The following is an 87,333-nucleotide window of genomic DNA, read 5'->3' as shown; positions in this document are numbered from 1 at the left end:
GAGTCAACCAAGAACTCGTCTCCGGGGAGATCACGGCATAAGCCGTAAAGCCGTTGCGCAGGGAAGGCCGGGTGTTCACCGCTGCCCTGTATGCTCGTGTGCAGCCTACTTAGTGCAAACCGCACACGGGACCGCGGGTGCAGCGCGCACCCGGTCTTCCCTGCGCCCTCTCTTTGGAGGGCAAGGAGTTTTGGCAGAGCTCGGGCGTAATGCGCCGCGAGAACGCGAAACTGCGTTTTTGATGATGGTCGCACAACAAACACCGCCGTCGTCCCGGCCTTGAGCCGGGACCCATAACCACAGGAAGAAGTTTTGCGAACGGTCTCTGCTTCTGAGACTTCATCGAGAGATCACGCGGTATGGGTCCCCCGATGCGCAATTGCGCATCTGAGCTCAAGGCCGGGACGACGATGCGATACCCGCAGTGCGGGTGAACTCCGTAAAATCCACGTGGCGCTACGTCGTTTCCCTGTCGCATCGCGCTGCTATCCGCTTTGCAGGGGCGCGTCATCGATTCGCGTGGGGCTATCAGTCGCGTCGGTTGTCATCGCTCCGTCACAGGAACCTGTTAGGTGCACGGCATGGGTAGTGACTCCTCGAGTGAAGAGAGCCCGGAGCGGCGCTTTCGCACTTTGTTTATCTCCGACGTCCATCTCGGAGCCCGCGGCTCGCAAGCCGACCGGTTGCTGGACTTCCTCAAAAGCCACGACGCCGACACCATTTATCTCGTCGGCGATATCGTTGACGGCTGGGCGCTGAAGTCCAACTGGTACTGGCCGCAATCGCATAACGACTTCGTGCAGAAAATGCTGCGCAAGGCGCGCAAGGGCGCCAAGGTCGTTTACGTGCCGGGCAATCACGACGAGTTCCTGCGCAACTATTACGGCACCCATTTCGGCGGCATCGACGTGGTGGAAAACACCATTCATGAGGGCGCCGACGGCAAGCGCTATCTCGTCATCCACGGCGACATCTTCGATCTCGTGGTGCAGAACGCGCGCTGGCTCGCCCATCTCGGCGACAAGGCCTATGATTTCGCCATTCAGATGAATCGCCTGGTCAACTTCTTCCGGCGCATGTTCGGCGTTCCCTATTGGTCGCTGTCGCAATGGGCGAAGCTGAAGGTCAAGAACGCGGTGAATTATATCGGCGCGTTCGAAAAGACCCTGGCCGGCGAAGCGCGGCGTCACGGCGCCGATGGTGTGATCTGCGGCCATATCCACTACGCCACGATCCGCGACGAGCACGGTATCCGCTATATGAACTGCGGCGACTGGGTCGAAAGCTGCACCGCGCTGGTCGAGCACGAGGACGGCCGGTTCGAAATCATCACCTGGGCCGATCCGCAGCGCCGGCTGGCGCCGGTTCCCCGCGTCGCGGCGCGCGCGGCATGACGCATATCCTGGTCGCGACCGATGCGTGGCATCCCCAGGTCAACGGGGTGGTGCGGACGCTGACCATGATGGCGGAAGCCGCCGAGGGCTTCGGCGTCGATGTCAGCTTCCTGACGCCACAATCGTTTCGCACCTTTGCGATGCCGAGCTATCCGGATTTGCAGCTCGCGCTGCCTTACCCGGCGAAGATCGCGGCGCTGATCGAAGCGGCCAGGCCCGACAGCATTCACATCGCGACCGAAGGCCCGATCGGGTTATTGGTTCGTCGTTATTGCCGCAAGCACGGGCTGCCGTTCACCACGAGCTTCCACACGCGCTTTCCGGAATACGTCTCGGCGCGCTCGCCGATCCCGGAAAGTTGGGTCTGGCGCGCGCTGCGCTGGTTTCACTGGCCGAGCCAGGCGGTGATGGCGGCAACGCCGGCGCTTGCAGCTGAATTGCGCCAGCGCGGATTTCGCAATGTGGTGCTGTGGTCGCGTGGCGTCGACACCTCGCTGTTTCATCCGCGCACCGCAGACCTCTGTCTGCCGCAGCCGGTGTTCCTCAGTGTCGGCCGCGTCGCGGTCGAAAAGAATCTCGAGGCGTTCCTCGACCTCGATCTGCCCGGCACCAAGCTTGTTGTCGGCGATGGGCCGGCCCGCGTGGCGCTGGAGCGGAAATATCCGGACGCGGTGTTCCTGGGCGCCCGGCACGGCGAGGAACTGGCGGAGATTTACGCGGCCGCCGACATCTTCGTGTTCCCCAGCAAGACCGACACCTTTGGCCTGGTGCTGCTGGAAGCGCTCGCCAGCGGCGTGCCGGTTGCCGCTTTTCCGGTCACCGGTCCCCGCGATGTGATCGGTGCGGCGCCGGTCGGCGTGCTGAGCGACGATTTGCGCGCCGCCTGCCTCGATGCGCTGCAGATATCGCCGCAGGCCTGTGTGGAGTTTGCCGCCGCCCACACCTGGCAGGCCTCGGCGCGGGTTTTTGTCGACCACGCCCTCAATGTCCGGGCCCCGGGCTCCGAAGGCGAGGTGGTCGAGTTTGTGGAAGACCCGCATTTCGCCGCCTGACTTCACCGGATTGCGTCTTGCCGGCCTGTCCACGGACGCGATACAAAGCGGTCATGACGGATCAGGCCTCGATGGCACCGATTGGAGCCGCAGATATCGATGCGGCGGCGCGGGTGGTTGCGCCCTTTGCGGTGCGAACGCCGCTGCTGTCGTTCCCGGTTCTCAACGAACGCGTCGGAACCAAGGTCTTTCTCAAGCCGGAAATGCTGCAGCGGACCGGTTCTTTCAAGTTCCGCGGCGCCTTCAACAAGCTCGCCTCGATCCCGCAGGCCGAACGCGGCGGCGGTGTGGTCGCGTTCTCGTCCGGCAACCACGCCCAGGGCGTGGCGGCGGCGGCGCAGATACTCAACATGCAGGCGACCATCGTGATGCCCAAGGACTCGCCGCTGACCAAGCGCGAGCGCACCAAGGGCTATGGCGCCGAGGTCGTGCTCTATGACCGCGACAAGGAAGATCGCGAGGCGATCTCCAAGGAGATCGCGAGCAAGCGCGGTGCAACCCTGGTGCGTCCCTATGACGATCCCTTCGTGATCGCGGGGCAGGGCACCGCGGGCCGCGAGATCGCGGAGGATATGACTGCGCTTGGCCTGACGCCCGACATCGTGGTGGCGCCGGCTTCCGGCGGCGGGCTGATCGCGGGCGTTGCCACCGCCATCAAGTCGCGCTTCCCGTCAGCCACCCTGATCGTGGCTGAACCCGATGGCTACGACGATCATGGCCTCTCGCTGCGCGCCGGGCACCGCGAAGCCCATCACGCCCACGGCCGTACGATTTGCGATGCACTGATGGCCGCGATTCCCGGCGAGATGACGTTCTCGATCAACAGCAAGCTGCTGGCGCAAGGCGTCACGGCGACCGATGCGGAAGTCGGTGCGGCCGTCGCCTATGCCTACCGGGAACTGAAGCTGGTGGTCGAACCCGGCGGCGCCGTCGGCCTCGCCGCGTTGCTGGCCGGCCGGATCGATGTGCGCGGCAAGAACGTCGTCATCGTTCTCTCCGGCGGCAATGTCGACGCCGACCTGTTCGCCAAGCTGGTCGCCTGATTGGGTGCGACCGGACGCCGCAGGTCACGCGGCTCAGCGCCTGAACCCTCCGCCGCCAAACGAACGGCCACCGCCAAACGAACCGCCGCCGCCGAATGAGCGGCCACCACCAAACGAATGCCGCGAGTGAGCAAACGAGCTTCGCGAATGGTTCGCGGCGAAGCGGTGGCTGGAATGGCTGTGCATGCCGCCGCCCATCCTGCGCGGTCCGCGGTCGTGGAATCGGCTCTTGCCATGCATGTGATTGGCATGGGCGTGGGCGTTCATCCTGGACGAGGTGTGGGTGAACCTGCCCGGCCTGTGGCCGTTCATCGAGGCGGACGCATTCATTCCCTTTGCCGATGAGGCCAGCGATGGGGCCCGATGGCTGTGCGAAAAGCCGTGTCCATGATGGCCCGAATGCTTCGACAGGCGGTTGAAGTGCATCAGCGGAACGTGTCTCGGCTGTGCTTGCAGCCTCAATGCGGTGCGCGCATACGGACTATCGGGGAAGCGGTCGCGGAACGACCTGTAGCCGCCAGATGTGTTCGTGAGCACGGCCCTGTGCCATGCATATGACTGCCGGTAGTTGCCCAGCAGCACGCGGACGCGATCGGACAGCGGGTCGGACGGATACAGCTGAATGAATTCCTCATAATGTTCGGGCGAACCTTCCGACAGGACGTAATCATAGGCCTGACGCACCGAACGCGAAGGCAGGTTCGACGCCATCTGGACCACCGGGCCGCGATCGGGGGAGCGGGTTGCCGCGACAGCCGTATCGCCGAAGAAATAGAAGTCGTTGGTCAGCGACGAGCTTTCCCACGGCGTCTGCCGGCCGCCGGTGGCGTTGTTCACTTCGAGACGAACGCGCTTGAATAATTGCTCGATCGGCAGATTGGGCTGCCGCGCGATGTTCAGGAATGCCGACGTATAGGGGCTGTGATTGCCATCGCCATCATGGGCGACCATGCCCGGCGCCGTCGAATACCCGACGATCGAGCCGGCCGGCGCATCGACCATCGCAAGGCCGCGCCCGGAATCGTCGACGTCGGGAAAGGGATTGTTGCGGCAGGCGTCGAGCACGACGATCCGCATCCGGCTCGTGATGGTTTCCAGCGTCCCCATCAGGTCGACCAGACGCAGCGAATTGCTGTCGAGATCCGACAGCTTGGAAATTCTCGCGTCGATCGGCAGCAGGTAATTCTCGCCCTCGAGCTGCACGCCGTGCCCGGCATAGTAAATCATGGCGACGGCATTGGGTCCGCGATCGGCAACCCGGTCAATGAAACCTTCCACCGCCTTGATCATGTCGCTGCGCGTCAGATCGGTCGCCGTGATGACTTCAAAGCCCGCCGTGTTGAGGAGCTGCGCCACCGATCGCGCATCGTTGCTCGGATTGGCGAGCCGCGGCGCGACCTGGTAGTTCGCGTTGCCGATCACGAGCGCGACCCGCTGCTCGGCCGGCAGCGATCGAACGCCGTCGCTGATGGCAGCGTTCACCGCCTCTGCAGAAGCGGTGCTGGTGTGCGCCAAGCTCAGCAGGCTGCCCAACAGACCGGCGCAAAGCGCCAATGATTTGAACCCTGGCATGGGTGTCCTCCATCCAATCTCAAGGCGAGATGTCCGGCGGACAGGCTAGTTTGGGGTGTGGGTGCTGTACGTGACCTCGGTCACTGTTCGATTTCGGGAGCCGGGGAGGTCGGCTTCACGAGAAGAACGCGATCTTCTCGGCCTGGCTCATGCGCCGGATCGGGGCCAGCGGATCATTGGCCGCAACAGGTCTGCGCACGATGCCGCTGGCGATGATCGACGAGCCGAGCGAGACTTCCAGCGCCGGTTCCGGCATGGCTTGGGCAACCGGCTGAGGCGGTGGTTGAACCGGCGGCGCGACCGGTGCGGACATCATTGGCTCGGGCAATGCAGCGACGATCTCGGGCGGGGTCGGAAGCGGCTCGACAATCTGAGCCTCCTCAACAACCGGCTCCGCAAACCGGGTTTCCTCAACCATCGGCATTGCGATGTGGGCTTGCTCGATCTCCGGTTCGGCGAACTCATCGTCGTCGATGGGATCGGGCGCGCCCATCTCCATCGCGATCATGTCGAGGACTGCCTCGTCGTGGGCGTCGGCAGCCTCGGCGGTGAGTTCAATTCCGGCCGTCTCGGCGGTTTCCGCTTCCTCCAGCGCAGCGTCGGCCTGGGAGACCACAGCTTCGGCGATCACAACTTCAGCGGCGACGGCTTCGGCGGCCGGAGCTACGGCGTCGGTCGAAAAGGCACTGGTTGCAGCCTGAGTTTGCGAGGCGGGCGATTCCTCGATCATCTCGGCGACCGCCGGGGACTCATCCTGCGCCACGGGGGCGGGCGTCTCTTCATCACTGAATTCTGCGATCCGTCCGGCAAGCGAGGCGAACGCGGCCTCCAGCGCCGCTTTGGCCTCGTCGGAGGAGATTTGCTCGGCGCCCTTCTCGATGACCTGAACCTGCGAATCGATCAGGTCGCAGATTCGGCTGTCATTGCCGATTTCCCGCAACCGCCAGGCAATCTCGCGAATCACCCGCGCGCCTTTGCGCACCGGCGCCAGCTTCTCGTTCAGCGCCAGTCCGTCGATCGCCCCCATCGCCGAGGTCTGCGCCGCCTCCAGCGCCCCGCGAATCGCAATCAAGGCCTCAACTAACTTGGCCTCGGCGAGGCTATTGTCCGCGACGGCGTCCGCCGCCGCTCGCTGTGCGTTGGCAGCTTCGCGCTGTGCGTTCGCAGCCTCCCGCTGGATGGCAAGGCTCTCTTCCTTCTGCGCGGCCAGGCTTTGCTCGATCCGCGCCACCGCGTCGAGCACCATGCTGGTGTCGGCGTTGCGGTTGCGCTTAGCATATTCGCCGAGAAACCAGCGGCCGCGCGAAGTCTCCATGAAGGCTTCGCTGATCGCAGCATAGTCTTCCTCACCCGGCAGCGCGGCGCGTGCTGAGATCGGCGAAAGGGCGAATGCTTCGTCGGCCATGCTAAACTCTTCGCGCAAATCACCGCGCGTTGCGATAACGAAACAACACGATATCGGGCGAATCGCAATTGAATTGATGCCAAGCGAATCACAAATCCCCATCGCATCTCAAGGCGCATCGAAGCGATTCGCGGCGCGGCTGGCGCTGTTCTACGGCGCGACGTTCGGGACGATGGGCACCCATCTGCCGTTTTTCACGCTGTGGCTGAAGTCGGTCGGCATCGACGCCTTCTGGATCGGAATCATTTCCGCGGTTCCTGCGGTGACGCGATTTACCGTGCTGCCGTTCGTGACCGGCGCCGCGGGGCGGCGCTATTCGCTGCGCGCGGTCCTGATCGTCACCGCGACCGCCACCGCGCTCGGCTTTGCGGTGATCGGCACGCAATATCTGCCGCTCGCGGTGCTGCTCGCTTATGCCGTGACCTGCTGCCTGTGGACCCCGATGGTGCCGCTGACGGACGCCTATGCGCTCGGCGGGGTGGCGCGCTATGGCCTGAATTACGGACCGCTGAGGCTGTGGGGTTCTGCAGCCTTCGTGGTGGGCGCATTGATCTGCGGCCTGCTGGTCGATTTCATTGCAGCTAGCCAGCTGATCTGGGTCATTGCGGCGGTAGCGGCGCTCGGCGCCGTCGCGAGCCTCGGGCTGCAGCCGCTGGACCGGCCAAAACCGCAGGCGACCGCGGTGCTTGGCGCGAGCGCCTTGCTGCGCGATCCCGGTTTCCTCGCCATCATCGTCGCGGCCGCGCTGATCCAGGGCAGTCACGCCGCCTACTACGCCTTTGCTTCCATCACCTGGCAGGCGTCCGGCCTGGACGGTCTGACCATCGCCGGCCTGTGGGTGTTGGGTGTGCTCGCCGAGATCGTGGTGTTCGCGCTCTCGCCGCGTTTCACGCTGGCCCCGGCGCTGCTGGTGGTGATCGGCGCGCTCAGCGCGGTGGCGCGCTGGCTAATCACCGCGCAGGAGCCGTCAGTCGTGGTGTTGTCCCTGGTGCAGCTCGCGCATGGCCTGACCTATGGATTGACGCAGGTCGGCGTCATGGGACTGCTGGTGCGTCACGTGCCCGGCCATGTGATGGCGCGGGGGCAGGGCTATCTTGCGGCCTGCGGCGGCATCGTCAGCGGCACGGCGTCGGTGGTGTCGGGACTGGTCTATGCGGGCTATGGGCAGCGGGTCTATTACGTGATGGCGGCGATGGCACTGCTGGCCGCGATCGTGATGTGGCTGGCGCGGCACCGGCTGACAGCGTTTTCAAGCGAAGTGGGCACCGGTTCGCGCTAGAAAACGCGTCAAAAATAGAATCTACCGCATCAGCCCCAGAGCGCGGCTTCCGGCGGATAAACCAGACTGCCTTCGTAGCGCAGCCCGTCGTCGCGGTCGTGCGCCAGCAACAACGGGCCGTCGAGATCGACGAAGCGGGCGTGTTGCGCCAGCAGCATTGCAGGGGCCATCGCGAGCGAGGTGGCAACCATGCAGCCGATCATGATTTCGAAGCCGAGTGCGTGCGCGGCATCCGCCATATCAAGCGCTTCTGTCAGTCCGCCTGTTTTGTCGAGCTTGATGTTGACGGCGTCATAGCGTTCGCGAAGACCCCTGAGCGAGGCGCGGTCGTGCACGCTTTCGTCGGCGCAGACCGCGACCGGCCGCCTGATGCGCGCCAGCGCACCATCATTGGCGGCGGCAAGCGGTTGCTCGACCAGCGTCACGCCGAGTTCGGCGCAGGCATTGAGGTTCCGTTCGAGATTGTCCGAGGTCCAGGCCTCGTTGGCGTCCACGATCAACTCGGATTCGGGGGCGGCCTTGCGGACGGCAGCGATCCGCCGCTCGTCGCCGTCGCCGCCGAGCTTGATCTTGAGCAGCGGGCGGCGCGCCGCCTTTGCGGTCGCTGCCGCCATCGCCTGCGGCGTTCCGAGCGAAATCGTGTAGGCGGTGGTGCAGGCTCGCGGCGCCGGCCGGCCGAGCAGGGTCCAGACGCGCTGGCCCCTGCTTTTGGCCTCGAGGTCCAACAGCGCGCAATCCAGCGCGTTCCGGGCGGCGCCTGCTGGCATCGCGGCCTGCAGGGCCGTTCGGTCCAATCCCTTGGACAGCGGTTCCTGCATCGCCTGAAGGGCAGCCAGGGTCGCTTCCACCGTTTCGCCATAGCGGGGATAGGGAACGCACTCGCCGCGCCCGGTATGGCCGCCATGGCTGACTTCGGCGACGACGGTAACCGCTTCCGTCTTGGCCCCCCGGCTGATGGTGAAGGCGCCGGCGATCGGCCAGCGCTCGATACGGGCAACAAGCTGTCGGGCAAATTCCTGGGATCGGCCGGAAGTCATTTTAAAATCTGGCAATTTCTGAACCGTGAGCTTGCCCCCCGCTACCAACTATGGCTGGTTAGGGACAGATTCTACAAGGCAGTGCGGCGTGCCGGACCATACCTATTGCATGACTAGCGAGCCAACCGGGGGGAGGGCATCGTGAGCGGCGATCCGACACTGGAGCGGATAGCCCAAGGCAACGGGCTTGCGCTGTGCGCTGCCGGTTCGTGGACGGCCCGCTTTGCCCCGGTGCTCGAGAAAATGGTGGCCGACGCCGAGAAGCTTCGCGGCAGCCGCGCGAACATCTTCATCGACGTCTCACAGGTGTCGAAACTCGATACGTTCGGCGCCTGGCTGATCGAACGGCTGCGCCGCAGCCTGACCGATGGCGGCATCGAGGCCAAGATCGCCGGCCTGTCGGCGAATTATTCCAGCCTCGTCGACGAGGTGCGCCGGGTCAAAGCCGAGCCTGTCGTCCAGGCCCGTTCGGTGACGATCACGGGCATGCTGGAGCAGATCGGCCGCAGCGTCGCCGGCGTCGGCGGCACCCTGGTCGGGTTGATCGAGATGCTCGGCGCGGTGCTGGCGGCGGCCGGCCATGTCCTGATTCGTCCCCGCGGTTTCCGCCTGACCTCCACCGTGCATCATCTGGAACAGGTGTGCTGGCGCGCGGTGCCGATCGTGGTGCTGATCACGTTCTTGATCGGCTGCATCATCGCGCAGCAGGGCATTTTCCATTTCCGTCAGTTCGGTGCCGATATTTTCGTGGTCGACATGCTCGGCGTGCTGGTGCTGCGCGAGATCGGCGTGCTGCTGGTGGCGATCATGGTGGCGGGGCGTTCGGGCTCGGCCTACACCGCCGAACTCGGCTCGATGAAAATGCGCGAGGAGATCGACGCGCTGCGCACCATGGGTTTCGATCCGATCGAGGTCCTGATCCTGCCGCGCATGCTGGCGCTGGTCATGGCGTTGCCGATTTTGGCTTTCCTCGGCGCGATGGCAGCACTCTATGGCGGCGGTCTCGTGGCGTATCTCTATGGCGGCGTCGAACCGGAAGCCTTCCTGCTGCGGCTGCGCGACGCCATCTCGATCAATCATTTCATCGTCGGGCTCATCAAGGCGCCGGTCATGGCCGCGGTGATCGGCATCGTGGCCTGTGTCGAGGGGCTTGCGGTGCAGGGCAGCGCCGAATCGCTCGGACAACACACCACGTCGTCGGTGGTGAAGGGAATTTTCCTGGTCATCGTCATGGATGGCGTGTTCGCCATCTTCTTCGCATCGATCGGAATGTGACCATGGTGGGCGAGATTTCCGACGCCATCATCCGGGTCCGCGACATCACGGTGCAGTTCGGCAAGACGCGGATTCTCGACGGGCTCAATCTCGACGTGAAGCGCGGCGAGATCCTGGGCTTTGTCGGCCCGTCGGGCGCGGGCAAATCCGTGCTGACGCGCACCATCATCGGCCTCGTTCCCAAGGTCGCCGGCCGCATCGAAGTGTTCGGCGTCGATCTCGACAAGGCCTCTACGACCGAGCGGCGCGGGGTCGAACGGCGCTGGGGCGTGCTGTTCCAGCAAGGCGCGCTGTTCTCCTCGCTTACCGTGCGGCAGAACATCCAGTTCCCGGTGCGCGAATATCTCAACCTCTCGCAGCGCCTGCTCGATGAGGTCATGGTGGCCAAGCTCGGCATGGTGGGCCTGAAGCCCGAAGTCGCCGACAGGTTTCCGTCCGAGCTTTCCGGCGGCATGATCAAGCGCGTGGCGCTGGCGCGCGCGCTCGCGCTCGATCCGGAACTGGTGTTCCTGGACGAGCCGACCTCGGGCCTCGACCCGATCGGCGCCGGCGATTTCGACGAACTGGTCCGCACCCTGCAGCGTACTTTGGGGCTGACCGTTTTCATGGTAACCCACGACCTCGACAGCCTTTACACGGCTTGCGACCGTATCGCCGTTTTAGGGAACGGTAAGATCATTGCAGCAGGATCAATTGCCGACATGCAGGCCTCGCAGCATCCATGGCTGCAGCAATATTTTCACGGCAAACGCGCCCGCGCTGTGATGGGCTAGAGCGTTTTCGAGCGAAGCGGGTACCGGTTCGCGTGAAGAAAACGCGTCAAAAGGATAAAGTCGGGCGCCTGGTTCTGATCAGAACCGAGCCCCAGTACCGGAGTAGTTTGAGTTATGGAAACGCGGGCGAACTACGTCCTGATCGGAGCCTTCACCCTGGCGGTGATCGCGGCGGCGTTCGGATTCGTACTCTGGTTCCAGAGTCTGCACACCACCAAGGCGCGCAGTCCGCTGCGGGTGATTTTCGAAGGCCCGGCGACCGGCTTGCGCAATGGCGGCAGCGTCAATTTTAACGGTATCCGGGTAGGCGAAGTTGTCCGCGTGAAGCTGGACAACCCGCGTCGCGTCGTCGCATTGGCGATGGTCGAGAACAACGCCCCGATCCGCAAGGACACCCTGGTCGGCCTCGAATTCCAGGGACTGACCGGCGTGGCTGCGATCTCGCTCAAGGGCGGCGAGGAGGGTGCGCCACCCGTGCCGCTGGACGAGGACGGCGTTCCGGTTTTGACCGCCGATCCGGCCGCGCTGCAGGACGTCACGGAGTCGATCCGCGCCACCTTGCAAAACGTCAACCGGATCGTCGCCGACAACCAGGAGTCAGTGAAGAACTCGCTGCGGAACCTCGAGACCTTTACGGGAGCGCTCGCGCGCAACTCCGAGAAGATCGACAACGTCATGCTCAAGGTCGACGGCGTCATGCTCAAGGCCGACAATCTCATGCTCGGCCTCAACACCATCGCGGGCGGTGCCAACGGCGGCGAGTTGAACCTGATGGTGAAGTCGATCCGCGAACTGGCTGACGATCTCGACAAGCGCACGGGCGCGCTGATTTCCGATGGCCGCCGTACGCTCGCCGACATCAGCCGCGCGGTGAACAATTTCGACCGCAATCCGAGCCGGGTGATTTTCGGCGGCAGCAACAACGCCGCGCCGGCGCCGGAAGCCGCGCCGCCACCAGCCAGGCCGGCCGCGCCCAGACCGCCCGCTGCGGCTGCAGCGCCGAGCGGGCAGAAGCGGCAGTAATTGTAGATCGCTATTCGCTGTGAACTCCGTCACTGCGAGCGAAGCGAAGCAATCAGTCGCGAGTTGATGATCATTGGAATTCAACCTGGATGATCTAAATTAATCAGCATGGCTAGGAACCTGAATCAGCCGCCTCGAAGCCAGCGACGCCTCGCCGCTGCAAGCGCCGTCAAGGGCAACTTGACCGGTGAAGCCCTGATCGCGGCGCTGCAGGCGTCGCCGCTTCGCGAGATCGATATCGAGCCAATGCGGACGCCGATGCCGGTGCGCCGCCCGGATCGGCCCTTGCCCGCCGCCGCGCCGAGCAGACAGAAGCGGCAATAGGTATCGGCAAATAGGGAATGTTGAGTAGCAGCGAGAAATCGCCGCGAGAGCCGTCATTGCGAGCGAAGCGAAGCAATCCATCTTGCGCGTCGGAAGAATGGATTGCGTCGTCGCTGCGCTCCTCGCAAGACGCAAAACAAAACGGAGGCCGTGAGGCCTCCGTTTTTATTTCGTAAGCTTCAACCCGAACCTTATCCCAGCCGTCCCGCCGCATGTGCGAGCAGGGTGTAGACGAGGCCGGTCTCCGAGGTCAGGTGGCCGCGCAGCGCCTGCGGACCGCGATCCTCCCGGGCAACTTCGTCGAGCAAGCGTTCGAACTCGGCGATGTAGCGGTCGACCGTCTGCTTGAAGGTACGGTCGGCGCGGTATTTGCGGGCGACCTCATCGAAAGCCTTCTGGCCGGCGGGCGTGTAGAGCCGTTTGGTGAAAGCCTTGCTCTCGCCGCGCTGATAGCGATCCCACATCTCGGCCGCGAGATTGCGATCCATCAGCCGGCCGATGTCGAGCGACAGCGATTCCAGCGGATTGGCCGGGCTTTGCTGCGCGCGCGGGCGGGGAGCCTCGCGACCGCTCGGACCACCGGCGTCGGTACGGCTGAGCAGGTCCGACAGCCAGCCGTCGCGACCGCCATCCTGGTTGCTCGCCGGGCTGACCGGCGGCGCTTCGGTGCGGCGCGTCGCCGGCATGCCGAGATCCGGCGGCGGCAGGTTCGACGCGCTGCCGGTGTCGCGCATGCGCACGTCATTGCGGGCGCCGCCAGCGGCTGCTGCCATCACGGGTTCTTCCTGGCGTTGCACGCTGGCGCGGCTCGTCGTCATGACGTCAAGGCCGCGGCCGTGATGGGCGACGATCCGGTTGAGTTCGGCCAGCGCCTCGATCTGGTCGACGATCACCTTGCGCATCTGCGCGGTGTTGTCGGCGGCCTCCTGCGGCATTTCGAGCACGCCGCGGCGCAGTTCGTTGCGGGTCGCCTCGAGCTCGTGATGCATCTCGGAGGCCATCTGCTTCATGGCCACCACCATGGCGCCGAACTTCTCGGTCGACTGCTTGAACATCGCGTCCGTTTCGGCGTTGCTCTGCTGGTACAGTTCGTTCATGGCGTCGATGGTCTGGTGCCGCTCGTTTTCGGCTGCGACACGGACCGCTTCGAACTGACGGCTGATCGCGGCAGAACCGGCGCCGGCGGTTTCCGCCACCACGCGGGCGATGTCGCGGGCACGTTCCTCGGCGGCGGCAAGCGATTCATCCAGTAAGCCGGTGAAGCGCGACAGCCGCTGATCGAGGTCGGTGGTGCGCAGATCGATGGTGGTCACCAGCGATTCAAGTTGCGATTTGCGTTCGGCGACAGACGTCGTGGTGGTGCGGTTGGCGTGTTCGACCGCCGTGGCGGCATCGACCAGCGCCTTGCCATGGATTTCGAACTCGCTCGACAGCGAGCCGAGATCCTCCAATGCCTTCGAGGTCTTGGTGTTGAAGGTGGTGAGCTGGTCTTCCAGCGTCTGGGTCGCAACGCCGTTGCGCGAGGTGACGTCGTTCATGGCGGACACGAAGTCGGCCACGCGGGTCACCAAGGCGCGCTCCAGCGAGTTGAGGTTGTCATGAGCGCCGGTCAGCACTTCCTGCAGCAGGATGTTGCCTTCACGCAGCCGCTCGAACAGCGCGACGGTGTCGGTGCGCAGGATCTTGCTGGTCTCCTGCATTTCGGTGACGGCCGCGATCGAAACCTGACGCGACTGGTCGATGGCCGAACGCGACGACTGCTCGAGATCCTTCAGCGACTTGGCCACCGCGCCGGTTGCCATATCGCCCGCGGAGGTGATCGTGCGGGCGACTTCCGAGCCATGGGTCGCCATCGATTGCGAGAACGCCTGGCCCCTTGTCTCGATCGACTTCAGCGAGTCGGCGGTGACGCGGTCGAGCTCGGTCGTGAGCTGGGTGGTCTTGGCGCTGAGCGCCTCGACCAGCGAACCACGGCGGCTGTCCACGATCTGCGCCAGACGATCGGTCTGCTGCTGAACGTAGGTCACGATTTCGTCGGTCTTGCCGGTCATCGTCGAGCCGAAATTGCTGCTGGCCGACAGCACCGAGCGTTCGATGTCGGCCGAGGTCGTCTTGACCTTGGAGCTGACTTCGTTCGACGCGGCGACGAGTGCACTCTGTGCATTCTGCGCGCTGGCCTGGATCGCGTTCTGCGCGGTCTGCGCCGTGGTCTGGATGTTGTCGGTGGTGGCGGCGGTGACCGCTGCGAGCGAACGCTCGATGTCGCTGGCGATTGCCTTGATCTGGCTTGCGGCGTCGGCCGAGGTCGCGGCGAACGAGCTCTGCGCTTCGCGCGCGGTGCCGAGGATCGCGGCGGCGGTGCCGGCGCCGACCGCGCTCAGCGTGCGTTCGACATCGATGGCCAGCGACTTGACGTGGTCGGCGGCTTCCGTCGACGCGGTAGTGAGCGCGTTCTGCGCTTCACGGGCGCCCGATGTGATCGACTCGGCGGTGGCATTGCCTGCCATCGAGAGCGAACGTTGCATGTCGGCTGCCAGCGACGCGACCTTGGTCGCGACATCCGTTGATGCGGTGAGGAGGGCGTTCTGGGCTTCGCGTGCACCCGATGTGATGGCCTCGGCAGTGGCGGTGCCGGCCGCAGACAGCGAACGCTCGACGTCGGCCGTGAGCGACTTGACCTGGCTGGTTGCATCCGTGGAAACGGTGACGAGGGTGTTCTGGGCTTCGCGTGCTCCTGATGTGATGGCCTCGGCGGTGGCGGTACCGGCGGCCGAGAGCGAGCGTTCGACGTCGGCAGCGAGCGACTTGACGTGGTTGGCCGCATCCGCGGACGCGTTAATGAGGGTGTTCTGGGCGTCGCGGGCACCGGCGGTAATCGATTCCGCGGTGGCGGTGCCGGCGATCGACAGCGAGCGCTGCACGTCGGCGGCGAGCGACTTGACCTGGTTCGCCGCATCCGTGGACGCGTTGACCAGCGTGCTCTGCGCCTCGCGGGCGCCGGCGGTAATCGATTCGGCGGTGGCGGTGCCGGCGATCGACAGCGAGCGCTGCACATCGGCGGCCAGCGACTTGACCTGGTTGGTGGCCTCCGTGGAGGCCGCGATCAAGGTGTTCTGGGCTTCGCGGGCGCCGGTCGTGACGGCTTCGGCAGTGGCGGATCCGGCGGCCGACAGGGCACGTTCGACGTCGGCTGCGAGCGACTTGACCTGGCTTGCCGCGTCCGCGGACGCCGTAACCAGCGTGGTCTGGGCCTCGCGGGCGCCGGAGAGTACCGACGCAGCGGTGGCGTTGCCGGCGGCCGAGAGCGTGCGCTCGACGTCGTCGGCCAGCAATTTGATCTGGGACGCCGCTTCGCTGGAAGCCGAGACCAGCGAGGTCTGGGCCTCGCGGGCGCTGGTGAGGATCGAGTTCGCGGCACCGGTGCCGACGGCGGTGAGGGAGCTTTCGACCTCGGCCGATGTCAGCCTCAGCTGGGCGCCGACATCGGACGAAACCGTGAGCAGCGCCTGCTGCGCGGTGCGCGCGCCGGTCTGGATGGTTTCAGAGGTGTTGACCACGAGGTTGGTGAGCGAGCGCTCGGCGTCCTCGACGTGCGACCTGATGCCCGAGGACAACAGCTCGGCGCGCGCCATGAGGTCGTCGCTGGCCTGACGGCCGCTGCTCTCGATACGGCCGGCCACAGCTTCGACGCGCGAGCCGAGCAGATCCTCGAACTGGGCGACGCGCATGTCGATGTCGGTGGCGACGGCGCCGACCCGGGTTTCGATACCCTGGTGGATATCCTGGAACCGCGCCGCGATGGTGTCGATCAGGTAGGCGCTGCGGCCGTCGATGGTCTGGGTCACGCTGGTGATGCGCTGGTCCACGGCTTCGACTGCCTGTGCGGTGCCAACCGTCAGCGACGTGGTGACGTTGGTGAGGCGCTGGTCGATGGCTTCGACGGCCTGCGCGGTGCCTGTTGTCAGCGACGTGGTGACGTTGCCGAGGCGCAGGTCGATGGCTTCGACCGCTTGCGCGGTGCCAACGGTCAGCGACGTGGTGACGTTGCCGAGGCGCTGGTCGATGGCTTCGACCGCTTGCGCAGCGCCGACGGTCAGCGACGTGGTGACGTTGGTGAGGCGCTGGTCGATAGCTTCGACGGCTTGCGCGGCGCCAACCGTCAGCGACGTCGTCAGGTTGGTGAGGCGGGAGTCGATCGACTGGATGGCCTGCGTGGTGCCTCCGGTCAGCGACGAGGTGAGTTCGGTGAGACGCGAGTCGATCGAGTGGATTGCCTGCGCGGCACCATCGGTCAACGAGCTCGCCAGCGAGCCCAGGCGATCATCGATCGTCTCGGTGACGGACCTGGCGCGGGTGTCGAAGGTCTGCTCCAGCGCTTTCAGGCGGCCGTCGACGGTCTCGTCGAACGACCGGATCTTGGTGTCGAGCGAGTTGTCGAGGTGGTTGACGCGCGTGCTCAGCGTGGTTTCGAACTGCAGCAGGCGCTGATCGAGCGAGGCGGTGATCTCGCCGCTGTTGGAGATCAGGCGGGTGTCGAAAGTGTCGACATAGTTCTTCAGGCTCTCGGCGATGTCCTGCGTCCGCTGGCCCATGCGGTCGACGATCTCGCCGCCGAAGGTTTTGACGGTGCGGTCGAATTCGGAGATGTGACGGGTGATCAGGGCGCCGAGCGTGCCTGAGTCGCGGGCGAATTTCTCGACCAGTTCGCTGCCCTGGTTCTTCACCAGTTCGTCGAACGCGCTCATCTGCAGCGAGAGGCTGTCATGCGCGGTCTCGGTCTGGCTGACGACCTTGGCGACCAGCGAGTTCACGGTCACGTCGAGCGCGTCGCTGGCCTTGTCGCCGGAGGTCATGATGCGGGTCGCCAGGCGGTTGCCGGCCTCGTCGATCTTGCTGACGAGATCGCCGCTGCGCAGCTCGAGCTCGAGCAGCAGCGAGTCGCTGGAATTCTTCAGGGAGTCGTGGACCTGTTCGGTGCGGTCGGAAATGCCGTCGACGATGGTCGAGGAACGCTGCTCGAACTCGCCGGTGATGCGGTCGATGCGTTCATTCAGCATCTCGTGGACGCGATCGGCCAGATCGACGAACTCGTCATGGACGTGGCCGGTCTTGAAGTTGAGGCTGGTGGTCAGCCGTTCCGAGGCGTCGAGCACGGCGCGCGTGGTCTCGGCGCTGGCTTCCTCGAGGCGGTCGAGCAGGTCGCCGCCGCGCTCGCCGAGCGCGAGGATCATGTTGTCGCCGGCATGGCTCAAGGCGGTGGTGATGTGGGCGCCGCGTTCTTCCAGCGCGCCGGTGATGCTTTTCGCGACTTCGTCGACGCGCGAGGCGATCGCGTCCGAGATCAGCGCGATGTCGTGGCGCAGGTCGATCTGCACGCCGGAAATGGCGCTGCGAACCTGCTCGGCCTGGCCGACCAGATTGTCGCGCTGATGGGCGATGTCCTGCAGCAACGCGCGGATGCGCACTTCGTTGTCGGAATAGGCACGCTCCAGCGCCGCGACTTCGTTGGCCACCAGCGTTTCCAGTTCGCCGGCGCGCGCGATCGCGCGTTCGACGCCGTCGCCCATGGCAGCTACTTCGCGGCGGATCGCCTGGCCGACCGTCACCATCGAGTCGGAGGCGGCACCTTCGGGCTCGGAGAAGCGGATCGCGACCTGCGCCATCGATTGCGCGATCATCCGCATTTCCTGGCCGCGCCAGGCAAGGCTGGCGAGGAAATAGAACAGCAGCACCGGCGCAAAGAACAGCGCGGCAAGGCCGCCCAGCACCAGCACGCCGCCGCTCTGTCCCATTGCGGCCTGCAGCGAAGGCAGGAACGCGGCGGTCAGCAGTGCGCAGCCGACGATCCAGACGCCGGCGAACACAGTGGCAAGCGTATAGACGCCGCGGGCAGGACGGCCCTTCTGGATTGCCTGGAGAATTTGTCCGATGGTTTCTCGGTCGTCGTTGGCGGCGCGACGCGGGGCGCGCGGCTCTTCGATCGGATCGAAGACCTGGCGGTCGACGCCAGACCGCGTATCAACGCGCGTATCGAACGGGGTTTCGGAATAGGCCGGGGGCGTGGACGAAATGCTTGATGGCGAAAGGTCGTTGTTGCCGATCGAATTGCGATTGGGATCGACAGTGGTGTCACTGATGTTCAGCGCTTCCTGAATGGCGGAAAGCGCGACTTCGGTGGGATCTTTGACCTTCTTGGGATTGTTCGCCATGTTCAGTCGAGCCCTCTTACTTTTTACGCGTCCAGCTGGTCTTGCAAACGCCCCCGCAAGCCCAAGCCGGATCTTTGCCCCCACACGGACGCAGCCGCGCCCCGTCGGCGGCTTGTCCGCTACATCCGCAAACATCCTATTGGTTGAGTGATGCGAATGAAATGGCCGCGATTAAGACTTTCTTAATCATCGTTAACAGCTTTGTGGCTTAAGGCCTTACGGATACTCGAAATTCCCGTGGGAGACCGTCCTTTGCGGCAAGTCCTCGGCGAAAAGTAGGCAAAGTTGCGGCAATTCCGGTGAACGTTCCATTAACCAGTTTCGTGATTGGGTGGCCAAAACGGCCCTGCCTGGATCGGTCCGGCGGGGAGATGTGGGTCAGGCCATGCCGCTTCACCTTGAACGGATACAATGGATGCCATCGCCGCCGCTCGCTCCCGATGACGGTCCGATCGATTTCGAACACCTTAAGCGCATGACGCTTGACGATGCCGGCCTCGAACAGGAGGTGCTGGCGATGTTCGCGGCCCAGTCGGCCAAGCTGATGGCCATGCTTGCCACCGTGCCGGCAGATGCCGATGCGCTGGCCCATACGCTGAAGGGCTCGGCCCGCGCGATCGGCGCCTTCGGTGTGGCGGAAACCGCCGCCCGGCTGGAGGCGGTTCTTGCCGATGGCGCCGATCCGTCCCGCCTTGTTGCCGAACTCGACGAGGCCATTGCGCGGGCGCGGGCGGCGATCGAGGCGATTCTGCGCCGGTCCTGACGCGGGCCTGCGTCTGACGCCCGCCAAAACCCCGCCAAATTAGCCCCTTAGGTTTTCGTTCCGACCGCTGGCGCTGTGCGGATCGACCCGTTATAGGACTGCCGGGGACCCTCCTACCGTATACCGGCAGCACGAGCGATCATGGCCAAAATCCACTTTGTCGACCATTCCGGCGAAAAACGAACCATTGAAGTCGAAAACGGCGCGACCGTGATGGAAGCCGCGATCCGCAACGCCATTCCGGGCATCGAAGCCGAATGCGGCGGGGCCTGCGCCTGCGCGACCTGCCACGTCTATGTCGAGGAAGAATGGCGCGAGAAGGTCGGCTCGCCCACGCCGATGGAAGAGGACATGCTGGATTTCGGCTTCGACGTACGGCCGAATTCGCGCCTGTCGTGCCAGATCAAGGTCTCCGACGAACTCGACGGCCTCGTGGTCTCCACGCCGGAACGGCAGGCGTAGAACCTCGTCCGGCTCCGCCGGATGGTTCAGCGCGCCCCGGCGCGCTCCCTTTCGACCAGTCCCTCATCGACCGCATAAACCGCGCAGTCGGCGGCAGCCTTTGCGCATGCGGCAAGGGCCGCGTCCTGCGCCGCGACGGCGGACCGCTGCCCGGCACGGTAGCCAAAGCCGCCGGTCGGGGACACCGCAAATGCCTTGTGAGGGCTCGCGGACAAATAATCTGCAAAGGCTGAGCGGCCTTTTTCACCCAAGCGGGGCGGCGGCGAAAGCGCTGCCGGAAGCGGTGCTGCGGCCAGTTCCCGCGTTCCCAGGTTCTGCTCGTGCAGGAAGCGATCGACCATCGGGGTCCATAGCGCAATGCCCCTCGAGAACAGCGTGTGGCCGTCGTCGCGGAACGCAGGGGCGTCGATCAATTCGGCGCGGCCACCGGCGCCGGTGAACGCCGCGTGCATCCGGTGCGCGAGGTCGGGGCGAAAGAACTTGTCGTTCTCCGCATAGATCCACAGCGTCGGAATTCGCGACGTCCGGCCGAGCGCCGCAAATGCCCGCACCAGTGCCGCCTCGTCGCAGACATCGTCATCGGCACGTGAACCGCGCCCGCCGGCGAAGCTGATCGCGGCGACGAGTCCGGGCGGCGCAGTGGCGGCGAGCGCGATGCTGGCAAAGCCGCCCGCCGAGGAGCCGACCGCGATCATGCCGCTTATGGAAACGTCGGTGCGGTCCTGCATGGCGCGGATCGCGGCGGCCAAATCTTCGGCAGACGCCCGGGCCGATCGCAAATAATCACGATTGGCGCAGCGACCGTTGCTCTCGGCATATCGGCCGCCGGACTCGCCATAGCCTCGCCGCATCACGACCAGCGCTGCGAAACCGCGCCGCGCGAATTCGATCGCCTGCCGGTACATGCCATACGGCGACATGTCGGCTCGCGCGGTGTGATCGCGCGGTGCGCCGTGGCTGATCAGCGCCAGTGGATAGCGTCCGCTGCCCGAGGGCCGCACCAGCATTGCCTCAAGGCCCACCGTTTCCGCAGCCGCCATCGGAATGCGCAAATCCTCGCGATGGTATCCATCGGCCGCGGCGGGCTTTATCGTCGCGGAGACGATCAACACCGCCAGCAGCGCGGCGCGCATTATCGTCCGTCCATTCCGCGCCGCAGCCAGCGCTGGAAGTTTCCGATGATCTCCTCGGTCAGCGGTGTCGGCTTTCGTGTCGCCTCATTGAGCAGCACCGATATCGATTGCGCCGAGGCGACGCATGTGCCTTCGGAGAACACCACCTGATCGAAGGTCACGGAGGTGCGGCCGAATTTCACGACCCCGAGCCCCATCTCGATGGTGCCCGGCCAGCGCAGCTCGGCGCGAAAATGGATGTCGAGCCGGACCATGATCCAGCTGACGCCGTCCGGCATCAGCCCATAGCTGCGGTCCTTCATCAGCGTGACGCGGCCGGTTTCGAAATAGGTCGCATAGACCGCGTTGTTGACGTGCTGGTTGGGGTCGAGGTCGGCGAAACGCACATTGTCGGTCAGCCGGTAGGGGAAATCCTCCAGGCGCGGCGTTGAATCGAGGCGGGCAGGGGCGTTCACGGGGCGGTCTCCGAACGTTTCACGTTGTTACAGCCCAGTTATCCTGCTCCGGCAAGGGGTTGAGGCGAAGGCCACCTGCCATATTATGGCTTTCCTGTTCCACCGGCGTTGGCTAGACAGACGCTGCCCCAGAAGCGCCGCCCAGGCCATCGGCGCGGTCCAACCGAAAAGAAGCTGAGATGAGCGAAGCGATCAAAACCGATGTGCTGATTATTGGTGCAGGTCCTTGCGGACTGTTCGCCGTGTTCGAATTGGGCCTCCTCGATATGAAGACGCATCTGGTCGACATCCTCGACAAGATCGGCGGCCAGTGCGCCGAGCTCTATCCGGAAAAACCGATCTACGACATTCCCGGCATTCCCTTTGTCACCGGCCAGGGCCTCACCGACGCGCTGCTGGAGCAGATCAAGCCGTTCAATCCGACCTTTCACCTCAACGAGATGGTGGAGACGATCGAGAAGATCGGCGATCCTCTCTTTCGCGTCACCACCGACGCCGGCCAGGTGTTCGAATGCAAGGTGGTCGTGATCTCCGCGGGCGGCGGCTCGTTCCAGCCCAAGCGCCCGCCGGTGCCGGGCATCGAGGCCTATGAGGGCACCTCGGTGTTCTACGCGGTGCGCAAGATGGAGCAGTTCCGCGACAAGAATATCCTGATTGTCGGCGGCGGCGATTCCGCACTCGACTGGACGCTCAATCTGCACCCCATTGCCAAGCACGTGACGCTGCTGCATCGGCGCGATGATTTCCGCGCCGCTCCACACAGCGTCGAACAGATGCGTGCACTGGTGGCTTCCGGAAAAATGGACCTGAAGATCGGTCAGGTCACCTCGCTTGAAGGCGAGGGCGGCAAGCTCTCGGGCGCCATGATGAAAGGCAACGACAACGCGGTCTCGAAGGTCGAGTGCGATACCATGCTGCCGTTCTTCGGGCTGACCATGAAGCTCGGACCGGTTGCGAACTGGGGCGTTGCGCTCGAGAACAATCTGGTGCCGGTCGAAACCGCCGCCTTCGAAACCAATGTGTCAGGCATATTTGCGATCGGCGACATCAATACCTATCCGGGCAAGCTGAAGCTGATCCTGAGCGGATTCCACGAGGGCGCGCTGATGGCGCAGAAGGCGCATCGCTACGTCTATCCGGACAAGCGCCTCGTCTTCCAGTACACGACCTCGTCATCGAGCCTGCAGAAGAAGCTCGGCGTCAACTGACAGCCGGCGCATCTAACGAAAGTATTTGACTGAGAGTTCGACTGACGTTCTTTTACAGCAGCGCCCCCTGAGCTGTCCCATTCGGAGAGCACCGTGAAACGTTGGTCGAACCGAGTGAGGCGGTGCGCGGTCATCTTGTTTTTGTGCTTCCTGCTGCCGGCGGGTAGCGCCGTCGGTAGCGAGAGTTCGGACGACACCATCAAGGTCGGCGTCCTGCATTCGCTCTCCGGCACCATGGCCATCAGTGAAACCACGCTGAAGGACACCGTCCTCTTCCTGGTCGACGAGCAGAACAAGAAGGGCGGCTTACTCGGCAGGAAGCTCGAGGCGGTCGTGGTCGACCCGGCGTCGAACTGGCCGCTGTTCGCGGAAAAGGCCCGCGAGCTGATCACCAAGAACAAGGTCGCCGTCGTATTCGGCTGCTGGACCTCGGTGTCGCGCAAGTCGGTGCTCCCGGTGTTCAAGGAGCTGAACTCGATCCTGTTCTACCCCGTGCAGTACGAGGGAGAAGAGAGCGAGCGCAACGTGTTCTACACCGGGGCGGCGCCGAACCAGCAGGCGATCCCCGCGGTCGACTATCTGATGAAGCACGAGAAGGTGCAGCGCTGGGTGCTGGCCGGCACCGACTACGTCTATCCGCGCACCACCAACAGGATCCTCGAAGCCTACTTGAAGTCGAAAGGCGTTGCGCAGGAAGATATCATGATCAATTACACGCCGTTCGGTCATTCGAACTGGCGGACGATCGTGGCCGACATCAAGAAGTTCGGCTCGGCCGGCAAGAAGACCGCCGTCGTTTCCACCATCAACGGCGACGCCAACGTTCCCTTCTACAAGGAACTCGGCAACCAGGGCATCAAGGCGAGCGACATTCCGGTTGTCGCGTTCTCGGTCGGCGAAGAAGAACTCGCCGGCATCGACACCAGGCCACTGCTCGGTCATCTGGCCGCCTGGAACTACTTCCAGTCGATCAAGGATCCGGCCAACGAGAAGTTCATCAAGGCCTGGCAGGCCTATACCAAGAATCCGAAGCGCGACACCAACGATCCGATGGAAGCCACCTATATCGGCTTCAACATGTGGGTGAAGGCGGTTGAGAAGGTGAAGTCGACCGATCCGGACAAGGTGATCGACGCGCTGCCGGGCATCGAAACTCCAAATCTGACCGGCGGCATCGCGAAGATGCTTCCGAACCATCACATCACCAAGCCGGTGTTCATTGGTGAAGTCAAAATCAATGGTCAGTTCGACGTGGTGTGGAAGGCCCCGGGCTTGGTGGCCGGCGATGCGTGGTCGAACGAACTCGAGGGCTCCAGGGACCTGATCGGCGACTGGGTTGGCAGGAAGTGCGGCAACTACAACACCAAGACCAACAAGTGCGGAGGCCATTGAAGCCGGTTTGCGTATCGAGCCGGTTCCTGGCTCTTGCTGGCGATGATTCCAACGAAAATATGACCGAATGGCCGCGGCTCGTTCGCCGCGGTCTCGCGTTCGTCCGTCCAGGCACTGGAACCGTCCGCGAAATGGCCTTAGTCTGCGGCCATTCATTTTGTGAATAAGTCAGGTGATGACGATGCGAAATGCGCTTTCCTTGATTCGACTGATATTGCCGATCGTGATGGGCTTTGCGTTCGTTTGCGAACTTGCTGCGCAAACGGCGGAGCCGTCAGCCGCCGGGCTGTGGCAAAAGGTCGAGAAGGGCAAGCCGGTCGGATGGTTTCTGGTGGTCGATCGCGACGGCCTCTATGAAGGCGCGTTTGCCAAGCTTTTTCCTGAGCCAGGCGATGCTCCCAATCCGGTCTGCTCAAAATGCACCGACGATCGAAAAGATCAGCCGTGGCTCGGGCTCTCGTTCATTCGCGACATGAAACGCGACGGACTGAAATACGAGAACGGCAATGTGCTCGATCCGCGCGACGGCAAGATCTACAAAGCCAAGATGACGCTCAGTCCCGACGGACAGACGTTGACCATGCGCGGCTATCTCGGCTTCTCGTTATTGGGCAGGGACGAGGTCTGGACCCGGCTGCCGGATACTTCGATAGCAACGCTCGACCCCGCCATCATCGCGAAATACCTGCCGGCACAGGCGGCGGCGATGAAGCAGCCTGCTCCGAAAGCGCCCGCCCCAAAGAAGGCGACGACGCCGGCGCTCGCGCCGCCACCTGGAGCGCCGGCCCCCGCGCGTTAGAGCGTTTTCCAGCGAAGTAGACACCGGTTCGCGTGAAGAAAACGCGTCAAAACAAGAATCTAAAGCTCCGTTCCGATTCCATCGGAACGGAAAAAGGCTGTAGCGGTGGCCGTTCGGCCAAAGGGCTTCAAATCTCCGACTTCAGGTCGGCGAAAGCCTCTTTGAGGTAAGCGGCGATAGGTCGCTTTCCCTCCTCGCGGTTCCAATTATCGATCGCGAGACGTAGTGCTCCGATCGACATCATCGCGACGACGCGGAGCGCAGGCTGCCGCTTGGGCTGCGGCCACATCTGGCAGAGCGCGTCGAATACCGCTTGTTCCTTCTCTACATATTTCGCCTGGTGTCGGATGCGAAGCGACTCGTTCGCGCACATCAGGCGTTCGATCACCCTGGTTTGCTTGTAATCGGCCTGAAAGCGCAACGTCAGCTCCAATAAGGCGCTCTTCACGGCGTTGAGGGGGGACTGTTTGGTCGATTGCTCCAGCAAGGCGGCTCGCAGGGTCTCGTTGAAACCGCCGTCCTGCCACGCCAGCAGAATCTCTTCCTTGGACTTGAAGTAGTAGAAGAACGTTCGCCGCGAGATCCCCGCGGCCTCCGCGATCGCATCGAGCGTGGTGGCCTCGTAGCCGTTGGTCAGAAACAGTTTCAGGCCTTGCTCGGCGATGCGATGCAGCGTCTCGCGCCGCTTCCGCTCTCGCAGGCCTTCCTGCTTGAGGGGCGAACTCTCCATGGCCTCTTGTGGCACGAATATATTTCCTTGCAAAATTACACTAAGTGCAATTACAATATTACACCCAGTGCGAATTGTGTTCAAGGTGAGGCAAGCATGGACAGCAGGATTGGCGGCGGTGCATCGTTGCGGCGTGTTCAGTCCGCTGCAGTCGGTCAGGACGGCACAACTTGGCGGTCCCGACGGTCCGGCGAGGGCGTGCCGGCCACCGTCACGCGACGGGGCCTCAGCGCCATGCTGCTCGCCGTCGCCGTCACGGCCGCCGTTCCGGCCAATCCCGCGGCAGCGGAGGCCGTGGCGCCCGCTTTTCGCGTCGTTGATTTCGAGTGGGTCGACCCGACGCGTTCGCGGACCATTCCCGCGCGCCTGCACTGGCCCGCGAATATCGCGCCGGGAGCGCGCGTGCCGCTCATTGTGTTCTCCCACGGGATGGGCGGCTCCCGCCGGGGATATAGCTATCTCGGCAAGTATTGGGCCGCGCGCGGCGTTGCCAGCCTGCATGTTCAGCACGCGGGCAGCGACTCGTCGCTCTGGGTCGGCAATCCCCTTACCGTCGTCGACCGTTTGCAGCGAGCGGCTCACGAGAGCGAGGCGCTTGCCCGGGTCTGGGATTTGCGCTTCGCGCTGGACCGCGTGCTATTGGGCGGCGTCGGTCCCTACGGCGTCCAGATCGACCGTCGGCGCATCGTGGCGGCTGGTCATTCGTATGGCGCGAACACGGCGCTTCTTGCCGTCGGCGCGCGCGTGCTGCGCGAAGGGCAGTGGGTCGAGGCCCGCGACCCGCGCTTTGCCGCGGCGATCGTGATCTCCGCGCCGCCGTTCTACGGTGAAACCGATCTGGTTCCGGTGCTGAGCAAAATCACGGTTCCCACTCTGCATGTGACCGCCACCAATGATGTCATCCAAATTCCCGGGTATTACTCGCCCGCAGCCGACCGGCTCGCCGTCTTCGACGCAATGGCCGCACCGCGCAAGCTGCTCGCCGTATTCGAAGGGGGCTCGCACAGCATATTTACAGATCGCTCGTTCACGGGCGGTCCGGCTCTCAACCCGAAAGTGAAGGCCGCCACGGCGGAGCTCACGCTGGCTTTTCTCGATATGGCCTTCGACGGCAACGGCACGACGCTGACGCGTTGGAATGCGTCATGGCAACCTATTCTGGCGTCCGCGCCCGGGTCAGCACTTTCGCCGGCTCCGAGCGCCCGTTCCCGCCGGGTGGTGCAGGGTTCAGCGATCGGCTTGCCGGTCACGCCATGAGGTGGCTCGTAGTCGCGGCGTTAGGCTGGATGGCCGGGGGCTGCACGGCCGTACAACTGGAACGGTCCGGCTCGTTGGCGTCCTACGACAATCTAACCCCGTCCGATGGGCTTCTGACCAAGTCGCAGGTTCGGGTCAGCAAAGCCGAGATTCTCGCGGCAAAGACCCTCCGCATCGAGCCAACCGCACTCACGGCAGCCGCCGCGCGCGTGCCCTTCTCGGACGAGCAGCGCAGGCTGATCAAGAATGCGGTCAGCAGAGCCATGTGCCTTGCGCTGAGCGAGCGCTTCCGGATCGTAGCACCGGCGGAGACGGCGGATCTGAGCGTCCGTGCGGTGATCATCCACGTGGCGCCGACCGATGCGACCGCCGCCGGCGTCTCCAAGGTCGCGAGCGTCGTGCCGTCGATCGTTGCTCCTGGTGTACCGATCCCCGTCCCGCGGCTTCCGATCGGGCTCGGGAGCCTCGCCGTGGAGGCCGAGGCCCGTGATCGTAACGGCAGCCAAAAGGCCGCCATGATCTGGGCGCGTGGCGCGAATTCCTTTACCAGCTCACCGCGCGTGTCGAGCGACGGGGACGCCTATGATCTCGCTTCGGCCTTCGGTGACGATTTCGGGAAGTTGCTGGTCACGGCCGAGAGTCCGTTCGGAAAAATTTCGTCACCGCCATCGATCGCCAGATTGCAGGCCTCGCTCGGTGGCGCGCCGAAGGAGGTGGCTTGTGAAGCATTCGGGCGAGCGCCGGGACTGGTTGGCATGATCGGCGAGAGGATTGGACTGCCGCCGGATTGGACCGACCGAGGTACGCCAGCAAACGAGATCCACCCCGAACCTGCTCCGCGTGTCGACATGAAGGCAATTTCTGCGCTCGAACGCTAACGCGTCCCCGGAAATCCCGGGATCGGAAATCCCGGGATCGGCGATACCGGCTGCGAGATCACTTCAGGTACGGCGGCATCCAGTTGCAGCACGGCGGCCGCGGCCGGCAGTGCCGCGTCCGCCATGGCGGCGTGGCCTTCGGCGGTGGGATGCACAGCGCCGCCATACACCGCCGACAGGACCCCCCAGGTCGCGTCGTGGATGTCGGCAGGCTGCTGCGACGACGGCAAGCCCTGCGGATAGGTCATTGCCGCGAAATAGCTGTCATTGGCGTCGCGGATCCAGCGCGCGCGGGGCAGATAGGCGCGATATTCCCCGGCGCTGCGGCCGCACAGCATCGGCTGGCTGGCGGCGGTGACGATATCAGGATCGAAGCTCTCGCCGCGGGCCGAGAAACATTGGCGATCGAACTCGGGATCGCTCTCCGCACGCGCGCAGAAACCGTGGTTCGCAAAGGTCGCCTGATGCGCATCGACAAAGGTCATGCGGTCGGCGCGCGGGTTGCGGCACAGGATGCCGGATTGGCACAGCGCGAGCGCCTTCAGCTGCGGCAGGAATTCGCCCTCGACAAAGTTCGAGACCGCGGCGAGCCGCTGCGGCTCGGCGTTGAACGAGGGATGAATATCAAAGCCCGCCCGTCCGCCGGGGCAGGGTGCGCCGTTATTGGCCAGCGTCGGGTTGGCGTAGGAGGTGTAGACCACGCGAGACATGTCGCCGACCAGCGGCTTTAACGCCTCACGCAGCTTGGCGAATCCTTGCGGCAGGTCGCGCATCAATGCGCCGCGTGCGTCGTCGACCGATGCCAGCACGCCGCTGCGCCGGAACAGGGCGCGCTCCGTCGCCGTGTCCACGATCACGTCGGCGACGAGCCCCGAAAAATAAATGTCGTTGGCGCCGATCGACAGCAGCACCAGATCGAGCTTGCGGTCAGGCTGCCGGCTTTTGGCCGCAGTAACGGCTTCGCGCAATTCGGAGAGCTGGGCGTTGACCGTGCCCCGGCAGCTGCCGGATTTCGACGGCGGGCAGTCACGGGCGCGCTGCGAGCCGAACAGGCCGTCGGCGATGGTGGCGCCGGTGCAGGCCAGCGGCAGATAGGTCACCGCGATATGCGGATATTGTACGGCGAGCGCCAATGCGGTCCGCGTCTGGTAGCTGTAGAGCGAGCGGTGGCAGGCTGCATTGAGCCAGAGCGCGCTCTGCCGCTGCCAAACGGCCATCGTATCCGGCGCTTCACAGGCCCGTCCGCCTTTATAGCCGGCGCGGCTTGGACGGTAATATTGCGAGGCGGCCGTTCCCAGATAGGAGCGGAAACAAAAGCCTTCGTCGGACAGCGCGATAGGCCGGTCCGGATTTCCCTCGCCGGAAGCGATGCTGTCGCCGAGGCCGGCGATGAAGATGTCGCGCACCGAGATCTCGGTGGCAACGCGCTGGCCGCCGTCCGAGCCGGCGGAGACGTCGACGCTGGCAACGGTGGTACGGCCATAGCGGACCCTGAAATTGACCGGCTCGGCGCAGTCGAACGTGGATCCTTGCGGTCCGTCGCCATCGTCGAACGACCAGGCGCAGGTGGCGCCAACCGGAACCTGTCCCGTCAGGCGGACGGTGATGGGATGATCGATCGGCGTCAGATAGCTTTCCTTGACGTTATCGCGCGTGCAGGGCTCGCTGACGCGGCCGGCAAGATCGATGCAAAGCCGGTTCACGGTGTTTCGTGCCCAGCCACGGCCGTCGCTTTGCAATCCCAGCGCCTGTTCGGCGGCCAGAACGCTGCGGCCGCGGCCACTTTCGGAATGCAGCTGAAAATCCCGTTCTTCCCGGAACAGGCGGAAGCGGTTGCGGACCTCCCACGAAATCTGCATGGCGCCTTGGGCGATCTGCGCTTCCGCAGGGGGAGGCGAGAGCGCCGCCAGCGCGCCGGCGAGCAGCGCGACTGATGTTATCGATCGAGGTAAAATTCCGGCCATGGCGCGTTTGACGTTAGCGGTAAGGCAGAAATAAGAGAATGAGGCAGCGCTAGCCCAAAAGTCCGGACGACGACAATAATTTTGCCGTTACCGGACACGCCGAGCGGGAACCACCGGGGCCAAGCGGCTGCTAGGACTGGCGGCTCTTGATCGGGTGCCGCACCCGGGCCGAGGCCGTGCAGGCTTCTGCGAGCCGTCGGCGTTCGTACCAAGGCTGCAACACGCTAAGCCAGAGTTCGCGCACACCCATGATCGAGATCGAGATCGCGAACGGAAGCAGGAAATACAGGATCCGGAATACCACGAGCGTCGCCAGCAATTGTTCCTTGCCGAACTGGGGCAGCGCTACCAGCATCGCGGCGTCGAACACGCCGATGCTGCCCGGCGCATGGCTGGCGAAGCCGAGAAGTGTTGCGAGGATGAAGACCACCGCCAGCGAAACGAAATCGATATGGGGCTGCGTCGGCATCAACAGATACATCGCCAGCGCGCAAAATCCGAGATCGATCACGCCGATCGCGACCTGCAGCAGCGTCAGCCGCGCCGAGGGCAGCACCACCTTCCAGCCGTTCTGGCCGAGTTCGCGGCGGCTGTCTCCGGTGACCAGCCAGAGGAAATAGGCCGCGATGCCGGCGAGGCAGCCGAGTGCGATCAGCCGGTTCACCGATGGCGGCAGCAGGTCCATGGCTGTCGCCGCTTCGGGATGCCAGGCCATGCCCATGCCGAGCACGAACAGGTTGCCGAGCCAGAAGGTCAGGCCCGAGAGGAAACAGATTTTGGCGACATCGATCGCGCTCAGGCCGTAGTCGGAATAGATCCGGAAACGGATCGCGCCGCCGGTAAAAACGGTGGCGCCGATGTTGTGGCCGATGGTGTAGCTGGTGAAACTCGACAGCGCAGCGATGCGATAGGGGACGTGCGTCTTGCCGATGGTTCGCAGCGCAAAGAAATCATAGAAGGTCAGCGTGCAAAACGCGCCTACAACGCACAGTGCAGCCAGCGCGATGCGATGCGGCGCGATTTCCGTCAGCGCGGTCAGGATGATCGCGGTGTCGACCCCCTTCAGGGTGTTAACCAGATGGGTGACCGCAAGAATGATGATGAGGAGACTCGCAGCGATCCCTAGCCGTTTCCAGCCGATCTTCTCCTTGAAGCCACGCCCAAGCGTGGTCAGCAGCCGATGCATTCATCCTCCCGGCGGGATGGCAAAAGAAAACCTGTCAAACGAGGCGACAGGGACGGTCAGACGCACCGTGCGCGAAGACACATAAGCCAAAATCGAACCGTTGTGCAGCCCTTGACAAGCCTAGCATCTGCGTTCGTTCGGCAACCCTGTCATACGTCCTACATATCCGGCCGCGTTAACGATTGTGAGTCGCGGCCAGGCGTGTTCCCAACGCTCTCTTGCAAGCGCCGTTCCGCTGGTACCGGGGCCGCCTCGCGTAGATCGGCTTGAGAGGGACCGCGGTTTCGCATTCCCAGGCCGGGGGACGGTTATTCGGAGGCATCACGACCATGAACGGCTTGTTCATCCCGAATTGCGGACATCTAATATTACGCTGAGAGACACCTCGTGAAAGCGTCGCCGCCGAAGACGCCCGAGAACGCGACCGAAAAGCAGCTTAAACGGGGCTTTTTCTGTCATCTCGACGAAACGGACGCATGCCCGGAAAGGTGCTTCCGCTGCGGGGACCGGTGGGCAAGGCGGTCAATGGCCCGTCGATCGACGCCATCATCCAGAAGGCCGACCAAGTCGTGGACGAGGTCGCGGCCGTGCTGGATGCAACCGCTCAGCAATGTCGCCTGCGCCGCTGCGCTTGACGAGATCTCGCTGTGACCGTCCGGGCGGAAGCTGCCGCGCGACCATGCGCTGGCGGAGCCCACGGTTGGTCTGCAGGCCGCGAGCTGATTTTGTCCGGCCATTGAGGCAAAACGCCGCGCGTGAAAATCGCGCGCGTTCTTGCGTCCGTGGCTGCGATTCTGGCCGGCCTGCTGCTGCCGGAGCGGGTGCTCACCACCTGGGAATCAGTTCGCCGGTTCGTAGTTTCACGTGATAGCGGAAGTCGCCGGGTAATGGCGGGAACCCGCAACCCGCACGCGAGGACGCGAAGCATTTATTCACCATCGGAGCAGACGAAACCGCGTCGGTTACCTCACATGCACCATTAGCGCCGTCATTACAGAGCGCTAGCAGGGGTCTGTGATGTATCAAGTTCTGAATTGCCTGGTCACCGAGCATGATTTGCGGCTGGTCGTTCTCGGCGGCATCATTTGCTGGCTCGCCAGCGCGGTAGCGGTCAGCCTGTTTCATCGGGCTCGGGCTTCTCACGGTCGCACCCGCGCGATCTGGGTCGGCCTTGATGCCGCGGTCGGCGGCTGCGGAATCTGGGCTACCCACTTCGTGGCGATGCTGGCCTACGATCCCGGCTCGGGGGCCGGTTACAATATTCCGGTCACGCTGTTGTCGCTGATCTTCGCCGTGTCGATCGCGGCGGCCGGCCTCAGCATCGCCCTGCTCAATGATCGCCGGTCGACGCTTGCGATGGGCGGTGCGGTTGTTGGCGCTGGCGTCGCAGCGATGCACTACACCGGCATGATGGCGCTCGAGCTTCCGGCGCGCATCGTCTGGTCGCCCGGCATCGTGCTGGCATCCGTCGTGTTCGGGAGCGTGTTCGCAGGCCTGGCGCTCGTTGTCGCCGCGCGCCGGGACGACCGCAAACATACCGTGGCTGCCACGGGCCTGCTGACGATCGCGATCGTTTCCCACCATTTCACGGCGATGGGCGCCGTGACGCTCGTTGCCGATCCGACCCTCGTCATCGATGAATTGACGATCTCACCGGCGGCGCTTTCCTTTCTGACCGCGGTGGCGGCGTTCGCCATTCTCGGCATAACGTTCGTGGCGGCGATACTCGATCGCCGTTCAAGCAGCGAGCTGCATCAGCAGAAGGTTCTGCTCGACTCGGCCATCACAAACATGTCGCAGGGACTTTGCATGTTCGATGCGGACGGCCGCATCATGCTGTTCAACCAGCGCTACAGCGAGATGATGGATCGGACCAATATGCCCCTGCAGGGCCGTTTGTTGGTCGACGTTCTCAAGGATCAGAAAGCGATCGGCAAATGGGACGGCGATCCGGATGAATTCTTCAACATTGTGGTGACCGCGGCGAAGGCCGGCGAGAGCCTGAACCGGGTCGTCACCCGCAACGGACGTTCGATCCGCGTCGTCGATCAGCCCAAAGAGGGCGGTGGTTGGGTCGCGACCTTCGAGGACATCACCGAATGGCAGGCGGCCCAGGAGCAGATCACGCATATGGCGCGCCACGACGCGCTCACCAATCTGCCGAACCGGACGCTGTTCCGCGAGCAGCTTGAGAAGGCGCTGCGCCTGGTCAAGCGCAGCGATCAGCTCGCGGTATTCTGTCTCGATCTCGATCATTTCAAGGAAATCAACGACTCGCTCGGTCATCCGGTCGGCGACGCGCTGCTGAGGGAAGTCGCCCGCCGGCTCGGCGAATGTGTCACCGAGCACGATACGGTTGCGCGACTTGGCGGCGACGAATTCGCGGTCGTGCAGTTCTGCAGCGACTGCGATCCGTCGGCGGTGGCCTTGCTTGCCAGCCACATCGTCGAGAAGATCGGCGAGCCCTACGATATCGGAGGGCACCAACTCGTCGTCGGCGTCAGCATCGGGATCTCGCTGGCGCCCGAGGACGGCAAGAACCCCGATGAGTTGCTGAAGAAGGCCGATCTCGCCCTCTATCGCGCCAAAGCGGATGGCCGCGGCACTTATCGCTTTTTCGAGAGCGGAATGGATGCCCGCGCCCAGGCGCGGCGCATTCTGGAACTGGATTTGCGCGCGGCGCTGCAACGGGACGAGTTCGAGGTCTATTATCAACCGATCCGCGACGTCGCCAGCGACAGCGTCGTCGCGTTCGAGGCCCTGGTACGCTGGAACCATTCGCTGCGCGGCATGATCTCGCCCGCGAATTTCATTCCGCTGGCGGAGGAAACCGCCCTGATCATTCCGCTCGGCGATTGGGTGCTTCGGCAGGCCTGCATTGACGCCGCAGGCTGGTCCGAGGATATCACCGTCGCCGTCAATCTTTCGCCGGTGCAGTTCAAGAATTCGAACCTGATCTTGTCCGTCAAATCAGCGTTGCAGGCCGCCGGTCTTCCGGCACATCGTCTCGAACTGGAGATCACGGAATCGGTGCTGTTGCAGAACAGCGAGGCGACGCTGGCGGTTCTGCACGAGCTGCGCGGCTTTGGCGTCAGGATCTCGCTCGACGATTTTGGAACGGGCTATTCGTCGCTGAGCTATCTGCGCAGTTTCCCGTTCGACAAGATCAAGATCGACCGTTCGTTCGTCACTGAACTGGCCACGCGCGACGATTCCATGGCCATCGTCCGTGCCGTCACCGGATTGGGCAAGAGTCTCGGGATCGTCACCACGGCGGAGGGCGTCGAGACGGAGGCCCAGTTCGATCTGCTGCGCCGCGAAGGATGCACGCAGGCCCAGGGCTATCTGTTCAGCAGGCCGCGTCCCGCCGCCGAAGTGGCCGCGATGCTGTCGAAGCCGCGTGCGCGCATCGTCGCATAATCGCAGAGCGTTTTCGAGCGAAGTGGATACCGGTTCGCATAGCAATCAAGTTTACGCAGATTGCGTAGACTTATCTGCGGTAGAAAACGCGTCAAAAGAGGAATCGAGTTTGAAGTTACGCCTTACGCAGCGCGAAATGCGCGCCGCAGAACGCCATCGCGGCGCCGAGGCATAACGCCGCAAGTCCCGAAAGCACACCCGAAATCGTCGGGATCGGGCTCGGTGCGGAGGCTGCCTGGCCGGCGCCAGCCAGGATCAGCACGCCGACCGCGATCAGGAACTGGCGCATCCGCTGCGGGATTTGGCCGGACACCGCACTGTGCATCAGATTGGCGGTGAAATAGCCGCTGCAAAACCCGACGCTCGCAATTAGCCACCACGCAATGGCCGCGCCCCCGGGCATGAATTCACGGGTATCGGATCGCCACAGGCCGCCGAGGTCGAGGCCGTAGCGCGCGCCCAGCATGTGAACGGCAAGCGCCAGCAGCACCCCGGATATCATCGCGCCGGCCAGAATCAGGCGTCGCGGAAAATAGGTCGTCTCGGCCATGGCCTGCTTGTAAGGTAAAGCCGGCTGGCCGCGCAAGCTGCGCGCTCGGCCGCTACCGGGATTTTTCAATTGCCAACCTCGTTACCCAACAGGACGGAGACATCGGGGAATAGCGCGCCCGAGACCCGCTACGTCTACAAGGCGTCGCTGATCGGATCGGCGCATGAATTCAAGCTGACCGATGCCGGCTTGTCCTGGCATATTTCGGGCAAGTCCGGTGTCTGGGACTATGCCGACATCGCGTCGATCCGCCTCAGTTACAAGCCGTCGTCGATGCAGTCCCGCCGTTTCCGCGCCGACCTCCAGGGCAGGGATGGTGGACGCATCACCATTCTCTCGACCACCTGGCAAACCGTCTCGCTGATGGTGCCGCAGGATCGCGACTATCGTGCCTTCATCACCGAGTTGCATCGGCGCATGGCGAAGGCGGGCAGCAAGGCCGCGTTGATCGCCGGTATCGGACGGATCACCTACGCCGCGGCCCTTGCGATGGTGACGTTGCTCGGCATCGCGATGGCCGGACTTCTGGTGCGCGCGTTCGCGACCGGTGAATGGTACGGCGCGTTGTTTCTGGTTGGCTTCGTCGCGCTGTTCAGCTGGCAGATCGGCGGCTTCATCAAGCGCAACCGGCCGCGCGCTTACGACTTCGATCATTTGCCGCGGGCGTTGCTGCCGTAGCTTGCGCAATCAAGCGCAATCAAATGTGACTTCGCCAAGCGCGCCGCATGCGGCATCGTGGCAATGCGTTCCCCGCGGTTGGATGAGCATTGCTGCGAGCATGAAGTGACGGATCGAAGCACGCGATTGCCGACCGAGGCCGAGATTGCCGCCATCGATGCGCAGCATTTGATCAGCACGCCGTTGAAGCCGGCCGATCTGCTGTTCGTGTTCGGCACCCGCGTCGATGTCGAAGAGCGCGTCGATGAAGCCTTCAGGCTGTGGCGGGACGGTTATTTTCGCTGGTCGATCGTCAGCGGCGGGATCACGCCGGGATCGGAGCGCTCGGAATGCGAAATCATTGCCGATGCGATGATTGCGCGCGGCATCCCGCCCGGACGGATCCTGCGGGAAGATCGCGCGATGAACACCGGCGAGAACGTGATCTTCTCGCTCCCGGTCATCGACGCCGCGCTTGGACTGATTAACATCCGCAGCGTGATTTGCCTCGGCAACACCTGGACCGCGCGCCGCTATCCGATGACGCTGCACCGGCACTGGCCGGAAGTGGAGAAAATGCTGGTCACGGTCGACAGTTTTGCGACACCGCGGTCGCTCTGGCACACCGATCCCGAATTCAGGCGGCGCATGCTCTTCGAATGGGACAAGATCGAGCCGTACAAGGCGAAAGGCTTCATCGCCGAGTGGCCGTGAAATGAGGGCGACCGGTCTATTCGGTCGATTCGAAATCTTCTTCGCTCGCGCGCAGCATTCCCGCCAGCGTGCGCAGCGCCGCATCAAGCTGGTCGACGGGAGGCGCCGCCAGCGCCAGCCTTATTGCGTTCGGCGCATGTCCGGGGCTCACCGCAAAGGTCGATGAGGGCGTCAAGGCGATGTCCCGGCGGGCAGCGGCGGCGACGAAAGTCTGCGACCGCCAGTGATGCGGCAGCGTCAGCCACAGATGGTAGGATTTCGGGTTGGCCTGCAACTCGAAGCCGGCCAGCCGTTCGGCGGCAATGTGCTGGCGCCGCTGCGCATCGATGCGCTTTAGTCTGACGAGTTCGGACGCGGTGCCGTCGGCCATCATGCGTTGTGCGGCCGCGAAGGCGTATCCCGACGCCGTCCATCCGCCGGAACGAACCGATGCCATGATGCTCTCGCGCAAACGTGGCGGCGGAACGATGAAGCCGAGCGCCAGACCCGGTGCGACCTTCTTGGAAAGACTGTCGAGCACGACGCAGCGATCGGGCGCCAGTGCCGCCAGCGGAGCCTCGTCGTCGAGGAATCCATAGACCGCGTCTTCGATGATGGTGAGATCGAGCTTCTCGACGACGCGCAGCAACTCGGTGCGGCGCGAGGCCGGCATGGTCATGCCCAATGGATTCTGGACCGTCGGCTGGATGTACAGCGCTGTCAGATGCGCTTCACGGTGGGCCTTTTGCACGGCGTCGGGACGCACGCCGTGTTCGTCCATCGTCAGCGGCACCAGTGTCACGCCGATCCGGGCGGCGATGCCCTTGATGAAAGGATAGGTCAGGGCCTCCACGCCGCAACGGCCGCCGGCCGGTACGATCGCGGCCAATGCGGCGGCGATGCATTGCCGGCCGTTGGCGGTGAAGACGATCTGCTCCGCGCGCGCCGACCAGCCGTTTTGCGAGAGGAAATCCGCCGCGATATTTCTTGCCGCTTGCGTGCCGGCGCTGGTGCCTTGCCGCAACGCGATTTCGAGGGCTTCCGGCCGCTCCAGTCCTTCGAGGCTTTTCGCAATCAGGGCCGATTGCGTCGGCAGCAGCGGATAATTGACTTCCAGATCGATGCGGGCGCCGCGCGGTTCGGTCAGCGTGGTGAGCGTGCGGGGCGCCTGTCCGGAAATGAACGTGCCGCGTCCGACTTCGCCGACCACCAGGCCTCGCCGTAACAATTCCGTGTAGACGCGGCTCGCGGTGGAGACCGCGATCTTGCGCTCATAGGCAAAACTGCGCTGCGGCGGCAGGCGATCGCCCGGTTTGAGCCCGCCATTGGCGATCTCGGAGGCAACGGCATCGGCAAGCCTGAGATATTCGAACTTTGACATAATTGCACCGAGAGCAATGTTTTACTTGCACCGAGTAATGTACCGGATCATTTTGAACCTATCAAGCCTGAGATTGCACTGAGGAGAGTGCAAACAATCAGACCTAAAGGCGCCGCCGCTGATTCCCAGCGATTGCGTCGGCGGCATCGCCTTGCCGCGTGAAGGCCAACTGGAGAAGACCAATGACCACGATGTCCCAAGCCGCAGCCCAGCCTGCAATTTCCCTCAGCTCGGGCGGATTTTTTCGCCGGCTCGGGATTTGGGCGCATGCCATCGTCGCGTATCTGGATCGCCGGGCGGCGGTCAAAGCGCTACGGCAGCTGGACGATCGTGAGCTCCGCGATATCGGAATAACCCGCAGCCACATCGAGCAGGCGGTTTGGGGTCAGGTCGATCCGGAACTCGGGCGGCTTCGGTAAGCGCCGCTTCGACCTGCACGACACACATACAGCCCGGTCGGTCGACCGGGCTGTACCGTCCTTGTATCGCGCTCCGTCAGTGACGGACCACCAGCACCGAGCATTTGGCGTAGCGCACCACGTGGCCGGCATTGGAGCCGAGAAAATAGGTCCGCATCGCCGGCCGGTGCGACGTCATCACGATCAAATCGGCCTTGATTGCCGCGGCCTCCTCCAGGATCTCGTGATAGATGCCGCCTTGCCGCACCACGGCGGAAATGCGCGACGCCTCGATGCCGGATTCCTGCGCCACGATTGCGAGCGCTTCTTCCGAGGTCTGGCGCTGCTGGGCGTCGAAATCGGCCGGCACATATTCCGCCAGCATCACCGGCGTCATCGGCATGACGTTGAGCAGCCGCACCGTGCCGTTCCAGGTCTGCGACAGCGTCGCCGCGGTCGCGATCGCAGGCTTCGCCAAATCAGTATCGGCGAGATCGAGCGGCACCAGAATGGATTTGAACATCCGCGCCTCCTGTCGGAAACGAGCCTAGCATGAGGGCGACCGGATGTCCGCCCGGCCTACTTTGCATGGGGTTGTTTTCGCGATTTATATCCGGGCTAGTCGTCCGACGTCTGCTTCAGCAATTTCGGGCTGGTGAAGCGCACGAGCGTGCCACGGCGAAACGCCACCTCGTTCCAGTCCTTGATCGCAAAGTCGAGGATCGCAAGGCCGCTGGTCGGCAGATTGTCATTGAGGGCTTTCTTCGCCGCCGCATCGCCGCTGCCGGACAGCGCCAGCGCCAATTCATGCATGCCGGGATTGTGGCCGATCACCATCAACCGCTTCGGATCGGTGGCTTCGGCCATGCGGATGATCTTCAGGAGATGCGTTGGGTCGGCGCCGTAGAGTTCGGCCAGGAACTCGACCTGCGGCGGGGCGAAATCCTTGGCCGCATCCTGCATCGCCTGCCGGACGATCTCCCAGGTCTGCAGCGTCCGCACCGCGGTCGAGACCAGAACCATGTCGGGAACGGGCAGGTGCCGGCCGATCCAGCCACCGACGGCGGCGGCATCCAGCCGGCCGCGGTCGTCGAGACGGCGGTCCTGGTCGTGCCCCGAGGGCGCGTCATGTTCGGTCTTGGCGTGACGCAGCAGCATCAAACGGCGCATGGGCAGCAATCTCGATTCGTTTCGGCCTGAATTAATCTACAGGCTCATGCCCAGGACAAGGTGACAAGCGCCGCAGCGGTCCGTAAGAAAACGCCATGGCAGAGACTTTCACAAGTGCGACCAACGGTCCGGACGACGACGCGCCGTTTCGCTCGCGCCTGTCGTTCGACCTCGATGTCGATATCTGCGTGGTCGGAGCAGGGCTTGCTGGCCTGACGGTGGCACTGGAGGCCGCGCGTCTTGGCGCCAGCGTTGCCGTGCTCGAGGGCCGGCACGTCGGATGGAACGCGTCCGGCAACCAGCTCGGCACCGTCATGCCGGGCTATAGCCTTCCGATCGGCGAGTTGATCGAGCGCGTCGGCCTTGAGGATGCCCGCGAGCTCTGGGCGCTGTCGAAGGAGGGCGCTGATTACATTCGCGCCGTGGCGACCGAAGAAGCGATGCCGGGCATTGCACTGACCGAGGGGGCGCTGGAGGTCTCCAATGTCGATGCCGGCGAAACGCTGATCAGCCGGCTGCAGACGCTGAACGAGGATTTCGAGACCGAAGTCGAGGGCTGGCAGGTCGACCGGGTGCGCGATCAGCTCAGGACCGGGCACTATTTCCACGGCATCTATTACCCCAAGGCGTTTCAGGTCGACGGCCGCAAATATGTCCATGGCCTGGCGGCGCTCGCAAGGCGGGCAGGGGCGCGCATCTTCGAGGACACGCCGGTGGTCAGCATCGATCCATCGGGCATTCGCAAGCGCATTGTGACGCCGTCGGCGCGGCTTCGCGCTTCACACATCGTGCTGGCCGGCAACATCCATCTCGGAGCGCCGCTGCGGCGGCTGTCGGAAACGCTGCTGCCGGTCTGGCGCTATGCCGCCGTGACCGAACCGCTCGGCGCGCGCCTCGCTGACGCCATCACCTTTCAGGGATCTGTTTGCGACAGCGACGGCATCGATCATTTCCGGATCGTGGAGGGCGACCGCCTGATGTGGGCCAGTCCGGAGACGACCTGGGACGCGCGGCCGCGGCGCTTCGGCGCAACCATCCAGCAGCGAATCTCCACGATTTTTCCAAAGCTCGGCAAGGTCGGAATATCCGATGTCTTCGGCGGCGCCGTCGGTGTGACCGTTCACGGCATGCCGCAGATCGGCCAGTTGCGGAAAGGATTGTGGGTCGCCTCCGGCTTCGGCCGCCAGGGGATGAACACCGCGGCGATGGCGGGGCAATTGGTGGCACGCAGCATTCTGTGGGGCGACGAGCGCTGGCGGCTGTTTTCGCCGTTCGAACTGGTCTGGGCAGGCGGCACGACCGGGCGGGTCGCCGGTCACCTGATCGGCATGTGGGGGCGGGGAAGTTCAGCGGCTGCGGGCGCGCTGGCCCGGTATCGGGAAGGCATGCGCGCCAAGGAGCGGATTCGCGAGGCGCGGGTGGCCGAGGCCAGCCGGCAGGCCGGAACCAGGCCGCCGCTCCGTCGCCGTCCGCCGCCGCCGGGTCCGCCGCGGCCGGTCCGCCCGCGGCCGCCGTCGGAAGCCCTGGACTCGGCAATACCGCCGGTCGTGGCCTCGCAGGAAAGTGAGCGAATTCGGGACGGATCCGTGTAACTTCCGCACGTGCGCGCCGTATTTGATGGCGAACCACCTTGTTCCGCCTCGCACGGAGACCCCGATGATGGACCGCCGTATCCTGCTCGCATCTGTGGCCGGCCTGTTCGGCCTTGCAACCTTCCGCTGGCTGCGCACATCGCCGGCGCAGGCCGCCGGGAAATTCGAGATCGAAAAGACCGACGCCGAGTGGCGCGCGCAGCTGACGCCGCAGCAATATGAAATCCTGCGCAAGCACGGCACCGAGCGTCCGGGCTCGAGCCCGCTTCTGAAAGAGCACCGCAAGGGCATCTTTGCCTGTGCCGGTTGCGACCTGCCGTTGTTCTCTTCCGAAACCAAATTCGAGAGCGGCACCGGCTGGCCGAGTTTCTACCAGCCGCTCGACAACGCGCTCGGCAAGACCGAGGACCGCACCTACGGCATGTTGCGCACCGAGGTGCATTGCCGGCGCTGCGGCGGCCATCTCGGTCACGTCTTCAACGATGGACCGAAACCGACGGGGTTGCGCTATTGCATCGACGGATTTGGGATGGTGTTTCACCCGGCGTCGCCGTCGCCTTCGTGAGGCCTTCTTTGTTTGACGCGTTTTCTTGACGCGAACCGGGTGTCCACTTCGCTTGAAAACGCTTTGGCGCCCGGCAAATGTTGCCCGCCCGGCAATTGTGCCCCGGTTTTCGGACCGGGGTTTTTTGTTTAAGCCATTGGCATATATGGATTTTTGTATTTGGCACGACGCTTGCGACATCTTCTCCCGACGCGGCCTGCAATGACGTGAGACCGGCGAGCCGCCCGGATCGAATTTGGAGAATATGTCATGGGTATCTTCGGCGCTCTTACGACAGCCGTCGGCGGCCTCCGCTCGCAGTCGTACGCACTGGAAAACGTCTCGGGTAATATTGCGAACTCGCAGACCACGGCCTTCAAGCGCGTCGACACCAGTTTCCTCGATCTGATTCCGCAGACCGCATCGACCCAGCAGTTGGCGGGCGGCGTCACCACGCAATCGCGCAGCACCAACTCGGTGCAGGGCGACGTGCAGACCGCATCGGTCGCGACCTTCATGGCCATCAACGGCGCCGGCTTCTTCGCCGTGCAAAAGCCCGGCACCTTCACCGACGGCACGCCGGTGTTCGACGGTGTCGACCGTTACACCAGGCGCGGCGACTTCCAGATCGACAAGAGCGGCTATCTCGTCAACGGCGCCGGCTATTATCTCCAGGGCGTTCCGATCGATCCGACCACCGGCAACCCGTCGGGCAGTTCGCCGCAGGTTCTCAAATTCCAGAACGACTTCCTGCCGGCGCAGGAAACCACCAAGATCGATTACCGCGCCAACCTTGCCTCTTATCCGTTCACGACGCGACACGATACGTCGGTGCAGGGATCGGAACTGATCGCGCCAGGATCGTTCAGCGCAGGGCACAATCCGCTGGTGGTAGGGACGCCTCCGGCGCCGTATACCGACTCCTATACCAACGGCACCGTGCAGAGCAACAAAGCGACGCCATCGGTTTTCAATACCGGCGCGACACAGCTTTCGGGCGCGGCGGGCACCAACTCGATCTCCGCCAACTTTGCCGCGGGCGACACCATCACGATCAACGGCACCGTGGTCACCTTCGTGGCGGCCGGTGCCGTCGGCAATCAGCTCAACGTTACCGACGACATCGATGACTTGCTCGCCAAGATCGACTCGATCACGGGAACCGCGGTCCCGTCCACCATCACGGCCGGCTCGATCAGGTTACACACCGGAACGACGTCCGACCTCACGGTCACCAGTTCGAACTCCACGGCATTCGCCGCCCTCGGCTTCACCGGGGGCACCGCGACCGCGACCCGCGGCGGCGGCGGTACGATCGGCACCGGACAGGTGGTTGGCAACGACAACTCGACATTCCTCGATCAAAGCGTCGCCGGTGGTGCGGTGACCACCTACGACGTGTCAGGCGCGCCGGTGAACCTGCAGTTCCGCTGGGCCAAGACCGACAGTTCCTCGCTCGGTGCGGGCCACACCGATACCTGGAACATGTTCTATCAGGTCAACGCCAATGCGACTGGCACGCAGGTCGCCTGGCAGAACGTCAACACCAATTTCACTTTCTCCGCCTCCGGCCAGATGTCGCCCGCGATTCCTTCCATCACGCTCACGAACGCCGTCGTGAACGGTGTTTCGCTGGGCAGCCCCGTCATCAACTTCGGCACCGGCGGCGTGACCCAGTTCGCCGATGCCAACGGCAACGTTCAGGTCAACCAGATCCAGCAGGACGGTTTTCCGGCCGGTCAGTTGCAGTCGGTCGGTGTCAGCACCAACGGCCGCATCGTCGGCAACTATTCCAACGGTCGAAACCTCGATCTCGCCGAAATCTCGGTCGCGACCTTCAACGGCACCAACTTCCTCAAACGCGTCAACGGCGGCGCCTTCGAGGTGACTGACGAATCCGGTGGCGCATTGTACGGCAAGGCCGGAACCATCGTCGGTTCGTCGCTGGAAGGATCCAACACCGACATCGCCGACGAGTTCACCAAGCTGATCGTGACCCAGCAGGCCTATTCGGCCAACACCAAGGTCATCACCACTTCCAACACGATGGTGCAGGATCTGCTGAACGTGCTGCGATAATTCCGACGCGGTCGTCCTTGATACGATTTGAGATGGGCATTTAGTCATGGGTTTGAGTCAAGCTCTCTCTACCGCGATGTCCGGCCTGCGCGCGACGCAGGCCTCGCTCGCGCTGGTCTCGTCGAATGTCGCCAACGCGGAGACGCCGGGTTACGTCAAGAAGACGCTCAACCAGGTCGCGGGGACGACCGGAGAATTCGGATCGAGCGTCCTCATCAACGGCGTCAACCGGCAGCTCGATCAGTATCTGCAGACCCAATTGCGCACCGAGAACTCCGGCGCGTCTTACTCCACTATCCGCTCGACCTATCTCGCCAATTTGCAGAACGTCTATGGCAATCCGGACGAAAGCGGCACCATCGAGAACGCGTTCAACACCCTGTTGACGGCGATGCAGAACCTGTCGACCAGCCCGGACTCGCAGTCGGCGCGTATCGGCGCGGTCGCCGCGGCGCAGGCGATGGCGCAGCAGCTCAATTCGACGACGCAAGGCATTCAGAACCTCCGTGCCAACGCCGAGAACGGGATCAACGACTCCGTGATCACCGCGAACAACGCCATGGCCCGGATCGCGGCGATCAACGTCCAGCTGCAGAATAACGGCCAGACCGACGCTTCGACGGCCTCGCTGCTCGATCAGCGCGATCAGTATATCGATCAGCTGTCGCAGCTGATCGATATCAGGACGGTCACCAACAATCTCAATCAGGTGACGATATTCACCAATTCCGGCGTGCAGCTGGTCGGCACCGAGGCGTCGCAACTGAGCTTCAATCCGCAGGGCACGATGACGCCCAACACGCTGTACAGTACCGATCCAACGAAGAACAACGTCGGCACCATCACCATCAACTTTCCGCATGGCGGCAGTTACGACATGGTGTCGACCAATTCGATCCGCTCCGGCAAGATCGCCGCCTATCTCGAACTGCGCGACAAGACGCTGGTGCAGGCACAGGCGCAGATCGATCAGTTCGCGGCGTCGATGTCGAGCGCGCTGTCGGACAAGACCACGGCCGGCACCGCCGCTCCCGGATCGGTCGCGCCGCAGGCCGGCTTCGATCTCGACCTGGCCGGGCTGCAGTCCGGCAACGTCATTCACGTCACCTACAAGAACAACATCACCGGCGTCACGCACAATCTTTCGATCATGCGCGTCGATGATCCGGGCGTGTTGCCGCTGACCAACGCCGCAACACTCGATCCGAACGATGAGGTTCTTGGCGTCGATTTCTCCGCCGGCATGGGCTCGGTCATTTCGCAGCTCAACGCCGCGCTTGGAGCGACCGCCGACCTTCAGTTCTCAAATCCGTCGGGGTCGGTGTTGCGGGTGCTGGACGACGGCGCGCCGAACCGTTCGGACGTTACCGCTGCGTCGGTCACCACGACCATGACATCGCTCACCAGCGGTAACGTGCAGCTGCCGTTGTTCACCGACAATGGCGCGCCTTACGGCGGCGCGATCACCGCCAACGGCTCGCAGCAAATCGGATTAGCCGCCCGCATCAGCGTCAATACCGCGTTGCTCGGCGATCCCTCGCGCACCATCGTCTATTCCACCAATCCGCTGACTGCCGCCGGTGATACCGCGCGTTCAGACTTCATTCTTACGCAATTGTCGTCGGGGTCCTATCGCTACTCGCCGGCGACCGGCATCGGCACCACGGGGGCGCCGTTCACCGGCACGCTCACCAACTTCGCCAGGCAGTTCATCAGCCAGCAGGGCGAGGCGGCAAACGCCGCCAAGCAACTGGCGGACGGCCAGAACGTCGTGCTGAACACCCTGCAGAACAAGGTGAGCGCGACTTCGGGCGTCAATATCGACGACGAAATGGCGCATCTGCTGGCGCTGCAGAATGCCTATTCGGCCAACGCACGCGTGATGTCTTCGATCAAGCAGATGTACGACACGCTGATCCAGTCCATGTGAGGATTTCATGTCTATCGATGGCGTTAGTGGCAGGACATCCTATATCGGGACCTCGATCATCGGGCTCCGCAATCAGCTCAATGAGCTGACGCAGCAGCTTGCGAGCGGCAAGGTCTCGACGACCTATGCCGGGCAGGGCGCCGATCGCGGATTTGCGCTCAGCCTGCGCGCGCAGGTCAGCAGCATCAATGCGTTCGCGAACACCGCGACCAACGTCAATACGAGAATCGGCGTTCTCAACCTGGCGCTGCAGGGCATGACCAACATCGGCACGTCGGTCAAAAGCGCGGCGAGCTCGTCCACCATCGTGCTCAACAATAACGGCCAGACCTCCGGGCAGATCACGGCGCAGGCGGCGTTCTCCAACGCGGTCTCGCTGCTCAACAGTCAGTCGGGCGACCGCTATCTGTTTTCGGGGCGCACCACTGACAAGGCTGCGACGGTGCCGGCCGAGGTGATGCTCGCCGGCACGGGAACGCAGGCCGGGTTGACGCAATTGATCAACGAACGCCGGCAGGCGGATCAGGGCGTCGGCAACATGGCGCATCTCACCGTCTCGTCGCCGCCGGCGACCACGACCGTCACCAGCCTTGGCGAGGACGGCTCGTCGTTCGGGTTGAAGCTCGGCGCCATCACCTCGTCGCTCACCGGCGCGACCGTGACGCAGCCGGCCGGCGCGCCGCCGTCTGCAACGATCGATCTCGGCGCCGTCAATCCGAATAACGGCGACAAGATTTCGTTCAACTTCAATCTGCCAGACGGCACCAGCGAGACGATCTCGCTGACCGCGACCACGACGAGCCCGGCGCCGGCTGGTTCGTTCCTGATCGGCGTCGACACCGTCGCGACGACCGCGAACCTGCAGGCTGCGCTGACGTCGTCGATCCAGACGCTCGGCGATACGGCGCTGGTTGCGGCATCGGCGATCGCCGCATCGGATAATTTCTTCAATCCGTCGGCCACGATCACGGGAAGCGCCGTCAACAACCAGGCGGCGGTCCCGGCACCGATCACCGGCGCCACGTTATTGTCCGGCGCGGCGGGAACGGATTCGCTGGCCGCGAGCTTCGCGGCGGGCGACACCATCACCGTCAACGGGACGCCGATCACGTTCGTTGCCTCCGGCGCGGCCGGCAACCAGCTCAACGTCACCGACAGCGTTCAGGCGCTGCTGGCGAAGGTCGATTCGATTTCCGGTGCCACGACGCCTTCGACCGTCAACGGAGCGATTGCGCTGCATGGAGCCGACAACGAGAATCTCTCGATCAGCAGCTCGAACACGGCGGCATTTGCGGCGCTTGGCTTCAATGCTCCGGCAACGGCTACGCCTGCGCCGTTGCGCGTCAACGGTCCGCCGTTCGCCACCGCTACGAACCTGATCGGTGGCACTCCGGCCAACACGGTGTCGTGGTACACCGGTGAAGTCGGCGCCGATTCCGCGCGCGGCACCGCGATCGCGCGCGTCGACCAGGCCGTCACGGTGCAATACGGCGCACGCGCCAACGAGGAGGCGCTGCGCTATCAGCTGCAGAATATTGCGGTGTATGCCGCGGTCACGACCAACGCCAACAACCCGAATTCGAAAGCACAGATCAACGCGCTGCAACAGCGCATCTCGGCAAACCTGGCGCCGCAGAATGGGCAGCAGTCGATCCAGGATATGCAGGCGGAAATCGCCGGCGCACAGACCGCGATCAAGGGCGCGACCGATCGTCAAACTCAACTCAAGGGAATGGCGCAGACGATGCTCGACTCGATCGAGGGGATCAATGCGGACGAGGTTGCGACCAAGATTCTGGCGCTGCAAACCAACCTGCAGGCGTCGTATCAAACCACCTCGATGCTCTACCAGACCACGCTGACCAAGTTCCTGCCGATCTGATCGGAAGGCGTTCAACCCAAGCAGAAAGGCCTCCTTGCGGAGGCCTTTTTCGTCTGACGCCATTGCGATTGTTCAGGCGGACTTGAGGTCGGGCTCGTTCTGCAGCTTTCGCGCGCTTTCGAGAATCTGCTCCTCATGGGCGATCAGTTTCTTCGCCTCCTTTAGCGCGTGATAGAGGTCGCCGTTCAGGATGTAGTTGTTGATCCCTTCGATAAAGGGCCATGCGCTCGGCATTGCGGTCAGGATGTCGCGTACCAGGCTGAAGTAGGTCGGGTGGTGGGCCATCGGGTCCGGCGACAGGTACATCAGCTGCACCGCGAGGTAGATCAGCTTCGCCGGGGTGTCGGCACTCTCGGGGGTCAGGATATCTTTTTCGCGCAGGATCGGAATCCTGTCACCGTCGATCAAGAGCCTTGCGCGCTGGTCGGTATTGGTGACCACGCAAGCGCCGATGATGATTCGTTCGTGCGGCTTCAGCTCGACTTTCAAGGCCATGCCTGTTCTCCATTGACGCTTGTTGCGCGAGTTCTGGGTGCCCGCCGGCAGATTCGGCATCCTTTCTGAGGATGGTTAACCAATCGTAAATGGGCTGTTGGTGCCTGCGTCACGCGGCCCGGCTGAGCGCGACCCGTAGGAACACGGGAACGAAGCCCTGGACGGCCATTAATTCGAAATTCACCCTCCATATGTGCCGCTTGTTCGATCGGATTCATTTTTTCTTAGAGACTTGGTTTCAGAGTGAGCCGTCGCCTGATCGAGAGGTCGGGATAGTGGCTCGTTTTAATTTCACACCAGAAAGGTATGAAACATGTCCGGTATTGTTCTTTCGGCCTCGGTTCGCCAGAACCTTCTCTCGCTGCAGTCGACTGCTGATCTTCTCGCAACCACGCAGTCCCGCCTCTCGACCGGCAAGAAGGTCAACACGGCGCTCGACAATCCCACCAACTATTTCACCGCCGCCTCGCTCGACAGCCGCGCCGGCGACATCAACAACCTTCTCGACAGCATCGGCAACGGCGTGCAGGTTCTGCAGGCCGCCAACACCGGCATCACTTCGCTGCAGAAGCTCGTCGACTCCGCCAAGTCCGTCGCCAATCAGGCGCTGCAGACGACGGTCGGTTTCTCGACCAAGTCGGCGTTCACGTCCGTCGATATCGCGGGCGCAACGGCCGACAATCTCGTCGCCGATCAGGACCCGACCAACGCTGCGTTCACCGGTGCTTCCGCTCCGCAGCGCGCTGCGTATACCAGCACGGCCGCGACAGCGGGCACCCAGCTCTATTCGGGCAACGCCACCAACGCGAGCGCTTCGACGCTGCTGTCGGCCCTGACCACCAACGCCGGCGTCGGCGGCGCCGCCAACGCGATCCAGGCTAACGACACGCTGACTGTCAACGGCAAGACGATCACCTTCGGAGCCGGCGCGAATGGCCTCGTCGGTTCGGGCACCGCCTATACGATGGGTGTCGATACCTCGTTGAGCGATTTGATGACAGCGATCGACACCCTGTCGGGCAACACGACCCCGGCCAACGCATCGACGGCAACGGCCGGTATCATCACCCTGAGGTCCGGTACGGCCGCCGACCTCGTCGTGACCGGCTCCGCAAACGTGCTCGACAAGCTCGCCATCGACGGCGCCGGTGCAAGCACCGCCACTCGTGGCGGTGGCGCCGTGACGGCCGGTGCCCTGGCCGGCGCCACCAAGCTGAGCGTCGGCGACGGCACGGCCGCTTCGCTGTCGAACGCCTTCGCGGTAGGTGACACCCTCACCGTCAACGGCAAGACGCTGACCTTCGTGGCCGCGAACACGATCGGCAACGATCCGAACCAGATCAAGGTCGACAGCGACGTCACTGGCCTGCTGGCGAAGATCGACGGCCTGACCGGCTCGTCGACGGCCTCGACCATCACCGGCGGCGTGATCACGCTGAATACCGGCACGCTGAGCGACCTGACGCTGACCAGCAGCAACGCGGCAGCTCTCAGCGCGATCGGTCTGGCAGGCGGCGTGACGCAGGCCCGCACGGAAGTGCCGGGCGTGCTGGAAGGCAAGACCCTGAAGATCGGTGCGACGGGCGGCGGCACTGCCACCGACATCGTGTTCGGAACGGGTGCCGGCCGCGTCTCCTCGCTCAACGGGCTGAACGATGCCCTCGCCGCCAACAACCTGCAGGCCACTTTCGTGTCCGGCAAGCTGACGATCACCACCACGAACGAAGCGGCTTCGGCCACGATCGGTGCGATCACCGGTTCCGCGGTTGGCGCCGGCCAGGCGTTCGCTGCCGGCACCACGGCGCCGGCTCCGGTTGTTGACGCCGCGGCCAAGCTGACCCGCGACAACCTGGTCACCCAGTACAACAACATCATCAATCAGATCACCACCACCTCGCAGGACGCGTCGTTCAACGGCGTCAACCTGCTCGGCGGCGACACTCTGAAGCTGACGTTCAACGAAACCGGCAAGTCGACGCTGAGCATCCAGGGCGTCAACTTCAACCCGGCCGGCCTCGGCCTCGACGTCCTGACCACGGGCGCTTTCAAGGACAACGCTGCGATCAACGAGATCGTGACGTCCCTGAACGGCGCGTCCTCGACGCTGCGCTCGCAGGCTTCGGCCTTCGGTTCGAACCTGTCGATCGTGCAGATCCGTCAGGACTTCAACAAGAACCTGATCAACGTGCTGCAGACCGGCTCGTCGAACCTGACGCTGGCCGACACCAACGAGGAAGCGGCGAACAGCCAGGCGCTGTCGACCCGTCAGTCGATCGCGGTGTCCGCGCTGGCGCTGGCCAACCAGAGCCAGCAGAGCGTGCTCCAGCTGCTCCGCTAAGTTCAGCCACATCAACGTTCAAGACGGCGGGGGAAACCCCGCCGTTTTTCTTTTTGGCTGAAAGAAAAATGTCCAGTCGTGCGGGCAAAACGCATCATGCAAAAAATTGTGGCTTCGATCTTAATCTCATCAGAACGCACCGCGGGCATGGTGGAGAAAATATGGATTTCGCCGGACCGCTGACACAATTGGTAACCGCCGCTAACCATATTTAAAGGCCGGACTTGTATGAACGTTGGGCAGTTCTTGCAGCCACGCGGTCACTGCCAACCGCTCCCACCGAGGTTCCCTGAATGACCAATGCAGCCCAGGCCTACGCTCGTACGTCGCATGCGACGTCGTCTCCCCGTGAAATCGAAGCGCAGGCGCTGCTGAAGGCCGCACGACAGCTCCAGGAAGTCCAGACCAACTGGGCCGGTCCCGGCCAGGCGCTTGAGAACGCGCTGCTGTTCAACCGCCGGCTCTGGTCGATTTTCATGAGCGCGGCGACGGCCGACGAGAATCCGCAGCCGATCGAGGTTCGCCAGAAGATCGCCAATATCGGTGTGTTCGTGATGAAGCAGACGGTCGACATGCAGATGAGCCCGGATCCGGCCAAGCTGAAGGCGCTGATCGACATCAACTGCAACCTGGCCGCCGGCCTGGCCGGCCGCGCCTAACGACACCTGAGGGTAGGGGACCCGTAGCATGGCCGACGTCCTGAGCATCCTGTCGGCCAACTACAAGACCGTCGGGCAGACCGTGCCCTCCAATACGCCGTACTTCGCGGTCAATCCCGACAATTATCAGGGCGACTGGACCGGCAAATATGCCGACAACAAGTCGTTCAAGATCTCGGTCTCGAACGTGACCGGCTTTCGCGCCAAGGTGCATTACCAGAGCGGCGCCACCAGCAAATATCAGGACGTGCTGATCAGGAATAATTCGTTCCGGGTCGGCGACACCAAGTTCACGCTGGCGAGCAACGGCAAGGCCGAGATCAACACCGTCGTCACCGATCCCGTCAGCGGACAGACCTATCTGGACAAGGCTTACGCGACCCACGAAACCTGAGTAGCAGGCGTTCTGGCTTTCAAGCCCGCTGGTCGGTAACGCGCAGACGTTGCGGCGCTTCCCTGGTCAGGTCGAGGGCGTGGAAATAGGCGCGGCGGCGCAGCACTGCTTCTTCCGGAAATTGCTTGACGACCTGGCTCGTCCGGTTGTCGACCACCTGATAGACGACCGCTCGCGCGTCGCGATCGATCACCACCTGGTTCGAGACGGACGGATTCGAAATCGTAACATGGACCGCGCGGGAATCGCTGCTGCGTGCGCCCGCGTCCGACGCCGTGACGCTCTGAGGCGCCGGCAATTCGGTCGCGACCGCATTATGCGCCGCCTCGCTGATCGGTTGAACAATCGGCGCGGCAACCGGTGCCCCCACCGGTTTGATGTTGAAATCTGTACTCATGGCAGCCTCCAGGCTTGCTTCGAGTCAAATCCCAACCCCTCTCAAACAGCAATATAACTTCCCACCCCTCAACACGGTGTTAGGGAACGCGCTGAATCCCGTGCTTATACGGGGACGCGAGTTTGTCGAAAATTTTAGATGTTTAGAGCGAGCGGCTCACCGCGAGTGGCGTCATGTTGCGCGGCCCTGGCGTCGCGCGCTGGCCGCTCGCCGTATAGGTGTTGGGGATGTTGCGGCGCTGGATCTCGACGTTGACGCCGCGCACGATGCCTTCGGACACCGCATGCGCGGTCGCAAGCACCGTGAGATTGATCTGCAGCATGGCGCGGAAGGTGTCGTGATGGCGCCGCAGCGTGGTCAGCAATTCAGGCGAGACCTGCGCCAGGTATTTTTGCGAGTTCTTCAGATGCTCGACCGCGACCATGTAGCGGCGCGACAGCTCGCCCTTCTGGCCTTCAAGCTCCATCGCTTCGCGGATCTTGCCGGCGCGAACCAGTTCGGTTTCGCGCTCGATGATGCCGAGCAGCCCGCTCATCACGTCCATCAGGTCTTCCGCAAGTTTGCGGGCCTCGACCGGCGAGGAAATCGCGCGTGCCGGTGTGGCGGCGGGCTGGGCTTGCGGGCGCTGATTCATGTCGGGGTTCCCTTATGTCAGCCGGCGCGATTGGCTTGCTGCAGGATCAAGGTACGGAAGACGTCGTTGGAGATTCCGATGCCGCCGGATTTGGCGAACGACTTCGAATATTCATCCGTCAGCATCGAGCGCCAGGCGCCGGTGCCCGTCGTATCGCCGAACGGGCCTTCGCCTTTGACGCCGGTGGTCATCTGCGAAAACATCGAGTTCAGGAACATCGCCTCGAAGTCCTGTGCCTTGGCGCGGGTCTTCTTCTGCGCCTCGGGCGAAATCTTGGTCAGGGCCTCGGCCAGCTGCGGGTCGTTGCGACCGGTGATCAGCGTGGATTTCGGGTACGAATTGCTGATGCCGTTCAAGCTGCTTTGCATCACATCACCTCGATGTCGGCCTGGATCGCGCCGGCGGCCTTGATTGCCTGCAGGATGCCGATCAGGTCGCGCGGACCGATGCCGAGACCGTTGAGGCCGTCGACGAGCTGCTGCAGCGAGACGCCGTCTTTCACGACCGCGAATTTCTTGCCGTCTTCGGAAACGGACACGCTCGAGCGCGGCGTCACCACGGTCCGGCCGCGTGACAGCGGATTGGGTTGGCTCACTTGCGGACTCTCGGAAATCGAGACCGTGAGGTTGCCCTGCGCCACCGCCACGGTGGCGACGCGCACATCGCGGCCCATCACGATGATGCCGGAGCGTTCGTCGATCACGATCTTGGCGGTGAGGTCGGGTTCGACCTGCAATTGCTCGATCTCGGTCAGGAAGGCGACGACGTTGCCCTTGAACTCGGCGGGGATCGCCAGTTGCACCGTGGACGGATCGATCGGCTCGGCGGTCTTGACGCCGAGGAAATCATTGACGGCCGCGGCGATGCGCTTGGCGGTGGTGAAATCGGCATTGCGCAGCGCCAGCCGCACATTGGGCAGGCGATTGAGCGCGAATTCGATCTCGCGCTCGATGATGGCGCCGTTGGGGATACGGCCGTTGGTCGGTACGCCGCGGGTGATGCTGGCGGCGGCGCCTTCCGCCGCGAAGCCCGAGATTGCGAGCGAGCCTTGCGCGACCGCATAGACATTGCCGTCGGCGCCGAGCAGGGGGGTGACGAGCAGGGTGCCGCCGGTCAGGTTCTTGGCGTCGCCGAGCGCGGAAACGGTGACGTCCATCCGCGTGCCCTGGGTGCCGAACGCCGGCAGATTGCCGGTGACCATCACGGCGGCGACGTTGCCGGTGCGGATGGTGGCGCCGCGGATGTTGACGCCCATTCGTTCCAGCATCGCCTGCAGCGATTGCTTGGTGAAGGGGATGTTGTTCAGCGTGTCGCCGGTGCCGTTGAGGCCGACGACGAGGCCGTAGCCGATCAACTGGTTCTGACGCACGCCCTCGATATTGGCTAGGTCCTTGATCCGCGAGGTCGCGCCTGCGGACATGGCCGACAATGCCAGCGCCAGCAGCGCTGCGCAGCCTACCCTCAACACTCTTGCCGTATGGATGCCGGGCATCCCAATGCTCCCCTGAAGTCTTCCCGGACCACACGCCACTCCCATGACGGTAGCCCGGGATTAACTATGCGAGATCGGTGCCACGCGGATTCGGTGGCCTAGTCCGTTGAAAGTGCTATGCTTTACGTGTTGGTGCGCGATCCGGCCGATCTCGCGGCACCGGCGAAACTGCCGCGCGGCGGCAGATTTTGCCGGGTCGTTTACGCGGCATTAACCATAAAGCGGCGAAGCTCCCTGCAATCGACCGGCGAGATTCACGACGATGCGCATCTACGGACCGAACGGCACCACGCTTGGATCGCCCGCGAGCAGCACGCGGCGAACCAACTCGACCGGCTTTTCGCTGCCGGATGCGCCGGCGACGCCGGACGAGACCCGCTCCGCGGCCCCGCCGAAAGCCGCCGGCAGCATCGACGCGCTGCTGGCGATGCAGGGCGTCGAGGATCCGACCGAGCGCCGCAAGCGGTCGGTGGCACGCGGGTGCGGCGCGCTCGACGTGCTCGACGAACTCAAGCTCGGGCTGCTGTCCGGCAATCTCGATGCCGCCACCATGAACCGGCTGCGCGATGCCGCGGCCAACCTGAAATCCTCCTCCGGCGATCCCGGCCTCGATGCCGTCCTGGCCGAGATCGAGCTTCGAGTCGAAGTCGAACTGGCCAAGGCCGGGAAATTCTAGGCTTCGCGCTTCCTCACATCCCGTCTGTCACGCCGCCATCGAATTGCGCTGCGCGTCGTAGCGGCGCTGCGCGTTCAGCACTTCTTTCAGATTGCTTTCCGCCCAATCGCGCAAGGCATCGACCGCCGTCGACAGCGTCGCCCCCAGCGGCGTGATCGAATACTCCACCGTCACCGGCACGGTTGCGATGACACGGCGCTTGATCAGCCCGTCGCGCTCGAGGCTCTTCAGCACCTGCGACAGCATCTTCTGCGAGATGCCTTCGATGGCACGGCGTAGCGCATTGAAGCGCATCGGCTCGTCGCGCACCAGCAGCAGAATCAGCACCGCCCATTTGTCGCCGACGCGATCGAGAATCTGGCGCGTCGGACAATTGGCGGCATAGGCGTCGGGTTTCATTTTCATGGCGGTTACTCCGGCGTAATCAGGTGAGTTCAAAGTGCTCTCTTAACACCTACGCTCTTTGCGTTATCTAGTCACCATTGGATACCAGATCCATCCCATCGCAAGGAGACCCAAGATGAAGATCGCCGTCGTCGGCGCGTCCGGAAATGCCGGCTCGCGTATCGTCACCGAACTGGCCAGCCGCGGCCACACCATCACCGCCATTGCCCGCCACCCCGAGAGGATCGCGAGCCAGCCCAACGTCACGGCCAAGCAGGGCGACGTGCAGGACCAGGCCGGCCTGGCCGCGTTGTTCGCCGGCCACGACGCTGCGGTCAGCTCGGTGCACTTCCTCGACAGCGACCCGGCCGGGCTGATTGGCGCCGCCCGTGATTCGAAGGTTGGCCGCTACCTCGTGGTCGGCGGCGCCGGCAGCCTCGAAGTGGCGCCGGGCGTCCGGTTGGTCACGACGCCGAATTTTCCCGTGGTATACAAGGCCGAGGCCGAGAAGGGCGGCGCCTTTCTCGACCTGCTGCGGCAGGAAAAGGAGCTGAACTGGACCTTCCTGTCGCCCTCGGCCCTGTTCACGGCCGGCGAGCGGACGGCCAAGTTCCGTCTCGGGACCGACCAGCTTTTGACCGCGTCCGACGGCAAAAGCTGGATTTCCTTCGAGGACTTCGCAGTTGCACTCGCCGACGAAATCGAGCGTCCGGCCCATATCCGGCAGCGTTTTACCGTCGGTTACTGACCAAGCGGGCTGCCCCGCTGCGGTGCACAGTTTTGCCTGTGTATGCGCTCCGGGGCGGCCTTCCTTGCCCTAGGGCCGATATTGTCTGTCACAACTCGCCGCTATATAAGGCGCGCGCGGACGGACGATTTTCCGTTTCGCCTTGCACTTAAAGATAGGCTGACATTGGAAAAGTTGAAGAATTATCGACCCTCCGAAAAAGAGCCTTTCATGAACGACCGCCAGCGCGATTATTTTCGCGCCAAGCTGCTGGCGTGGAAGGACGAGATCCTGCGGGAATCGAAGATCACCCTGCAGACCCTCCAGGAAGAGAACGTCAATCATCCCGATCTGGCTGATCGCGCCTCTTCCGAAACCGATCGCGCGATCGAACTGCGCGCTCGGGATCGCCAGCGCAAGCTGATCTCCAAGATCGACGCGGCGCTGCAGCGTATCGAAGACAACACCTACGGCTATTGCGAAGAGACCGGCGAGCCGATCTCGTTGAAGCGGCTGGAAGCCCGCCCGATCGCAACGCTGTCGGTGGAAGCGCAGGAGCGTCACGAGAAGCGTGAAAAGGTTTACCGGGACGAGTAGAGTAACCTCCGGCATCTGACCGCAGCGCGCGGTCGGCGTTGCCGGATTGCAACGAGAGAGCTGCCGCCGATGGACAAAATTCTCGCGGCCGCCAAGCGCATCGCCAGCGCCCGCCGCAGCCGTTCGCCGCTGGCCGCGCTTTCGAGCGAACTCGTGCCGCAGGACGAGGCCGAGGGCTACAAGATCCAGCGCGCGGTGCACGATCTCTTGCTGCCGCAAATAGGCAGCCTCGTCGGATACAAGATCGGCTGCACCAGCGCGGTGATGCAGCAATATCTCGACATACCCCATCCCTGTGGCGGCGGCGTGTTTGCCAAGGGCGTGCATGAGTCCGGCGCCAAGCTGCGCTTCGGCGATTACGTCCGTGTCGGCGTCGAGTGCGAAATTGCGGTCCGGCTCGCGCGCAATTTGCTGCCGTCGGAAGCGCCGTTCACGGCGGAGTGGGTAATGGAGGCGATCGAGGCCTATTACCCCGCGATCGAGATCGTCGACGACCGCTACGCCAAATGGGAAACCATGGGCGCGCCGACGCTGGTGGCCGATGATTTCTTCGCCGCCGGCTGCGTGCTCGGTCAGGCGATCCCGCGCACCGCGGCGCCCAATCTGCTCAAGGTGGTCGGCCGCGCCGTTGTCAACGACACCGAAGTCGGGCGCGGCACCGGCGCCGACGTGCTCGGGCATCCGCACAACGCGCTGGCTTGGCTCGCCAATCATCTGGCCGAGGAGGGCACGGGATTGCACGCCGGGCAGGTCGTGCTCACCGGCAGCCTGGTCAAGACCGTGTGGCTCAATGCCGGCGACAGCGTGGTGATGGAGCTCGACGGGCTCGGCACCGTGGCGGCGAGCTTTCGGGACTGAGCGGCAATCATGCAAGGGCAGGAGAGCGTTCCCTCGATTCTCGAAGCCGACGCGCGCGGTGAAATCGCCGAGATCTTCGCCGACATCCGAAAGGTGCTCGGCACCAGCGTCGTCAATCTGATCTGGCGCAACCTCGCGACCATGCCGGGCGCGCTGCCCTGGACCTGGGCCACGGTGCGGCCGCTTTATCTCGGCGCCGCACCGCTGCATGCCGAATCGGTCAGGCGCACGATCGCCTTGCCGGATGTGCCCGGATTTTCCGCCGACACGTTGCTCGCCGCCGGCATCGATCAATCCGACCAAGCCATCATTCGCAATGTGCTGGACAGCTATCAATACACCAACGCGCTGGCGCTGACCGTGCTGTCGGCGTTGCTCGCGCATTTCGAACCGCGCCCGGCCGTGAACGTCGCGGCCGCCGGCTCCGCACCTCCGCCCTCCGGCGTCAAGATTCCGGAACTGCCGCCGATGGACGCGCTCGATCCCGAGGTGGCGCGGCTTGTTGGCGAATTGAACGGTTTTGGCGAGGACACCGAACCGCAATTGATTGCGAGCATGTACCGGCATCTGGCGTACTGGCCGGCGTATCTGGCGCTGGTGCGAACCATGCTGGTGCCGCTGCAAGCCGACGGCCGGCTCGACGCGTTGACGCGTTCGACCCGCGCGCTCGGGTATGCGCATGGCCAGATGCTGGCGCCGCAGCTGAAACCTGCGGCACCGCCCGATACGCTTCAAGATGCGCTGAAGTCTTGTCGCCTGTTTGTCGAGCATCCCATTGCCCGCATGACCGGGCTCTGCGCATTGATCCGCCGCGCGACGCCTGAGTGAAGTTTAGCCACCCGAGCACTTCAACTCGGTGCGGTCATAGAACGCCTTGATGGCGTTGAAGGGGACGACGAGCCGTTCCGGATAGCCCTTGAACCACACCAGCACTTCGAAGCGGTCGTCCTTCACGGTCAGCTTGCCGAATTCATATTGCAGGACGACGGTCATCTCGTTCGGATATTTTTCCAGGAGATAGCCCGGCATTTTCACGCCCTCGGTCCGGGTCGTGAAGGTGATATGGACCGGATGTTCTTCGGCCGCGTGCCACAGCGTCTCTGCAATGTTGAAGCGCGCCGGCGTCGTGCTGCAGGGTTCAGCCGCCACTGCGCGGGATGCGGTGAACATGGTCGCCAGCAGGGCGAACAGGATTGCTGCTTTTCTCGTCATGGCCGCCTGCATTGGTTCGTCTCGCGTTGTCACACTGTTTCATGCGTCAGTTGCCGTGGAATGCACGTGGGTTCATTTCGGTGGCGCATTGTCCCTTCGAATGTGCGGGAGGTCACAGCTACACCGTCGTTCCGGCCTTGAGCTCAGATGCGTAATTGCGCATCTGAGCTCAAGGCTGGGACGACGGCGGTGTTTGTTGCTGCACCGTGGTCTAAGCGCACTTCCGCGTTCTCGCGGCCTGATACGCCCGAGGTTTGCCAGAAGTTCCTTGCCCTCGAAATATGAGGGCGCAGGGAAGACCGGGTGCGCGCTGCACCCGCGGTCTCGTGTGCGGTTTGCACAAAACAAGGTGCACACGAGCATACAGGGCAGCGGAGAACACCCGGCCTTCCCTGCGCAATGGCTTTACGGCTTATGCCGTGATCTCCCCGGAGACGAGTTCTTGGTTGACTCCGTCATCGCCGGTTCAGCTCACGCTTAGCCGACGGCTTGACGCCAGCAACGGGCGCCAGGACCACACGGTTTTGCCGTACGCTCATCCACGCCATCGTCTCAGCGCAAACAAGCGTCCACCGCAACCCGCCCAACGTCCGTGACGACGGCCGACGCCCTTCTGAGTAGGACGGGATGGCTAAACATATGCACCTGATTTTCCATTCTGGTAAACAGAAATATTTTTTATTTTAGGGCTTGACACAACTTCTGTAAATCGGAACTGATTTGCCCGTCGGGCCAATAAGCCGCATGTATTTGACTTGACGGAGCGCTGTTCGGCTCTTTCACGCCGGAGAACGGCGCACTACGCTGTCGCCGGCGCAGCAAGCCTTGCCCGACCAATCGAGCAGGCGCCTGCGCAAGGGAGGGAAAATGATGCCGCAGCTCACGCCTGTGAACCGCCGCAAATTGCTGGCCATGCTCGGCGGCTCGATTGCCGCGCCCTATCTCGCAAGGCGCGAGGCGTTCGCGCAAGAGGCGTGGCCGGCGCGGCAGGTGAAATACGTCAACGGTTTTCCGGCCGGCGGCGCCACCGATACGCTGTCGCGGATCATCTGTCAGAAGATGAGCGACCTGTCCGGACAGTCCTTCGTCGTCGAGAACAAGGCTGGCGCGGGCGGCGTGCTGGGGGCGGATGCGGTGGCAAAGTCGCCGCCAGACGGATACACGCTCGGCCTCGGCGGCATCGCCAGCAACGTGCTGGCGATCGGAAGCTACGCAAAGCTTCCCTATGATCCGCGCGCCGATTTCACCTTCATCGGCGGCATGTGGCAATTGCCCAATATCCTGGTGGCGAAGAAGGACCTGTTCTCCTCCGACATCAGGGAGTTGCTGGCCGCGTTCAGGAAGGAGCCGAAGAAATACACCTATGCCTCGGCCGGGTTCGGCACCACGTTGCATCTGTCGGGCGAGATGATGAACAGCATGGCCGGCGTGGAGGTCAACCACATTCCCTATCGCGGCGCCGCGCCCGCATTGACCGACCTGCTCGGCGGCCGCGTCGATCTGTTGTTCGACAATCTGCCCGGCTCGTTGCCGAGCGTGCGCGCAGGCCAGGTCAAGCCGGTCGCCGTCACGTCGCTGAAGCGGCTCCCCGAGCTTCCTGATGTGCCCACCATGGCCGAGGTGCTGCCGGGATATGCGATGACGTCGTGGACCGCGCTGATCGGGCCGGCGAACATGAAGGCCGATCTTGTCGCGCAGGTAAGTGCGCTCACCGTCAAGGCGCTCGCCGATCGCGGCTTGCAGGAGCGCTACGCAGAGCTTGGCGCCACGCCGTGGCCGGCCTCATCAACCGAGATCAGCAAATTCCGCGACGACGAGGAAAAGCGGCTGCTGCCGATCATGCAGGCGGCGGGGATCAAGCCGGGGTAGAGGAGGGCTGGCGGTTGGGGAGGCGGCGTTGCCGCGCGGCTCGTTCCGAACGAACGACCTGGCCGCCCATCCAGGTTCAGACGGCAGAGATAAAGTCTCTGTGCAGGCAAGTTGGTCTTTGGGCGCGATCGAACAACACGGTGATGCCAGTGGTACGAGAGCTCACGTCAATAACAATGCCAGCCCGGTCAGCCAACTCTGGGCACCGAACGGCTCCAAGCCATCCTAAAACGGGTGCCGACAACAATTCTGTCGGTTTTCTGGTCAATCATTATGAGCTTCTTTCTTCGCTATGCATTATATCGCCCATAGCTTCGGGTGATCGGAAGGCGCGCTCTACGCCGTGCGTCGCGACTTTGTCGTGACACTTCCGGAAATTGGGCGTACTCATGCGGCGAGCGGCCACGCCTTGAGATAAACTCCCGAATGGCGCTAGGGACGGCGACCGGCTGATCAAACAAGCTTCGGGGAGATCAAAGTATCGTCCGCCCGGTGTGGCGCGGGGACTCAATCGCGCATTCCCGTAAGGCTCCGACAAGCAAACTCAAATGGGGGTGTTCTCAAAGAAGGAGAACTTCCATGAAACTTCGCGCAGCATTGTTCTTTGCGGCCGCACTTGGCGGCGTCGCTGCCGTGGTTGCCCCTGCGACAACGGCCGCGGCTGAGCCCAACAGCCAGATCACTATCCTCTATGACGCTTTCGGCACCGATGCCGCAATGAAGAAGGATTGGGGCTTCTCCGCGCTCGTGGAGGTCGTCGGTAAACGAATCCTGTTTGACACAGGCAACGATCCAGACATCTTCGCAGCCAACGTCAAGGCGAAGGGTGTTGACCTTACCAACATCGATTTCGTCGTCCTGTCGCACCGACACTCCGATCACATGGCTGGCCTGAATCATGTTCTGAGCGTGAATCCGACGGTAAAGATCTACGCACCTAGAGAAGGATTCGGCATTTACGGTTCGTCGCTGCCATCGAGCTTCTACCGAAAGGACGAGTCTTTGCCCTCCGAGATGCGCTACTACGAGGGCAAGCCGCCGGAAGTCATGAAATTCGGCACCGCTTGGCAGGGAGCCAACATCGAACTAATCGACAAAACGACGGAAATCGTTCCAGGCATTACCTTGATAGCACTGGTATCCGACGCTCCAGGCACGAAAGAGCTCAAAGAGTTGTCCTTAGCGGTCAACACCTCGGACGGCGTAGTGCTTGTGGTCGGCTGCGCGCACCCGGGAGTCGAAAAGATCGTCGAGGCGGCGGCGGCCATCAGTTCCAAAATACGTTTGATCGCCGGCGGATTCCACCTCGTCGTCGCTCCGGACGAGGTCATTGCCAGGTCCGTGGCAACGCTCAAGGATACGTTCAAGATAGAGAGCATCGCTCCGGGCCACTGCACCGGTGAGCCGACATTCGCAGCGTTGAAGCAGGCTTTCGGCGACCGATACCTTTATGCGGGCGTTGGCACATCGCTGTCGTTGGTACCAAGCACGGGCTCTGTTGGGCGACGGGGCGAGGGACCCGTGCTCCAAGAAGACGACCTAACCACTTATCGGAAGCTCGCCCGCCGCGAAGACCCCTTCGGCATTTTCCAGGCGCGGATTCAACGCTCAAATCTTTCGCACCAGTGAAGGCGCGTAACAGCCTACGCACGATCGATGTGCAGGCGGGACGGGGATGGCGCCGCATCAAGGTCCGAATTTGATCTCCGGGCGTGCAAGTAATCAATTAATCGTTTGGTTCGATGCCTGGATCGATTGGACTACAAGCAGAGGCTGTCGTGCGGCAAGCAAGAGGGTGGGTTACGCTTCGCTAACCCACCTACGAACCTGTCTCTGACGTCCGCGGAATATCTTCGACATCAGGATCGTCGGCTCTTCACCGAAGGACCCCTCCCTAACAGTCTTGAAGCCGCGCTTTGCGTAGAACGCTTTTGCCGTCACCGATGATTGCACACTCAACGTCCGCTGCGATTGGGCATTCGCAGCGTTTTCGACCGCGTCCATAAGCTTTGTGGCGATACCGCGGACTAATAGCCCAAACCCAGCCGTCCAGCGGGCGCTTGCACGCGCCGCCTGCGCGGTGGCCCGGCTCCCGCGCCTGCTTGACTGGATGGCTCGTCAACGGGCTCCTCTGGGACACCGGGTCGAAAGTGCCGCAAGGACTAGGCGGTTGTTGCCAGCGGAATACTATGACACCATCCAGATACTGTATTTTCATGATTTCTGGATGCCTATGCCACCTCGGAAATATACCTGGGAAAAGCTGCCGGATGAGCAGTTGCTCAAGCAGCGTCTCAGCAGCCTGAAGGTCAACATCAAGGGCACCTGGCTCGAGGATTGCCTCGGCACTCTGAACGAAGAACTCCAGGCGCGGAACATCCGGCTGCGGCCACACGCATGGATATCGAGCGAATGGTTCAGTCCGGCAGATGTGCCGGGCATCGCCATCCCGTTCTATCTTGCCCATCCCCGCCTGATGAAACTCGAGAAAAAAATGATGCTCGAGGTAGAGGGAAGTACCTGGTCGGAATGCATGGCCATCCTCCGTCACGAGGCAGGGCATGCCGTGCAGCACGCTTACCAGTTGCAACGCCGCCGACGCTGGCAACAGTTGTTCGGCCCGTCCTCGAAACACTATCCGCTCTACTACCGGCCCAATCCGGCCAGCCGGAATTACGTCCAGCATCTTCGGCGCTGGTACGCGCAGAGCCATCCGGACGAGGATTTCGCCGAAACCTTTGCTGTGTGGCTGCGACCGCGGTCGAAATGGCGGGCACGCTATGCCGGTTGGCCGGCGCTGAAGAAGCTCGAATATGTCGACGAACTGATGAGCGAGATTGCAGGCGAGCGGCCGCCGATTACATCACGGGAGCGTGTCGATCCGCTGTCCGGGCTCAGCCAAACGCTTGGCGAGCATTACCAGAAGAAGCAGGCGTTTTACGCTTTCGAGGCGCCGAAGACGTATGACCGCGACCTGTCCCGTCTGTTCTCCGCCGATCAACGACATCGACGGGCGCAGCCGGCGGCATCCTTCATCAGGCGGCACCGCGCGCAGGTCAGGCAGCTGGTCGCGCGATGGACGGGCGAGAACCAGCTTACGCTCGATGCCGTTCTCGATGACATGATCTCCCGCTGCCGCGAACTCGATCTCCGGGCCCCGGGCTCGGAGCGGAAGCTTGTGATCAACTTCACCATTCTGCTGACCGCCAAGACCATGCACGCGCTGTTCGGCCCGTCACGCCGCAAGTGGATCGCGCTATGAGACGCCTGCGCGTCCTGGTCCTGATGCATCCGGACTTCTTGCCGCCGGACTCGACCGACGGATACACCGCGCAGGAAATCAACCGATGGAAAACCGAGTTCGACGTCGTGAGCACCTTGCGCGCGGCAGGCCACGATGTGCGCCCGCTCGGCGTGCAGGAGGAAATCAAGCCGGTTCGCGACGCGATCGAAAGCTTCAAGCCGCATGTGGTGTACACATTGCTGGAGGAGTTCCACTATACGTCAGGGTATGACCAGCACATCGCGAGCTTTCTCGAACTGATGAAAGTCCCGTATACCGGCTGTAACCCGCGCGGCCTGATCCTGGCGCGCGGCAAGGATCTGTCCAAAACGCTAGTGCACCATCGCCGGATCGCGGTGCCGGCCTTCGCCGTGTTTCCGATGCGCCGCAAAGTCAAACGGCCGACGCGTCTTGCGCTGCCGCTGATCGTCAAGAGCCTGAACGAGGATGGATCGTTCGGCATCTCGCAAGCATCCATCGTCGATACGGACGAGAAGCTCGCAGAGCGAGTAGCTTTCGTCCACGACCGGCTCGGAACTGCCGCCATCGCCGAGCAGTACATCGAGGGGCGTGAGCTCTATGTCGCCGTGCTCGGCAACAATCGCCTGCGAGTTCTGCCGATTTGGGAATTGAAATTCGGCAGCATGGGTGGCGAGGGGGCACGGCAGATTGCCACCGAAAAGGTAAAACACGATCCCGGTTACCAGGAGCGCGTCGGAATCGAGGACGGGCCGGCCAAGAACCTTGCGCCGGAGGTATCCGCCCGCATTCAGCGAACAGCGAAACGCATCTACCGTACACTGAAGCTCGATGGATACGCACGCATCGACTTTCGGCTCTCGGCCGACGGCACTCCGTATTTCATCGAAGCGAATCCCAATCCCGAAATAGCGAAGAGCCAGGAGTTCGCGACAGCCGCCCGGCATGACGGCCTAGACTACCCCGACCTGCTAAATCGCATTCTGGCCCTCGGAATCAGCCGGGCCAAGGCAGGCGCATCCGTAGGCTGAAAGGCAACGCAAAACGGTCATGCACGGTGGTGGTGCGCGCCCGGAAGTTGATGCTCCACGCTCGTCAACCCAGGACGGGAGATATAAAGTCCCTGTGCAGGCACGTTGGTCTTTGGGCGCCATCGAACCGCACGGTGATGCCAGTGGTACGAGGGCTCACCTCAATGACAATCCCAGCCCGGTCAGCCAGCTCGGGGCACCGAGCGACTCCAAGTTTACTCATCTTGAAACGGGTGCCGACAAAAAATCTGTCGGCTTTCTGGTCAATCATCATGGCTATTCGATAAGTCGAAAAAAATCGTCTTCAATAAAGCAAAACGTCAAAGCGCAGGGATCAGACTAGATCGGATCAATCTTTTGAACAATCTCCGGAGTAATACCGGACTCCGCAAACGCAAGTAGGCTGCGTATCGCAGCGCAACATTGATCGTTACTCGTGAGCACGCGGCCAGTCGCGGGAAGGCGAGTAAGGCCAGCCACACGACGACGCTACTTTCGTCTACCAAGGACACGCGATGCAGAAAGGCAACGCCCCGGTGGAATGTCATCGGGCCGTCAAAATCTCCTTAGTATTTCCCGGACCAAGCGTGTATCCCGGGAACCCAGTCGGAACGGAGTGGGCCATGGAATTATTTCGGGCTGAGATGGTGGCCGTCGTGGAGAGTGAGACGGACAAGGATTGCCGGTCCTGTGGCGAGAGGTTGAAGCTGGTTCGAACCATGGTGAGCCCGAGCACCGGCTGCATCGTCCACATGTTCGAATGCAAGTGCGGACAGCGCACTTGGGCCGATTAGACGATCAAGAGTAAAGTCCTGGATCGATTGGACTATAACGTTGTGGTGCGGCAGGCTTGAAGACGAAGATGGTGGGGGCGCCTCCTGCATCATTGTACGGCCCTGACGATCAGCCGACCAATTCGACCTTGCCGCTGTCCAGCCGATAAACACCACCGACGATCTTGATCTTGCCCTCGGCCGCGGCGGCGCTGAGGATTGGCGTCGCCGACTTGAGCCGGGCGACAACGTCGATGACATTCTGGCGGATGGCGTTCGCGAGCCTGTCGCCGGGTTTGTCCGCGCTGGCCTTGACGGCAGGCGCAAGCGCGTTGACCAGCGACGGCAGGTGGCCGGGCAGGGTGGTGTTGTCCTTGAGCGACTTGATCGTGGCATCGACGGCGCCGCAGCTGTCGTGGCCGAGTACGAGGATCAGCGGCGAGTTAAGCATGGCTACGCCATATTCCAGGCTCGCGACGGTGTCGTCATTGGCGAAATTGCCCGCAACGCGGCAGACGAACAGATCGCCCCGGCTGCTGTCGAAGGCGTATTCCGGCGCAATGCGGGAATCCGCGCAGCTCAGGATGCTGGCAAAGGGATTTTGGCCGCCGACCAGGGCTTCCCGCTCACTTTTGAAGTCATGCCGGCGCGAGGTGCCTTCGACATAGCGCGTATTGCCTTTCATCAACCGATCGAGGGCCGCGGCCGGCGACATCTGGTTCTGCGGCTTCGGCGGCGGTTTTGCATCCTTGGCTGTTGCATCCCTGGCAAAGGCCGCCGGGGCAAAGGCAAGCGGTGCCAGCGCAAGACTTGCGGCGATCCCGCCCGTGAATTGAAGGAAACGGCGGCGTGAGGTTTCCCGGTCTTCAACGGCGTGGCTGGCATCGCAAATGCGGCACATGGCTGACCTCCTTGGGGAGACGAAAGCGATGCCGAATTGTATGTCATTGCGCGCGCAGCGAAGCAATCCGCCTACGCTCTCCGAGCTTCGGCGTGACAGGTCCGCCTTCTTGCGGTCCGTAGTCCGTAGGATGGGTTGAGCTCTTCGCGAAACCCATCACTCATTCGCGGGCAGCAGTTGATGGGTTTCGCGAAGAGCTCAACCCATCCTACATCCTACGCGCGCGAGGAGGCCTGCCGCGATACGCTGTAGGCGTCCCAGCTGCCCCAGCTCACCTGCGCGAGGCTTCGCAGATCAGTCGCCAGCGGCCGCTTGGTTTGTCTCTCGTGCGCGGCGATGCATCGCTGCGATTCAGCGATCTTGCGCTTGAGCTGGGTCAGCGCTTTTTGTTGCGCATGGCCGGCCGCGCCGGTCATCTCGCCAACCCGGAAGCGGGCGATTTCCAATGCCTTGACGGCCTCGCGGTTCTTCTTGAGCTGAACCCGGTGCCAGGCGATGTTGCTATTGCTTTCAGCGATCATGTTTGCAGCCGTGATCAATACGAGTGGGCAGGAGAGGGAGCGCCTGCGCGCGCCGGCCAGGTGACCGACCTGGTCAATCCCTTGGATCCTCTCCTGGACTTTCGAGGATGAGACGGCTTGGTTAACGAAGGGTTAACGGCTCGGTAACGATCCGACAGACCTACCGCCAGCCTACCGCTGCTCTGCCGTCGCCGGCTTCTGGTCGTCATCGGCCAGGCACCGGATCACGAACGCGGTCCAGTCGCGCGGCAGAACCTTGGCGAGATGGGCCTTGCGGCGGCATTCCAGTTGCTCGGCTTTCTTGGCGTTCGCCTTCTCCTCGGTGAGGGAGGATTGCCTGATCCGGCGCAGCGTCACCGGCTCGCCGTCGGACTCGAATTGCAGTTCGTATTTCCGGCCGTCCCTGGCGGTCGCCGCACAGGAGATGCTGGAGACCTGCCTCGTCGCGATGATCCCCACCTGGCGGCATGTGCCGGTCGATGATTCAACCAGTGGCACCGGCAGGCCGTCGACCTTCGGCCTCTCTTTGGAGTTCAGCAGCATCCGGTCGACCTGCAGTTCATAGACGTTGTCCTGCTCGCGGCGGCCGGTTTCACCTGAAAATGAAACGATGTGGCTGTCGTCGCGGGGATCGTCGAGCACGATGGTGAAATGCGCACGGCCCTGCTGGCCGTGGAAATAGGCCACCGCCTTGCAGCCGAAATCGCGGCCGGCGATCTTCAGCTTGGTGCACTTGCCCGAGATGTGCGCGTACATGTCGATGTCGGGCTCTTCCCGTTCTACCGCGCCCGCGGTCAACGATGGGGTCGCTGCACAGAGAACGCCAACAAGGAACGGCCAGCACAAGCGCATCGTCATGTCCGGTTCAGGAGAATTGGCCCGGTCAGGCACAGAGGGAATATCAGTTCGAATCGCACTCTTGTGGAACTCTTTGTCGTTTCGATGGAACTTTCTGCCGCAAAAACACGGCAATCTGCCGCACTGCACCGGGAAATCCGGGCCCTTTTAACCCGGCACTAACTGGGATTCCTAACCGGGCTTCCATTCATCGCTGGCCTAATACCCATAGCCTCCAGCGTTGTCGATCCGAGGGTAGAGGACTTGAAGACCGGAGCCAAAACAAGTGCTGACGTCGCACAGGGTTATGCCGTGCGGCTGATGCAGCATTTGGTGGTCCCGACCTTCGTGCTCAATCCAAAACGGCGCGTCGTGATCTGGAACCGGGCCTGTGAGCGCCTGACCGGCGTCGTCGCGGCTGACGTCATCGGCTCATCAGATCATTGGCGCGCGTTCTATCAGCAGCAGCGCTATTGCCTGGCCGATCTGGTCGCGCTCGGACGGCCCGACAAATTGAGCCAGCTCTATCCCGAGCACACCATCCCCGATGACGGCGTCGGCTTCTCCGCCGAAAACTGGTGCGTGATGCCGAAGCTCGGCAATCAATTGTATCTTGCCATCGACGCCGGCCCGATCCACGACGAGGACGGCAAGTTGATCGCCGTCGTCGAGACCTTGCGCGACATGACCGATCAGAAGCGTGCGGAGCTGGCGTTGCAAACGCTGGCGGCGAGCGACGGCCTGACCGGCCTTGCCAACCGCCGCTCGTTCGACCAGACGCTGGCGATGGAATGGGCGCGCGCGCAACGAACCAGAAAACCGCTGTCGCTGCTGTTGTGCGACGTCGATCATTTCAAGCTCTACAATGATCTGCACGGCCATCAAAAAGGCGACGAGTGTCTGCGCGCGGTGGCGGACGCGATCGGCAAGAACGCGTTTCGCCCGGCCGATCTTTCGGCACGCTATGGCGGAGAAGAGTTCGCCATCATCATGCCCGAAACCGATTCCGCCGGCGCGCGAAAACTCGCCGAGCGGCTGCGCGATGCGCTGGCGCGGGTCCGGCTGCCGCACGGCGCGCCGGGTGTGCCGCCGTTCGTGACGCTGAGCATCGGCATCGCGACGCTGGTGCCGAGCGAGGATACGCGCGCGGATTGGCTGCTGGGGCAGGCCGACGAGGCGCTCTACGCCGCAAAATATTCCGGCCGCAACCGCGTGGTATCGGCCGATAAGGTGCTGGCCGCATTCGCCGGCGCGCAGGACCTGCGCGAGAGCGAGACGCCGCAGCCGGTCCGCAAGCGCCGCGTGCGCAAGTCGGCCTGACGTTCGGGCTTTCCGTCATTTCCTCAAAACGACCGCGGCCCTCGTCAGGGGAGCTGACAAGGGCCGCGTTAGAACACATCGTCGCGCCTAGGTTCACAACGAGGTGTGGGAGCTCGGGATTACGAACTAGAACGGCAGCAGCACGTCCATTACCTGCTGGCCGTAGCGCGGTTGCTGCACGTCGGTGATCTGGCCGCGGCCGCCATAGGCGATGCGGGCCTGCGCGATCTTCGAGGAATCGATGGTGTTGTCGCTCTGGATGTCTTCCGGCCGCACGATGCCGGCGACGATCAGTTCGCGGATTTCGAAGTTGACGCGGATCTCCTGCTTGCCTTCGACCACGAGATTGCCGTTCGGCAGCACCTGCGTCACCACGGCGGCGACGTTGGTCTGCAATGCTTCCTGGCGGTTGACCGAACCCCTGCCGTCGGTCGAGGCGGTCGAGTCCGCAGTCAGGATCTTGCCCGGCAGGATCTTGTTCGCTTGCGTGATCGTCTGCGATCCGAGGAAGTCGGTAACGCCGGAGTCTTCCTTGCTGGAGCGGCTGCGCTGGGTCTGGTTGGCGATGTTGGCCTTGTCGGTGATGTTGACGGTCACCGTCATGATGTCGCCGACGCGCGCGGCGCGCTGGTCGCGGAAGAAGGCGCGTGAGCCGTTCCGCCACAGCGAGTTGGCGTTGTAGGAAGCCTGCTCGGGCTTCGGCATCGGCATCTGCACCGGCTTGTAGCCGGGCTGCGTGGTCGGATTCTCGATCTCGGTCAGCTTCGGCTTTTCGCCGATCTGGGAGAGGCGGTCGATCGAGGAACAACCGCTTGCGAGCGCTGCCACGGTCAGCAAGGCGCCGGTGAGGATGAAGCGGTTGATACGGGAGACTGACATCTACATTACTCGGCTTTTGGAGCGACTGACGAACTGAGTTTGGCGACGGCGACGGGGGCGGCTTGTCCGGTGCTGCCGAGCGAAGAGGTGGTATCGGCGGCGGCAGGCGCAGGGCGGGAAGCGGCGACCGTGATCGAGACCTGGCCGCGGCCGGTGACGGTGCCGGACACCGTGCGCTTGGATTGCAAATTCATGACGTTGACGACGTCGCCTTCGGTGCCGTTCTCGAGCGCCTTGCCGCGCACGGTGAGGTAAAGGCCCGGGCTATCGTAGATCAGCGTGACGTTCTGGTCGCGCTGCACCAGATCCGGCTTGGCGAGATCGGCAACCCGGACGGCCTGGCCGGCGCGCAACTGTCGGCGCGCCTGCATGCCGACCGCGCGGTCGCGCGTCGCGGCATCTGCGCCGACTTCGGCCTTGGGGCGGCGCTCGATCACGACGTCGGAGGATTTCAGAACTTCGTTGCGCTCGATTGCGCGCGCCAGCACCGCGGCCTCGACGGTCTCGATCGCGGTGCCGGTGAAGCGCAGCTTGATCGGCGCCGTGCCATTGTCGTTGGATATTTCGAAGGTGACGTCGAAGCGGCCGTTGCGCGCATCGAAGCGCACGATGGCGGCCTGCATGCCGCCGGTGTTGGAAGCATCGAGCCTGACATCGCCGGGGTCGCGGTCGAAGGTGAGATTGAGATTGGCGGCCTCGCCGAGGCCGTTCTTGCGCTCCAGCGCGCGCGCGACCTGCTGCTCGATGTCCTTGCCCTCGAGCGTGCGGGCCAGCCGCGTCACCGAAATTTCCTTCAGGTCCCGTGTGTCGACGCCGATCACGTGATGCGACCGCAGCGCATTGAGCACTTGCGCGACCGGCAGCGAGCCGGTGGTGCCCAGATCCGGCGCGCGGTAGATCGCGATCTGCGCAGCGCTGCCGGCGTTGTCGATGACATCGCCGATCCGCACCAAATCGCCCGTGACAACAACGCTGGCGCGCAGCGCGGGGGCGGCGATGATGTCGCCACGGGTCTGCGCGACCGCCGTCGCCGCGGAGGCGGCGATGAGCGCAGTGGCAAGGAGGAGCGCGCGGGCGATCATGACAAATCCTCAGCGGAACATGTTGGAGGTGGACTGCAGCATCTGGTCGGCCGCGCTGATCACCTTGGCGTTCATCTCGTAGGCGCGCTGCGCCGCGATCAGGTCGGAGATTTCGGTGACGACCTCGACATTGGCCTGTTCGAGATTGGACTGCTGCATGTCGCCGAAACCGTCGGTGTTGGCGATGCCGTCCTGCGGCGGGCCGGAGGCCGGCGTGTCCGTGAACAAATTGTCGCCGATCGGATTGAGGCCGGCCTTGTTGATGAAGCGGGTCAGGCCGATCTGGCCGACGGTCGATGGCGTGGTCGAACCCGGCAGCAATACCGACACCTGACCCTGGGCGTTGATGGTGAGGCCCGACGCGCTCTGAGGGATCGTGATGGTCGGCTGCACCGGGTTGCCCTGCGAGGTCACGACGCGGCCCTGCGCATCCATCTGGAACGAGCCGTCGCGGGTATAGGTGTAGGTGCCGTCAGGCATCTGGATCTTGAAGAAGCCTTCGCCGCGGACCGCGATGTCGAGTTCGTTGCCGGTCGGCAGCAGCGTGCCCTGGCTCATCAGGCGCGGCGTGCCGACGGTCTTGACGCCACCGCCGATGTCGACGCCGACGGGGAGGATGGTGCCCTGATCGGAGGCCTGCGCGCCGACCCGGCGCACGTGATCGTAGATCAGGTCCTGAAACGCGGCGCGCTGCTTCTTGTAGCCGGTGGTGCGCATGTTCGCGATGTTGTTGGAGATCACCTGAACGTTGAGTTCCTGTGCCGCCATGCCGGTCGAGGCTGTGTAGAGTGCACGCATCGATCAAAACTTTCAGGTTATGCCGGAACTTCGGCGAGTTTCTCGATTGCGGATTTGTGCAGATCGCTCTGCTGCTGCAGCAGGGCCGAGATCTGCGTGTAGGCGCGCGTGATCTCGATCATGCGGCTCATCTCGGTCACCGAATTGACGTTCGATTTCTCGACGTAACCCTGGTTGACCCGCGAGGTGGTGTCTGCCTGGGGGGCGAGGCCCTGGCCGGCGGAGTACAAATTGCCGCCATCCTTGACGAGCTTCTGCGCGTCCGCGAATGAAACGATGCGCAGCTTGCCGCGAACGGAATCGATGCGGTTGGTGCCCTCGAGGACGGTAACATTGCCGTCGGGGGCGATGGTGATCTGCTTGTCGGTCTGCTGGAACACGATCGGGCCGGAGCCTCCCATCACGGGATAGCCGCTCTGGGTGACGAGTTGGCCCTGATTATTGATCTGCAGATTGCCGTCGCGGGTGTAGCGCTCGCCGGCAGGGGTCTGCACGACCAGGAAACCCTTGCCGTCGATCGCGACGTCGAGCGGGTTCTTGGTCATCTCGCTGGCACCGGTCGCGAAATCCTTGAAGGTGCCGCGGTCCTGCACGAACGCGACCTGGCGGTCGGGCCGCTGGAAATTGTCTTCATGCGCGGGCGAGCGCAGAAATTGCTCGAACAACGACCGGTCGGCCTTGAAGCCGTTGGTGTTGACGTTGGCGACGTTGTTGGCGACGACATCCATCTGCCGCTCCAGCACCATCTGCCGTGATAGTCCGACGAGAAGCGTATTCTCCATCGGTGGTTCTCCCCTTCATCGATCCGCGTGCTGCTCTCCCAAGCGGGGCTCGCCGATCTCTCGAACCGCCCAGGCTCTCCCAAGCCCGTGGTCCGCCAAGTACTCAGCGAAAGCCGTGCCAGTTTGGAAAGTCACAGTTTTTGAAGGGGTTAGGCGTTTTGCCGGGGCGATTACGGACGGCAGAAAGGTCTTGTTGACCATGTTTGCCCGGCAACTTTTTCCTAGTTGAGGGTCAGTGGAAAGGTTCCGTTAACCATTATTACCCTACCGTTGCATTCAAGAGAGCGCGTGTGCGCTGGCGGCTTTTGTATCGCGTCTGGGGTCTCATCCGGCCCGGCTGGTGGCAACCGTGTTCGTTCCCAATTGGATCGGGCGGGGCAATGGCGGACAACGAGGCAGAGGGCGGCGCGGCCGAAGGCGCGGAAGTCGCCCCGGCAAAAAAGGGCAAGCTCAAGCTGATCATTGCCGCAGTCGGGTTCGTCGCCATCCTTGGCGCCGGCGCGGGCTGGTTCTTCCTGATGCGCGGTCACGGCGAGGAGAAGCATGCCGAGGCGCCGCCGCCGAAGCCGCCGTCCTTTGTCGAAGTGCCGGACATGATGGTCAATCTGGTCGGCGCCCCCGGCGAGCGCGTGCAATACCTCAAGGTCAAGGTCGTGCTCGAGGTCAAGGAAGAGAAGCAGCTCGAGGCGATCAAGCCGACGCTGCCGCGCGTCACCGATCTGTTCCAGACCTATCTGCGCGAACTGCGCCCCAGCGACATCAACGGCTCGGCCGGTTTGTTTCGCCTCAAGGAGGAGCTGACCAAGCGCGTCAATATCGCGCTGGCGCCGCAACAGGTGAGTGCGGTGCTGTTCAAGGAAATCCTGGTCCAGTGACAGAGCAGGTCTCATAATCATGGCCAACGATAAAGACCTCGACCAGGACGCAATTGCCGCCCAATGGGAGGCCTCGCTCGATTCCGAGGATCCGGCGGCGGCGGCGGAAGAAGCTGCGGCCAATGAACTCTCGGAGAGCATGGCCCTGCAATGGGCCGCGATGGTCGAGGACGGCAGCCGCGATTTCGGCAACAAAGCCGGCGGCGAGCGGGTCCTGTCGCAGGAAGAGATCGACAATCTGCTCGGCTTCACCGTCGGCGACGTCAATCTCGACGACAATTCCGGCATCCGCGCCATCATCGATTCGGCGATGGTGTCCTACGAGCGTCTGCCGATGCTCGAAATCGTGTTCGACCGCCTGGTGCGGCTGATGACCACGAGCCTGCGCAACTTCACCTCCGACAACGTCGAAGTCTCGCTCGACCGCATCACCTCGGTGCGGTTCGGCGATTACATGAATTCGATACCGCTCCCCGCAGTGCTCAGCGTGTTCAAGGCCGAGGAGTGGGAAAACTTCGGCCTCGCGACCGTCGATTCAAGCCTGATCTATTCGATCATCGACGTGCTGCTCGGCGGTCGCCGCGGCCAGACTTCATTGCGCATCGAAGGCCGCCCCTACACCACGATCGAAACCAATCTGGTCAAACGGCTGGTCGAGGTCGTGCTGTCGGATGCCGAGCAGGCGTTCCGGCCGCTGTCGCCGGTGACCTTCTCGATCGACCGGCTGGAAACCAATCCGCGCTTCGCCGCGATCAGCCGGCCTGCCAACGCCGCGATCCTGGTGCGGCTGCGCATCGACATGGAAGATCGCGGCGGCAATATCGAACTGCTGCTGCCCTATGCGACCATCGAGCCGATCCGGCCCGTGCTGTTGCAGATGTTCATGGGCGAAAAGTTCGGCCGCGACCCGATCTGGGAAGGCCATTTCGCAACGGAAGTGGCGCAAGCCGAGATCGCCGTCGACGCCGTGCTGTACGAAGCCAACGTGCCGCTCAAGCAGCTGATGAAGCTGAAGGTCGGCGACACGCTGCCGCTGGAAATGAAAAAGGACGCACTGGTGTCGGTCCGCTGCGGCAACGTCGTCTTGACCGAAGGCCGCATGGGCCGGGTCGGCGACCGGGTCGCCATCCGCGTCACCAAGCAGCTGCGCAAACCCAATACCACCTTCGCGATGTTCGAGAAGGCCGACGAGCAAACCAAGTTGATGGAGGCACAATGAGTCATTCCCTCGGAATCGTAATCGAGAGTCTGGTGGCGGTGCTGCTGCTGGTGACGATCGGCTACTGCGTACTGCTCAACTCGCGCCTGAAGCGGCTGAAGGCGGACGAGCATTCGCTCAAGGCCACGATCGGCGAACTGATCACCGCCACCGAAATCGCCGAGCGTGCGATCGGCGGCCTCAAGCATACCGTTCGCGACGTCAATGAGCACCTCGGCAGCCAGCTGACGGCGGCCTCGCAAATGTCGACGCAGCTGAAGGGCATGCTGGCCGAGGGCGACGGCATCATCCGCCGCCTCTCCAAGATCGCCATTGCGGCGCGGCCGCTGACGTCGGAGCCCGAACCTGCCGCTCCCAAGGTCACGACCGCGAGAGCCGTCGCTGCCGCTGCAGAAGCATTCTCGGAACGCCGAAGGGCTAGTGGCCTCGCTGCATGAAATCGTTTCGCGACATACGTGTCATTCCGGTGGTGCTGGTCGCCGTCTTCGGCCTTGCTGTGCTGAAGGTGGCCGGCCTCGTCATCGACGGGGGATACGTATTCGACTATCAGCCGCAGCCGACCAAGAAGTCGTGGGCGCAGGACACGTTCAACTTTCCGGGCGGCGGCTCCAAGATCGCCTCCAAGATTGAGTCCGACGACATCACGGGCTCGGTGCCCAAGCCGAAGGAGGAGCCGCCAAAGCCGGCGGCCCCCGCTGCCGCGGATCCACCGCCGCTGCAAAGCGGCACCGTGATCTTTCCTGAAACCAACCAGCAGTCGGTATCGCCGTCGGAGCGCGCCATTCTCGAGCGGCTGCAGGCGCGGCGGCAGGAACTGGAGCAGCGCGCGCGAGAGATCGAGATCCGCGAGAGCCTGCTGAAATCGGCCGAGAAACGCATCGAGGGGCGGGTCGAGGAGGCGAAGGCCACCGAGGCGCGGATCACGACCGCGACCGGGCAGAAGGCCGAAACCGATGCCGCGCGCTTCAAGGGCATCATCACGATGTATGAGGGCATGAAGCCAAAGGACGCCGCCAAGGTTTTCGACCGGCTCGAAATGTCCGTTCTGTACGAAATCGCTTCCCAGATTGCGCCGCGCAAGATGTCCGACATTCTCGGCCTGATGCAGCCGGAGGCGGCCGAGCGGCTGACCGTGGAACTGGCGCGTCGCGCCGGACCCGACAAATCCGCCTCGACGGCGGAATTGCCGAAAATTGAAGGCAAGATGCTGTCGCAAAAGCCCAATTGACGGGGATATTTAACAATACCTTAAGCCGGCCAATTCAAGATTCAGCCGCGAAGGCGAGGGCGCTTTCGTTGCTGCAATCGTTGAGGCCAAGAGACATCCTGGATGGGGCAAAGGGCTGCCGCTGGAATTGGGTCGCAAGGCTGCGCATTGGCGCGGATGGCCCGGCGCTGCCTTGATGTCACCCTTAACCGATCTCCTGGTCTCCGCTCGCCACTCGCCACCTTGCTGGTGCTCGCCGGCTTGACGGTGGCTTCGCCCGGCCGGGCACAGGACCTCGTCAAAGGCGAAGCGACGTTCACGGCGCCCGGCGGCTACGCGCGGCTGGTGCTGAAGCTTGCCGAGGACGTCGAGTCCGACGTCATCACCGCCGGCTCGATCATCGTGATCCGCTTCAAGCGTCCGGTGGACATTCCCGTCGACAAGCTGAGCGATGCCGTGCCCGATTATGTCGGCTCGGCGCGGCGCGATCCTGATGGTTCGGCGATCCGGCTGTCGCTGGCGCGGCGGGCGACGATCAACACCATGACCGCCGGCGAGCGGATCTTCGTCGACTTCCTGCCCGACAGCTGGACCGGCCCGCCGCCCACGCTGCCGGCTGACGTCATTCGCGAACTGGCCGCGCGGGCCCGCGCCGCCGAACGCGCGCTACGCGCCCAGCTGGCGGTTGCCGCGGCCAAGAAGAAGCCGCCGGTGCGCGTCCGCGCCTCGGTGCAGCCGACCTTTGTCCGCTTCGTTTTTGAAATGCCCAACGGGGTCAACGTTTCTTCGGTGCTGAACGAGCAGAAGCTGACGCTGCAGTTCAACGGCGTGCTGGCGTTCGATCTGGCCGACGCCAAGGTGGCGGCGCCGCCGAACATCGCCTCGATCACGCAGCGGACCGATGGCGATTCCTCTGCGGTCGATATCGTGCTGATCGGCGAAGTCGACGTGCATTCCTTCCGCGAAGAGAAGAACTACGTCATCGACGTCGCCTTCCAGCAGGCCGACAAGCCAGCGGCGGAACAGGCGCAAGCCCCGGCGGTCGCGCCCCCGGCTGTCGTGCATGGCCCGGCGGCGAGGTCGGGGATATCGGCGCAGATCGCCGCTGCCCAAGCGGGCGCCCACAGCAAGCCGCTCAGCGACTCGATCCCGCCGCAGCATCCGCCGCAGCTGCCGCCGGTGACGTCCGAGGCGATCGCCGAGCAGGCCAAAATCGAGATCAGGCCCGGCGAGCCGCAGGAGGCGCCGCCCGCAATTGAAAAAGCGCCGCCAGCCGCTGAGACAGCGCCGCGCGCGTCCGAGAAGATGGTGCCAGTCGTCGAGCAGCCCGCGCCTGTAGCGGAGAAGCCGGCGCCGCAGGTTGCCGTGCCCGCACCCGCCGTAGAAAAGTTGCCGGCTGTGCCTCAGAAGGCGGAGCTTGCAGCTGAGAAGATGACCCCGGTGGAGACGCCGAAGGCAGCGGCGGCTTCGGAAGCAAAGCCCGCCGCCGCGATCGAGACGCCAAAACCCGCAGCGCCGAAGAAGGCCGCTTCTGCCGTTGAGGCACCGAAGAAAACCGAACCACCGGCGGCTTCCGTCGAGGCGAGGCGGGACAGCGACGGCCTGCGCGTGATGTTTTCCTTTGCCGTGCCGACGCCGGCGGCCATGTTCCGCCGCGCCGACACGGTGTGGCTGGTGTTCGACCAGACCGGGCCGATCGATGTCGAGCAGATCCGCGCCAAGGGCGGCGCCATCATCGGCGACGTCAGCCAAATGCCGCTGGAAAAAGGCCAGGCCATCCGCATTCGTCTCAACCGGCCGCAGATGCCGTCGCTTGAAAGCGATGGCCGCGCCAACGGCATGGCCTGGACGCTGACATTTGCCGATCGTGTGCAGGCGCCACCATTGCCGCTGCAGGTGTTGCGCAACATCACCGATCCGGCGCTGGCCAACGTCACCGTGCCGCTGGCGAACCCCGGCCTCATGCATCGGCTGGTCGACCCCGACGCCGGCGACACGCTGCTGGTGGTCACCGCGCCGCCGCCGACCCGCGGCTTCATCAAGCGGCAGGACTTCGTCGAGCTGTCGCTGCTGGAATCCGTCCACGGCGTCGTGGTTCATCCCAATTCCGACGACATCACCGCCGAGGTCGGATCCGACAAGGTGATGCTCGGCCGGCCGGGCGGGCTGACGCTGTCGTCGGCCGACGTCTCTGCCGAACGCGCCACCGCGGCGGTGCGGCCGTTGTTTGACGCCAAGGAATGGCGCAAGAACCGCGAGGAGAATTTTCTGGGCCGGCTCGATGCGCTGATCAAGGCGGTGGCCGTGGCCGGCGATGACGGGCTGGCGCAGGCCCGGCTCGACCTTGCCAATTTCTACATGGCGCGGGGGATGTTTCAGGAAGCGAGGGGAGTAACCAATCTCATCCTCTCCGAATCCAAGGCTGGAAGCGAAGACGCTGCCGTCGTCATGGTCAATGCGGTTGCCAGCATCCTGATCGGCCATCCCGAGCGGGGGCTGAAGGGCCTGGCCAGTCCGGTGATCGGCAACGGCTATGATTCCCAATTGTGGAAGGCGCTCGCCTTTGCACGCCAGGGTAAATGGGCTGACGCCCGCGAGAAGTTCAAGAACGCCGAATTTTCGATCGCCGCCTTGCCGCCCGAGATGCAGCGTATCTTGACCGTGGATGCGATGCGCGCGGCGCTTGAAGTGAAGGATTACGCCGGGGCCTCGCGCCGCCGCAGCGAGCTCGAGGTGGTCGGCGTACCCAAGGAAATGAAGCCGGAAATCGCGGTGTTGCGCGGACGGCTGGCCGAGGCGCTCGGCCACGACAAGGACGCGCTCGACGCTTACCGGTTCGCCGCCAATTCGTCCGATCGGCCTGCTGCTGCCGAAGCCAGGTTGCTGGAGGTCTTGCTCCGCCAGCGGCGCGGCCAGCTCGGGCAAGCCGAGGTGCTGCGCGAACTGGAAACGCTGTCGGCGATCTGGCGTGGCGACGCGATCGAGTTGAAGACCCTTGCGGTGTTGTCGCAGCTATATGCCGATGAGGGCCACTACGAGGAATCGCTCGCGGCGGCCAAGACCGCGACCCGGCTGCAGCCGAATTCCGAGCTGGCGCGGCAGGGCCAGGACGCCGCGTCCGCGCTGTTTGCGCAGCTCTTTCTCAGCCCCAAGGGCGAGGACATGAAGCCGATCGATGCGCTCGGCATGTTCTACGAATATCGCGAACTGACGCCGATCGGACGCCGCGGCGACGAGATGATCCGCCGCCTGGCGGACCGCCTGGTGGCGGTCGACCTGCTCGATCAGGCCGCCGAGCTGCTGCAGTATCAGATCGACAAACGGCTGGAGGGCGCCGCGCGCGCGCAGGTGGCGGCGCGCCTTGCCATGGTCTACCTGACCAACCGCAAGCCGGATCGCGCGGTCGCGGCGCTGCGCACCACGCGCATTGCCGATCTCTCGGGTGAGTTGCGCCAGCAGCGCCTGTTGCTGGAGGCGCGGGCGCAAAGCGACGTCGGACGCCATGATCTTGCGCTCGACATCATCTCCAACATCACCGGACGCGAGGCGATCCGCCTGCGTTCCGACATCTACTGGGCGTCACGGCAGTGGCGCGAGGCCTCCGAACAGATCGAACTGTACTATGCCGATCGCTGGCGCGACTTCAAACCGCTGAACGCGGTGGAGAAGGGCGATGTGATCCGCGCCGTCGTCGGCTATGCGCTCGCCGAGGACGCCATCGGACTGTCGCGCTTCCGCGAGAAATATGCGCCGCTGATGCTGGGCGATACCGACCGGATGGCGTTTGATCTCGCCAGCAAGCCGGCCGCCGGCTCAAGCACCGAATTTGCCGCGATCGCCAAGATGGCGGCAGGTGTCGACACGCTCGATGGCTTTATCCGGGAAATGAAGGTCCGCTTCCCCGACGCCACCGCGCGCGCGCCGATTTCGCCCGAAATGGCCAGGGGCGAGCCGGTCCACACCGGGGCGTTGCCCGCGATATCAGGACACAAAAGCGCCGAAGCGACAAAATAGTAGGTCAAGCAACCCCCGGCGGGGTTTGCGCTTCAGTGTTTCGTCGGTTAAGCGAAATCCACACATCAAGCCGTATGGAAGTTTGTCGTTCGATGCCGCTGACCCGGGGCCGAATTGTAGGACACGACAACGAACGATTGGCGTTCAAGTTCACCATGCAGAATGGGGACGAGCCGATCGAATGCCAGATCAGTGACGCCGCCATGGACGAGCTCGCTGGTGTCAAGGGAACCGAGAGCCTGGCAAGACAGGCGCAGTTTTTGGCGCTGCGAGATGCCGTCGAACGCATCGCCTCCGACATGTTCGACGCGGCGCCGGCCGTGAAGGGCTATGTCGTCAGGATATTCACCAAGCACATCCCGAAATAGCGCCCCGGCGCGGCAAGGTATCGCGCCGTGCTCTCGTCCCCTCGACAGACGGCTTCCGAACCGGCAACCTGCGCACAACATCAAAGACGCCACCGGGGGAACTATCGCCATGAGCAAGCCTGCCAAGACCGAAGCCGAACTCATTGCGATGGCAAGGGCCGAGTTGAAGGTCCATGCCGATTGCCCCGATGGAATGGTGATCTCGGTGCTCCGCGACGGCGACTCCTGGGAGTTTCGCGTAAGTGCCGAACAGGCGACGATCGACAAGCCGGGCTATCCCGAATGCGTCGCGATGGTGGTGCAGATCGGCGATCACCTCTGCAAGCAGTATGATTTTAAGGAGTGAGTAGACCGCGAGGAGATTGGCGCCTTTCTTATTTCGCAGGATTGCGCGCAGCGTAGGCGGTGCGAAGTCCGGGGACAAAACCGCAAGCCTCGTAGAAGCGGTGCACGCGCGGATCGGCCCGGCCGCTTTGCATCAATACCTGATAGCAATCCTGCTTCCACGCCTCGGCCAGCGCCGCCGCGATCACCGCGCGGCCGTGGCCGCGTCCCTGGAAGTCGGGATGGGTGGCGACGTTCTCGAGAATGCCATGCTGACGACCGCCGCGCAGCAGGTTGGGCGTGGTGATCAGCGTGCAGGTTGAAACGATTCTACTGCTTTCGTCCGATACAAAGATCATTACTCCTTCGCGGGCGAGGATCTGCGCCCAAATTATTCTAGCTCGCTCCGGTTCCGCACTCCGGCTGACGTCGCAATCGGCAAACAGTGCCAGCAAGGCGCCGAGATCGCTGGCATTTACCAGTCGCGCACTTGTCATCCGTGAGCTCCTTGTTTGAAACCGTTTTCATCCCAAATCGTAGCTTCCCAAGCAGCCAAATAGCGCGAGAGACGGACTAATTTTTATGCATCCCAGGAATACACACCGAGCGCTAGTTCCGGTCGCGATCGCTGTTGTGGTCGCGGTCATCGGCACCGCGCTTTTCGCGGTGGAATTGCGGACCAAAGACGTGGTCGCGGACAACGGCATCAGCATGATCACGACGGCTGTCGTCGAGAAGGCCGGTGCGACGGCTTATCCGACCGCCCGTGATATCGGCGCGGATCAGATCAGCTACGTCCCGTAACTCTGCACCAGGCTTCCCGCCACCAGCGACCAGCCGTCGACCAGCACGAAGAAGATCAGTTTGAACGGGAGTGACACCACGACCGGCGGCAGCATCATCATGCCCATCGACATCAGAACCGACGCCACCACGAGATCGATGATCAGGAAGGGCAGGAACAGGAGGAAGCCGATCTCGAAGGCGCGCTTCAGCTCGGAAATCATGAAGGCCGGCACCAGAATCCGCAGCGACATCTCTTCCGGCTGCGCCGGCGGCGGCTCGCGCGACATGTCCAGAAACAGCTTGAGGTCCTTCTCGCGGACGTTCTTCAGCATGAAGCCGCGCAGCGGCACGGACGCTCGTTGCAGCGCGTCCTCGACGCCGATTTGATTGGCGACCAAAGGCTTGATGCCGTCGTCATAGGATTTTTGCAGCACCGGCCCCATCACGAACGCGGTCAGGAACATTGCGAGCGCAATGATCACGGAGTTCGGCGGGGCGGTCGCGGTGCCCAAAGCGGTGCGCAGCAGCGACAGCACCACCACGATCCGGGTGAACGACGTCATCATGATCAGGATCGACGGCGCGATCGAGAGGATCGTCAGCAGCGCGATCAGCTGGATCGCGCGTTCGGTGACGCCGCCACCGCCCTGGCCGAGATTGATGCTGATGTCCTGCGCCAGCACCGGATCGGCGAGCGATCCGGCGGCTATCAGTGCGACAAAAAATAAAACTCTACGCGGGGCTTTCGCCGATCTCACGAAGGAGACTTCGGGCGGCCCAGCAATGAGGCCATCTCGTCTTCGAGGTTCTCAAACCCGCTCTTCTGCGGCGCGGGCGCGGGGGGCGGCGGGGCGGGCGTCTCGCTGCGCGCAGGGCGGGCAGGCGGCGGCTCGGGCGCGACCGGCGGTGCGATCGGGGCATCGGCGGGCCGGCGCAAGGCAGCTTCGAGCCGCTGCGCCATCTCGGCGAGATTCTGGTCGGCGGACTGCGGCGGAGGCGCAGGCGGCGGGGGTGGCGGCGGCGGTGCTGCCGCGCGCTCGGGCGCACGGACCGGCGGCGGCGCCTTCGGCGGCTCCATCTGGCGCTGCGGCCGCGGCATCATGGATTCGGTGCGGGCCGGGCGCTGCGGGACCGGATCGGGACGCGGTTCCGGCCGGCCGCCCATCGGCTCCGGCGAAAAGCTTGCCAGCGGATCGGTGCGGCGCTCGGCCATAGCCGGGCGGCGGAGTTCGTCGGCGAAAGCGGGGCGTGCCGGGCGCGGCGGCGGCTCGGACATCTGCGGTTCGGCGTGATCGAACGGGTCGCGCGCGCTCTCGTCGTTCCAGCCGGCATCCGGCAGCGGGGCGATACGTGGCGGCTGCTCGCCGGTGACCGCAGGCCGCGGCGCCATCTGGTCACGGCCCGGCATCGCGCGGACGATATTGGGTTCCACCACGATGTCGCTGGGGCCGCCGATCATCAGGAGATGTTCGACGTTGTCGCGCCGGACCAGCACGAGGCGGCGGCGGCCGTCCACGGCGGCGGCGTCGATCACGGCCAGCCGCGGCATCCGCCCGCGATTGGTGTTGGCGCCGAGGCGGTTGGTGGCGAAGCGGCGCACCAGCCATGCGGCGACGCCGATCAGCGCCAGCACGGCGACGAATGCGAAGATGAAATATGCTGTCTGCATTCTCTAGTCCCCGGCCTCAGGCCGTTCTCACATGCTTGCTTCGAGGTGCGCGGATCTGATCTTCCAACTTGAACATGATTCTTCCGGATTCATCTTCCGAAACGATTCATGTTCCGAAGCGATCCGTCGACCGGCGAATCACGCCCGAGATCAGCCCTAATTCCTTAATTCCCCACGGCAAACGCTGCCGCCCATTAATTAATAGACCAAGAATCGCTTGATCCAAAACGACTTCTGAGCGCCCCCGGCCGCGTCGGCCGCGGCTGGTTAACGCAGATTTCGTGGCGAAAATGCGCTCTTTTGGGCGTCGGCCCCCGTGCAAGCGCGTTGTCCACGGCCTGATACTGCGGATTTTAACCAGCCGTTAACCATACACCGGGCAAATTCTGCCTACCTCGCGGCGCCTGCCAGAGGTTAACGAGGACCCGCTCGCGATGGCCATCAACGATCTTCCGGACCTGTCGGCGCTGCGTACCAAGATGCAGTGGCATCAGGAGCGCCAGCGGGTGCTCGCCGAAAACATTTCCAACGCCAACACCCCGAACTTCAAGCCGCGCGATCTGGTCGAACCGAAATTCGACCACAAGGGTTCCGCCGCCACCGTCGGCGGAACGTTCGGATCGATGGCGATGCTGCGCACCAGCGCGAGCCATATCGGCGCGTCCGGCGGCGGGCAGACCTTCGACGGCGATGGCGGCAAGAGCGGGTTCCTGACCCGGCCCGCCGGCAACGCCGTCAATCTGGAAGATCAGATGATGCGGGTCTCCGCCAACCAGATGGACTATGCGGCGGCCACCTCGCTCTACAGCCGCAGCCTCGGACTTCTCAAAACCGCCATCGGAAAGCGCTGACGCGCCGCATTTAGGGGAGCCGGATCATGGCAAATGAAGGTGGAAGCGACTTCGCCCGCTCGATGAGCATCGCGACCTCGGGCCTGCGCGCGCAGGCCGGGCGGATGCGGGTGATCTCGGAAAACATCGCGAACGTGGATTCCACCGCGCCGACGTCCGCCGGCGATCCCTATCGCCGCAAGGTGCCAACCTTCTCCTCGGCGCTCGACCGTACGATCGATGCGAAAGTGGTGACGCTCGGCAAGGTGCGCGCCGACCAGTCGGCGTTCCGCATCAAGCACGAGCCGAGCAACCCGGCGGCGGACGCCGCCGGCAACGTCAAATATCCCAACGTCAACCCGCTGGTCGAAATGACCGACATGCGCGAAGCCCAGCGGTCCTATGAAGCCAACCTCAACATCATCAGCGCCACGCGCCGGATGATCCAACGCACGCTCGACATCCTCAAGGCCTGAAACAGGAATCCTAAACCATGGCTTCACCGACAGTAGCAGCAAACGCCTACGCCGCGCTTTCGCGCATCATGGAGACCGGCGGCGCCGAGAAGGGCGGCCAGAAATCGGGCGGCCCGTCCTTCGGCGCGCTGCTCAAGGATGCCGTCGGCAGCGTGATGGAAGCCGGCAAGAAATCGGACGCCCAGACCATCGCGATGACTTCCGGCAAGGCCAACGTCATGGACGTGGTGACGGCGGTGGCCGAGACCGACGTCGCGGTCTCGACGCTGGTGTCGGTGCGCGACCGGGTGATCCAGTCTTACGAAGACATCATGAAGATGCCGATCTGATAGAGGCGAATAGGGAATGGCGAATAGGGCTGAAATCCATTCGCTATTCGCCACTCGCCATTCGCCCGCCTCGAAATGGCGGAAATAAACCGAGAGAATCAAAATGACCGGTGCTGAAACCCTCGACGTGGCGCGTGATGCGATCTGGACCATCGTGGTGGTGTCGTCGCCCTTGATGGTGGTCGGCCTCGTGGTCGGCGTCGTGGTGTCGCTGTTCCAGGCGCTGACGCAGATCCAGGAACAGACGCTGATCTTCGTGCCGAAGATCATCGCGATCTTCGTGACGTTATTGCTGGCGCTGCCGTTCATGGCGGATTCGATGCAAGGCTACATGATGCGGATATCGTCGCGAATCATAGGCGGATGATGCACTGTGCGTAGACCATGCGCATCGATGTCTCCATGCTGCCGGCCCTGGCCGCCACTTTCATGCTGGTGTTCGCCCGCGTGGGGGCGATGGTGATGCTGTTGCCGGGATTCGGCGAGAGCAACATCCCGGTCCGGATCAAGCTCGCGATCGCGCTGTTGCTGACGCTGATCATCCTGCCGCTGCACCGCGCCGCCTATCAGGTCGATTTGACTTCGATGAGTGCGATGGGCGTTCTGATGGTGCACGAGATCGTCATCGGCGTGGTGCTCGGCGCCACCGCGCGGGTGACGCTGTCGGCGCTGGCGGTCGCAGGCTCAGTGATCGCCCAGCAGCTCGGCCTCGGCTTCGTCACTGCCGTCGATCCGACCCAGGGCCAGCAGGGCCTTCTGATCGGCAACTTCCTCACCATCCTCGGCATGACGCTGTTGTTCGCCACCGACAGCCATCATCTGGTGATCGCGGCGCTCAACGAGAGCTACCGGATCTTCTCGCCGGGCGAGACGATGCCGACCGGCGATGTCGCGGCGCTTGCGACCCGCGCTTTCACTGCCGCCTTCAAGATCGGCCTGCAATTGTCGGCGCCGTTTTTGGTGTTCGGCATCGTCTTCAACATGGGGCTCGGGATTCTGGCGCGGCTGATGCCGGCGATGCAGGTCTATTTCGTCGGCGTGCCGCTCTCGATCCTGATCGGCTTCCTGATCTTCGCCGCCGTCCTCACGGCGATGATGGGGACCTATCTGAACTACTTCACCGGCGTCATGCACGAGCTCACACCGCTTAGATAGAGCATGATCCGGAAAAGTGGGAACCCTTTTTCCGAAGAGATCATGCTCAAATAAAAAAGCCAAGGCGCCGCGATGGCCGACGATAGCGACGATAAAACAGAAGACCCTACGCAAAAGCGTCTCGACGACGCGCATGCGAAGGGCGACGTTGCCAAGAGCCAGGAGGTCAACACCTGGTTCGTGATCGCGGGCGCGACGCTTGTGCTGTCGACCTTCTCGGGCTCGATCGGCGGCGGCATCCTGATGCCGCTGCGCAATTTGATCGCCAATGCCGGTACGCTGCGCGCCGACGGCTCGGCGTTGCTGCAACTCGGCAATACGCTCGGCATTGCCGTGCTGGCGGCGATCGGTGTGCCGCTGCTGATGCTGATGATATCGGCCATCGCCGGCAACGTGATCCAGCACCGGCTGGTGTGGTCGTCGGAATCGCTCACGCCCAAATTCAGCAAGGTGTCGCCTGGCGCCGGCTTCAAGCGCATCTTCGGCAAGCAGGCGCTGGCGAACTTCCTCAAGGGCGTGTTCAAGCTGGTCGCGCTCGGCGCCGTCATGATGGCGGTGCTGTGGCCGGAGCGCCACCGGCTGGAGTCGTTCCTGGCCTTCGACCCGACGGCGATCATGGGCGTCACCACCAGTCTGACGCTGCATCTGATGGGCGCGGTGGTGGCGATGCTGGCCGCCGTGGCGATCGCGGATTACTTCTTCCAGTACCGGCAGTGGTTCGAGCGGCAGAAGATGTCGCTGCAGGAGATCAAGGACGAGTTCAAACAGTCCGAAGGCGACCCCCACATCAAGGCCAAGATCCGGCAGTTGCGCCAGGCCAACATGAAGAAGCGGATGATGACCGATGTGCCCAAGGCCAGCGTCATCATCACCAACCCGACCCACTATTCGGTGGCGCTGTCCTACGACCGCGGCATGTCGGCGCCGGTCTGCGTCGCCAAGGGCGTCGACAATATCGCGTTCAAGATCAGGGAGATCGCCAAGAAACACGACATTCCGATCGTGGAGAACGTGCCGCTGGCGCGCGCGCTCTATGCGACCGTCGATGTCGACGAGGAGATCCCGGTCGAGCACTATCATGCGGTTGCCGAAATCATCGGCTTCGTCATGGGGTTGAAGCGCGACGCTGCCGGCCGGCGCAACTGACGGGGGTCGGAACTTGCCTTGAAATGCGTTGGATAAGGCCTTGGACGATAATTTTTTACGTGTTTTCTTCACTCGAACCGGTGCCCATTTCGCTTGAAACCGCTATTGATGCCAATTAGCCGCCTGATGGACTTGCGCTTGCCGGTCCGATTCAGGCACTCAAGGGCGCGCAGATCAGCGCGCCATCCCATGCCGACGGGCTTGCGTCCCCTGATATGACCGCCGAAACCGACAGCCATCCGTCCCCCGAGCCCTTCGCGGCCCATGAGCCGGCGCGGCGTAGCGGCAGCATCGTGCTGGTGCTGCTGGTCGCCGCCGGCATCGTCGCGATCGCGGTCGTGCTGATGACCATCGGCCGCGCCCAGGCCCAGCCCTATATCCTCGGCGTGCTGGCGCTGCTGGCCATGGTCGGCCTGTTCAATCTGTTCGCCTTTGCCGCTGGAATCATCCGCTTCACCGACCGCTCTACCGACGATCCGGTGATGGGACGGATCGCCGACCATGCCCATGACGGGCTCGCGGTCACCGATTCGCGCGGCCACGTCGTCTATTCCAACGCCGCCTATCTGGCGCTGACCGGGGCCGCGACCGCCCAGGAGGTGCGCCCGATCGAGCGCGTCTTCATCGGCAATCCCGATGTCTCGGAGGCGGTGTTCCGCCTGCTCAAGGCGGCGCGCGAAGGCAAGCGGCAGCAGGAGGAAGTCCGGATCGCGGGAACCGACGGCGCCCATGGCCGCTGGCTGCGAATGCGGGTGCGTCCCCTCGGCGCCAGCAAGCGTGAGGCGAAATATTCGGTGTGGTCGATCGCCGACATCACGCGGGATCGCGAACGCCAGGAGGACGTCTTCAAGGAATTGCAGCACGCGATCGAATATCTCGATCACGCGCCTTGCGGCTTCTTCTCGGTCAGTCCTTCGGGCGAGGTCGTCTATGTCAATGCGACGCTGGCGGGCTGGCTCGATCACGACCTTGCCGAGATCGGATCGGGCGGCCTGAAGCTGACCGATATCGTATCGGGCGACGGTGCGTCGCTGCTGACCTCGATCGTGGCGGTGCCGGGCGAAGTCAAAACCGAAGTGCTCGACATCGATCTGCGCATGCGCAGCGG

Annotated in this window: 84 protein-coding genes (1 of these 84 only partly in view); 53 read left to right on the top strand and 31 right to left on the bottom strand. The window is 63.5% G+C overall.

The features are described 5' to 3' along the window. The first annotated feature begins 581 nt into the window (after nucleotides 1-581). The 3 genes from JQ574_RS24715 (at nucleotide 582) to JQ574_RS24705 (ending at nucleotide 3,489) form a co-directional block, all read left to right on the top strand. A complete protein-coding gene (locus JQ574_RS24715; protein WP_192737752.1) occupies nucleotides 582-1,394 on the top strand; it encodes a UDP-2,3-diacylglucosamine diphosphatase in 813 nt (270 codons plus the stop codon). Further along, a complete protein-coding gene (locus tag JQ574_RS24710) occupies nucleotides 1,391-2,446 on the top strand; it encodes a glycosyltransferase family 1 protein (RefSeq protein ID WP_212383970.1) in 1,056 nt (351 codons plus the stop codon). The genes JQ574_RS24715 and JQ574_RS24710 overlap by 4 nt, the downstream gene beginning before the upstream one ends. A gap of 71 nt (nucleotides 2,447-2,517) precedes the next feature. Next, complete coding sequence (locus JQ574_RS24705) at nucleotides 2,518-3,489, top strand: threonine/serine dehydratase (RefSeq protein WP_409363557.1); 972 nt, start codon at nucleotides 2,518-2,520, stop codon at nucleotides 3,487-3,489. Nucleotides 3,490-3,522: 33 nt separating this feature from the next. On the opposite strand, the gene JQ574_RS24700 is transcribed toward JQ574_RS24705, so the two are convergent. Then, nucleotides 3,523-5,061 (bottom strand): caspase family protein, encoded by a 1,539-nt coding sequence (locus tag JQ574_RS24700; RefSeq protein WP_212383968.1) that lies wholly within the window; start codon nucleotides 5,059-5,061, stop codon nucleotides 3,523-3,525. A 115-nt stretch (nucleotides 5,062-5,176) separates the two neighbouring features. Then, nucleotides 5,177-6,466, bottom strand: a complete 1,290-nt coding sequence (locus JQ574_RS24695; protein WP_212214311.1) for a hypothetical protein — start codon at nucleotides 6,464-6,466, stop codon at nucleotides 5,177-5,179. A gap of 76 nt (nucleotides 6,467-6,542) precedes the next feature. Here JQ574_RS24695 and JQ574_RS24690 point away from each other — a divergent pair, with 76 nt between their 5' ends. Next, complete coding sequence (locus JQ574_RS24690) at nucleotides 6,543-7,745, top strand: MFS transporter (RefSeq protein ID WP_212214309.1); 1,203 nt, start codon at nucleotides 6,543-6,545, stop codon at nucleotides 7,743-7,745. 29 nt (nucleotides 7,746-7,774) lie between these two features. Here JQ574_RS24690 and dgcA read toward each other — a convergent pair whose 3' ends face one another. Further along, nucleotides 7,775-8,782 carry an N-acetyl-D-Glu racemase DgcA gene (gene dgcA, locus JQ574_RS24685; protein ID WP_212214306.1) on the bottom strand — a complete coding sequence of 336 codons (1,008 nt, stop codon included), beginning with the start codon at nucleotides 8,780-8,782 and terminating at the stop codon, nucleotides 7,775-7,777. Between the two features lie 141 nt (nucleotides 8,783-8,923). On the opposite strand from dgcA, the gene JQ574_RS24680 reads away from it, so the two are divergent. From JQ574_RS24680 to JQ574_RS24665, 4 genes are all read left to right on the top strand, one after another. Continuing rightward, nucleotides 8,924-10,057, top strand: a complete 1,134-nt coding sequence (locus JQ574_RS24680) for an ABC transporter permease (RefSeq protein WP_212214304.1) — start codon at nucleotides 8,924-8,926, stop codon at nucleotides 10,055-10,057. A 2-nt stretch (nucleotides 10,058-10,059) separates the two neighbouring features. Then, nucleotides 10,060-10,830: an ABC transporter ATP-binding protein gene (locus JQ574_RS24675; protein ID WP_212214302.1), complete on the top strand. Its 771-nt coding sequence runs from the start codon at nucleotides 10,060-10,062 to the stop codon at nucleotides 10,828-10,830. Nucleotides 10,831-10,944: 114 nt separating this feature from the next. After that, entirely contained in the window at nucleotides 10,945-11,853 is a 909-nt protein-coding gene (locus JQ574_RS24670) for an MlaD family protein (RefSeq protein ID WP_212214300.1), read from the top strand. Between the two features lie 180 nt (nucleotides 11,854-12,033). Continuing rightward, nucleotides 12,034-12,177, top strand: a complete 144-nt coding sequence (locus tag JQ574_RS24665; RefSeq protein WP_212274776.1) for a hypothetical protein — start codon at nucleotides 12,034-12,036, stop codon at nucleotides 12,175-12,177. A gap of 191 nt (nucleotides 12,178-12,368) precedes the next feature. Here the strand turns inward: JQ574_RS24665 and JQ574_RS24660 are convergent, their stop codons facing one another. Then, complete coding sequence (locus tag JQ574_RS24660; RefSeq protein ID WP_212383967.1) at nucleotides 12,369-18,386, bottom strand: negative regulator of septation ring formation; 6,018 nt, start codon at nucleotides 18,384-18,386, stop codon at nucleotides 12,369-12,371. 385 nt (nucleotides 18,387-18,771) lie between these two features. Here JQ574_RS24660 and JQ574_RS24655 point away from each other — a divergent pair, with 385 nt between their 5' ends. After that, nucleotides 18,772-19,149 (top strand): Hpt domain-containing protein, encoded by a 378-nt coding sequence (locus tag JQ574_RS24655; RefSeq protein WP_212214294.1) that lies wholly within the window; start codon nucleotides 18,772-18,774, stop codon nucleotides 19,147-19,149. 141 nt (nucleotides 19,150-19,290) lie between these two features. Next, nucleotides 19,291-19,611: a 2Fe-2S iron-sulfur cluster-binding protein gene (locus tag JQ574_RS24650; RefSeq protein WP_192737738.1), complete on the top strand. Its 321-nt coding sequence runs from the start codon at nucleotides 19,291-19,293 to the stop codon at nucleotides 19,609-19,611. Nucleotides 19,612-19,637: 26 nt separating this feature from the next. Here the strand turns inward: JQ574_RS24650 and JQ574_RS24645 are convergent, their stop codons facing one another. Together JQ574_RS24645 and JQ574_RS24640 are read right to left on the bottom strand one after the other, a co-directional pair. Then, nucleotides 19,638-20,744, bottom strand: a complete 1,107-nt coding sequence (locus JQ574_RS24645) for a S9 family peptidase (RefSeq protein WP_212296605.1) — start codon at nucleotides 20,742-20,744, stop codon at nucleotides 19,638-19,640. Continuing rightward, nucleotides 20,744-21,199, bottom strand: a complete 456-nt coding sequence (locus JQ574_RS24640) for a thioesterase family protein (RefSeq protein WP_212296606.1) — start codon at nucleotides 21,197-21,199, stop codon at nucleotides 20,744-20,746. Before JQ574_RS24640 ends, JQ574_RS24645 begins: the two co-directional genes overlap by 1 nt. Before the next feature lie 179 nt (nucleotides 21,200-21,378). Between JQ574_RS24640 and JQ574_RS24635 the strand changes: the two genes are divergently transcribed. From JQ574_RS24635 to JQ574_RS24625, 3 genes are all read left to right on the top strand, one after another. Next, entirely contained in the window at nucleotides 21,379-22,407 is a 1,029-nt protein-coding gene (locus JQ574_RS24635; RefSeq protein ID WP_212214284.1) for an NAD(P)/FAD-dependent oxidoreductase, read from the top strand. A 150-nt stretch (nucleotides 22,408-22,557) separates the two neighbouring features. Continuing rightward, the gene (gene urtA, locus JQ574_RS24630; protein ID WP_212214319.1) at nucleotides 22,558-23,799 is read left to right on the top strand and encodes an urea ABC transporter substrate-binding protein; all 1,242 of its coding nucleotides are present in this window, start codon (nucleotides 22,558-22,560) and stop codon (nucleotides 23,797-23,799) included. Nucleotides 23,800-23,980: 181 nt separating this feature from the next. Beyond that, nucleotides 23,981-24,598: a DUF2147 domain-containing protein gene (locus tag JQ574_RS24625; protein ID WP_409363441.1), complete on the top strand. Its 618-nt coding sequence runs from the start codon at nucleotides 23,981-23,983 to the stop codon at nucleotides 24,596-24,598. A 127-nt stretch (nucleotides 24,599-24,725) separates the two neighbouring features. Here JQ574_RS24625 and JQ574_RS24620 read toward each other — a convergent pair whose 3' ends face one another. Beyond that, nucleotides 24,726-25,412, bottom strand: a complete 687-nt coding sequence (locus JQ574_RS24620; RefSeq protein ID WP_249119561.1) for a TetR/AcrR family transcriptional regulator — start codon at nucleotides 25,410-25,412, stop codon at nucleotides 24,726-24,728. A gap of 150 nt (nucleotides 25,413-25,562) precedes the next feature. On the opposite strand from JQ574_RS24620, the gene JQ574_RS24615 reads away from it, so the two are divergent. Together JQ574_RS24615 and JQ574_RS24610 are read left to right on the top strand one after the other, a co-directional pair. After that, nucleotides 25,563-26,585, top strand: coding sequence for an acetylhydrolase (locus JQ574_RS24615; protein WP_212214277.1), 1,023 nt, complete (start codon nucleotides 25,563-25,565; stop codon nucleotides 26,583-26,585). A gap of 74 nt (nucleotides 26,586-26,659) precedes the next feature. Beyond that, nucleotides 26,660-27,463 carry a DUF3313 domain-containing protein gene (locus JQ574_RS24610; protein ID WP_249119560.1) on the top strand — a complete coding sequence of 268 codons (804 nt, stop codon included), beginning with the start codon at nucleotides 26,660-26,662 and terminating at the stop codon, nucleotides 27,461-27,463. Here the strand turns inward: JQ574_RS24610 and JQ574_RS24605 are convergent. Then, nucleotides 27,460-29,427: a hypothetical protein gene (locus tag JQ574_RS24605; RefSeq protein ID WP_212214272.1), complete on the bottom strand. Its 1,968-nt coding sequence runs from the start codon at nucleotides 29,425-29,427 to the stop codon at nucleotides 27,460-27,462. The genes JQ574_RS24610 and JQ574_RS24605 overlap by 4 nt on opposite strands. Before the next feature lie 130 nt (nucleotides 29,428-29,557). Continuing rightward, a complete protein-coding gene (locus JQ574_RS24600) occupies nucleotides 29,558-30,613 on the bottom strand; it encodes a YbhN family protein (protein ID WP_212383965.1) in 1,056 nt (351 codons plus the stop codon). A gap of 476 nt (nucleotides 30,614-31,089) precedes the next feature. Here JQ574_RS24600 and JQ574_RS24595 point away from each other — a divergent pair, with 476 nt between their 5' ends. Beyond that, a complete protein-coding gene (locus JQ574_RS24595) occupies nucleotides 31,090-31,248 on the top strand; it encodes a hypothetical protein (protein WP_212214268.1) in 159 nt (52 codons plus the stop codon). Nucleotides 31,249-31,630: 382 nt separating this feature from the next. Next, nucleotides 31,631-34,033, top strand: a complete 2,403-nt coding sequence (locus JQ574_RS24590; protein ID WP_212214266.1) for an EAL domain-containing protein — start codon at nucleotides 31,631-31,633, stop codon at nucleotides 34,031-34,033. A 115-nt stretch (nucleotides 34,034-34,148) separates the two neighbouring features. On the opposite strand, the gene JQ574_RS24585 is transcribed toward JQ574_RS24590, so the two are convergent. Further along, entirely contained in the window at nucleotides 34,149-34,583 is a 435-nt protein-coding gene (locus JQ574_RS24585; protein ID WP_212383964.1) for a hypothetical protein, read from the bottom strand. Between the two features lie 69 nt (nucleotides 34,584-34,652). Between JQ574_RS24585 and JQ574_RS24580 the strand changes: the two genes are divergently transcribed. After that, complete coding sequence (locus JQ574_RS24580) at nucleotides 34,653-35,261, top strand: hypothetical protein (RefSeq protein ID WP_212214262.1); 609 nt, start codon at nucleotides 34,653-34,655, stop codon at nucleotides 35,259-35,261. Between the two features lie 105 nt (nucleotides 35,262-35,366). After that, a complete protein-coding gene (locus JQ574_RS24575; protein WP_212214260.1) occupies nucleotides 35,367-35,954 on the top strand; it encodes a YdcF family protein in 588 nt (195 codons plus the stop codon). Between the two features lie 16 nt (nucleotides 35,955-35,970). Here the strand turns inward: JQ574_RS24575 and JQ574_RS24570 are convergent, their stop codons facing one another. Continuing rightward, nucleotides 35,971-37,314: a PLP-dependent aminotransferase family protein gene (locus JQ574_RS24570; protein ID WP_212214257.1), complete on the bottom strand. Its 1,344-nt coding sequence runs from the start codon at nucleotides 37,312-37,314 to the stop codon at nucleotides 35,971-35,973. Nucleotides 37,315-37,496: 182 nt separating this feature from the next. Between JQ574_RS24570 and JQ574_RS24565 the strand changes: the two genes are divergently transcribed. Beyond that, on the top strand, nucleotides 37,497-37,733 hold the full coding sequence (locus JQ574_RS24565) for a DUF1127 domain-containing protein (RefSeq protein WP_212214254.1): 237 nt from the start codon (nucleotides 37,497-37,499) through the stop codon (nucleotides 37,731-37,733). 76 nt (nucleotides 37,734-37,809) lie between these two features. Here the strand turns inward: JQ574_RS24565 and JQ574_RS24560 are convergent, their stop codons facing one another. Both JQ574_RS24560 and JQ574_RS24555 read right to left on the bottom strand, forming a co-directional pair. Continuing rightward, nucleotides 37,810-38,235 (bottom strand): universal stress protein, encoded by a 426-nt coding sequence (locus JQ574_RS24560; protein WP_192737723.1) that lies wholly within the window; start codon nucleotides 38,233-38,235, stop codon nucleotides 37,810-37,812. A 95-nt stretch (nucleotides 38,236-38,330) separates the two neighbouring features. Further along, nucleotides 38,331-38,882, bottom strand: coding sequence for a histidine phosphatase family protein (locus JQ574_RS24555; RefSeq protein ID WP_212214251.1), 552 nt, complete (start codon nucleotides 38,880-38,882; stop codon nucleotides 38,331-38,333). Between the two features lie 95 nt (nucleotides 38,883-38,977). Here JQ574_RS24555 and JQ574_RS24550 point away from each other — a divergent pair, with 95 nt between their 5' ends. The 5 genes from JQ574_RS24550 (at nucleotide 38,978) to JQ574_RS24530 (ending at nucleotide 46,909) form a co-directional block, all read left to right on the top strand. Beyond that, complete coding sequence (locus JQ574_RS24550; RefSeq protein WP_212214248.1) at nucleotides 38,978-40,474, top strand: FAD-binding oxidoreductase; 1,497 nt, start codon at nucleotides 38,978-38,980, stop codon at nucleotides 40,472-40,474. Between the two features lie 64 nt (nucleotides 40,475-40,538). Then, a complete protein-coding gene (gene msrB, locus JQ574_RS24545) occupies nucleotides 40,539-41,039 on the top strand; it encodes a peptide-methionine (R)-S-oxide reductase MsrB (protein WP_212214240.1) in 501 nt (166 codons plus the stop codon). Between the two features lie 249 nt (nucleotides 41,040-41,288). Next, entirely contained in the window at nucleotides 41,289-43,097 is a 1,809-nt protein-coding gene (locus JQ574_RS24540; protein WP_212214238.1) for a flagellar hook-basal body complex protein, read from the top strand. Nucleotides 43,098-43,143: 46 nt separating this feature from the next. Beyond that, nucleotides 43,144-45,027: a flagellar hook-associated protein FlgK gene (gene flgK, locus JQ574_RS24535; protein WP_212214235.1), complete on the top strand. Its 1,884-nt coding sequence runs from the start codon at nucleotides 43,144-43,146 to the stop codon at nucleotides 45,025-45,027. Nucleotides 45,028-45,034: 7 nt separating this feature from the next. Continuing rightward, nucleotides 45,035-46,909 (top strand): flagellar protein, encoded by a 1,875-nt coding sequence (locus JQ574_RS24530; protein ID WP_212214232.1) that lies wholly within the window; start codon nucleotides 45,035-45,037, stop codon nucleotides 46,907-46,909. Nucleotides 46,910-46,981: 72 nt separating this feature from the next. Here JQ574_RS24530 and flbT read toward each other — a convergent pair whose 3' ends face one another. Then, nucleotides 46,982-47,404: a flagellar biosynthesis repressor FlbT gene (gene flbT, locus JQ574_RS24525; protein ID WP_212214230.1), complete on the bottom strand. Its 423-nt coding sequence runs from the start codon at nucleotides 47,402-47,404 to the stop codon at nucleotides 46,982-46,984. Between the two features lie 313 nt (nucleotides 47,405-47,717). Here flbT and JQ574_RS24520 point away from each other — a divergent pair, with 313 nt between their 5' ends. From JQ574_RS24520 to JQ574_RS24510, 3 genes are all read left to right on the top strand, one after another. Beyond that, nucleotides 47,718-49,742 carry a flagellin gene (locus tag JQ574_RS24520; RefSeq protein ID WP_212383963.1) on the top strand — a complete coding sequence of 675 codons (2,025 nt, stop codon included), beginning with the start codon at nucleotides 47,718-47,720 and terminating at the stop codon, nucleotides 49,740-49,742. A 293-nt stretch (nucleotides 49,743-50,035) separates the two neighbouring features. Continuing rightward, nucleotides 50,036-50,401 (top strand): flagellar biosynthesis regulator FlaF, encoded by a 366-nt coding sequence (flaF, locus tag JQ574_RS24515; protein ID WP_212204296.1) that lies wholly within the window; start codon nucleotides 50,036-50,038, stop codon nucleotides 50,399-50,401. Between the two features lie 28 nt (nucleotides 50,402-50,429). Continuing rightward, complete coding sequence (locus JQ574_RS24510) at nucleotides 50,430-50,795, top strand: hypothetical protein (RefSeq protein ID WP_192740231.1); 366 nt, start codon at nucleotides 50,430-50,432, stop codon at nucleotides 50,793-50,795. A 19-nt stretch (nucleotides 50,796-50,814) separates the two neighbouring features. Here the strand turns inward: JQ574_RS24510 and JQ574_RS24505 are convergent, their stop codons facing one another. From JQ574_RS24505 to JQ574_RS24490, 4 genes are all read right to left on the bottom strand, one after another. Next, nucleotides 50,815-51,192: a hypothetical protein gene (locus JQ574_RS24505; RefSeq protein WP_212383962.1), complete on the bottom strand. Its 378-nt coding sequence runs from the start codon at nucleotides 51,190-51,192 to the stop codon at nucleotides 50,815-50,817. 142 nt (nucleotides 51,193-51,334) lie between these two features. Continuing rightward, nucleotides 51,335-51,826, bottom strand: coding sequence for a hypothetical protein (locus JQ574_RS24500; protein ID WP_212204298.1), 492 nt, complete (start codon nucleotides 51,824-51,826; stop codon nucleotides 51,335-51,337). A 17-nt stretch (nucleotides 51,827-51,843) separates the two neighbouring features. Further along, nucleotides 51,844-52,194, bottom strand: a complete 351-nt coding sequence (flgJ, locus tag JQ574_RS24495; protein ID WP_212204299.1) for a flagellar assembly peptidoglycan hydrolase FlgJ — start codon at nucleotides 52,192-52,194, stop codon at nucleotides 51,844-51,846. Beyond that, complete coding sequence (locus JQ574_RS24490; protein WP_212204300.1) at nucleotides 52,194-53,318, bottom strand: flagellar basal body P-ring protein FlgI; 1,125 nt, start codon at nucleotides 53,316-53,318, stop codon at nucleotides 52,194-52,196. The genes flgJ and JQ574_RS24490 overlap by 1 nt, the downstream gene beginning before the upstream one ends. A gap of 262 nt (nucleotides 53,319-53,580) precedes the next feature. Here JQ574_RS24490 and JQ574_RS24485 point away from each other — a divergent pair, with 262 nt between their 5' ends. After that, nucleotides 53,581-53,994: a flagellar assembly protein FliX gene (locus JQ574_RS24485; protein WP_212204301.1), complete on the top strand. Its 414-nt coding sequence runs from the start codon at nucleotides 53,581-53,583 to the stop codon at nucleotides 53,992-53,994. A 27-nt stretch (nucleotides 53,995-54,021) separates the two neighbouring features. Here JQ574_RS24485 and JQ574_RS24480 read toward each other — a convergent pair whose 3' ends face one another. Beyond that, complete coding sequence (locus JQ574_RS24480; RefSeq protein WP_212204958.1) at nucleotides 54,022-54,393, bottom strand: helix-turn-helix domain-containing protein; 372 nt, start codon at nucleotides 54,391-54,393, stop codon at nucleotides 54,022-54,024. A 121-nt stretch (nucleotides 54,394-54,514) separates the two neighbouring features. Between JQ574_RS24480 and JQ574_RS24475 the strand changes: the two genes are divergently transcribed. The 4 genes from JQ574_RS24475 (at nucleotide 54,515) to JQ574_RS24460 (ending at nucleotide 57,388) form a co-directional block, all read left to right on the top strand. Further along, nucleotides 54,515-55,126, top strand: coding sequence for an NAD(P)-dependent oxidoreductase (locus tag JQ574_RS24475; protein ID WP_212204303.1), 612 nt, complete (start codon nucleotides 54,515-54,517; stop codon nucleotides 55,124-55,126). 210 nt (nucleotides 55,127-55,336) lie between these two features. Next, nucleotides 55,337-55,702: an RNA polymerase-binding protein DksA gene (gene dksA / locus JQ574_RS24470; RefSeq protein ID WP_092509290.1), complete on the top strand. Its 366-nt coding sequence runs from the start codon at nucleotides 55,337-55,339 to the stop codon at nucleotides 55,700-55,702. 69 nt (nucleotides 55,703-55,771) lie between these two features. Beyond that, nucleotides 55,772-56,560 (top strand): 2-keto-4-pentenoate hydratase, encoded by a 789-nt coding sequence (locus JQ574_RS24465; RefSeq protein ID WP_212204304.1) that lies wholly within the window; start codon nucleotides 55,772-55,774, stop codon nucleotides 56,558-56,560. A 9-nt stretch (nucleotides 56,561-56,569) separates the two neighbouring features. Further along, nucleotides 56,570-57,388: a hypothetical protein gene (locus JQ574_RS24460; RefSeq protein ID WP_212204306.1), complete on the top strand. Its 819-nt coding sequence runs from the start codon at nucleotides 56,570-56,572 to the stop codon at nucleotides 57,386-57,388. 3 nt (nucleotides 57,389-57,391) lie between these two features. Here the strand turns inward: JQ574_RS24460 and JQ574_RS24455 are convergent, their stop codons facing one another. After that, nucleotides 57,392-57,772 (bottom strand): ClpXP protease specificity-enhancing factor SspB, encoded by a 381-nt coding sequence (locus JQ574_RS24455; RefSeq protein ID WP_249119559.1) that lies wholly within the window; start codon nucleotides 57,770-57,772, stop codon nucleotides 57,392-57,394. 867 nt (nucleotides 57,773-58,639) lie between these two features. Between JQ574_RS24455 and JQ574_RS24450 the strand changes: the two genes are divergently transcribed. Both JQ574_RS24450 and JQ574_RS24445 read left to right on the top strand, forming a co-directional pair. After that, entirely contained in the window at nucleotides 58,640-59,641 is a 1,002-nt protein-coding gene (locus JQ574_RS24450) for a tripartite tricarboxylate transporter substrate binding protein (RefSeq protein ID WP_212204308.1), read from the top strand. A gap of 579 nt (nucleotides 59,642-60,220) precedes the next feature. Next, nucleotides 60,221-61,270, top strand: coding sequence for an MBL fold metallo-hydrolase (locus tag JQ574_RS24445; RefSeq protein ID WP_212204310.1), 1,050 nt, complete (start codon nucleotides 60,221-60,223; stop codon nucleotides 61,268-61,270). Between the two features lie 171 nt (nucleotides 61,271-61,441). Here the strand turns inward: JQ574_RS24445 and JQ574_RS35910 are convergent, their stop codons facing one another. Continuing rightward, nucleotides 61,442-61,660: a GNAT family N-acetyltransferase gene (locus JQ574_RS35910; RefSeq protein ID WP_409411229.1), complete on the bottom strand. Its 219-nt coding sequence runs from the start codon at nucleotides 61,658-61,660 to the stop codon at nucleotides 61,442-61,444. 61 nt (nucleotides 61,661-61,721) lie between these two features. Here JQ574_RS35910 and JQ574_RS24435 point away from each other — a divergent pair, with 61 nt between their 5' ends. Continuing rightward, complete coding sequence (locus JQ574_RS24435; RefSeq protein WP_312018274.1) at nucleotides 61,722-62,903, top strand: putative zinc-binding metallopeptidase; 1,182 nt, start codon at nucleotides 61,722-61,724, stop codon at nucleotides 62,901-62,903. Next, a complete protein-coding gene (locus JQ574_RS24430; protein ID WP_212204314.1) occupies nucleotides 62,900-63,934 on the top strand; it encodes an ATP-grasp domain-containing protein in 1,035 nt (344 codons plus the stop codon). The genes JQ574_RS24435 and JQ574_RS24430 overlap by 4 nt, the downstream gene beginning before the upstream one ends. A 903-nt stretch (nucleotides 63,935-64,837) precedes the next feature. On the opposite strand, the gene JQ574_RS24425 is transcribed toward JQ574_RS24430, so the two are convergent. The 3 genes from JQ574_RS24425 to JQ574_RS35735 form a co-directional block, all read right to left on the bottom strand. Then, nucleotides 64,838-65,608 (bottom strand): carbonic anhydrase, encoded by a 771-nt coding sequence (locus tag JQ574_RS24425; protein WP_212204316.1) that lies wholly within the window; start codon nucleotides 65,606-65,608, stop codon nucleotides 64,838-64,840. A gap of 215 nt (nucleotides 65,609-65,823) precedes the next feature. Next, entirely contained in the window at nucleotides 65,824-66,129 is a 306-nt protein-coding gene (locus JQ574_RS24420; protein ID WP_212204317.1) for a hypothetical protein, read from the bottom strand. A 171-nt stretch (nucleotides 66,130-66,300) separates the two neighbouring features. After that, nucleotides 66,301-66,987, bottom strand: coding sequence for a hypothetical protein (locus JQ574_RS35735; protein WP_312014620.1), 687 nt, complete (start codon nucleotides 66,985-66,987; stop codon nucleotides 66,301-66,303). Between the two features lie 243 nt (nucleotides 66,988-67,230). On the opposite strand from JQ574_RS35735, the gene JQ574_RS24410 reads away from it, so the two are divergent. Beyond that, nucleotides 67,231-68,286, top strand: coding sequence for a diguanylate cyclase domain-containing protein (locus JQ574_RS24410; protein WP_249119557.1), 1,056 nt, complete (start codon nucleotides 67,231-67,233; stop codon nucleotides 68,284-68,286). A 126-nt stretch (nucleotides 68,287-68,412) separates the two neighbouring features. On the opposite strand, the gene flgH is transcribed toward JQ574_RS24410, so the two are convergent. From flgH to flgF, 4 genes are read right to left on the bottom strand one after another with little or no spacing between them, the layout of a single operon-like run. Then, the gene (flgH, locus tag JQ574_RS24405; protein WP_212204318.1) at nucleotides 68,413-69,165 is read right to left on the bottom strand and encodes a flagellar basal body L-ring protein FlgH; all 753 of its coding nucleotides are present in this window, start codon (nucleotides 69,163-69,165) and stop codon (nucleotides 68,413-68,415) included. Nucleotides 69,166-69,170: 5 nt separating this feature from the next. After that, entirely contained in the window at nucleotides 69,171-70,247 is a 1,077-nt protein-coding gene (flgA, locus tag JQ574_RS24400; RefSeq protein ID WP_212204319.1) for a flagellar basal body P-ring formation chaperone FlgA, read from the bottom strand. Nucleotides 70,248-70,256: 9 nt separating this feature from the next. Next, nucleotides 70,257-71,045, bottom strand: a complete 789-nt coding sequence (gene flgG, locus JQ574_RS24395; RefSeq protein ID WP_192740248.1) for a flagellar basal-body rod protein FlgG — start codon at nucleotides 71,043-71,045, stop codon at nucleotides 70,257-70,259. A gap of 17 nt (nucleotides 71,046-71,062) precedes the next feature. Further along, nucleotides 71,063-71,827, bottom strand: coding sequence for a flagellar basal-body rod protein FlgF (gene flgF, locus JQ574_RS24390; protein ID WP_212204320.1), 765 nt, complete (start codon nucleotides 71,825-71,827; stop codon nucleotides 71,063-71,065). A 380-nt stretch (nucleotides 71,828-72,207) separates the two neighbouring features. On the opposite strand from flgF, the gene fliL reads away from it, so the two are divergent. The 7 genes from fliL (at nucleotide 72,208) to JQ574_RS24355 (ending at nucleotide 79,856) form a co-directional block, all read left to right on the top strand. Next, entirely contained in the window at nucleotides 72,208-72,702 is a 495-nt protein-coding gene (fliL, locus tag JQ574_RS24385) for a flagellar basal body-associated protein FliL (RefSeq protein ID WP_212295769.1), read from the top strand. Nucleotides 72,703-72,721: 19 nt separating this feature from the next. After that, nucleotides 72,722-73,921, top strand: a complete 1,200-nt coding sequence (gene fliM, locus JQ574_RS24380) for a flagellar motor switch protein FliM (RefSeq protein WP_212204326.1) — start codon at nucleotides 72,722-72,724, stop codon at nucleotides 73,919-73,921. Then, nucleotides 73,918-74,358 carry a DUF6468 domain-containing protein gene (locus JQ574_RS24375; protein WP_212204328.1) on the top strand — a complete coding sequence of 147 codons (441 nt, stop codon included), beginning with the start codon at nucleotides 73,918-73,920 and terminating at the stop codon, nucleotides 74,356-74,358. The genes fliM and JQ574_RS24375 overlap by 4 nt, the downstream gene beginning before the upstream one ends. After that, a complete protein-coding gene (locus JQ574_RS24370) occupies nucleotides 74,355-75,149 on the top strand; it encodes a MotE family protein (RefSeq protein WP_212204330.1) in 795 nt (264 codons plus the stop codon). The genes JQ574_RS24375 and JQ574_RS24370 overlap by 4 nt, the downstream gene beginning before the upstream one ends. A gap of 102 nt (nucleotides 75,150-75,251) precedes the next feature. Continuing rightward, a complete protein-coding gene (locus JQ574_RS24365) occupies nucleotides 75,252-79,142 on the top strand; it encodes a tetratricopeptide repeat protein (RefSeq protein ID WP_212204332.1) in 3,891 nt (1,296 codons plus the stop codon). Nucleotides 79,143-79,216: 74 nt separating this feature from the next. Beyond that, nucleotides 79,217-79,510: a DUF1488 family protein gene (locus JQ574_RS24360; protein WP_312010928.1), complete on the top strand. Its 294-nt coding sequence runs from the start codon at nucleotides 79,217-79,219 to the stop codon at nucleotides 79,508-79,510. 109 nt (nucleotides 79,511-79,619) lie between these two features. Beyond that, on the top strand, nucleotides 79,620-79,856 hold the full coding sequence (locus tag JQ574_RS24355; RefSeq protein WP_212204334.1) for a hypothetical protein: 237 nt from the start codon (nucleotides 79,620-79,622) through the stop codon (nucleotides 79,854-79,856). Nucleotides 79,857-79,884: 28 nt separating this feature from the next. Here the strand turns inward: JQ574_RS24355 and JQ574_RS24350 are convergent, their stop codons facing one another. After that, on the bottom strand, nucleotides 79,885-80,331 hold the full coding sequence (locus JQ574_RS24350; protein WP_212204336.1) for a GNAT family N-acetyltransferase: 447 nt from the start codon (nucleotides 80,329-80,331) through the stop codon (nucleotides 79,885-79,887). Nucleotides 80,332-80,467: 136 nt separating this feature from the next. Between JQ574_RS24350 and JQ574_RS24345 the strand changes: the two genes are divergently transcribed. After that, complete coding sequence (locus JQ574_RS24345; protein ID WP_212204341.1) at nucleotides 80,468-80,638, top strand: hypothetical protein; 171 nt, start codon at nucleotides 80,468-80,470, stop codon at nucleotides 80,636-80,638. Here JQ574_RS24345 and fliP read toward each other — a convergent pair. Continuing rightward, the gene (fliP, locus tag JQ574_RS24340; RefSeq protein ID WP_212204346.1) at nucleotides 80,626-81,378 is read right to left on the bottom strand and encodes a flagellar type III secretion system pore protein FliP; all 753 of its coding nucleotides are present in this window, start codon (nucleotides 81,376-81,378) and stop codon (nucleotides 80,626-80,628) included. The genes JQ574_RS24345 and fliP overlap by 13 nt on opposite strands. Continuing rightward, nucleotides 81,375-82,289, bottom strand: coding sequence for a flagellar biosynthetic protein FliO (locus JQ574_RS24335; protein ID WP_212383961.1), 915 nt, complete (start codon nucleotides 82,287-82,289; stop codon nucleotides 81,375-81,377). The genes fliP and JQ574_RS24335 overlap by 4 nt, the downstream gene beginning before the upstream one ends. Nucleotides 82,290-82,723: 434 nt before the next feature. Between JQ574_RS24335 and flgB the strand changes: the two genes are divergently transcribed. From flgB to cckA, 7 genes are all read left to right on the top strand, one after another. After that, complete coding sequence (gene flgB / locus JQ574_RS24330) at nucleotides 82,724-83,140, top strand: flagellar basal body rod protein FlgB (RefSeq protein WP_212204349.1); 417 nt, start codon at nucleotides 82,724-82,726, stop codon at nucleotides 83,138-83,140. A 26-nt stretch (nucleotides 83,141-83,166) separates the two neighbouring features. Then, complete coding sequence (flgC, locus tag JQ574_RS24325) at nucleotides 83,167-83,595, top strand: flagellar basal body rod protein FlgC (RefSeq protein ID WP_212204351.1); 429 nt, start codon at nucleotides 83,167-83,169, stop codon at nucleotides 83,593-83,595. A gap of 17 nt (nucleotides 83,596-83,612) precedes the next feature. Further along, entirely contained in the window at nucleotides 83,613-83,924 is a 312-nt protein-coding gene (fliE, locus tag JQ574_RS24320; protein ID WP_212204359.1) for a flagellar hook-basal body complex protein FliE, read from the top strand. Nucleotides 83,925-84,027: 103 nt separating this feature from the next. Continuing rightward, nucleotides 84,028-84,291, top strand: a complete 264-nt coding sequence (fliQ, locus tag JQ574_RS24315) for a flagellar biosynthesis protein FliQ (RefSeq protein ID WP_212204364.1) — start codon at nucleotides 84,028-84,030, stop codon at nucleotides 84,289-84,291. A 17-nt stretch (nucleotides 84,292-84,308) separates the two neighbouring features. Beyond that, nucleotides 84,309-85,079 (top strand): flagellar biosynthetic protein FliR, encoded by a 771-nt coding sequence (fliR, locus tag JQ574_RS24310; protein ID WP_212204369.1) that lies wholly within the window; start codon nucleotides 84,309-84,311, stop codon nucleotides 85,077-85,079. A 72-nt stretch (nucleotides 85,080-85,151) separates the two neighbouring features. After that, nucleotides 85,152-86,225, top strand: coding sequence for a flagellar biosynthesis protein FlhB (gene flhB, locus JQ574_RS24305; RefSeq protein WP_212383960.1), 1,074 nt, complete (start codon nucleotides 85,152-85,154; stop codon nucleotides 86,223-86,225). Between the two features lie 215 nt (nucleotides 86,226-86,440). Next, on the top strand, nucleotides 86,441-87,333 hold the 5' end (the start) of the coding sequence (gene cckA, locus JQ574_RS24300) for a cell cycle histidine kinase CckA (RefSeq protein WP_212204371.1). Its footprint extends 1,672 nt past the window's final position; only the first 893 of its 2,565 coding nucleotides appear in the window; its start codon is at nucleotides 86,441-86,443; its stop codon lies beyond the right edge, outside the window.

The sequence above is a fragment of the Bradyrhizobium sp. AUGA SZCCT0158 genome (assembly GCF_018130065.1).
GTDB lineage: Bacteria > Pseudomonadota > Alphaproteobacteria > Rhizobiales > Xanthobacteraceae > Bradyrhizobium.
This window is presented reverse-complemented; position numbering and strand designations above follow the sequence as displayed.

Bases quoted from the DNA above. Each gene is read 5' to 3' on its own strand.
- JQ574_RS24715 (WP_192737752.1), top strand. From the start codon at position 582: ATGGGTAGTGACTCCTCGAGTGAAGAGAGCCCGGAGCGGCGCTTTCGC.
- JQ574_RS24710 (WP_212383970.1), top strand. From the start codon at position 1,391: ATGACGCATATCCTGGTCGCGACCGATGCGTGGCATCCCCAGGTCAAC.
- JQ574_RS24705 (WP_409363557.1), top strand. From the start codon at position 2,518: ATGGCACCGATTGGAGCCGCAGATATCGATGCGGCGGCGCGGGTGGTT.
- JQ574_RS24700 (WP_212383968.1), bottom strand. From the start codon at position 5,061: ATGCCAGGGTTCAAATCATTGGCGCTTTGCGCCGGTCTGTTGGGCAGC.
- JQ574_RS24695 (WP_212214311.1), bottom strand. From the start codon at position 6,466: ATGGCCGACGAAGCATTCGCCCTTTCGCCGATCTCAGCACGCGCCGCG.
- JQ574_RS24690 (WP_212214309.1), top strand. From the start codon at position 6,543: ATGCCAAGCGAATCACAAATCCCCATCGCATCTCAAGGCGCATCGAAG.
- dgcA (WP_212214306.1), bottom strand. From the start codon at position 8,782: ATGACTTCCGGCCGATCCCAGGAATTTGCCCGACAGCTTGTTGCCCGT.
- JQ574_RS24675 (WP_212214302.1), top strand. From the start codon at position 10,060: ATGGTGGGCGAGATTTCCGACGCCATCATCCGGGTCCGCGACATCACG.
- JQ574_RS24670 (WP_212214300.1), top strand. From the start codon at position 10,945: ATGGAAACGCGGGCGAACTACGTCCTGATCGGAGCCTTCACCCTGGCG.
- JQ574_RS24660 (WP_212383967.1), bottom strand. From the start codon at position 18,386: ATGGCGAACAATCCCAAGAAGGTCAAAGATCCCACCGAAGTCGCGCTT.
- JQ574_RS24655 (WP_212214294.1), top strand. From the start codon at position 18,772: ATGCCGCTTCACCTTGAACGGATACAATGGATGCCATCGCCGCCGCTC.
- JQ574_RS24650 (WP_192737738.1), top strand. From the start codon at position 19,291: ATGGCCAAAATCCACTTTGTCGACCATTCCGGCGAAAAACGAACCATT.
- JQ574_RS24645 (WP_212296605.1), bottom strand. From the start codon at position 20,744: ATGCGCGCCGCGCTGCTGGCGGTGTTGATCGTCTCCGCGACGATAAAG.
- JQ574_RS24635 (WP_212214284.1), top strand. From the start codon at position 21,379: ATGAGCGAAGCGATCAAAACCGATGTGCTGATTATTGGTGCAGGTCCT.
- JQ574_RS24625 (WP_409363441.1), top strand. From the start codon at position 23,981: ATGCGAAATGCGCTTTCCTTGATTCGACTGATATTGCCGATCGTGATG.
- JQ574_RS24615 (WP_212214277.1), top strand. From the start codon at position 25,563: ATGCTGCTCGCCGTCGCCGTCACGGCCGCCGTTCCGGCCAATCCCGCG.
- JQ574_RS24605 (WP_212214272.1), bottom strand. From the start codon at position 29,427: ATGGCCGGAATTTTACCTCGATCGATAACATCAGTCGCGCTGCTCGCC.
- JQ574_RS24600 (WP_212383965.1), bottom strand. From the start codon at position 30,613: ATGCATCGGCTGCTGACCACGCTTGGGCGTGGCTTCAAGGAGAAGATC.
- JQ574_RS24595 (WP_212214268.1), top strand. From the start codon at position 31,090: ATGCCCGGAAAGGTGCTTCCGCTGCGGGGACCGGTGGGCAAGGCGGTC.
- JQ574_RS24590 (WP_212214266.1), top strand. From the start codon at position 31,631: ATGTATCAAGTTCTGAATTGCCTGGTCACCGAGCATGATTTGCGGCTG.
- JQ574_RS24585 (WP_212383964.1), bottom strand. From the start codon at position 34,583: ATGGCCGAGACGACCTATTTTCCGCGACGCCTGATTCTGGCCGGCGCG.
- JQ574_RS24570 (WP_212214257.1), bottom strand. From the start codon at position 37,314: ATGTCAAAGTTCGAATATCTCAGGCTTGCCGATGCCGTTGCCTCCGAG.
- JQ574_RS24565 (WP_212214254.1), top strand. From the start codon at position 37,497: ATGACCACGATGTCCCAAGCCGCAGCCCAGCCTGCAATTTCCCTCAGC.
- JQ574_RS24560 (WP_192737723.1), bottom strand. From the start codon at position 38,235: ATGTTCAAATCCATTCTGGTGCCGCTCGATCTCGCCGATACTGATTTG.
- JQ574_RS24555 (WP_212214251.1), bottom strand. From the start codon at position 38,882: ATGCGCCGTTTGATGCTGCTGCGTCACGCCAAGACCGAACATGACGCG.
- JQ574_RS24550 (WP_212214248.1), top strand. From the start codon at position 38,978: ATGGCAGAGACTTTCACAAGTGCGACCAACGGTCCGGACGACGACGCG.
- msrB (WP_212214240.1), top strand. From the start codon at position 40,539: ATGATGGACCGCCGTATCCTGCTCGCATCTGTGGCCGGCCTGTTCGGC.
- JQ574_RS24540 (WP_212214238.1), top strand. From the start codon at position 41,289: ATGGGTATCTTCGGCGCTCTTACGACAGCCGTCGGCGGCCTCCGCTCG.
- flgK (WP_212214235.1), top strand. From the start codon at position 43,144: ATGGGTTTGAGTCAAGCTCTCTCTACCGCGATGTCCGGCCTGCGCGCG.
- JQ574_RS24530 (WP_212214232.1), top strand. From the start codon at position 45,035: ATGTCTATCGATGGCGTTAGTGGCAGGACATCCTATATCGGGACCTCG.
- flbT (WP_212214230.1), bottom strand. From the start codon at position 47,404: ATGGCCTTGAAAGTCGAGCTGAAGCCGCACGAACGAATCATCATCGGC.
- JQ574_RS24520 (WP_212383963.1), top strand. From the start codon at position 47,718: ATGTCCGGTATTGTTCTTTCGGCCTCGGTTCGCCAGAACCTTCTCTCG.
- flaF (WP_212204296.1), top strand. From the start codon at position 50,036: ATGACCAATGCAGCCCAGGCCTACGCTCGTACGTCGCATGCGACGTCG.
- JQ574_RS24510 (WP_192740231.1), top strand. From the start codon at position 50,430: ATGGCCGACGTCCTGAGCATCCTGTCGGCCAACTACAAGACCGTCGGG.
- JQ574_RS24505 (WP_212383962.1), bottom strand. From the start codon at position 51,192: ATGAGTACAGATTTCAACATCAAACCGGTGGGGGCACCGGTTGCCGCG.
- JQ574_RS24500 (WP_212204298.1), bottom strand. From the start codon at position 51,826: ATGAATCAGCGCCCGCAAGCCCAGCCCGCCGCCACACCGGCACGCGCG.
- flgJ (WP_212204299.1), bottom strand. From the start codon at position 52,194: ATGCAAAGCAGCTTGAACGGCATCAGCAATTCGTACCCGAAATCCACG.
- JQ574_RS24490 (WP_212204300.1), bottom strand. From the start codon at position 53,318: ATGCCCGGCATCCATACGGCAAGAGTGTTGAGGGTAGGCTGCGCAGCG.
- JQ574_RS24485 (WP_212204301.1), top strand. From the start codon at position 53,581: ATGCGCATCTACGGACCGAACGGCACCACGCTTGGATCGCCCGCGAGC.
- JQ574_RS24480 (WP_212204958.1), bottom strand. From the start codon at position 54,393: ATGAAACCCGACGCCTATGCCGCCAATTGTCCGACGCGCCAGATTCTC.
- JQ574_RS24475 (WP_212204303.1), top strand. From the start codon at position 54,515: ATGAAGATCGCCGTCGTCGGCGCGTCCGGAAATGCCGGCTCGCGTATC.
- dksA (WP_092509290.1), top strand. From the start codon at position 55,337: ATGAACGACCGCCAGCGCGATTATTTTCGCGCCAAGCTGCTGGCGTGG.
- JQ574_RS24465 (WP_212204304.1), top strand. From the start codon at position 55,772: ATGGACAAAATTCTCGCGGCCGCCAAGCGCATCGCCAGCGCCCGCCGC.
- JQ574_RS24460 (WP_212204306.1), top strand. From the start codon at position 56,570: ATGCAAGGGCAGGAGAGCGTTCCCTCGATTCTCGAAGCCGACGCGCGC.
- JQ574_RS24455 (WP_249119559.1), bottom strand. From the start codon at position 57,772: ATGACGAGAAAAGCAGCAATCCTGTTCGCCCTGCTGGCGACCATGTTC.
- JQ574_RS24450 (WP_212204308.1), top strand. From the start codon at position 58,640: ATGATGCCGCAGCTCACGCCTGTGAACCGCCGCAAATTGCTGGCCATG.
- JQ574_RS24445 (WP_212204310.1), top strand. From the start codon at position 60,221: ATGAAACTTCGCGCAGCATTGTTCTTTGCGGCCGCACTTGGCGGCGTC.
- JQ574_RS24430 (WP_212204314.1), top strand. From the start codon at position 62,900: ATGAGACGCCTGCGCGTCCTGGTCCTGATGCATCCGGACTTCTTGCCG.
- JQ574_RS24425 (WP_212204316.1), bottom strand. From the start codon at position 65,608: ATGTGCCGCATTTGCGATGCCAGCCACGCCGTTGAAGACCGGGAAACC.
- JQ574_RS24420 (WP_212204317.1), bottom strand. From the start codon at position 66,129: ATGATCGCTGAAAGCAATAGCAACATCGCCTGGCACCGGGTTCAGCTC.
- JQ574_RS35735 (WP_312014620.1), bottom strand. From the start codon at position 66,987: ATGACGATGCGCTTGTGCTGGCCGTTCCTTGTTGGCGTTCTCTGTGCA.
- flgH (WP_212204318.1), bottom strand. From the start codon at position 69,165: ATGTCAGTCTCCCGTATCAACCGCTTCATCCTCACCGGCGCCTTGCTG.
- flgA (WP_212204319.1), bottom strand. From the start codon at position 70,247: ATGATCGCCCGCGCGCTCCTCCTTGCCACTGCGCTCATCGCCGCCTCC.
- flgG (WP_192740248.1), bottom strand. From the start codon at position 71,045: ATGCGTGCACTCTACACAGCCTCGACCGGCATGGCGGCACAGGAACTC.
- flgF (WP_212204320.1), bottom strand. From the start codon at position 71,827: ATGGAGAATACGCTTCTCGTCGGACTATCACGGCAGATGGTGCTGGAG.
- fliL (WP_212295769.1), top strand. From the start codon at position 72,208: ATGGCGGACAACGAGGCAGAGGGCGGCGCGGCCGAAGGCGCGGAAGTC.
- fliM (WP_212204326.1), top strand. From the start codon at position 72,722: ATGGCCAACGATAAAGACCTCGACCAGGACGCAATTGCCGCCCAATGG.
- JQ574_RS24375 (WP_212204328.1), top strand. From the start codon at position 73,918: ATGAGTCATTCCCTCGGAATCGTAATCGAGAGTCTGGTGGCGGTGCTG.
- JQ574_RS24370 (WP_212204330.1), top strand. From the start codon at position 74,355: ATGAAATCGTTTCGCGACATACGTGTCATTCCGGTGGTGCTGGTCGCC.
- JQ574_RS24365 (WP_212204332.1), top strand. From the start codon at position 75,252: ATGGGGCAAAGGGCTGCCGCTGGAATTGGGTCGCAAGGCTGCGCATTG.
- JQ574_RS24360 (WP_312010928.1), top strand. From the start codon at position 79,217: ATGGAAGTTTGTCGTTCGATGCCGCTGACCCGGGGCCGAATTGTAGGA.
- JQ574_RS24355 (WP_212204334.1), top strand. From the start codon at position 79,620: ATGAGCAAGCCTGCCAAGACCGAAGCCGAACTCATTGCGATGGCAAGG.
- JQ574_RS24350 (WP_212204336.1), bottom strand. From the start codon at position 80,331: ATGACAAGTGCGCGACTGGTAAATGCCAGCGATCTCGGCGCCTTGCTG.
- JQ574_RS24335 (WP_212383961.1), bottom strand. From the start codon at position 82,289: ATGCAGACAGCATATTTCATCTTCGCATTCGTCGCCGTGCTGGCGCTG.
- flgB (WP_212204349.1), top strand. From the start codon at position 82,724: ATGGCCATCAACGATCTTCCGGACCTGTCGGCGCTGCGTACCAAGATG.
- flgC (WP_212204351.1), top strand. From the start codon at position 83,167: ATGGCAAATGAAGGTGGAAGCGACTTCGCCCGCTCGATGAGCATCGCG.
- fliE (WP_212204359.1), top strand. From the start codon at position 83,613: ATGGCTTCACCGACAGTAGCAGCAAACGCCTACGCCGCGCTTTCGCGC.
- fliQ (WP_212204364.1), top strand. From the start codon at position 84,028: ATGACCGGTGCTGAAACCCTCGACGTGGCGCGTGATGCGATCTGGACC.
- fliR (WP_212204369.1), top strand. From the start codon at position 84,309: ATGCGCATCGATGTCTCCATGCTGCCGGCCCTGGCCGCCACTTTCATG.
- flhB (WP_212383960.1), top strand. From the start codon at position 85,152: ATGGCCGACGATAGCGACGATAAAACAGAAGACCCTACGCAAAAGCGT.